The sequence below is a fragment of the Erythrobacter sp. genome, from assembly GCF_030066995.1.
Classification (GTDB): Bacteria; Pseudomonadota; Alphaproteobacteria; order Sphingomonadales; family Sphingomonadaceae; genus Erythrobacter.
In genome coordinates this window covers 115344-228373 of the sequence record NZ_JASJAP010000006.1, presented here as the reverse complement: position 1 = coordinate 228373, position 113030 = coordinate 115344, and the positions used below count along the sequence as shown (strand labels likewise).

108 protein-coding genes, 1 tRNA gene and 1 pseudogene (2 of these 110 cut by a window edge) are annotated in these 113030 nt (G+C 61.4%); 51 read left to right on the top strand and 59 right to left on the bottom strand.

What is annotated here, in order from left to right; all coding sequences use genetic code 11:
- A protein-coding gene (locus QNI87_RS14785) for a hypothetical protein (protein WP_300597916.1) crosses the window boundary here: on the bottom strand, positions 1–903 show its 5' portion. Its footprint begins 441 nt before the window's first position; 903 of the gene's 1344 nt are visible here — the first part of the coding sequence; it begins with the start codon at positions 901–903; its stop codon lies off the left edge, out of view.
- A gap of 56 nt (positions 904–959) precedes the next feature.
- Positions 960–2249, bottom strand: a complete 1290-nt coding sequence (locus QNI87_RS14780; RefSeq protein ID WP_300597914.1) for an FAD-binding domain-containing protein — start codon at positions 2247–2249, stop codon at positions 960–962.
- A 192-nt stretch (positions 2250–2441) separates the two neighbouring features.
- On the opposite strand from QNI87_RS14780, the gene QNI87_RS14775 reads away from it, so the two are divergent.
- The 4 genes from QNI87_RS14775 (at position 2442) to QNI87_RS14760 (ending at position 5243) form a co-directional block, all read left to right on the top strand.
- Positions 2442–3008 carry a fasciclin domain-containing protein gene (locus tag QNI87_RS14775; protein ID WP_300597912.1) on the top strand — a complete coding sequence of 189 codons (567 nt, stop codon included), beginning with the start codon at positions 2442–2444 and terminating at the stop codon, positions 3006–3008.
- Positions 3009–3083: 75 nt separating this feature from the next.
- Positions 3084–3530, top strand: a complete 447-nt coding sequence (locus QNI87_RS14770) for a hypothetical protein (RefSeq protein ID WP_300597911.1) — start codon at positions 3084–3086, stop codon at positions 3528–3530.
- 231 nt (positions 3531–3761) lie between these two features.
- Positions 3762–4847, top strand: a complete 1086-nt coding sequence (locus QNI87_RS14765) for a PAS domain-containing protein (RefSeq protein ID WP_300597909.1) — start codon at positions 3762–3764, stop codon at positions 4845–4847.
- Between the two features lie 6 nt (positions 4848–4853).
- Positions 4854–5243: a response regulator gene (locus QNI87_RS14760; protein ID WP_300597907.1), complete on the top strand. Its 390-nt coding sequence runs from the start codon at positions 4854–4856 to the stop codon at positions 5241–5243.
- A 48-nt stretch (positions 5244–5291) separates the two neighbouring features.
- Here the strand turns inward: QNI87_RS14760 and QNI87_RS14755 are convergent, their stop codons facing one another.
- The gene (locus QNI87_RS14755) at positions 5292–6725 is read right to left on the bottom strand and encodes a S41 family peptidase (protein ID WP_300597905.1); all 1434 of its coding nucleotides are present in this window, start codon (positions 6723–6725) and stop codon (positions 5292–5294) included.
- A gap of 243 nt (positions 6726–6968) precedes the next feature.
- On the opposite strand from QNI87_RS14755, the gene QNI87_RS14750 reads away from it, so the two are divergent.
- Together QNI87_RS14750 and QNI87_RS14745 are read left to right on the top strand one after the other, a co-directional pair.
- Entirely contained in the window at positions 6969–7565 is a 597-nt protein-coding gene (locus QNI87_RS14750; protein ID WP_300597903.1) for a YbhB/YbcL family Raf kinase inhibitor-like protein, read from the top strand.
- A 28-nt stretch (positions 7566–7593) separates the two neighbouring features.
- Positions 7594–7836 (top strand): SWIB/MDM2 domain-containing protein, encoded by a 243-nt coding sequence (locus QNI87_RS14745; RefSeq protein ID WP_300597901.1) that lies wholly within the window; start codon positions 7594–7596, stop codon positions 7834–7836.
- A gap of 29 nt (positions 7837–7865) precedes the next feature.
- Here QNI87_RS14745 and QNI87_RS14740 read toward each other — a convergent pair whose 3' ends face one another.
- A complete protein-coding gene (locus QNI87_RS14740) occupies positions 7866–8111 on the bottom strand; it encodes a DUF3253 domain-containing protein (RefSeq protein ID WP_300597899.1) in 246 nt (81 codons plus the stop codon).
- The gene (locus QNI87_RS14735; RefSeq protein WP_300597897.1) at positions 8108–8584 is read right to left on the bottom strand and encodes a cupin domain-containing protein; all 477 of its coding nucleotides are present in this window, start codon (positions 8582–8584) and stop codon (positions 8108–8110) included. The genes QNI87_RS14740 and QNI87_RS14735 overlap by 4 nt, the downstream gene beginning before the upstream one ends.
- Before the next feature lie 46 nt (positions 8585–8630).
- Here QNI87_RS14735 and QNI87_RS14730 point away from each other — a divergent pair, with 46 nt between their 5' ends.
- Positions 8631–9980, top strand: a complete 1350-nt coding sequence (locus QNI87_RS14730; RefSeq protein WP_300597895.1) for a dipeptidase — start codon at positions 8631–8633, stop codon at positions 9978–9980.
- Between the two features lie 4 nt (positions 9981–9984).
- On the opposite strand, the gene QNI87_RS14725 is transcribed toward QNI87_RS14730, so the two are convergent.
- The 6 genes from QNI87_RS14725 to QNI87_RS14700 all read right to left on the bottom strand — a co-directional run bounded on the left by QNI87_RS14725 (position 9985) and on the right by QNI87_RS14700 (position 16160).
- Positions 9985–10137, bottom strand: a complete 153-nt coding sequence (locus QNI87_RS14725; RefSeq protein WP_300597893.1) for a hypothetical protein — start codon at positions 10135–10137, stop codon at positions 9985–9987.
- 59 nt (positions 10138–10196) lie between these two features.
- Positions 10197–11033, bottom strand: a complete 837-nt coding sequence (dapD, locus tag QNI87_RS14720) for a 2,3,4,5-tetrahydropyridine-2,6-dicarboxylate N-succinyltransferase (protein WP_300597891.1) — start codon at positions 11031–11033, stop codon at positions 10197–10199.
- A 128-nt stretch (positions 11034–11161) separates the two neighbouring features.
- Positions 11162–12232 (bottom strand): phosphotransferase family protein, encoded by a 1071-nt coding sequence (locus QNI87_RS14715; RefSeq protein ID WP_300597889.1) that lies wholly within the window; start codon positions 12230–12232, stop codon positions 11162–11164.
- 153 nt (positions 12233–12385) lie between these two features.
- On the bottom strand, positions 12386–13723 hold the full coding sequence (locus tag QNI87_RS14710; RefSeq protein WP_300597887.1) for an acyl-CoA dehydrogenase family protein: 1338 nt from the start codon (positions 13721–13723) through the stop codon (positions 12386–12388).
- A 95-nt stretch (positions 13724–13818) separates the two neighbouring features.
- Entirely contained in the window at positions 13819–15267 is a 1449-nt protein-coding gene (locus tag QNI87_RS14705) for an MFS transporter (RefSeq protein ID WP_300597884.1), read from the bottom strand.
- The gene (locus tag QNI87_RS14700; RefSeq protein ID WP_300597883.1) at positions 15267–16160 is read right to left on the bottom strand and encodes an SDR family oxidoreductase; all 894 of its coding nucleotides are present in this window, start codon (positions 16158–16160) and stop codon (positions 15267–15269) included. Before QNI87_RS14700 ends, QNI87_RS14705 begins: the two co-directional genes overlap by 1 nt.
- A 200-nt stretch (positions 16161–16360) precedes the next feature.
- Between QNI87_RS14700 and QNI87_RS14695 the strand changes: the two genes are divergently transcribed.
- From QNI87_RS14695 to QNI87_RS14675, 5 genes are all read left to right on the top strand, one after another.
- Entirely contained in the window at positions 16361–17554 is a 1194-nt protein-coding gene (locus tag QNI87_RS14695) for an acyl-CoA dehydrogenase family protein (protein ID WP_300597882.1), read from the top strand.
- 113 nt (positions 17555–17667) lie between these two features.
- On the top strand, positions 17668–18807 hold the full coding sequence (locus QNI87_RS14690) for an acyl-CoA dehydrogenase family protein (RefSeq protein WP_300597880.1): 1140 nt from the start codon (positions 17668–17670) through the stop codon (positions 18805–18807).
- A 129-nt stretch (positions 18808–18936) separates the two neighbouring features.
- A complete protein-coding gene (locus QNI87_RS14685; RefSeq protein WP_300597988.1) occupies positions 18937–19740 on the top strand; it encodes an SDR family oxidoreductase in 804 nt (267 codons plus the stop codon).
- A gap of 362 nt (positions 19741–20102) precedes the next feature.
- A complete protein-coding gene (locus tag QNI87_RS14680; protein ID WP_300597878.1) occupies positions 20103–20381 on the top strand; it encodes a protein usg in 279 nt (92 codons plus the stop codon).
- A 165-nt stretch (positions 20382–20546) separates the two neighbouring features.
- Complete coding sequence (locus tag QNI87_RS14675) at positions 20547–21149, top strand: DUF4136 domain-containing protein (RefSeq protein ID WP_300597876.1); 603 nt, start codon at positions 20547–20549, stop codon at positions 21147–21149.
- 91 nt (positions 21150–21240) lie between these two features.
- Here QNI87_RS14675 and QNI87_RS14670 read toward each other — a convergent pair whose 3' ends face one another.
- The 5 genes from QNI87_RS14670 to QNI87_RS14650 form a co-directional block, all read right to left on the bottom strand.
- Positions 21241–22188, bottom strand: a complete 948-nt coding sequence (locus QNI87_RS14670) for a hypothetical protein (RefSeq protein ID WP_300597874.1) — start codon at positions 22186–22188, stop codon at positions 21241–21243.
- Between the two features lie 48 nt (positions 22189–22236).
- Positions 22237–22635 carry a dihydroneopterin aldolase gene (locus QNI87_RS14665; protein WP_300597871.1) on the bottom strand — a complete coding sequence of 133 codons (399 nt, stop codon included), beginning with the start codon at positions 22633–22635 and terminating at the stop codon, positions 22237–22239.
- Between the two features lie 10 nt (positions 22636–22645).
- Positions 22646–23311 carry a guanylate kinase gene (gene gmk, locus QNI87_RS14660; RefSeq protein WP_300597869.1) on the bottom strand — a complete coding sequence of 222 codons (666 nt, stop codon included), beginning with the start codon at positions 23309–23311 and terminating at the stop codon, positions 22646–22648.
- Between the two features lie 93 nt (positions 23312–23404).
- Complete coding sequence (locus tag QNI87_RS14655) at positions 23405–23809, bottom strand: hypothetical protein (RefSeq protein ID WP_300597867.1); 405 nt, start codon at positions 23807–23809, stop codon at positions 23405–23407.
- 32 nt (positions 23810–23841) lie between these two features.
- A complete protein-coding gene (locus tag QNI87_RS14650) occupies positions 23842–24369 on the bottom strand; it encodes a ClpXP protease specificity-enhancing factor SspB (protein WP_300597865.1) in 528 nt (175 codons plus the stop codon).
- 192 nt (positions 24370–24561) lie between these two features.
- Between QNI87_RS14650 and hisB the strand changes: the two genes are divergently transcribed.
- The 16 genes from hisB to QNI87_RS14570 all read left to right on the top strand — a co-directional run bounded on the left by hisB (position 24562) and on the right by QNI87_RS14570 (position 35452).
- Positions 24562–25185 carry an imidazoleglycerol-phosphate dehydratase HisB gene (gene hisB / locus QNI87_RS14645; protein ID WP_300597863.1) on the top strand — a complete coding sequence of 208 codons (624 nt, stop codon included), beginning with the start codon at positions 24562–24564 and terminating at the stop codon, positions 25183–25185.
- A gap of 134 nt (positions 25186–25319) precedes the next feature.
- Complete coding sequence (hisH, locus tag QNI87_RS14640; protein WP_300597861.1) at positions 25320–25946, top strand: imidazole glycerol phosphate synthase subunit HisH; 627 nt, start codon at positions 25320–25322, stop codon at positions 25944–25946.
- Between the two features lie 85 nt (positions 25947–26031).
- Positions 26032–26760, top strand: coding sequence for a 1-(5-phosphoribosyl)-5-[(5-phosphoribosylamino)methylideneamino]imidazole-4-carboxamide isomerase (gene hisA, locus QNI87_RS14635; RefSeq protein WP_300597859.1), 729 nt, complete (start codon positions 26032–26034; stop codon positions 26758–26760).
- Positions 26761–27106: 346 nt separating this feature from the next.
- Positions 27107–27418 carry a hypothetical protein gene (locus QNI87_RS14630; RefSeq protein WP_300597857.1) on the top strand — a complete coding sequence of 104 codons (312 nt, stop codon included), beginning with the start codon at positions 27107–27109 and terminating at the stop codon, positions 27416–27418.
- Complete coding sequence (locus QNI87_RS14625; protein ID WP_300597855.1) at positions 27415–27690, top strand: hypothetical protein; 276 nt, start codon at positions 27415–27417, stop codon at positions 27688–27690. The genes QNI87_RS14630 and QNI87_RS14625 overlap by 4 nt, the downstream gene beginning before the upstream one ends.
- Positions 27687–28469, top strand: coding sequence for an imidazole glycerol phosphate synthase subunit HisF (gene hisF, locus QNI87_RS14620; protein ID WP_300597853.1), 783 nt, complete (start codon positions 27687–27689; stop codon positions 28467–28469). Before QNI87_RS14625 ends, hisF begins: the two co-directional genes overlap by 4 nt.
- 134 nt (positions 28470–28603) lie before the next feature.
- The gene (locus QNI87_RS14615) at positions 28604–28918 is read left to right on the top strand and encodes a phosphoribosyl-ATP diphosphatase (protein ID WP_300597851.1); all 315 of its coding nucleotides are present in this window, start codon (positions 28604–28606) and stop codon (positions 28916–28918) included.
- Positions 28919–28920: 2 nt separating this feature from the next.
- Positions 28921–29301 (top strand): histidine triad nucleotide-binding protein, encoded by a 381-nt coding sequence (locus QNI87_RS14610; protein ID WP_300597849.1) that lies wholly within the window; start codon positions 28921–28923, stop codon positions 29299–29301.
- A 100-nt stretch (positions 29302–29401) separates the two neighbouring features.
- Complete coding sequence (locus QNI87_RS14605) at positions 29402–29854, top strand: YbgC/FadM family acyl-CoA thioesterase (protein ID WP_300597847.1); 453 nt, start codon at positions 29402–29404, stop codon at positions 29852–29854.
- Positions 29851–30552, top strand: a complete 702-nt coding sequence (gene tolQ / locus QNI87_RS14600; protein ID WP_300597845.1) for a protein TolQ — start codon at positions 29851–29853, stop codon at positions 30550–30552. Before QNI87_RS14605 ends, tolQ begins: the two co-directional genes overlap by 4 nt.
- Positions 30553–30721: 169 nt before the next feature.
- Positions 30722–31168: an ExbD/TolR family protein gene (locus QNI87_RS14595; RefSeq protein WP_300597843.1), complete on the top strand. Its 447-nt coding sequence runs from the start codon at positions 30722–30724 to the stop codon at positions 31166–31168.
- Between the two features lie 12 nt (positions 31169–31180).
- On the top strand, positions 31181–31987 hold the full coding sequence (locus QNI87_RS14590; protein WP_300597841.1) for an energy transducer TonB: 807 nt from the start codon (positions 31181–31183) through the stop codon (positions 31985–31987).
- The gene (tolB, locus tag QNI87_RS14585; RefSeq protein ID WP_300597839.1) at positions 31987–33402 is read left to right on the top strand and encodes a Tol-Pal system beta propeller repeat protein TolB; all 1416 of its coding nucleotides are present in this window, start codon (positions 31987–31989) and stop codon (positions 33400–33402) included. Before QNI87_RS14590 ends, tolB begins: the two co-directional genes overlap by 1 nt.
- A 96-nt stretch (positions 33403–33498) precedes the next feature.
- Positions 33499–34026 (top strand): peptidoglycan-associated lipoprotein Pal, encoded by a 528-nt coding sequence (pal, locus tag QNI87_RS14580; RefSeq protein ID WP_300597838.1) that lies wholly within the window; start codon positions 33499–33501, stop codon positions 34024–34026.
- Positions 34027–34351: 325 nt separating this feature from the next.
- A complete protein-coding gene (locus QNI87_RS14575) occupies positions 34352–34885 on the top strand; it encodes a J domain-containing protein (protein WP_300597837.1) in 534 nt (177 codons plus the stop codon).
- Between the two features lie 39 nt (positions 34886–34924).
- Positions 34925–35452, top strand: coding sequence for an NAD(P)H-dependent oxidoreductase (locus tag QNI87_RS14570; protein WP_300597836.1), 528 nt, complete (start codon positions 34925–34927; stop codon positions 35450–35452).
- 192 nt (positions 35453–35644) lie between these two features.
- Here QNI87_RS14570 and QNI87_RS14565 read toward each other — a convergent pair whose 3' ends face one another.
- The 9 genes from QNI87_RS14565 to pdeM form a co-directional block, all read right to left on the bottom strand.
- Complete coding sequence (locus tag QNI87_RS14565) at positions 35645–36478, bottom strand: SDR family NAD(P)-dependent oxidoreductase (protein WP_300597835.1); 834 nt, start codon at positions 36476–36478, stop codon at positions 35645–35647.
- Complete coding sequence (locus QNI87_RS14560) at positions 36475–37548, bottom strand: hypothetical protein (RefSeq protein WP_300597834.1); 1074 nt, start codon at positions 37546–37548, stop codon at positions 36475–36477. Before QNI87_RS14560 ends, QNI87_RS14565 begins: the two co-directional genes overlap by 4 nt.
- Before the next feature lie 62 nt (positions 37549–37610).
- Complete coding sequence (locus tag QNI87_RS14555) at positions 37611–38927, bottom strand: cystathionine gamma-synthase family protein (RefSeq protein WP_300597833.1); 1317 nt, start codon at positions 38925–38927, stop codon at positions 37611–37613.
- Between the two features lie 405 nt (positions 38928–39332).
- Positions 39333–40541, bottom strand: coding sequence for a DUF547 domain-containing protein (locus QNI87_RS14550; RefSeq protein WP_300597832.1), 1209 nt, complete (start codon positions 40539–40541; stop codon positions 39333–39335).
- Positions 40542–40714: 173 nt separating this feature from the next.
- A complete protein-coding gene (locus tag QNI87_RS14545) occupies positions 40715–42181 on the bottom strand; it encodes a DASS family sodium-coupled anion symporter (protein WP_300597829.1) in 1467 nt (488 codons plus the stop codon).
- Positions 42182–42467: 286 nt separating this feature from the next.
- Positions 42468–43652, bottom strand: a complete 1185-nt coding sequence (locus tag QNI87_RS14540) for a DUF547 domain-containing protein (RefSeq protein ID WP_300597827.1) — start codon at positions 43650–43652, stop codon at positions 42468–42470.
- Between the two features lie 120 nt (positions 43653–43772).
- Positions 43773–44897 (bottom strand): DUF547 domain-containing protein, encoded by a 1125-nt coding sequence (locus QNI87_RS14535; protein ID WP_300597825.1) that lies wholly within the window; start codon positions 44895–44897, stop codon positions 43773–43775.
- 429 nt (positions 44898–45326) lie between these two features.
- Complete coding sequence (gene infC, locus QNI87_RS14530; RefSeq protein ID WP_300597823.1) at positions 45327–45845, bottom strand: translation initiation factor IF-3; 519 nt, start codon at positions 45843–45845, stop codon at positions 45327–45329.
- Positions 45846–45943: 98 nt separating this feature from the next.
- A complete protein-coding gene (gene pdeM, locus QNI87_RS14525; protein ID WP_300597821.1) occupies positions 45944–46666 on the bottom strand; it encodes a ligase-associated DNA damage response endonuclease PdeM in 723 nt (240 codons plus the stop codon).
- Between the two features lie 121 nt (positions 46667–46787).
- On the opposite strand from pdeM, the gene hemF reads away from it, so the two are divergent.
- The 5 genes from hemF to QNI87_RS14505 all read left to right on the top strand — a co-directional run bounded on the left by hemF (position 46788) and on the right by QNI87_RS14505 (position 51617).
- Entirely contained in the window at positions 46788–47645 is an 858-nt protein-coding gene (gene hemF, locus QNI87_RS14520) for an oxygen-dependent coproporphyrinogen oxidase (RefSeq protein WP_300597819.1), read from the top strand.
- 128 nt (positions 47646–47773) lie between these two features.
- Positions 47774–48223, top strand: coding sequence for a hypothetical protein (locus QNI87_RS15765; protein WP_366146195.1), 450 nt, complete (start codon positions 47774–47776; stop codon positions 48221–48223).
- A gap of 3 nt (positions 48224–48226) precedes the next feature.
- Positions 48227–49111: a potassium transporter TrkG gene (locus QNI87_RS14515; RefSeq protein WP_366146194.1), complete on the top strand. Its 885-nt coding sequence runs from the start codon at positions 48227–48229 to the stop codon at positions 49109–49111.
- Positions 49112–49165: 54 nt separating this feature from the next.
- The gene (locus QNI87_RS14510) at positions 49166–51256 is read left to right on the top strand and encodes a bifunctional (p)ppGpp synthetase/guanosine-3',5'-bis(diphosphate) 3'-pyrophosphohydrolase (RefSeq protein ID WP_300597817.1); all 2091 of its coding nucleotides are present in this window, start codon (positions 49166–49168) and stop codon (positions 51254–51256) included.
- A 1-nt stretch (position 51257) separates the two neighbouring features.
- The gene (locus QNI87_RS14505) at positions 51258–51617 is read left to right on the top strand and encodes a VOC family protein (RefSeq protein ID WP_300597815.1); all 360 of its coding nucleotides are present in this window, start codon (positions 51258–51260) and stop codon (positions 51615–51617) included.
- On the opposite strand, the gene QNI87_RS14500 is transcribed toward QNI87_RS14505, so the two are convergent.
- From QNI87_RS14500 to QNI87_RS14490, 3 genes are all read right to left on the bottom strand, one after another.
- Positions 51614–52129 (bottom strand): CBS domain-containing protein, encoded by a 516-nt coding sequence (locus QNI87_RS14500; protein WP_300597813.1) that lies wholly within the window; start codon positions 52127–52129, stop codon positions 51614–51616. The two genes, QNI87_RS14505 and QNI87_RS14500, sit on opposite strands and share 4 nt — an antisense overlap.
- A 174-nt stretch (positions 52130–52303) precedes the next feature.
- Positions 52304–52618: a DUF1905 domain-containing protein gene (locus QNI87_RS14495; protein ID WP_300597811.1), complete on the bottom strand. Its 315-nt coding sequence runs from the start codon at positions 52616–52618 to the stop codon at positions 52304–52306.
- Positions 52615–53805 carry a peptidylprolyl isomerase gene (locus tag QNI87_RS14490; protein WP_300597809.1) on the bottom strand — a complete coding sequence of 397 codons (1191 nt, stop codon included), beginning with the start codon at positions 53803–53805 and terminating at the stop codon, positions 52615–52617. The genes QNI87_RS14495 and QNI87_RS14490 overlap by 4 nt, the downstream gene beginning before the upstream one ends.
- 297 nt (positions 53806–54102) lie before the next feature.
- Between QNI87_RS14490 and QNI87_RS14485 the strand changes: the two genes are divergently transcribed.
- A tRNA-Ser gene (locus QNI87_RS14485) sits at positions 54103–54193 on the top strand.
- A 144-nt stretch (positions 54194–54337) separates the two neighbouring features.
- The gene (locus QNI87_RS14480; protein WP_300597807.1) at positions 54338–55183 is read left to right on the top strand and encodes an inositol monophosphatase; all 846 of its coding nucleotides are present in this window, start codon (positions 54338–54340) and stop codon (positions 55181–55183) included.
- Here the strand turns inward: QNI87_RS14480 and kdsA are convergent.
- From kdsA to QNI87_RS14460, 4 genes are read right to left on the bottom strand one after another with little or no spacing between them, the layout of a single operon-like run.
- Positions 55156–56004 carry a 3-deoxy-8-phosphooctulonate synthase gene (kdsA, locus tag QNI87_RS14475; protein ID WP_300597804.1) on the bottom strand — a complete coding sequence of 283 codons (849 nt, stop codon included), beginning with the start codon at positions 56002–56004 and terminating at the stop codon, positions 55156–55158. The genes QNI87_RS14480 and kdsA overlap by 28 nt on opposite strands.
- A gap of 12 nt (positions 56005–56016) precedes the next feature.
- Positions 56017–57327, bottom strand: a complete 1311-nt coding sequence (locus QNI87_RS14470) for a hypothetical protein (RefSeq protein WP_300597802.1) — start codon at positions 57325–57327, stop codon at positions 56017–56019.
- Between the two features lie 3 nt (positions 57328–57330).
- Positions 57331–58320 (bottom strand): KpsF/GutQ family sugar-phosphate isomerase, encoded by a 990-nt coding sequence (locus QNI87_RS14465; RefSeq protein WP_300597800.1) that lies wholly within the window; start codon positions 58318–58320, stop codon positions 57331–57333.
- Positions 58317–59495 carry a hypothetical protein gene (locus QNI87_RS14460; RefSeq protein ID WP_300597798.1) on the bottom strand — a complete coding sequence of 393 codons (1179 nt, stop codon included), beginning with the start codon at positions 59493–59495 and terminating at the stop codon, positions 58317–58319. The genes QNI87_RS14465 and QNI87_RS14460 overlap by 4 nt, the downstream gene beginning before the upstream one ends.
- 315 nt (positions 59496–59810) lie before the next feature.
- Between QNI87_RS14460 and QNI87_RS14455 the strand changes: the two genes are divergently transcribed.
- Positions 59811–60359: a TylF/MycF/NovP-related O-methyltransferase gene (locus QNI87_RS14455; protein WP_300597986.1), complete on the top strand. Its 549-nt coding sequence runs from the start codon at positions 59811–59813 to the stop codon at positions 60357–60359.
- A gap of 99 nt (positions 60360–60458) precedes the next feature.
- On the opposite strand, the pseudogene QNI87_RS14450 reads toward QNI87_RS14455, so the two are convergent.
- The 11 genes and pseudogenes from QNI87_RS14450 to QNI87_RS14400 all read right to left on the bottom strand — a co-directional run.
- Positions 60459–60575, bottom strand: a pseudogene (locus tag QNI87_RS14450) (IS3 family transposase); the annotation flags it as partial.
- Between the two features lie 98 nt (positions 60576–60673).
- Positions 60674–63061: a TonB-dependent receptor gene (locus tag QNI87_RS14445; protein ID WP_300597796.1), complete on the bottom strand. Its 2388-nt coding sequence runs from the start codon at positions 63059–63061 to the stop codon at positions 60674–60676.
- 157 nt (positions 63062–63218) lie between these two features.
- On the bottom strand, positions 63219–64964 hold the full coding sequence (locus QNI87_RS14440; RefSeq protein WP_300597794.1) for an FAD-dependent monooxygenase: 1746 nt from the start codon (positions 64962–64964) through the stop codon (positions 63219–63221).
- A gap of 279 nt (positions 64965–65243) precedes the next feature.
- Entirely contained in the window at positions 65244–65768 is a 525-nt protein-coding gene (locus QNI87_RS14435) for a redoxin domain-containing protein (protein ID WP_300597792.1), read from the bottom strand.
- An 11-nt stretch (positions 65769–65779) separates the two neighbouring features.
- Positions 65780–66409 (bottom strand): CoA transferase subunit B, encoded by a 630-nt coding sequence (locus tag QNI87_RS14430; RefSeq protein WP_300597790.1) that lies wholly within the window; start codon positions 66407–66409, stop codon positions 65780–65782.
- Positions 66406–67113: a CoA transferase subunit A gene (locus QNI87_RS14425; RefSeq protein WP_300597788.1), complete on the bottom strand. Its 708-nt coding sequence runs from the start codon at positions 67111–67113 to the stop codon at positions 66406–66408. The genes QNI87_RS14430 and QNI87_RS14425 overlap by 4 nt, the downstream gene beginning before the upstream one ends.
- Positions 67110–67367 carry a nitrate/nitrite transporter NrtS gene (gene nrtS / locus QNI87_RS14420; protein ID WP_300597786.1) on the bottom strand — a complete coding sequence of 86 codons (258 nt, stop codon included), beginning with the start codon at positions 67365–67367 and terminating at the stop codon, positions 67110–67112. Before nrtS ends, QNI87_RS14425 begins: the two co-directional genes overlap by 4 nt.
- 108 nt (positions 67368–67475) lie before the next feature.
- Positions 67476–68540: a maleylacetate reductase gene (locus QNI87_RS14415; RefSeq protein WP_366146193.1), complete on the bottom strand. Its 1065-nt coding sequence runs from the start codon at positions 68538–68540 to the stop codon at positions 67476–67478.
- The gene (locus QNI87_RS14410) at positions 68537–69232 is read right to left on the bottom strand and encodes a dienelactone hydrolase family protein (RefSeq protein WP_300597784.1); all 696 of its coding nucleotides are present in this window, start codon (positions 69230–69232) and stop codon (positions 68537–68539) included. The genes QNI87_RS14415 and QNI87_RS14410 overlap by 4 nt, the downstream gene beginning before the upstream one ends.
- A gap of 75 nt (positions 69233–69307) precedes the next feature.
- On the bottom strand, positions 69308–70093 hold the full coding sequence (locus tag QNI87_RS14405) for a dioxygenase (protein WP_300597782.1): 786 nt from the start codon (positions 70091–70093) through the stop codon (positions 69308–69310).
- 157 nt (positions 70094–70250) lie between these two features.
- On the bottom strand, positions 70251–71165 hold the full coding sequence (locus QNI87_RS14400; protein WP_300597780.1) for a LysR substrate-binding domain-containing protein: 915 nt from the start codon (positions 71163–71165) through the stop codon (positions 70251–70253).
- 158 nt (positions 71166–71323) lie between these two features.
- On the opposite strand from QNI87_RS14400, the gene QNI87_RS14395 reads away from it, so the two are divergent.
- Complete coding sequence (locus tag QNI87_RS14395) at positions 71324–72481, top strand: muconate/chloromuconate family cycloisomerase (RefSeq protein WP_300597778.1); 1158 nt, start codon at positions 71324–71326, stop codon at positions 72479–72481.
- A 188-nt stretch (positions 72482–72669) separates the two neighbouring features.
- Here QNI87_RS14395 and QNI87_RS14390 read toward each other — a convergent pair whose 3' ends face one another.
- The 3 genes from QNI87_RS14390 to QNI87_RS14380 form a co-directional block, all read right to left on the bottom strand.
- On the bottom strand, positions 72670–73191 hold the full coding sequence (locus tag QNI87_RS14390) for an SDR family oxidoreductase (RefSeq protein WP_300597776.1): 522 nt from the start codon (positions 73189–73191) through the stop codon (positions 72670–72672).
- A 15-nt stretch (positions 73192–73206) separates the two neighbouring features.
- On the bottom strand, positions 73207–73959 hold the full coding sequence (locus tag QNI87_RS14385; protein WP_300597774.1) for an SDR family NAD(P)-dependent oxidoreductase: 753 nt from the start codon (positions 73957–73959) through the stop codon (positions 73207–73209).
- Between the two features lie 105 nt (positions 73960–74064).
- Positions 74065–75000 (bottom strand): helix-turn-helix domain-containing protein, encoded by a 936-nt coding sequence (locus tag QNI87_RS14380; protein WP_300597772.1) that lies wholly within the window; start codon positions 74998–75000, stop codon positions 74065–74067.
- Between the two features lie 382 nt (positions 75001–75382).
- On the opposite strand from QNI87_RS14380, the gene QNI87_RS14375 reads away from it, so the two are divergent.
- The 5 genes from QNI87_RS14375 (at position 75383) to QNI87_RS14355 (ending at position 80786) form a co-directional block, all read left to right on the top strand.
- Positions 75383–76696 carry an MFS transporter gene (locus QNI87_RS14375; RefSeq protein WP_300597770.1) on the top strand — a complete coding sequence of 438 codons (1314 nt, stop codon included), beginning with the start codon at positions 75383–75385 and terminating at the stop codon, positions 76694–76696.
- Between the two features lie 142 nt (positions 76697–76838).
- The gene (locus QNI87_RS14370) at positions 76839–77597 is read left to right on the top strand and encodes a carboxymuconolactone decarboxylase family protein (protein WP_300597768.1); all 759 of its coding nucleotides are present in this window, start codon (positions 76839–76841) and stop codon (positions 77595–77597) included.
- Positions 77597–78496 (top strand): SMP-30/gluconolactonase/LRE family protein, encoded by a 900-nt coding sequence (locus tag QNI87_RS14365; RefSeq protein WP_300597766.1) that lies wholly within the window; start codon positions 77597–77599, stop codon positions 78494–78496. Before QNI87_RS14370 ends, QNI87_RS14365 begins: the two co-directional genes overlap by 1 nt.
- Complete coding sequence (locus tag QNI87_RS14360; RefSeq protein WP_300597764.1) at positions 78486–79664, top strand: acyl-CoA dehydrogenase family protein; 1179 nt, start codon at positions 78486–78488, stop codon at positions 79662–79664. The genes QNI87_RS14365 and QNI87_RS14360 overlap by 11 nt, the downstream gene beginning before the upstream one ends.
- 3 nt (positions 79665–79667) lie before the next feature.
- Positions 79668–80786 carry an acyl-CoA dehydrogenase gene (locus tag QNI87_RS14355; RefSeq protein ID WP_300597761.1) on the top strand — a complete coding sequence of 373 codons (1119 nt, stop codon included), beginning with the start codon at positions 79668–79670 and terminating at the stop codon, positions 80784–80786.
- A gap of 17 nt (positions 80787–80803) precedes the next feature.
- Here the strand turns inward: QNI87_RS14355 and QNI87_RS14350 are convergent, their stop codons facing one another.
- Positions 80804–81559, bottom strand: coding sequence for an SDR family oxidoreductase (locus QNI87_RS14350; protein ID WP_300597760.1), 756 nt, complete (start codon positions 81557–81559; stop codon positions 80804–80806).
- A 174-nt stretch (positions 81560–81733) separates the two neighbouring features.
- Between QNI87_RS14350 and QNI87_RS14345 the strand changes: the two genes are divergently transcribed.
- From QNI87_RS14345 to QNI87_RS14325, 5 genes are all read left to right on the top strand, one after another.
- A complete protein-coding gene (locus QNI87_RS14345) occupies positions 81734–82198 on the top strand; it encodes a DUF3237 domain-containing protein (RefSeq protein ID WP_300597758.1) in 465 nt (154 codons plus the stop codon).
- Positions 82198–83742, top strand: a complete 1545-nt coding sequence (locus QNI87_RS14340; RefSeq protein WP_300597756.1) for a glucose 1-dehydrogenase — start codon at positions 82198–82200, stop codon at positions 83740–83742. The genes QNI87_RS14345 and QNI87_RS14340 overlap by 1 nt, the downstream gene beginning before the upstream one ends.
- Before the next feature lie 166 nt (positions 83743–83908).
- A complete protein-coding gene (locus QNI87_RS14335) occupies positions 83909–84676 on the top strand; it encodes an enoyl-CoA hydratase/isomerase family protein (RefSeq protein WP_300597754.1) in 768 nt (255 codons plus the stop codon).
- Positions 84676–86262 carry an AMP-binding protein gene (locus tag QNI87_RS14330; protein WP_300597752.1) on the top strand — a complete coding sequence of 529 codons (1587 nt, stop codon included), beginning with the start codon at positions 84676–84678 and terminating at the stop codon, positions 86260–86262. Before QNI87_RS14335 ends, QNI87_RS14330 begins: the two co-directional genes overlap by 1 nt.
- A gap of 69 nt (positions 86263–86331) precedes the next feature.
- A complete protein-coding gene (locus QNI87_RS14325; protein WP_300597750.1) occupies positions 86332–87105 on the top strand; it encodes an acyl-CoA thioesterase domain-containing protein in 774 nt (257 codons plus the stop codon).
- A gap of 21 nt (positions 87106–87126) precedes the next feature.
- Here QNI87_RS14325 and QNI87_RS14320 read toward each other — a convergent pair whose 3' ends face one another.
- Positions 87127–88245: an NADH:flavin oxidoreductase gene (locus QNI87_RS14320; RefSeq protein ID WP_300597748.1), complete on the bottom strand. Its 1119-nt coding sequence runs from the start codon at positions 88243–88245 to the stop codon at positions 87127–87129.
- A gap of 428 nt (positions 88246–88673) precedes the next feature.
- Between QNI87_RS14320 and QNI87_RS14315 the strand changes: the two genes are divergently transcribed.
- Positions 88674–90683, top strand: a complete 2010-nt coding sequence (locus QNI87_RS14315) for a TonB-dependent receptor (RefSeq protein WP_300597746.1) — start codon at positions 88674–88676, stop codon at positions 90681–90683.
- 155 nt (positions 90684–90838) lie between these two features.
- A complete protein-coding gene (locus tag QNI87_RS14310) occupies positions 90839–92437 on the top strand; it encodes an NAD(P)/FAD-dependent oxidoreductase (protein WP_300597744.1) in 1599 nt (532 codons plus the stop codon).
- Between the two features lie 367 nt (positions 92438–92804).
- Here the strand turns inward: QNI87_RS14310 and QNI87_RS14305 are convergent, their stop codons facing one another.
- The 6 genes from QNI87_RS14305 to QNI87_RS14280 all read right to left on the bottom strand — a co-directional run bounded on the left by QNI87_RS14305 (position 92805) and on the right by QNI87_RS14280 (position 99912).
- Complete coding sequence (locus QNI87_RS14305; RefSeq protein ID WP_300597742.1) at positions 92805–94238, bottom strand: efflux transporter outer membrane subunit; 1434 nt, start codon at positions 94236–94238, stop codon at positions 92805–92807.
- 6 nt (positions 94239–94244) lie between these two features.
- Positions 94245–95321, bottom strand: a complete 1077-nt coding sequence (locus QNI87_RS14300) for an ABC transporter permease (RefSeq protein WP_300597740.1) — start codon at positions 95319–95321, stop codon at positions 94245–94247.
- Between the two features lie 17 nt (positions 95322–95338).
- On the bottom strand, positions 95339–96466 hold the full coding sequence (locus tag QNI87_RS14295) for an ABC transporter permease (RefSeq protein WP_300597738.1): 1128 nt from the start codon (positions 96464–96466) through the stop codon (positions 95339–95341).
- The gene (locus QNI87_RS14290; RefSeq protein WP_300597736.1) at positions 96463–98184 is read right to left on the bottom strand and encodes an ATP-binding cassette domain-containing protein; all 1722 of its coding nucleotides are present in this window, start codon (positions 98182–98184) and stop codon (positions 96463–96465) included. Before QNI87_RS14290 ends, QNI87_RS14295 begins: the two co-directional genes overlap by 4 nt.
- A gap of 2 nt (positions 98185–98186) precedes the next feature.
- Complete coding sequence (locus tag QNI87_RS14285) at positions 98187–99188, bottom strand: HlyD family efflux transporter periplasmic adaptor subunit (protein WP_300597734.1); 1002 nt, start codon at positions 99186–99188, stop codon at positions 98187–98189.
- 373 nt (positions 99189–99561) lie between these two features.
- Positions 99562–99912 (bottom strand): hypothetical protein, encoded by a 351-nt coding sequence (locus QNI87_RS14280; protein WP_300597732.1) that lies wholly within the window; start codon positions 99910–99912, stop codon positions 99562–99564.
- A gap of 428 nt (positions 99913–100340) precedes the next feature.
- Between QNI87_RS14280 and QNI87_RS14275 the strand changes: the two genes are divergently transcribed.
- Both QNI87_RS14275 and QNI87_RS14270 read left to right on the top strand, forming a co-directional pair.
- Positions 100341–100967, top strand: coding sequence for a TetR/AcrR family transcriptional regulator (locus tag QNI87_RS14275; protein ID WP_300597730.1), 627 nt, complete (start codon positions 100341–100343; stop codon positions 100965–100967).
- Between the two features lie 214 nt (positions 100968–101181).
- On the top strand, positions 101182–103662 hold the full coding sequence (locus QNI87_RS14270) for a zinc-dependent metalloprotease (RefSeq protein ID WP_300597728.1): 2481 nt from the start codon (positions 101182–101184) through the stop codon (positions 103660–103662).
- Here the strand turns inward: QNI87_RS14270 and QNI87_RS14265 are convergent.
- The 5 genes from QNI87_RS14265 to QNI87_RS14245 all read right to left on the bottom strand — a co-directional run.
- The gene (locus tag QNI87_RS14265) at positions 103633–103944 is read right to left on the bottom strand and encodes a hypothetical protein (RefSeq protein WP_300597726.1); all 312 of its coding nucleotides are present in this window, start codon (positions 103942–103944) and stop codon (positions 103633–103635) included. The genes QNI87_RS14270 and QNI87_RS14265 overlap by 30 nt on opposite strands.
- Positions 103944–108194 (bottom strand): translocation/assembly module TamB domain-containing protein, encoded by a 4251-nt coding sequence (locus tag QNI87_RS14260; protein ID WP_300597724.1) that lies wholly within the window; start codon positions 108192–108194, stop codon positions 103944–103946. The genes QNI87_RS14265 and QNI87_RS14260 overlap by 1 nt, the downstream gene beginning before the upstream one ends.
- Complete coding sequence (locus QNI87_RS14255) at positions 108194–110491, bottom strand: BamA/TamA family outer membrane protein (protein WP_300597722.1); 2298 nt, start codon at positions 110489–110491, stop codon at positions 108194–108196. Before QNI87_RS14255 ends, QNI87_RS14260 begins: the two co-directional genes overlap by 1 nt.
- A 391-nt stretch (positions 110492–110882) precedes the next feature.
- Positions 110883–111755, bottom strand: a complete 873-nt coding sequence (locus QNI87_RS14250) for a transglutaminase family protein (protein ID WP_300597720.1) — start codon at positions 111753–111755, stop codon at positions 110883–110885.
- Positions 111755–113030 carry the 3' portion of a circularly permuted type 2 ATP-grasp protein gene (locus QNI87_RS14245; protein ID WP_300597718.1) on the bottom strand. It continues 1238 nt past the right edge of the window, so 1276 of the gene's 2514 nt are visible here — the last part of the coding sequence; its start codon lies off the right edge, out of view — the gene reads right to left on this strand; the stop codon is at positions 111755–111757. Before QNI87_RS14245 ends, QNI87_RS14250 begins: the two co-directional genes overlap by 1 nt.

Here is a 113030-nt window from a genome sequence, read left to right as displayed (position 1 = left end):
GGTGGCAGCGTCGTTCGGATCGGCCTGGTGCCGGCGAACGGTCCAGATCTCGCCGCTCTCCTCCCCGCTCTCTTCCCCGCTGTCTTGCGCCCTGGATGGGGCCGGGCTGAAGGTGTCGCCATCACCGATCGAGCCCACATCGCGGCTCGCGGCGAAAGCGCAAAAGGCCAGAACGCTCTGGTAAGCGGCGGCCCAGGGAAGCGCGGTCGGTCTGACCGTGACCTCGTGGCCAAGCCAATGGCGCGCGCCGAAGGTCCGCAGGCCAATCTCGGCGCCGCTTTCGAAGGAGCCGGGGTCCGGCTCGTCCGCTCCGTTAGCGTAAAGCACGGGGTGGATGGCGAGCGGACCGGGGAAACCTTCACGAGCCTGCTCTTCGAAGGTTTCGGGATCGAACAGCTGGTCGGACTGGGCCCAGTGAATGGCGCTCGGCGTCACGCAATCCGTCGCGACCCGAGCCATGAGCGCGAGCGTTTCCAGTCGGCTCACAAACGCCGCAGCGCCGGCCTCCGATTGCGCGGGGTCGAGCGTTGCGAACGTCGAGGCCATGCGCGCTTCTTCCCCGACCGCAGCAAAGGCGCCGTGCGCAACCTCCAGCGCGATGTGGCTGCGCGCGAACTCTATGCGCGCTTTCATGTCGGGAACGCGAAGAGTGGTGACGGGCGAAGCGAGAGCGTTGGCGAAAAGCTGAGGGCTCGCAGGGCTCTCAACGTATTCGAAGGTGAGGATAAGGTCTTCGCCGCCGCCCACAAGCCGCGCAAAGGCGCCGGGGCGATGCTCCGATACGTTGAAGGTGGCGCCGGACTTCATCTCGACGATCCGGGCGAAATCGCGTGTCACCGCGTCAAGCCCTTCGAAACGGGCGTCCAGCAGCAGCGCGGCCTGGATCCGGTTGGGAAATTTCATGGGAACGCCCCGGTCTTACGCTGAATAGGGGCTAACTCGCATTGGTAAGGATGGAGTTAATTTGCCTCACCGAGTGTCTCGGGAGGGTTCTGGATGGCGGTGTCCGATGGCGGCCCGGTGATCGCCAGTTCGCGCAAGGTTTTCTCGATCTGCTTCTTCACTCCAAAGAAGCCCGCCTTTGCATGAGGCCAGGTCGCGCGGCTGAGATCGCCAAGAATGACGTGGGCGCGATGGCTGTCGATCAGCGGGGCAAGCTCGGGCATCAGGGCCTCGCGGGTCCAGCCTGTGGGCAGATAGGGAAACACGACCCGGTCAAGCCCCGCACCCGCCAAGATGGTCGCAAGGTTTCGATCTTCCTCCCAGACCGCGCTCGTTGCGCCGAACGCCAGGGCCGCTTCGGCGACCCCCGATGCAACGGCCTCGTCTGCGAAGCGTAACGCCTTCGCCCCGATCGCGCCGGGTGAGCGAGATTGCGGGCGCGCGGCGGCGATGACAAGCGCGGGCGGATGCGGCAGGTCGAGCGGGACGTGGCTCGCCGCCTCGTCGTGCAGGATCAGCGCATAGGGCTTTGCCAGGTCGTCGGGCGAGACCGGCTGAGGCAGGTCGAGGCGGATGCGGGTGTGTTCCACCGCTTCTTCGAGTGCGGGCGCATCGTCGGCAAGGCCTTGCGCGGCGAGCGGTCCGTCCGGGTGGTCAGCGGTGTAGCGCGCAATGTTGTCGGGCCGGGCGAGATAGGTCTTGCCCTTCGTGTGCAGTCCCGCGACCCAGCGCCAGCTCAAGGTGTTGGATGCCGCGTCGGCGTCGAGAAGGTTGCGCAGGAAAAAGTCGGCGCCCAATTCCCATTCGAGCCGCAGCGTGAAGATCCAGATGCTGGCAAACCACATTCGAGCGTGGTTGTGGAGGTAGCCTGTCTCAACCAGTTCGCGCGCCCAATGGTCGAAGGCCTCGATACCCGTGCGGCCTTCAATGGCTTCCTGATAGGCGGTGCGAACGCCCGCGTTGCCTTCCATTCGAGCGAGCGCGGCGTCGCGGGTTTCGACGTAGCTTCGCCAGACGCTCGGGCGCTGTTCAAGATACCCTTTGAAGTAGACCCGCCAGAAGACCTCTGCGATGAATTTTTCCGCGGCGCTCGGGCTGTGTTGTCCAAGGACTGCGCCTATCACTTCAGTCTCGCTCAACAGCCCCGCGTGCAGCCAGGGGGAAAGCTGGGAAACATTGGACCGCGCCCCGCCCGCTTTGGGTGTGCCGTTATCGTGGTTTCGACTGTTCGCGTAGGCGCGACCGGCGCGCGGCAGAAAATCCGAAAGGCGCTCAAGGCCGGCGGAGCGAGTGGGGGTAAAAACCATGGCGTATCAATGGCAAGAGCCTTCGCAGGTTCCCGCTCGGCTCGCCGTGTCTAAGGGGCGCGCCATCTTCTCGCCACTTTTCTTCGCCGACCGGAACAACCATTTGCTGTCTTCATTCGTACTTGTGCGTGGTGGAGTCAAAATCGTGGCTCGATCTCGTTCAGTCCAATTCTGCAAATTCAAGGATCCCCTATGAAGACGCTCAAGTTCACTCTGGCTTCGGCCATCGCCCTTTCGCTCGCCGCGTGCGGCGCCGAAACGACCGAGGAAACCGCCGCCGACGAAACCGCCGTTGCGGAAGAAGCGACCGCCGCCGGTACGGTTGTCGAAGTCGCGCAGGGCGACGACACTTTCTCGACGCTGGTGGCTGCCATCACCGCCGCTGGCCTTGGCACCACGCTGAGCGAGGAAGGCCCTTTCACGGTGTTCGCTCCGACCAATGACGCCTTCGGCAAGCTGCCCGAAGGCACGGTTGAGCAATTGACCACCGAAGACGTCGAAACGCTCACCGCGATCCTGCAGTACCACGTTGTCGCCGGTTCGGTGAACGCCGCGACGCTGACCGAAGCCATCACCGCTGCCGGTGAAGACGGTTACACGGTTGAGACCGTTGGCGGCGGCACGCTGAGCGCGGCCATCGTTGACGGTTCGGTCGTCTTGACCGACGCGGCCGGCAACACCTCGACCGTGACGGCGACGGACGTCGAAGCCTCGAACGGCCTGATCCATGTCATCGACACGGTTCTGATGCCTTCGTAAGCTTGTTTGAAAGCAACGTTGAAGACACGCAAGGCGGGCTCCTCAGGGGCCCGCCTTTTGCGTAGGACGAGAGCCATGCCCGACCCGATTCGCCCGGCTTTGATCGTGTCACTGTTCGCATCCGCTGCCGCTTGTGGCCCGACCGACGGTATCGACGATGATGGCGCGATCTATGATGGCGTTGCGCCAGGCGCGGAGATCAGGGTCACAGGGACCGAGCCCTTTTTCGCCTTTGCGATCGAGCCGGGTGAGGGCTCAGACTTCGCCGTCCGGTACACGAATCCCGAAACTCCCGATGGCATCGAATTCATCGCGGGCCGCTTTGCCGGGAACAACGGAATAAGCTTTTCCGGGGAGTTGGAAGGCAAGGCGGTGCAGATCGCCATTACGCCGGGCGAATGCAGCGATGGGATGAGCGATCGGGTTTATCCTTTCACGGCGACCGTGGCGTTCGGCGAAGAAACGCTTCTGGGTTGCGCCTACACAAGCGAGGCTCCCTTTGCCGGTCCGCAATCACCTTGAGAGTGCGCATTTTGCATTCGTGTGATGCGTGGCTTGCGCTTGCCAAAGCTGGCTGAGCGGGGGATACTGATCGTCGAGAAAGAGCGAGAACCGCGCTGCAATGGAAGGGATCACCATGGCGCTGCGTGCGGCCTTTGGGCCGCCTTTCACGTGTGTTGAGCGAGACCTCGACGGGTTTATCCGTGTGAGCGCACTCGCTCATGCGGGCTCAAAACCTCATAGGCGCGGCGTGTGAACACCGACGACGAACGCCCCATTAGCCGGACCGGCCAGGCCAATATGCGCTTTGACGATGCGCCCGACCGGTTTCGCTCCGGGCACTCGGGCGATCGGTTCTCGGGCGCCTCGGGCGTCTTGTTCGAGCAGGCGATGGCGCAAACCCGGATGGCGATCTGTCTGTGCGATCCCAACCAGGACGATATGCCGATTGTCTTCGCCAATCGTGCGTTTCGCCGATTGACGGGATATTCCGAAGAAGAGACCGTCGGGCGAAATTGCCGGTTCCTGCAAGGGCCAAAGACCGATCCCGAACCCGTGGCCCGCATTCGCGAGGCGATCGCCAACGAAGACGTCGTGGTCGTAGAGCTTCTGAACTACCGAAAGAACGGCACCACCTTCTGGAACGCGCTGCACCTTGGTCCGATCTACAACGATGATGGCGAGCTTGTGTATTTCTTCGGCAGCCAGTGGGACGTTTCCGACGTGCGCGCGGCCCGCGCGGAGGAGCGCCACGCCAAGGAAATGGCGCGCGAGCTTTCGCACCGGATGAAGAACATGTTCGCGGTCATTTCTGGCATCGTGAACGTTACCGGGCGGGTGCGGGGCATTCAGGGTGAGGCGGCTGAGATCAACGCGCGCATTCAGGCGCTGGGCCGCGCATACGAGACGACGCTCGATGACGCCTCTTCGGGCAGCATCGATATCGGGGAAGCGATCCGCGCGGTGCTGTTGCCCTATGATCGCGACGCGGAGCGGCTCGTGCTGACCGGAAACGGTGTCCGCATGCCTTTCACCATTATCTCCATTGTCGGTCTGATCCTCCACGAGCTCGCAGCCAACGCGACGAAGCACGGCGCGTGGTCAAGCGATGAGGGGCGCGTGAGCGTGGACTGGCGTCCGAGCGAGGATGGCTCTGCCTTGGCCATCACCTGGCGGGAAAAAGGCGGGCCACATGTCGACGCCAGCGCGATCAATCCGGGTACGGGAACCGCGATCGTCGATCGCCTGCTGGCAACCGGACGGGGCACAATTGAACGCGAATGGTCGAAGGACGGGCTCGCAGCGACAATCACCGTTCCCGCGCGGAAGAGCGGCTAGGCGAAGATGGCTCACACGATCCTTCTGCTCGAAGACGAACCGTTGATCCTGATGGATCTGGAATACGCGGCAGAGGATCTTGGCTGCCACGTCTTGCCGGCGTCGACCACGCAGGAAGCGCTGGACCTGATCGCGGCGTATCGTGACGCTTTGACGGTCGCCGTGCTCGACGTGTCGCTTGGCGAGCGCACGACGTGCTTTGCCGTGGCACAGGAGCTTGAGCGGCTTGAAACGCCGTTTATCCTGCATTCTGGTGATCTTGACCGGCACGACGAGAGGATCCGCGAACTTGGCGCTGAGCTTGTGGCCAAGCCCGCGCCAGCGGACAGGGTGATCGCCACCGCTATCGCTTACGCTCAGGGTGATGACCCTCGCCAGTCTCGTTTGCCAGGCTAGAAGCGGCCGCGCGCCGAGGACGCCGCGCCCAAGCGCCGGACCGAGCGATTAGAACAGGCCGCTAATATGGTGCTGGACCGCGTTGGGGCGTTCCGGCTGCAGCGCCACCTGACGGCCTGTGGCCTGCTGCGCTTCGACACCCGCTTCGGCTGTCGCAATCGCGTTGCACGGTCGGCCTGCAAGAAAGTCGAGCGCGACCGCGATCGAGGCCTCATCAACATCCCCCAGCGGATTGGAGATATCGTCGAAAGCGCTGCACGTGTTGGGGATAACGCTGGCAAGGCCTGAATAATACTCCCCGCTACCTTGCGAGTTGTTCGTCTGAATGGTCGTGGCGCGGATGCGCAGATCGAACTCTGCAAGGTCGAAGCCGTCCTGTCCGACCGGCTTGCCGAACGTGTTCTCGCCGATCAGCGCGATATTCGCCGGATCGATGTAGGGGATCATCGAATTGATCACGAGTTCGCTGGCCGAAGCGGTGGCGTTGCGTCCGATGAAGGCGATCTTCGTCGGAGCGATTGCGGCGCTTTCGTTTTCGAACAGTTCGGTCTGGTTCAGATCGGATTTCGAGTCTCGGTACACCGTTTCGCTCCAGACCTGTCCCACGCGCCCTGCTCCCAGAAGGTCGCCGAACGTGTCCGCGACGCTGATCAGGCCGCCGCCATTGTAGCGCAGGTCAATGATCAACTCCGTGATGCCTGCGCTCTGGAACGTGGCAAAAGCCTGGCGAAGCTGGTTGGCGGCGTCGGAAACGATAAACGTTCGCAGGTTGAGGTAGCCCACAAGCTTGCCACCATCGTTCAGGGTCAGCGCGCCGTATCGATCGGAAATCGGGTCCAGCGAGAAGACGCTCTTGGTCACATTTGCCGTGATGACCGCCCCATTCGCCTGCGCGAAACGCAGAGTTCGCGTCACGCCGGCGTCGCTGGGGCCCAAGGCGTTGACCACCGCCTGCGGGCCGCCGGACGCCATCAGAGCGGACACCAGCTGTTCGGCCTGCCCGGGGGTGGTGATCCCGAGCAGCTCCGCGCCGCGATCGAGGCCTGCTCCCAACGCGTTGCCATTCTCGAAAGCCTCCAGAATGAACACCCGGTTATTGAACGTGTCATAGCCAAGGCGAATGCCGAACCCGGCGCTCGCTCCGGAATTGATCAACGCGTTTTCCTCTTCGATCGAGGTCGCGAAAGTGAAGAAACGGTCAATGTCCTGCGCCCGCGCCGGCGCGACGCGGGCGTTCAAATACTCCTGCACGTCGTTGAAGTCGGCGGTGTCGATGCTGTTGTCGAGCAGGTTCGGGAACAGGTACCATTCGTCGAGCACGTCTTCGGCGAAAGCGAGTTGTTCGTCGATAGCGCTGACCGTCGGCGTCGGCGTCGGCGTTGGCGACGAAGTCGCAGGGGGCGGTGGGCTGCTCGAACCTCCGCTGCACGAAGCAAGACACAGGACAAGAACCGAGCAAAGCGCGGCGCGACGAAAGGCCATGAAAGGATGAACTCCGGGAAAAACTCTACCCAAATGATTTGCAACAAAGCGGTCCACGATGCAACGCAGGGCTGCGAGTTTTAGAATATGGGCAAGTTTGTGACTGCCTGAATTAACGAGAAGGGCCGTTTTGGTCGCAATTTTTGCGCTTTTTCCTCAGGAAAACGACCAGAAGCGGCGCGCGCGCCTCGTCCTTCCAGCCTGTTCCTCCTAAATTCGCCACCTTATGAAACGATTCACACCATGAGCACACTTCCCGACTGGCTTGGCTCCGTTCTACCGGAACCCGCGCGGCATCCTGGCCTTGCCATCGCCACTTTGGGCGATGAACGGAGCTTTGCGCGTGGTGAATTCAAGCTTACGAGCCCCGCCTTCGAGGCCGGGGAGGAGCTTGATCCGTGCTTCACGGCGAAGGAGGAGGACGCGGTTGCGCCGCCGTTGGAGTGGACCGCGCCGCCGCCGGGCAGTCAGGAGCTTGTGGTGATTGTCGAAGACGCCACTGACCCTTCTTCGGACCCGCGAGCCCATTGGCTGATCTGGGGCCTTGCCGGGCAGCGTGGCAAGCTGCTCGAAGGTGAGGTTCCCCCGCGCGCCGGCAAGAACGCGCAAGGCAATTCCGAATGGCTTTTGCCCGACCCACCAGAGGGTGAGACACGGCATTACGTTTTCCAGATCTTCGCGACCGAGTTGCCCCTGACCTTGATGCCGGGAGCGAGCCGCGAGGATCTCATGACCTCCATCAAGGGGTTCGTCACCGCCTGCGCGGTCCTGTACGCACCGTTCACCGGAGTGCCGCCAGCGGACGAGGGTTTCGAATTCGATGATGATGACATCGATTAAACGGCCATAACCATAAGGGAGAAAAACTATGGCAAACGCACTGCAAAAACCGGTGCAGCTTTCGAGTGAACTTGAAGCGGTTGTGGGCAAGGGCCCGATGCCGCGCACGGAGGTGACCTCGAAGGTGTGGGCTTACATCAAGGCCAACGACCTGCAAAAGCCCACCGACAAGCGCACGATTGTGCCCGACGCCAAGCTTGGCGCCGTCATCGGCAACGATGAAATCAACATGATGAAGATGACGGGCAAGATCTCGAAGCATCTCACCTAAACTCGCGCGAGAGCGTGAAGGAGCGATGGTCAGCGGCGCGCAATTCGATAGGCACCGCGCCGCTGATCAAGCTCTTTTCCCTTCCACGATAGCTGAACGTGACCAGAGGCGTGGAGGGCGTCCACGGCCTTGTGCACGTCGTTCATTGCGTCGCGCCAGTTGCCCGACCGCCCAGCCAGCGCGCGAGCCGCTTCGCTTGGGCAGATCGTCTTTGCCGTCCCCCTCTGGTTGAGCAGCTCAAGAACAGCGCGCTGGGCGCTTTGCGCGTCAGTCATGGCGTTGGCCCGGCGTGGCCGCTCCCCGGCTCCCAATCCGGCTCAGCGAGAGTGAAACCGGCGAAGTCGAAGCCGGGCACAACCACGCAGGTAACGAGGCTGTAGCCGTGCGCGCCTTCGCCTTCCGCTAGAGCTTCGGCCGCCTGCCAGGCGAGCGTCGGCACAAAGCCTTGCAGCGCCTCACCGCTGGCTGTGTCGGGGCCCAGCAGGGTCGCTTCGACAGGCCCATCGTCGCGCATTGCGACGCGCAGGGTGAGGGGATCGCCGCCTTGCCAGACCCACATCTCTTCAGCATCGACTGTGTGCCAGTGCGAACGCTCGCCAGCCTTGAGTAGGAACAGGATCGCCGTCCCGCCCGCGCGTCCGTCTCCGCGATCCGGCCCGCGCCAGGTCTCGCGAAACCAGCCGCCTTCAGGGTGCGCAGACAAGTTCAATTGCTCGACGAGAAGCGCTGCGGTATCGCTCGATGACAAGACGTTTCGCTCCGTTCAAAGCTTCGCCATATCGGGACCTTGCCATATGATGCAACACGCCGTGCCTCGCCGCATCAGCCGCTCACTTTGGCTGGCCGCGTTCGCCTCGTTCGCACTGAGTGCGCCTCTTTGTGCACAGGATACGCCCGAACCTGATCTGGCCGAACAACTGGGCATCGAAGGCCCCGCGCCCGACCCCGCGATGCAGGCCGCACTGGCTGCGCTGGACGTGGCCCCGGTCTTTGACGGCCATAACGACATGCCGCTTCAGCTGCGTATCCGACTGGACAACACGATCAACGCGTTCGATTTCAACGATACGACCGAGGGCAAGGTGCCCGACCCGCGCGGTCGACCGATGCACTCCGACCTTACCCGGCTTCGCAAGGGCCGGGTCGGCGCGCAATTCTGGGCGGTATACGTGCCCGCGACGCTGCCAGAGCCGGAGGCGGTGAAGATGACGATCGAACAGATCGACGTCACCAAGCGGTTGATCGCGCGCTACCCCGACGACCTGGCCTATGTCGAGACAGCCGAGGGGGTCGAGGCCGCGATGGCGGAAGGCCGTATTGCGAGCGTGCTTGCGCTTGAGGGCGGCCACTCGATCGGTTCGGACCTCGGGGTGCTGCGACAGATGTATGCGCTGGGCGTGCGCTACATGACGTTGACGCACATGCTCAACGTGCCCTGGGCGGACAGCGCTACTGACGACCCCGTTCACGGTGGCTTGTCCGACTTTGGCAAGGACGTGGTGCGCGAGATGAACCGGATGGGGATGATCGTCGATCTCAGCCATGTAAGCGAAGAGACGATGATCGATGCGCTGGAGATTGCCCGCGCGCCGGTGATCTTCAGCCATTCGGGGGCGAAAGCGGTCAACGGCCACGCGCGCAACGTGCCCGATAGCGTGCTTGAGCGCCTCGCCGCCAATGGCGGAATTGTGATGGTGGTCGCACTGCCAGGCTATCTCAACGAAGAGCGCCGCCAGTGGCATTCGCGCTGGCAGGCGGAAAACGCGCGCCTGGCCGCGCTTAATCAGGGGCGCCCGGATCTGGTCGAGGTGGGCATGGAGCAATGGGTGGCGGCCAACCCCGAGCCAGAGACGATGGTGTCGCACATGGCGGACCACATCGATCACATTCGCGCGGTCGCAGGCGTCGAAGCGGTGGGCATCGGCGGAGACTTCGACGGCATGCCCTCAGGCCCGGTGGGCTTCGAGGACGTGAGCGGATACCCTGCGCTGTTCGCAGAGCTCGTGCGCCGCGGCTATTCGCAGGCCGAGCTTGAAATGATCGCCAGTCGCAACGTTATCCGCGTGATGCGCGCGGTAGAAGACCATGCGGCCACCCAGCGCGGCGCCGCGCCGATTGAAACGCGCATTCGGGAAGCGGAATAGGCGGTCAGCCCCACAAGGCCGGGATGATCCAGGCCGCGCTCATGGCGAGGATAGCGATTAGCAGACCAATGGCGAGCACGCGCCGAACGACGCCGGGCGTGCTTGCGGCGCGCGCGTCGTCGTCTTCGATGTGAATAGCCTTGTCTTGGTCTGTCATCAGCTGCCCCCGTGCCGTGTTCCGTACTGTTTCAACGGATTCGGCAACCGAAACGTTCCTTAATCGCGCAGAAGCTCGTTGATGCCCGTCTTCGAGCGGGTCTGCGCGTCGACCGTCTTGACGATGACGGCGCAGTAAAGCGAGGGACCGGGAGAGCCGTCGGGAAGCGGCTTGCCCGGCAGGGTGCCGGGCACGACCACCGCGTAAGGTGGCACTTCGCCCCGGTGGATTTCCCCGGTTGCGCGGTCGATGATCTTGGTCGAAGCGCCCAGATAGACGCCCATCGAGAGCACAGCGCCTTCGCCCACGCGCACGCCCTCGGCCACTTCGCTGCGGGCGCCGATAAAGGCGTTGTCGCCGATTATGACCGGTTCCGCCTGAAGCGGCTCAAGCACCCCGCCAATGCCAGCTCCGCCGGAGATGTGGACGCCCGAACCGATTTGCGCGCAGCTGCCGACGGTCGCCCAGGTGTCGATCATCGTGCCTTCACCGACATAGGCACCGATGTTCACGAAGCTCGGCATAAGAACCGCGCCTTTACCGATAAAGCTGCCTCGGCGCACGATCGCGCCCGGCACGGCGCGAAATCCCGCCTCGCGAAAGCGGTTATCGCCCCAGCCAGCGAATTTGAGCGGCACCTTGTCAAACGCCGGCTCCCCACCCGAAGCGGCGTCCATCACCCGATTGTCCTGGAGCCGGAAGGAAAGGAGCACCGCCTTCTTGAGCCATTGGTTGACCTTCCACCCGCCGTCTGCGTCCGGTTCGGCGACCCGCGCTTCTCCGCTATCGAGCAGAGCAAGAGCGTCGCTGACCGCGTGGCGCAGATCGCCGTTGGGGACCAGGTCCGAGCGGTTTTCCCAGGCGGCTTCGATTTGGGAGATGAGAGTGTCGGTCATAAGCGCTCCGGCGGGAGCCCCATGCGTTCAGGCGGAGGCGGGGCTCGTTAAGTCTGTGGGCGCTGCTAGCGCCGCGAGAGCGAAGCGGCAAGCGTGCGCTCATCCTGGCGGAGGTCGATCGCCAGATCTCAGGCAGGCATCCCCGCGGCGAGAGCGAACTGATGCGCGCGATCCACCAGCGGCGCGACACGCTCGCTCATCTGTTTGGCGTGCGCCGAGGATGCGGTGCCGTCGATCACGCGCTTCTTGATGCCCTGCATAATGCCGGCAAGCCGAAACAGATTATAAGCGAAATACCAATCCATCGGCGGGACCGGATAACCGGTGCGCTCGACATAGCGGCGGGTCGCTTGCTCGACCGTGGGGATGCCCAGCGCTTCGAGGTCGAGCCCCAGCAACCCCGCGCGTCCGTCGGCGGGCTGATACCAGTTGAGCATCAGATAGCTGAAGTCCGCAATGGGATCGCCCAGCGTCGAAAGCTCCCAGTCGAGCACGGCGATGATGCGCGGCTCGTCATGCGCAAAGATCACATTGTCGAGCCGGTAATCGCCATGGACGACGGAACTTTCGTGCTGCGGCGGAACGGTTTCGGGCAGCCATTCGATCAGCCGCTCCATGTGCGGCATGTGCTCGGTTTCAGAAAGCTTGTATTGCTTTGACCATCGCGCGATCTGGCGCGCGCAATAGTCGGTTGGCTTGCCGTAATCGCCAAGGCCGATTTCGTCGGGCTTGTTGAGGTGCAAATCCGCCATCGTATCGATCAGCGAATGGTAGATTGCGCGGCGCTCTTCGGGTTCGAGGCCGGGCAGCGATCCGTTCCACAAAGATCGGCCATCGGCCATGCTCATAACGAAGAACTTGGACCCGATGACGTCCGGGTCTTCGCACAGACCATAGGTGCGGGGGACGGGAAAGCCGGTCGGGTAGAGACCTGTCATAGCCGCGTATTCGCGGTCGACCGCATGCGCGCTGGGCAGTAGCTTGCCGAAGGGCTGGCGGCGCAGCACGTAATTCGTGGAAGGGGTCTCGATCTTGTAGGTCGGGTTCGACTGACCGCCCTTGAACTTGGTGTAGCTGATCGGGCCCTTAAAGCCCTCGACGTTGGCCTCGAACCACACGGTGAGCGCCTCAAGATCAAGCTTGTCCTTGTCGGTCACTTCGACGGTGCCGACCATTTCCTTGTCGAAATCGATTTCCATTGTCGCACTTGGCTCCCACCCCTCGCGCTTGCGGGAGGGGCAGCGAGACTTGGGCTTGCCCCGCAAGTCCTGGTCGCAGCGGGGTGGGCCTCCCTTCCGGTCGGCCCATGCCCACCCCCGCCCCCTCCCGCAGACGGGAGGGGTGAGGTTTTCCTATCGGGCGACGCCCATGTCGCCCGAACTCACGCCGCCATCGTTGGCGGGTGCGCCGACACCTCCGTTGCGAAGAGCGTTGGCGGTCGGACCTTCCTGCGGGGCGTGCTTGCTGATCTCCATGCGGGCGATCGAGCGGGCGTGCACCTCGTCCGGGCCATCGGCGAGGCGCAGCGTGCGCTGATGGGCGTAGGCGCTGGCGAGGCCATAGTCTTCCGAAACGCCGCCACCGCCATGGGCCTGGATCGCGTCGTCAATGATCTTGAGCGCCATAGTGGGCGCCTGCACCTTGATCATCGCGATTTCCTGCTTGGCGGCCTTGTTGCCGACCTTGTCCATCATGTCGGCGGCTTTCAAGCAAAGAAGACGCGTCATGTCGATATCGATCCGCGCGCGGGCAATCCGCTCTTCCCAGACCGAATGCTTGTAGATCGGCTTGCCGAACGCCTCGCGCTCTTGCAGGCGGCGACACATCTTGGCGAGCGCCTCTTCGGCCGCGCCAATCGTGCGCATGCAGTGATGGATTCGGCCAGGCCCAAGGCGCCCTTGGGCGATCTCGAAACCGCGGCCCTCGCCCAGCAGCATGTTGGTAACGGGGACACGGACATCCTTCATCTCGACTTCCATGTGGCCGTGCGGCGCGTCGTCATAGCCGAACACGGGCAGGTGACGGATCACGTTCACGCCCGGCGTGTCGATCGGCATCAGCACCATCGATTGTTGCGCGTGGCGCTTGGCCTCGAAGTCGGTCTTGCCCATCACGATCGCGATTTTGCAGCGCGGATCGCCAAGGCCCGACGACCACCATTTGCGCCCGTTGATGACGTATTCGTCGCCATCGCGCTCAATGCGGGTTTCGATATTGGTCGCGTCCGACGAGGCGGTGTAGGGCTCGGTCATGAGGAAGGCGGAGCGGATCTCGCCGTTCATCAGAGGGCGCAGCCACTCTTCCTTCTGCTCGCGCGTGCCGTAGCGGTGGAACACTTCCATATTGCCGGTGTCGGGTGCGGAGCAGTTGAAGACTTCCGATGCCCAGCCAATGCGGCCCATCTCCTCAGCGCACAGCGCGTATTCGAGGTTGGTAAGGCCCGGGCCTTCAAATTCGAATGTGTCGTCGACGTGATGATGACTCTCGTTGCGCGGCGGCATAAAGAGATTCCAGATGCCCGCTTCCTTGGCGAGCTTCTTCTTGTCTTCGATGATCTGGATCACCTTCCAGCGGTCGCCCTCGGCGTCCTGCGCCTTGTAGACGTCCATGTTGGGGCGGATTTCCTTCTCGATGAAATCGCGCACGCGCCCTGCCCAGTAGGCCTGGCGTTCTGTGGGTTCGAAATCCATGGCGGGTCCTCTCTCGTCCGTTCTGATTTGCTACTGAGTCTTGATGGCAGAGCCTTCGCCTTGCGCCAAGCTCTCTTTTGGCGTCCGTCTGGAGCCTATGTCGCGCTTCGAACCGGCTTTGCCGCGAGGCGCTGGAGGCGCTCCTGGTGCTCTTCTCTCGTTATCGGGAAGCGCCCAAGCCAGAAGCCGGCGAACAGCATCAGAGCAACCGTGGCGGCGAGGTAATAGATCATCAAATCGGTGATGATCGGCTGTGGCACCAGATTAGGGTCGGCCCCGTCGGGAAAATCGATCACGCTGAGCAGTTGACCGCTTAGGAAGATTCCAAGACCCGTTGCGCATTTCTGGACCAGCCAATTGCCCGAGTAGAAAGCGCCTTCCGCGCGCCGTCCTGTGCGCTCCAGATAGGCCTCGACAATTTCGGCGACCATGGAGGTGGCCGAGATCAGCACAACGATACCCATCGTGTTGCCAACGATAAGCAGCCCCAAAAGCGTCAGCGCCGATTGGCTTGTGTCGAGCTCCGGCCAGAGTCCCGCCATGAACAGCGCGTACGGGATGATGGTCATTATGGTGGTGCCGACTGCGCATAGGGCGGCGCTTCCCGGTTTACCGAACCGCGCGTGGAGCGGGCCAACCACCAGAAACATCAGTATCGCCGAAAGGGCCAGCGCAAGCGGATAGATGCTCAACCCCGTTATCCCTTCCGGCAGGAAGGGAATCGGCGCGGTATCGAGCCGCCAGACAAACAGAATGAGATAATTGTTGAGCGAAAAGGTCAGGCCCTGGCTGATATACGCAGCCAGCCCTCCTGTAGCGAAGATCAGAAACGCCTTTTCGCTAAACGCTTCGAATATCTCCTTGAACGAGCTGATCACGGAGAACGGGGCGGGTCTTTGCTTGGGCAGTTTCGCCACCAGCTTGTGCTGCCCCATGGCCGATCCCATGACCGAGACAACCATCAGCACACCGCCAAAGAGAGCAAAACCGAAATAGCCGTCGCGATTGAGCACGCCGTTCTCGCCCGCGAGAAAGACCGTGTAGGCCATGGTGAGCGTGATAACGCCGCCCATCCAGCCTAGGATATAACGGAACCGGAACAGCGTCGTGCGCTCATCGTAATCGGTCGTAAGTTCGGGCACGAGGCTGGTCGATGGCACTTCGCACGCCGAGAGCAGGATGCGCACCGTTGCAGCGACGGCCACAAGGTTCCAGAACTGTGGTACGCCTTCAGCGGGCGGCGACCACAAGACCAGCCAGGCGAGCGCGAGCGGGATCGGTGCGGTGTACAACCACGGCAGACGCTGCCCCCAGCGCGTATAGGTCCGGTCGGTCAGGTTGCCGATGATCGGATCGACCACAGCGTCGATCAGCAGAGCCACCAGCAAAGCAAGGCTGACCAGCGAGGCGTCCATGCCCAGCACCTGATTGTAGTAAATCAGCAGAAACGCGGTGAGGCTGATCTCCTTCACGCCAAAGGCGACAGCGCCAAAGCCGTGAATGAATTTGAGGCGCAGCGGAAGCTTGCTGTTTTGAGTGGTCATCAGGTGTTGGCCGCTTCCGCTCCGGCTGCTGCGGCCGCCTTCACTTGCTCCTCCATCGCCAGCAGCGCGGCCATCGGGCTTTCCGCTTCTTCGTCCCAGCAGTGGCGCGGGCCGACGGTCAGCCCGCCATCGACGAGGATCGAGGTGCCGGTGACAAAGCTTGCGGCGTCACTGGCGAGGTAGGCGACGGCCTCGGCGATATCCTTCGGCTGGCCGCCGCGCGCCACGGGCTGCGCGTTGGCGGAACTCTGCGCGATCACCGCCTTGGCCATGGATTTCATCTCTTCCGGGATTTCCAGAGAAGTGGTGAAGATATTGGTGTTGATGAAACCGGGCTGCACGGCGTTCACTCGGATACCGTACTGCGCAAGGTCGGCAGCCGCGCATTTAGTGAGGTGCAACACGCCCGCTTTGCCAACAGCAAAGGCGGTGGGCGAATAGCCGGGGCCAATTGCGGCCACGCTCGACACATTCACGATACTTGCGCCGCCGTTCTGGGTGGAGGGGCGCCCCTTCATATGCGGCACGGCGTAGCGGATGCCGAACGCGACCGAGCGCAGGACAAGGTCCATCGTCATGTCCCATTCGTCCGGCTCGATTTCGTCGATAGGGGCGCGCGCGCCTCCGGCAGCCGCGTTGTTGAAGACCGTATCGATCCCTCCGGTCTCGCTTGCCGCGCTGTCCATCAGCGCCTTGATCGAGGCGGTGTCCGACACATCGCAATGGACAAAGCGCAGATCGCCCTGTCCTTGATCGCAAACCATCTTGCCGCCTTCTTCGTTGATGTCGGCGGCGAAAACGACCGCGCCTTCATGCGCAAACAGCGTGGCGGTGGCGGCTCCGATGCCCGACGCTGCTCCTGTAACAACGACCGTCTTACCCGAGAATCGCATCGGTCTAGGTCCTCTCCCATTTTTTTGCGCAAGCCTAGGAGGATGGCGGCCAAGGTCAATGCCGCGCGCTGTTGCGGCGTGTAACGCGCGCATGTGACGCTACGGCACGCCCAGCCGCGCAATCGGCGCTTGCGGGGGCGTCTCAAATCACGTTACGGACACGTCAAGTGGGACCTGTAAATGAGAGGAGTCGGCGCACCATGTCCGATCTAGAGACTTTCCGCGCACAGACACAAAGCTGGCTGGAAGCCAATTGCCCCCCCGAAATGCGCGAGCCCGTTCGCGATGACGCGGATGTTTATTGGGGTGGCCGCCGTGCGACCTTCAAGAACGAGGCACAAAAGGCCTGGTTCGAAGCGTGCGTCGAAAAGGGCTACACCGTGCCCGCCTGGCCAAAGGAATATGGCGGCGCGGGCCTTAACGCCGCCGAAGCCAAGATCCTGCGTCAGGAGATGAGCCGCATCGGCGCGCGTCCCCCTTTGAGCTCGTTTGGCATCTGGATGCTCGGCCCGGCGCTTTTGAAGTTCGGCACCGAAGGGCAGAAGCAGCGCTTCCTCAATGAAATCGCGCGTGGCGAAACTCGCTGGTGTCAGGGCTATTCGGAACCGGGCTCAGGCTCGGACCTTGTCAGCTTGCAGACCTACGGTGAGGATAAGGGCGATCACTGGGTCGTCAACGGCCAGAAAGTGTGGACCTCCTACGCCGATCAGGCCGACTGGATCTTCTGCCTTGTGCGCACCGACAAGGACAACAAGTATCAGGGTATCACCTTCACCCTGATCGACATGGCGTTCGAAGGCGTATCGACCAAGCCGATCAAGCTGATCAGCGGCAACTCGCCCTTTTGCGAGACCTTCCTCGACAACGTGAAAGTGCCGAAGTCCTACGGCGAAGACATTCCCGCACAGGTGGGCGAGGTCAATCGCGGCTGGGACGTGGCCAAGTATCTGCTGGGCCATGAGCGCGAGATGATCTCTGGCATGGGCGGCGGCGAACGCACCGCCGCGATCGGCGCCTCGATGAAGCGTCTTTCCGCCAAGACCGGGGATGAACTTGATCCGGTGCTGCGCGCCGAGCTCGCCATGTTCGATGTGGACGCGCTGGCCTTTACCGCCATGGGCGAGAAGTTCATGGACGAGATGAAAGCAGGGAAGGGTCACCCGGCTCAGCCGAACATGATGAAATACACCGGGACCGAACTGAACAAGCGCCGCCACGAGCTGATGATGGCCGCTGGCGGCTCGCGCAGCCTTGAATGGGAGAGCGACGAAACGCGGGGCGGCACGCCTGCGCGCAGCTGGCTTCGCACCAAGGCGAACTCGATCGAAGGCGGCACCAGCGAGATCATGCTTAATGTGATTTCCAAGCGTATCCTTGATCTGCCGGGAGCGTAAACCAGCACAGGACTGCAACTGTGCGTCATCCCGGCGCAGGCCGGGATCCAGCTGCGACGTAGCATTCTGGACCCGGCCTGCGTCGGGGTGACGCCTAGTGAGGGAGGACAAAAATGCCCCTGTATCACACAGAAGATCAGGCCATGCTCGCCGACACGGCGAGCGGATTCATGGCCGAAGAAGGCAACATCGCCAAACAGCTGCGCCATTGGCGCGATCGCGATTGCAAGGACGGCTTTGGCCACGCCTTGTGGAAGCAAATGGCCGAAATGGGTTTTACCGGCATGCTGCTCGATGAAGACGATGGCGGGCTTGGGCTGGGCCATGTCGAGGCGGGCATCGTGCTCGAAGAGATCGGTCGCAACCTGACGCCCTCGCCGTTCCTTACCTCTTCCGTGCTGGCCGCAACCGCGCTTAAGCATGGCTCGGCGGACATGAAGGGGCGCTATCTGCCAGGCCTGATCGAGGGCGAAAGCGTCTTTGCCGTCGCGATCGACGAGACCGCCAAGCACCGCCCCAGCCGCATCACCACCAAGGCGGAGAAGTCGGGCAACGGCTTCAGGCTGTCGGGCTCGAAAAGCTTTGTCGTTCAGGGCGCAAGCTCGGACATGATCGTGGTCGCTGCGCGCACGAGCGGGTCGGACGAGGACGAAGAGGGTGTCACGCTTTTCGCTGTGCCCCAGGACGCTGCGGGCATGACGCAGAACCCGGTGCGCCTCGTCGACAGTTCGATGGCGAGCCACATCGCCTTCGAGGGCGTCGAGCTCGATGGCGACGCGGTGATCGGCGAGGTCGATGGCGGTCGCGCAATCCTGAACGCATTGCTCACAGCGGGCCGCATTGGCGCCGCGGCCGAGGGCGTGGGCGTGGCGCGCGGGGCGATGGACCTCACCATCGACTACCTCAAGCAGCGCAAGCAGTTCGGCAAGCTCATCGGCGAGTTTCAGGGGCTTCAGCACCGCGCCAGCCATCTTTACTCCGAGGTCGAAGTCGCGCGCGCGGTCGTTATCAAGGCGCAGCAATTGCTTGACGCGGGCGCCGAAAGCGCCGAGCTGATGAGCTCGGTTGCCAAGGCCAAGGTCGCCAAGGCCGCTGGCCTTGCGGTCAAGGAAGGCGTGCAGATGCACGGCGGCATCGGCATGACCGACGAATACGATATCGGCCTCTACATGAAGCGCGACCGAGCCTTGCAGGAGTTCCTGGGCGACGCTTTCTTCCACGCGGGCCGCGTGGCCGAGATGAGCGGGTATTGATCGAGGATAGCTTTGCGTCATTGCGAGCCGCGAAGCGGCGCGGCAATCCAGAGCAGCTGAGCCGGGCGCGCTGGATTGCGTCGCTCCGCTCGCAATGACGCTTCTGCACTTTGGGAGAACAGAACAATGATGGACGTACAAAAGCTCTTCAGCCTTGATGGCCGCGTCGCGCTGGTCACCGGAGGATCGCGCGGCATCGGCAAGATGTTCGTCGAGGGCCTGCTCTCGGCGGGCTGCGCAAGGGTCTATATCTCGGCGCGCAAGGTCGAGCAGATGGAAGAAACCATCAATGAATTCGGCGCGGATAAAGTGATCGGCATCCCCGCCGACCTAAGCCAGATGGACGGGATCGAGCACCTCGCCAGCGAGATGGCGAAACGCGAGGACAAGCTCGACATCCTCATCAACAATGCGGGCGCTGCCTGGGGTCAGGACTATCTGGAGTTCAGCGAGGCGGGCTGGCACCGCACCATGGACCTCAACGTGAAGACGCCGTTCTTCCTGACGCAAAAGCTGCACGACCTGCTGGTCGCCGCGGCCAAGGGCGATCACGCGGCCAAGGTGATCCACGTGTCATCCATCGATGGCCTCAGGATCAACCCGTGGGAGACCTATCCCTATCAGGCGTCCAAAGCGGCGGTTATTCAGCTCACCAAGCGGATGGCCGCGCGCCTGATCAAGGACAACATCATCTGCACCTCGATCGCGCCGGGCGCCTTTGCCAGCGAGATGAACAAGGCCGCCAAGAACGCGCCCGATGCCTCGGCGGCGCTCATCCCGTCAAAGCGGATCGGCACGCCGGAGGACATGGCGGCGGCGGCGATCTACCTCGCCAGCCGGGCGGGCGATTATGTTGTGGGAACGACGATCCCCGTGGATGGCGGTGTCGTCAACGCGACCCTGCCCGCAATCTTCAACGATCCGACGGCTTGAGCGTTTGCTGCCAGCGACTCGGGGATCGAGATCGCAGTTAGTTGATCAAGTGCATCCGAAGGCGCTAGGATTTGCGTGCCTTTGAGGCCGTTTTGCCGATGGGCAGAGCGGCCTTTTCGCTTGGAGCGCGCCCGGTGGGCGAAAGCGTGGCATGTTTCAGGCGAGTAGGAAAGCGCCTTCGCCAGCAAGCCCGCCCACTGGCACTCGCGCAAGAGAGTGCCAATATAAGCCTCTCTAAAGATTGAAAATTATACACAGTGGATTGAACGGGACACAATTGACCAAATCGTAATCCAATTGCAGCATGGTGTGCGATCCACGAGCGCGGTCCGGAGCGCCGCGCGCAAGGCACAGGAGGGCGTATGCCGGGCCACGCAGATCGAGACTTCGAACGTCAACTCAAGGGCGAGGGCTTGCTCACCGCGCAGGTGTTCTACTTCCTCCCCGACTATCCTTCGATCATTCAGGAATTTGTCTGGCAGGATTACGACGAAGCCCCCGATTACCCGGTCCTCTTCAAGTTCCTCGACCACTGGCGGCGTGAGATCGAAGCCGCGATCCACTCGGTCCGCATCGCGCATGATCGGCGTCTTGGCCCGCGTGAGCTGCGCCCCGTGGGCAACGAATTCACGCTGCAATAAGGCTTCGGCCCAAAGTCGCCCCAAAGTCGCCCAAAGTCCCCCGCAGCGCACTAGCCGACCTCGATCGGTGCCACTCGGCGCTCTGTTGCGAAAAACGCGCTTCGCATCGGCGAACGCGGTGGTACAAAGCTCGCCCGGTTCAGGGGCATTCGGGAGGAAGACGTCATGATCAAACCAATCGTCCTGGCGCTTGTTGCTAGCCTTGCTCTCGCCGCGTGCGCGAGCACCGCCTCGTTCTCGTCGGATTTTGACGCCGAACAGGACTTTTCCGCGTACAAGACCTTCTCCTGGGCGGGCGACAGCCCGATGACCGTTTTTGGCGAAGCGCTTATTCCACCGACCGCCGAACCCAAGATCGCCCGAGCGATACAGGGCGAACTTGAGGCAAAGGGCTACCGCTATGTTGCCGATCGCGCCGAGGCCGATTTTGCGGTGTCTTTTACAGTCGGCACGCGCAGCGAAGAGCGGGTTACACAGGTCCCCACGAGATTCTACGGCAACGCGGCCAATTGGCGCTGGGGGCGCCCCTATTATCCTGGCCTCTACCCCGCACTCTACCCGCAGCCCGCGACCGTCAGCGAAGTGCGCGTGTACAATAAGGGCACGCTTGCGATCGACATATTCGACGTCGAACGCCGGTCGCCCGTGTGGCACGGCGCGGGCGTCAAAACGCTGAGCGGTTCGCAGCTCGACCGCGTCACTTTGCCGGAACCCGAAGTGCTGCGCGCCGGGGTGGCAAGCATCCTTGAGGATTTTCCGCCGCAATAGAGCGATCTTGGCAGTCGCCTGCGCCCGGCTTTGACGCGCAGCGACCAGTGTTCGCTCCCGTCAGCGCCGCCATCCGCATCGTTCGACGCGCCTAGTTGTCCTGTGTCAACGTCGCTTCGAAGATGCGCGCCATTTCCGAGCGCTGGCGCTGGGCCTTCATGTCCGGTGCGGCTTTGTAGAGCGCGGTCAGCAGGGCCAGGTCCCACTCTCGAAGGCTTGGCGGGCGTTCCTGCAAAGGGCTGTCGAACAGCGTCATGATCGTGTCGACCGATTGCAGCTCTTTGCTCTCGGATGTCGCGCTCAGCAGTCCGCGCATGGTGGCGAAGTCGGCGACCTGGGTCACCGAAAGCCCGCGCACAGCCTCACGCTCAATCAGCACGAAGCCGTGTCTGATTTCCTGATTATTCGGCTGGACGATCCGCGAATCCCTTCGGACCACGGCGGCGTTGTAGGCGGGATCGCCCAGCTGCTCGGCGGCCGGACCGAAGCCTCCAACATAGCCTGTTCCCATCATGCCCCGGTTGCGCCCGTCGCTTGATGAAATTGGGAGGACCGTATGCCAGTTGTAAACCGGTCCCGGCCCGCGCTCAATTTGTTCGCGGTCATAGGGTCGCATTCGACCGAACGCGCCACGATGCTTGCGACGCAGAGCGCCTATCGCATCCTTGCCATCTTCGACGATTACAACGTGGAGGTTGGGATCGCAGTTTTCCTCAGCGACGGAGACCTCGGCAGCTCTGGCAACCACGCGAATGCGCTCTTCGACTAGAAGATCGACACCCTCGGAAAAGCCGATGGCCGAGGGGCAGATGGGAGCGCCGAAGCGCGCGTATTGGCCCGAGCGCTCGGTGCGCATAACGGCGCGAATATAGCGATTGATGGCCTTCTTCTGCGCCGCTTTGTCGCGCGATCCGGGAACGATGATTTCTGCGCCAGATTCATCCTTCGTTTGCCCCTCAGCGACACTGGAGGCCTGCGCCCAGAGCGATTGCACGGGACAAAGCGCCAGCGCGAGAGCGGGGAAAAGCGTGCGCCACATGATTTCACGATAGACTGCTAGGCCATGAGTTCCAATAGGAAGCGGGGGCTAATGGCCAGCAAGCGTATCGAGCTCGGCGCGATCCATCGACAGCGTCACACCCAGCGTGCCCGACCCTTGCCCGTCCGATCCGCGCAGGACGGGGCGCTTGTAGAGTTTCAACTCCACCGCCTCGATCACCGCGTAGGCGGCGCAAGCCCGCGCGATGCGGGTCATCAGCCATTCCTGCGTTTCGTAATGGCCATCGCGCGCCAGCCGGTCGATTTCGGCGATCAGCGGGTCATAGTCGAAGACATGGCGCATCGCATCGCCGGGCACGAGCGCCAAAGCGGGATCGATGGTCAGTGTCATGTCGAGGAGATGCGCGTCGGGCTTCACATCGCCAGGCGCGTAGGTGCCAAGGTCAAGCGTGAGCTCAAGCCCCTCCAGAACCACGGCGCTGCGCATTTCGTTGTCGCTAGCCGCCCATCAATTCGCGCACGAACGGGATGAGCCCGGTCTGGCGGGTGCGGCGCATGCGTTCGGCGTCGAGCACTTCGCGCACGCGGTCAAAGCACGTCTCGATATCGTCGTTGATGACGACGTAATCGTATTCGGCCCAGTGGCTGATTTCCGCCCGGGCCCGCTCCATGCGCGCGTCGATCACCTCTTTCGTATCCTGGTCGCGCGCCTCCAGGCGGCGGCGTAGCTCGGAGAGGCTGGGCGGGAGGACAAAGACGGTGACGACGTCCTGATCGTCCTTCTGCTTCAATTGCTGGGTGCCCTGCCAGTCAATGTCGAACAGGTAATCCTGCCCGTTCTTGAGCCCTTCGCGGATCGCGCCCTTGGGCGTGCCGTAGCGATAGCCAAAAACCTCGGCCCATTCGTAGAACTCGTCCTCTTCCACCATCACATCGAAGCGCGCCTCGGAGACGAAATGGTAGTGCACCCCGTCCACTTCGCCGGGGCGAGGGGCGCGGGTGGTGGCGCTGATCGAGAGCTTGATTTCGGGGTCGGCGTCCAGGAGCATGCGCGAAAGCGTCGTCTTGCCCGCGCCGCTGGGCGAAGACAGGATGAAGAGCAGGCCCCGGCGGTGGAGCTTGTCGGTGTCGGGATCGGTCTTGGCGGCGGCGGTGTTTGGCATAGGCCCCGTTGCCGCAAGTGAAAGCACAAAATCAAGGGGCGCAAGCTGCACGCCGGGGGAAGAAGCCGCGCGCTTGTGGCTTTGCTGCGGGGCTCAGCGCTTGGGCCTTGCGCGGCGCGCCCTCTGCTGCTGGCGCGCCGTTCGCTGCTGGCGCGCCTTTCCGCGATCGTACAGCGTCTTCAAGACCAGCCCTCCGGCAACTAGGCCGAGACCCGCCGGAGACCGGGTCGCCAGTCGGCTCGCGCCGTAAAGGCCCAGCGTGCGCAGCGCGGTCCGCCCGTCGATCAGCCGCTCCGCCTCCTCCTCGTCATCGACGCTGGCGCGCGCGACCTTTCGCTCAACGCTCTTGCGGAACAGGTTGGAGGCCCCGCGCAGGACGATATCGGCAATCAGCAGATTGGTCGTGGCCTCGGGGCTCGGCAGGAAAGCGGGCGCGCGCGCCTTGCGCTCCTTCTTCGCTGGCTTTGTCCGCGCGCGAGGGGAGGGAGGCTTGACCATGAAAGGGGTTCGCCAGGTGCCCGTCGCGGGCGCTATTTCTTGCGCCCGAAATCGACGGTCACGACGTTTGAGCCGCCGCCATCGTCATCGTCGTCGCTGGCGCCGTCGCCGGGGCTGCCATTCCCGGTGTCCTCGCCAACCCCGTCGTTTTCCGCGCTCTCATGCGCTTCGGGTGCCATGTCCGCGACGGTGGCCTGAAACTGGAGGCCGAAATCGACCGCCGGATCGACGAAAGCGGTGATCGCGGCGAAGGGAATATCAAGCTTGGCCGGGATCTGATTGAAAGAAAGGCCCACCGAAAAGCCCTCCTTGCGCACTTCCAGGTCCCAGAACTTGTTCTGAAGCACGATTGTCATCTCGTCGGGAAACCGCTCTTTGAGATGCTGCGGGATCGAGACGCCCGGCGCTGCGGTCTTGAACGTGATGTAGAAGTGATGATTGCCGGGCAATTCCCCGCCGCCCTGCTCGATCGAGCCGAGGACGCGGCCAACGACGGCGCGCAGCGCTTCCTGCACTATCTCATCGTAAGGGATGAGGCTGTCGGGGGTTTCATCCGTCATACTCTAGCAGTGGTGAAGCCACGCGCGGGTCTGGTCAAGGCTTTCGTGCGCCCAAATGTAAATCGGAATGGACGCAACTGTTGATTTTCTTGGACACTGCGCGCCAGCCAGTCCGTGTTAGTCCGTTTTCCACGCTGCAGAGCCACTCTCACGCCCCCTTGCGCGGCCCCGCAACCCGCCTATAGCGCCAGCATGGCCGACAAACCCGCCTCCCTTACCGCGCCGCGCACGGGTTCGATCAAGCGCGGCACCGCCGAGACAAGGATCGAGATCAGCGTCAATCTCGATGGGACGGGCGCGTATGATGTCTCCACCGGCATCGGTTTTCTCGATCATATGGTTGAGCAGTTTTCCAAGCATTCGCTCATCGATGTGACGATGAAGGTCGAGGGCGACCTGCATGTCGATCAGCACCACACGACCGAGGATTGCGCCATTGCGCTCGGCCAGGCGTTGAGCGAGGCGCTGGGCAACAAGGCGGGCATCACCCGATATGGCTCGGCCTATTCGCCGATGGATGAGACGCTGAGCCGCGTCGCGCTCGATATTTCGGGCCGCCCGTATCTGGTGTGGAAGGCGGGCTTCACGCAGGAAAAGCTGGGTGAGTGGGACACCGAGCTGATCGAGCACTGGTTCTACTCGGTCGCCCAGAGCGCCGGGCTGACGCTGCACATGGAGCTGCTCTACGGCACCAACAACCACCATATCTGCGAGAGCCTCTACAAAGGGTTCGCCCGCGCCATGCGCATCGCGGTCGAGCGCGACCCGCGCAAGGGCGAGAGCGTGCCCAGCACCAAGGGGCAATTGGGTGGTTAGTGGCGGGGCGCTGGCCAGGAACCAGACGGCTGCGTTGCAGCCGCAAGGGCGACCGCCCGCCCGCGGCGGGCACGTAGCGAAGCGAAGGGCGTCTAGCGAGGACGTTCGCCCGGATGGGCGAGCGCAAACCAATAATGCCTGAGATCGTAGCGCTCGTCGATTACGGCGCGGGCAACCTGCATTCGGTGCACAACGCGCTCAAAGCGGTGGGAGCCAATGTCAAAGTCACCGCCGACGCCAATGTCGTGCGCGCAGCGGATCGCATCGTCCTGCCCGGCGTGGGCGCGTTCAGGGCCTGCCGCGACGGGCTGAAGAAAGTGCCCGGCATGATCGAGGCGATGACCGAGCGTGTCTCCGTCGGCGGCGCGCCGTTCCTTGGCATTTGCGTGGGCATGCAGCTCCTCGCGGATCGCGGCCTCGAGTTTGGCTCGCACAAGGGGCTGGGCTGGATCCCCGGCGAGGTCCGCCGCATCGAGCCGAGCGATCCACGCATCAAGGTGCCGCATATGGGCTGGAACGATGTCGCGCTGTTGCCGCATGCGCGCTTTCACGAGGTGATCGAGGCCGGCGAGGCGTATTTCCTCCACTCCTACCACTTCCTTGCCGAGAACCCCGCCGATGTCGCGGCGATGACCGATCACGGCGAGGGCCTGGTCGCCGCAGTCGCGCGCGACAACGTGCTGGGCGTCCAGTTCCACCCGGAAAAGAGCCAGGCCTATGGCTTGGCGCTGTTGGAAAGGTTCCTCGCATGGCGGCCATGAGGAAAATTAGTGATTTCCTGCGAAAGCAGGAAGCCAGGCGGCTGGGCTCCTGCTTTCGCAGGAGCGCACAAAGGGGCGTAGGACAATGATCGTCTTCCCCGCCATCGACTTGAAAGGCGGCGAGGTCGTGCGGCTGGCCGAGGGCGATATGGAGCGCGCGACCGTCTACGGCGACAACCCCGCGCATCAGGCGACGCTGTTCGCGCAGGCAGGCGCCGAGTTTCTCCACGTCGTTGACTTGGACGGCAGCTTTGCCGGGCGTCCCGAAAACCGCGCGGCGGTCGAGGCGATCCTCGCCGAATTTCCCGGCTATGTGCAGCTTGGCGGCGGCATCCGCGACGCGGCGGGCGTCGAGGGCTGGTTCAACCTTGGGATCAGCCGCATCGTCATGGGTTCCGCCGCGCTCAAGAACCCCGATTTCGTCAAGGACATGGCGCGCGAATGGGAGAACGGCATCGTCGTCGCGGTCGATGCGAAGGACGGTATGGTCGCGACCGAGGGCTGGGCCGAGGTCTCGGACGTGCCTGTCGTCGATCTCGCCCGCCGGTTCGAGGATGCGGGCGTCGCCGCGCTGCTGTTCACCGATATTGGGCGCGATGGGCTTCTGAAAGGCGTCAACATCGATGCAACCGTGGAACTGGCGCGGCAGGTCGATATCCCCGTGATCGCCAGCGGCGGTGTGAAGGGGCTCGACGACATCCACATTCTCTCGATCCACGCGCATGAAGGGATCGAGGGCGTCATCACGGGCCGCGCTCTGTATGAGGGCAAGCTCGACCTCGCCGCCGCGATTGCGATGGGGGAGCGGGCGTGATCTTACCCTTGCGCTATGGCAGGGTCCTGAGCGTCCTTCGAGACGGGCTCTCGGCTGCGCGCCTGGCGGCGCTGCGCTCGATCCCTCCTCAGGATGAGCGGGGATGGTAGCTGTTCTGGTCCAATTCGCGCAGTTCCCAGGTGGTCTTTGCGTGCCGCGAAGCGTCCTTCGAGACGGGCTCTCGGCTGCGCGCCTGGCGGCGCTGCGCTCGATCCCTCCTCAGGATGAGCGGGAAAATGGTTCATCTTGAAAAACCAAACCCCGTTCATCCTGAGGAGCAGTCGAAGCCGCAGGCTGAGCGCGTCTCGAAGGACGCTTCTCTCGCAATGACGAGGCGTCCTGACTAATGCGCGAGATGGGTTGCCTGTTTATGGTGCTTACCTTTCTGGCGGGGATCACCGTGTCGACCGTGCCCGTCGCGCTGCTCAACGTGGTGGTGTTCTTTGCGCTTTCGCTCGGCATGATTAATCTGTTCGGGGAGCGGCTGGGGAAACAGGGTCTCGCTTTCGGCCTGCTCGCCACGTTCTTCGCGAGCTTCGCCTGGCCCTTTGCGCTCGCGCCGTTTCTGGGCGAAGAAGGGTGTGAGGGCGATCAGTGTCTGGCGTGGGTGTTCACAACGCCGGGCGCGCGCATGAGCGAGGAGGAAGGGCAGCCGTGACCATCGCCGATATTGCCTTGATCGGAAGTTTTCTGGTGCTCGTCACTGCAATCGTCGATTGGCGCCGTGGCAAGACCGGCTTGTTGCATTTCAACCTGACCAAGGAGAAATCGCCTGAGCGTTATTGGGCCGCTGTCGTTCTCTATTTCAACATGGGTTTCGCATTGCTCTGGCTGGCCGGTCGGACGACCTCCGATCCGGCTGAGCCGCTGTGCGATCTGTCCTCCGGGGGCACATGCACGATCACTTTGCAGGCCGAGGCGCAGCCATGACCGTCCGCATCCGCGTGATCCCCTGTCTCGACGTCGCCGAGGGGCGCGTCGTCAAGGGCGTCAACTTCGTCGATCTCAAGGACGCCGGCGATCCGGTCGAGCAGGCGCGCGCTTACGATGCGGCGGGGGCGGATGAGCTGTGCTTCCTCGATATCTCGGCGAGCCATGAGGGGCGCGGGACGCTGCTCGATATCGTCCGGCGCACAGCCGAGGTGTGCTTCATGCCGCTTACCGTCGGAGGCGGGGTGCGCACCGTCGAAGACGCGCGCGCGCTGCTGCTGGCGGGCGCGGACAAGGTGGCGATAAACTCCGCCGCCGTCGCCCGGCCCGAACTGGTCGGCGAAATCGCCGCCAAATTCGGCAGCCAGTGCGTCGTTGCCAGTGTGGACGCGCGCGCTTCGACAGGCTCGGCGCGAGCGGACGAGAAGAAGTGGGAGATCTTCACCCATGGCGGTCGCAAGCCGACGGGGATCGATGCGGTCGAATACGCGGCGAAAGTCGCCGAGCTCGGCGCGGGCGAGCTGCTGGTCACCAGCATGGATGGCGATGGAACCCAGCAAGGCTATGACCTCGCGCTGACCCGCGCGATTGTCGACCGGGTCAGCGTCCCCGTGGTTGCAAGCGGCGGGGTGGGCACGCTCGATCACCTGGTCGAGGGCGTCAAGCAAGGCGGCGCGAGCGCGGTGCTGGCCGCCTCGATCTTTCACTTCGGTACCCATTCGATTTCCGATGCGCACAAGGCGCTGAGGGATGCCGGCTTGCCTGCGCGCGGGATTTGACAGGCGTTCTCCCTTCCCCTTGGGGAAGGGCTGGGGATGGGGGCTCTACGCTGTCCGCATTTCCACACCCACCCCAACCCCTCCCTCAAGGGAGGGGCTTTCAGAGCCGCAAGGACTTATCTATCCATTGAGCGATGAGCACACTCGAACGCCTCGAAGCCACGATCGCCCAACGTGCGGATGCATCCCCGAACACATCCTACGTCGCCAAGCTGAACGCGCGCGGGTTGCCCAAGATCGCGCAGAAGCTGGGCGAGGAAGCCACCGAAGCGGTGATTGCTGCGGTTGCGGGAAGCAACGAAGAACTGGTGGCGGAGAGCGCGGATTTGCTTTTCCACCTCCTCGTCCTCTTGAACGCGCGCGGCGTATCGCTGGACCACGTGCTCGCCGAGCTGAGCGCGCGCGAAGGGCTTTCGGGCCTGGAGGAAAAAGCGAGCCGCAAGGAGTAGCCATGCCGATCGACCCGACGCTTCCCTATGAAAACGACAACATTTTCGCGAAGATCCTGCGCGGCGAAATTCCGTCGACAAAGGTCTATGAGGACGAATGGGCCTTCGCCTTTGAGGATATCAACCCGCAGGCCCGCGTCCACACACTGGTGATCCCCAAGGGCAAGTATGTGAGCTGGGACGATTTCTCGGCCCGGGCGAGCGCGGAGGAAATCGCGGGCTTCATCCGCGCGGTCGGCCACGTGGCGCGCGAGAAAGGGCTGGTGGAGCCCGGCTATCGCCTGCTCGCCAATATCGGCGCGCATGGCGGGCAGGAAGTGCCGCATCTGCACGTCCATGTCTTTGGCGGAGAGCCTTTGGGCCCGATGATCTGGCGGCGCTGAGCACGCTTTGTCGCGCGTGCGATTCGTTCTGCCGCCATTCGGGTGCGTGCGGCAAACTCCTCTGGCTTCGCGGATTCCGCTGCGCTAATCGCGATCGGCAATGGTTCAGCCCAACTTCCCCGGCGGCGTTCTCGATGGCCCGCGCCATCTCTACGCGGTGCGCGTCTATTACGAGGACACCGACCTCTCGGGCATCACCTATCACGCCAATTATCTGCGCTGGTTCGAGCGCGCGCGCTCGGACCTATTGCGTGTGCTCGAGATCGATCAGCGCGCCGCCATCGAGAGCGGGGAGGGCGCCTATGCGGTGACCGAGATGGACATCAAGTATCGCAGCCCCGCCAGGCTGGACGACGATGTGGTGATCGAGACCACGTGTTACGAGCTGGGCGCGGCAAGCGTGCGCATGAACCAGATTGCGCGGCGCGGGGAAGAGGCGCTTGCCAGCGCCAAGGTGCGCGCCGGTTTTCTCAGCCCCGACGGACGCCCGCGCCGTCAGCCCGCCGCCTGGCGAGCGGCGTACAGGACTTTCATGGACAACGAGGCTTCATGACACCCCAGATTGCTCTTCTGGCCGCCGCGCCGACCCGGCTCGATCCGCTCGAACTGTTTCTCGATGCGGATATTGTGGTGCAGATTGTCATGGTCGGCCTGATCCTCGCCAGCGTGTGGGTGTGGACGATTATTGTCGCCTTCTCGATGCGCGCCTCGGCGCTCGAGAAGCGCTCGCGCGAATATGAGGGCGATTTCTGGGAGACGCGGGATCGCGAGAGCCTGCTCACCCGGTCAATGCGCGGCGAAGTGCCTTCGGCGCGGGTAGCGGCGGCAGGGCTTGATGAATGGAAACGCTCCACCGCCAACGCTCAGACGCTCGACAAGGCCGCCGCGCGCGAGCGCATCGGCGCGGCGATGGGAAGCCAGATCGCCGAGGAGGCCGATGATCTGGCGGCCAAACTGAACTTTCTTGCTACCACCGGCTCGGTCGCGCCGTTCGTGGGGCTGTTCGGCACCGTTTGGGGGATCATGAACAGCTTCTTCCAGATCGGCGCGCAGGAAAGCTCCTCGCTCGCGGTCGTGGCGCCGGGGATCTCCGAGGCGCTGTTTGCCACCGCTATCGGCCTGTTCGCCGCGATCCCCGCGGTGATCGCCTACAACCGCTTTTCCGCGCGCGTCGACCGCTATGAGGCGAAGCTCCAAAGGTTCGCGGACAAGGTCCACGCCGGGCTCAGCCGCGATCTGGATAGAGCGTGATGGCCGACACTTCGTCATTGCGAGGAGCCGAAAGCGACGCGGCAATCCATGGTCCGAACTGTCTGTCACTTTGGCGCAGGGGCCCGAGGGTGGGGCAGAGAGGCTCAAGGGTGCGTAAGTCGGTTTCTGGATTGCTTCGCTTCGCTCGCAATGACGAGCGATACGGCTGATGGCCATGAATGTTTCTTCCGGCCGCGCCTCGGGCCGCCGCTCGCGCCGCGCGCCGATGTCGGAAATCAACGTCACGCCGTTTGTCGATGTCATGCTGGTGCTGCTCATCATCTTCATGGTCACCGCGCCGCTGCTCGCCGTCGGCGTGCCCATCGAACTGCCCGACAGCCGCGCGAATCCGGTTGAGCAAACGCCTGAGCAGATCACCATCTCGGTGGACGAGGATGGCGTCATCTACATCAATAACGACGCGGTTTCGGACGCCGATTTCCCGGGCGCGCTCGCCGCGATTGACCGGAATGCGGGCGGAGACTTGCCGATCATAGTCTTTCGCGGAGACCGGAGCCTTGATTACGGTCGCACGATGGCGGTGCTCGGTGAGTTGAACCGCGCCGGCTTCACCTCGATCTCGCTGGTCACCAGCGGTTCAGTTAGCCCGCCATAGCGACCGCGAAGCATGGCCGACGCTCCAGCCCTACGCCGAGAGGATCGCACCGGCCTGATGGTCGCGGTGGCGATGCACGCCGGCATCGTCGCCTTGCTCTTGCTGCAACCCGCGCCGCCGCCGCTTGCGGATATCGAGCCGCGCATGACGGTGAGCCTCGCCAGCGAAGTCAGCCTGGAGGCGACTGCGCCCAGAGTGACGCTCGAAAGCCGCGAGGCGATTGCGCCCACCCAGTCCGATCGGTCGGTCGCGCCCAGCGAAGAGGTTGAGGCCGACGCTGGCGAACAGACCCCGAGCGAGACCACACCGCCGCCGCCCTCCAGCACGCAGCGCGCGTCGGTCGAGCGAGAGCCAGAGACCGAACCTCGTTCCGCTCGCGATAGCGCATCGCAATCGAGCCAGAGCCCCCGCAAGGCCGAAGGCTCGCGCATCGGCGAAGACTTCCTCTCGGGTTCGGGCAGCTCCAGCGACAGCGACGAAACCGGTGCGCCGGCGGCAACCTTTGGGCGCACGGAACGCGCCGCCTTGTCCTCCGCCATCACCCGTCAATTGCGTCCGCACTGGAACGCGCCGACCGGAGTGGACGCGGAGAAGCTCGTCTCGGTGGTGTCATGGAAGCTCAATCCCGACGGCTCGCTCAAGGGCCGGCCAACGTGCCGCAACCGCGCAAGCAGCATCACCGCCAGCAACCGTCCCCAGGCGGGCCTGCACTGCGAACGTGCAATTCGAGCGGTTCAACTGGCTGCGCCCTTCACCTTGCCCGAGCAATTCTATAGTCGCTGGGACGATCTCGAGTGGCAATTCGACAGAAGGCTCTAATGATACGCACACCGATCTCCTTTCTCGCGCTTTTTCTGGCGATCGCCACGTCGGCTGTGGCTCAAAATCAGGATCTGGGCGAACCCCTTGCCGAGGGCGGCGAGGTCCAAGCGCTCACCATAGAAGGTGACGGAACGGAAGAGGACGGGCCGCTGCGTGGCACCGTGACCGATGAAAGCGACTGGCGCGATCTGGGCATCGCCATTCCCGCCTTTGCAACCGACCGCGATCGGCCAACGCCCGCCAACGCCGAAGGCACCGCCGCCCTGGGGCGCGAGATCGCGAACGTCATCACCGCGAACCTGCGCAATAACGGCCTGTTCAAGCCCACCGGGCCGACCTCGCTGCCGCGCCCGGCTTTCGATCAGATCACTGAGCCGAGCTGGTCGAACTGGACCGCGCGCGGGGCGGAAATGCTCGTTCACGGCTATGTGCGCGTTGGCGACGATGGCCGGATCATCGTGGGCTGCTATCTCTACGACGTCGCCTTGCGCGATGAACTGGTGCGCGAAGGCTATGTGGTGCGACCGGCGGACTGGCGGCGCGCGGCGCACAAATGCTCCGATCTCATCTACGCGCGGTTGACCGGCGAAGACCCGTTCTTTGACAGCCGCATTGCCTATATCGCCGAGACCGGCCCTAAGGACCGGCGGGTGAAGCGCCTCGCCGTGATGGATTCCGACGGCGCCAATCACCGCTTCCTTACGCTTGGCAGCGCGACCGCGCTCACGCCGCGCTATTCGCCCGACTATTCGAAGATCCTGTATCTGTCCTACGTCGATGGAAACCCGCGCATCTATGTCTATGACATCGGCTCGGGCAAGCAGACCCTGGTGACGCAGAACTCCAACCCGACGCTCGCGCCGCGCTGGTCGCCGGATGGCAAGCACATTCTTTATTCCATGGCCGTGGCGGGCAACACCGATATTTACCGCGTCTCGGTCAATGGCGGCTCCAGCGAGCGGCTGACGAGCACGCCGGGCATCGATATTGGCGGCAGCTATTCGCCCGATGGATCGAGGATCGTCTTCGAAAGCGATCGTTCGGGCAGCCAGCAATGCTACGTTATGAACGCCGATGGCACCAATCCCCGGCGCATCAGCTTTTTTGGCGGGCGCTGCGCGACGCCCGAATGGAGCCCGCGCGGGGACCAGATCGCTTTCACGCGCATTGCCGGAGACTTCAACGTTGCCGTCATGACACCGTCGGGGCGCGGCCTCAAAGTGCTGACCAGCGGCTGGCAGGACGAGGCACCGACCTGGGCGCCCAATGGACGGATCATCCAGTTCTTCCGGACCACCCGCAATTCCGGGCGCTCCTCGCTGTGGCAGGTTGATCTGACAGGCCGCAACGAACGCCGCCTGCCCACACCCGTTGATGCCTCCGATCCCGCCTGGGGACCGATCCGGCCCTAAGGTCTTATCCGCTTCTTGCGCCGTCTTTCGAGCTCTCTAGTCACACAGCCAAAGACGCGGCAAAACCGTTCAAAGCCCCCAGTGAAAGGAAACGCCATGAACAAGCCCATCAAAATCGCTCTGCTACTGGCCAGTGTAAGCGCCGTGGCGGCTTGCTCGAAAAAGGCGCCCGAGCAGCTTCCTCCGCCCCCTGTCGAGACCAGCGCTCCGGCGGAGACCGCGCCGCCCCCGCCCTCCACGCGTCCCACGGGACCGGTTCCGGGCACGCAAGAGCACTTCGCCAACGCGGTCGGCAGCGCGACGACAATCTATTTCGACACCGACCGGTTCAACATCGACAGCGCGGACGCCGCCTCGCTCCAGGCGCAGGCGCAGTATTTCTCGCAATATTCCTCGCTCACCTTCACGATCGAAGGGCACTGCGATGAGCGCGGCACGCGCGAATACAACGTCGCCTTGGGAGAACGGCGCGCGAACGCGGCGAAGAATTACCTCGTGAGCCTCGGCATTCCGGCGAACCGGATCCGGACGGTGAGCTATGGCAAGGAGCGCCCGGTTGCGCTGGCCTCGAACGAGGCCGCCTGGGCTCAGAACCGGCGCGCGGCGAGCGTCGTCATCAATTAGGGTCATCAACTAGGGTGTGATCGACAGGGCCGGTCAAACGCCCGCGAGCGCCAAAAGGCCGGCGCGGCTGGCCAGGCACAGCCACACCATCGCGGTGGCCGATAGGAGGCTGGAAAGCGTAAGCTGGCGGCTCATGCAAGGTCGTCCCGTTTTGGACGCGGCGGGGAGAGGAGCCGCCGCGCCCGGTCCTCTAGAACCGGGCGAGGGGGCAATAGGTTCCCATTTGAAATTGATTTTTCTGACGGGTTTCCAATCGGTCTCGGCAAGACTAGGTTGAGGCGATGCGCCCGCTCATCCCCTCCCCTTCTTCTGCGCTGGTTTGGTGATGGCGCGCGCGCGTCGATCGAACGATTGGGGCTTTCCCCGCTGGCGCGGTTACGAGGCCACGCGCGAGGCCACCAATGTGCGCATCTGCGATCGCGCGGGGTGCAACGAGCCTGGCGATTGCCCCGCGCCCAAGGCCCCCAACAGCAATGAACGCTGGTATTTCTGCCAGAAGCACGCGGCGGAATACAATTCCAAGTGGGATTATTTCGAAGGCCTCGACAAGGCCGAGAAGGAAGAACGCGCCAAGGCCGAACGTCAGACGAGCGCGGGCTATGCGGAAGCCTCGCATTACGGCTGGGCGGGGTCGGGAGACGGATCGCGCAGCGCCGATGAAATGCGCGCGCTCGAAGCTCTCGGGCTGGAGGCGGACGCGGAGTTTGCGGACATCAAGAAAGCCTATCGCGCCCGCGCCAAGGAAGTGCACCCGGATGTGAAGCCAGGCGATGAGGACGCGGCGAAGGAATTCCAGAAGCTCCATCTCGCCTACGAGGTTCTGAAAGCGACGGAAGAACGCCGCGAATGGCGGGGGTGATCCGCAGGCTCGCACGCGATCTCGAAAAGGAGTTGCCCCATGCGCTTGCTCGCCTTTGCCGCCAGCAATTCGTCGAAGTCGATCAATCGCAAGCTGGTGACCTACGCTGCCAGCATGGTCGATTTTGCCGAGGTCGAAACCCTCGATATTCACGACTATGAGATGCCGCTTTACCGGCTCGACCGGGAGGAAGAGAGCGGCGTCCCGCAACAGGCGCACGATTTCCTTGCCCGCGTCGGCGCGGTGGATGCAATTCTCGTCTCGTTTGCCGAGAACAACAAGACCTACTCCGCTGCGTTCAAGAACCTGTTCGACTGGTGCAGCCGCGCGCGCGACGATGTGTGGCAGGGCAAGAAGATGGCGCTGCTCGCGACCTCACCGGGCCGCGCGGGCGCGGATCAAGTGCTGGGCTTTGCGGTGCGCTGGGCGCCCAGGTTCGGCGGCGAAGTGGTGGGGCATTTGAGCGTGCCGAGCTTCAACCACACCTTCGACGCCGAGGCGGGCAGGCTGATCGACGAAGAACTAGACGCGCAGCTGCGCGCGTTGGTGGCGAAGCTAAGCGCTTAGCGGAAAGCGCTCCTTTCAAGCCGCATTTCGACCGATGCGACGTCTTCGATGAAGTATCGTACATCGTCCTCATCGTAGGGATGAGGCACATGTGACAGGCAGCGGGCAACATCCCACTGTCCCACAATGTCGATTATCGCAGCGATATCAGTTTCAACGGGTGTCCGCAGGAACAGCCTCTCTGTGCCCAAGTCAGGGTGATTCATTGGCCCTTCCAAACCCCGGCTCCGCTGCCGTTGTGTCGATCGTCGGCGCGGGATTGTCGTTCCACCACGGCGTGTCGGTCCATGGGCGCACGTCCACCTCGAAGCTCCAGCAGCTGCGCGGTTGATGCGCGAGGTGCCAATAGGTTTCCGCAAGCGCGGCCGGGTCCAGAACGCCGTCCTCGCCCTTGGACGCCTTGAACGCCTCGAACTTGTCGCCCAGCAACCGTCCGAGCGTGTCGGGCGCGTCGACCGGGCCATCGACCACGACATGCGCAATGTGGACGCCCTGGGGTGCGAATTCGGCGTTGAGCGTCTGGCACAACATCCGCCGACCTCCGATGGCCGCCGCGTGGCTGTGCTGGCCGGCGTTCCCGCGCATCGCCGAGGTTGCCGAGGTGACGAGCAAGGTCCCATGGCCTCGCTCCACCATCGCCGGGAGCATGGCCTGCGCGAGGCGGAACAGGGCGAATGTCGTCATGCGCCAGCCGAGTTCGAAGGCCTTGTGCGGCGTGTCGAAGAACGCGCGATTGCCGATCTGCGCGCCGAGGTTGAACAGGCAGGCCTCAATTGGCCCTGTGTCGCGTTCGACGCGTTCCACCAGTTCCTCGATGGTTCCGTCCTCGACCGCGTTGAGCAGCGTTCCGGTGGCTGAGCCGCCCGCCGCCTCAATCTCGGCCACCATGCGCGCAAGACCTTCTTCATCCGATCGCCTTGCGAGAACCGCGTGATAGCCCCCTGCGGCAAAGCGCTTGGCGGTGTGGCCGCCGATGCCGGCGCCCGCGCCAAGCACGAGGCAGACGGGTTTCTGGATATCGTTCATCGCTGGCTTCCTTTTGCGTCTTCCGAATCTTTCGTAGCCTCCCGATAGGGGAGGATCAGCTCATCCTTGAAGCCCCGAAGACCGCGATTCGCGGCGTTCTCCATCTGCGCAAAGTCCTCCTCACCGCAGCCATGCGCCTTGAGCGCTGCGGTGACGTCCTTGTCCCTTCGCAGCGGGGCGAGGACAGCCGGAAAAAGCACGCCCAGACCAGAACAGCGCTGTGGTCTGTTGCTGCGGCGTTCCATGCGTTCTTCAATGAGCGCGAGCGCCTGTTCCCGATCGCCGCGCGCGGCCACGAGATAGAGCTTGAGATCGAGATGATCGTGGATGCCGAAACGCAAACCGCGCGGCTCTTCCCGAACGAACTCCAGATAGCGGTCAATGGTGTGCTCGGCGTAGTCAAGATCGCCTTTCCTGAGCGCGTCCTTGATAACGTTTTCGCTGTAGTTCGAAAGCGGCCAACCCACTTTGTCGCCATCGATCCCGTCAAACAGCTTTATGGCGACCTCAAGATCGTCGCGCGCGTCCTGCGAGCGGCCGAGCCTGAGCAGCGCATCGCCATGCCGCGTGTGCGCAAAGGCGCGGGAGAAATCGTCGCCGCGCATCAGGTCGCCGCGCAGCGTCTCGAGCCAATCCTTGCTCGTTGCGAGCGCGGCCTCCCACTGCCCAAGCTTTTCGTGCGCGCCGAGCTTTCGTTCGAGCGCCTTGCTGCGCAAGAATTCTTCCAGTGGATATTCGGGCTTACCGATCAGCTCCAGCGTTGCGTTAGCGTACCCAATGGTCGCGCGCATGTTTTCGAGCTTGTCGCCTGTCGGTTCGTTGAAGGCGTAGTCCGCCCGGGTATATAGCTTCAGCGCTTCAAGCACCGGCCAGCACGTCGCCGCAACGCTCAGCAGATCGTATTCGAAGTCATTCGCGCAAGAGGACAGGTCCCCGCGCCTATCCTCGGGGATCGTGTAAGTGAGGACCGGCGGATCGACCCATTTCAGCAGGGTCTGCCCCTCGGCGGGCGGCGTGTCGGGAAGCCTCTCTTCCAACTGCGCGCCAGTCTGTGAGGCCAGTGAAGCCACTGAGCCCCCCGAGGCAAGGCAAACCCCCGCAACGATCATCAAGGATTTGATCCACCCGGTTTTCACACGCGCTCCAGCGCCTGCTCGAAATCGGCGATCAGATCGTCTGCGTCCTCGATACCGATACTGATGCGGACTAGACTGTCCGTGATGCCAAGCGCCGCGCGGCGTTCCGACGGCACGGAGAGGTGCGTCATCGAGGCGGGGTGGCTGGCGAGCGTTTCGGTGCCACCAAGGCTCACCGCCAGCTTCGCGATCTGGAGGCTGTCGAGGAAGCGAAAGCACTCCGCCTCGCCGCCTTTCAGGAACACGCTGAACGTGGATCCCGCGCCCCTGCAGTGGCGATCGTAAATGTCCTTCTGGCGCGCGTCTTCAAGAAACCCGAGATAGCCAAGACCCTGGACCTTTGGATGACCGCGCAGGAATTCGCACACCTTGGCCGCGTTTTGGCCTGCGCGCTCCATGCGAAGTTCGACCGTCTCGAGACTGCGCAGCAGCATCCACGCGGTGTTCGGATCGACAATGCCGCCCATCGTGTTGCGCAGCGCGCGCACCGGATCCATCCAGTGTTTCGCGCCCGCGATCGAGCCCGCAACAAGATCGGAATGCCCGCCCACATATTTGGTCAGCGAATAGGCGACGATATCCGCCCCGCGATCGAGCGGGCGCTGCCACAGGGGGCCCAGGAACGTGTTGTCGATCGCGATCGGGCAGGATTTCTTCAACTGCGCATCGCGCGCGGCGCAAACCGCTTCGATATCGACCAGCGCGTTGGTGGGGTTGGCGGGACTTTCGAGATAGATCATCGCGACCTTGCCGCCACCCTCGTCCGCCTTCGCCCGCGCGCGTTCGAGCACGGCGTCGATCTCCTCGCGGCTCGCTCCGGCGGGAAAGTCGATATAGCCGACGCCGAATTTCGAGAGCACTTTGGAGACGAACCCTTCGGACGCGGCGTAAAGCGGGCCGGAATGAACGATTACATCGCCCGCGCTGGCATAGGCCATCATCAAGATGCAGATCGCGGTCATTCCGCTTGAGAAGGTGAGCGCGTCTTCGGCCCCGTCCCAGATGGCCAGGCGATCTTCGAGGATTTCCTGATTGGGCCCGTTGAAGCGCGAATAAACGAGGCCTTCCGCTCCGCCCTCGCGTTTGCCGGTGATGCCTTCGAAATGGCGTTTGCCCGCCGCTGCGTTTTCGAAGGCGAAGGTCGAGGTGAGGAAGATCGGCGCCTTGAGAGAGCCTTCGGAGAGGGCCGGGTCAAAGCCGTGGCCCATCATCAGCGTGGAGGGCTTGAGTTCGCGCCCGCCAATGGAGGTTTTTTCTGGCTTCGGTTTGCGGCGCGGTGTGGGTGTGTCGGTTGAATCGATTGCGTCGGCCATGACAAGTGGCTCCTTCCTGAGTGCGCGCCCCCAGGAAGGCAGGGGCTGATCCCGAACGGGACGCATCAAGGGCACCCGCCTCTAACCTCCGCAGAAGCGCCTCTCCCCTGACCGTCGTTGGCTGTAGGAGTATCCCGCGATTGTTACAGTTGCAACCGGTTGGACCGAGGAAATGAACCGCGCGACGCCTACTCGATTTCGGCGATCAGGGCGACCGGACGCATCCACCCAAGGACGCGGCCTAGTGTGCGCGGCGGTCTCATACGTGCAAGGATAGCGGCGCAGGCAAGGTAGCGAGACCGAGTCTTCGAACCTTTGCTTTCATCGGATATAAAGAAGGGCCGGAGGATCGATCCCCCCCGGCCCTTGTCACTTGTCGCGTGTGCGCTGAGCGCGGCGGGAAGTCTATTCGACCTCCTTGCCCGGCTTGCCCTCTTCGCCGCCCACGATCACGGTGCCGACCGGCAGGCCTCGGCGCAGCGTGCGATTGATCTTGATCGCGCGTTCCTTCATGAGGCGCTGGATCGCGTAATTGGGCCGCGTGGCCACGGGCCGCCTGATCGCCGGCATGCCACGCTCCGTCCACAGGTTGTCCAACATCGGGTCCTTTGTGCCGCGAACGAGGTCAGCGATGTCGTGTTCGTATTGGTTGATGATGGTGCGCTCGGTCTTGGCGAGGATTTTTTGGACCGACTCCTCTGCGTGGCGGCCCAGATGCGCGCGCAAGGCTGCGTCGTCTTCGAAGTAGTAAGGCGCGGCCTCCTCATAGATACGGCTCACGCGCAAGGTTTTGCCGGTGTGCTCCACACCGCGCAAAGAATTGACAAACTCGGCGGACGAAAGGCTCAGCAAGGTGTCGACGTTGTCGGCGGAGAAAGCGAGGCGCTGAAGCGTTGGGCCACCAATCTCGCCGCGCCAGAAGCCATAGATGACTTTGGGATCGGTCCAGTTGGGATAGACGATCCGCTCCCGGATATCGCGCGGGGACAGATCGACCCCGGCAACGGTAACCAGTTTCGCATCATCAAGCGGCGCCTCGTTCAACCCAAAGGTCTGAGCGGCGGGTTGGCTAAGCGGATATTCCTTCGCGATCGCTTCGATAACCGCGACGTTGTGCAGGTTCAGCCAGAAGGCGAGCTGCTCGTTGCGCGGCAGGCTCGGGATGTCAAGGTCGCTGCCCACACGCTCCAGATCCTGGCGATATTCGGTCAGCGAAGCGCGGATGTCATCGTCGAAGAACGAAAAGGCGACCCGGCTGCCTTCCAGACGGTAACGCGAGGTGTGCCCATAAATCCGCCGCGTTCCAAGGCGCTGTTCCGCGATCGGCGCCGTTTGTCGCAAAGAGCGTCCCATCGGAATGACAAACCATTTGAGAGCTTTGTCGAGGTAGGAATAATCGATCGTGTGCTCTTTGCGAGTGTCGGCGGGGCGAAACTGGGATAACTCCAGCGCAGGGACGTACACGGTGTCGCTCGCCTGCGACGCGGCGCGCGGCGCGATGGCCGCGCTCTCTGCAGCAAGCGGCGCCGCGACGACCCCCACAGCCGCGAGGGCAACAACAGAAGCACGCGTAAGGTTTGCAAGTTGCGACCGGGTTGAATGAAACATAGGCATAAGTCTCTCCAGAGCTGTCAGAGCGTATCCCGTCCAAGACGCGGGTTACATCATGACTGTACGACGACCGATGAACAAGACCCATTTCAAGATCCTGCAAGAATACGAGTGTCCTCGCGCTCGCGCTCCGCACTTGTGCTGATGCGCTCTTCGGTCCGGTCAGGGATCTTGTCTCAGACGAAAGCCGCCACTGCCCACACCACGCCGACAATCATCAGCGCGCCGAACAGGTCGAGCAGCAGTCCCGCGCTGGCCAACCGCTCGATCTTGAGGTGACCGGTGCTCCAGGCGATCGCGTTGGGACCGGTCCCGGCGGGCAGGATGAAACCCCAGCTTGCAGCCAACGCCGCCGGCATCGCCAGCAACACCGCGTCCTCGCCCAGACCAAGCGCCGCGGCCAGGCTGGCGACGACCGGGATGATGCCCGATGCGGTTGCGACGTTGCTCGCAAACTCGGTCACAAGGATGATCATCGCCACCACCGCCAGCGTCATCAGCAGCAGCGGGACTGCCTCAAGCGGGAGCAGCGCTTCGCCCAGCCACCGCGCAAGGCCCGAGGCGTCCATCCCCGCCGCCAGCGCCAGCCCGCCGCCAAACATCAGGATAATGCCCCAGGGCGCGCGGTTGGCTTCGTCCCATTTGAGCAGGGGCCGCCCCGTGCCATCGGGCAGCAGGAACAGCGCAAAGCTGGCAAGAATGGCGATGGTGCCGTCGGTCCAGCTTCCGGCGGGAAGGTAGGGCGAAAGCCACAGACGGCTCATCCACAGCGCAAACGTGATCGCCACGATCGGAACGAGGCGTTTCTCGGCGCTCGACCAGGGCGCCGCGTCGTCGATCGCCTCGCGAGCGGCGTCGACGTCGAAGGGATGGTCCCTCACTCTCTGTACCCAAGCGATGATCGCCGCGGCGAGCGGGACGCCGAAGGCGACCACCGGGAGCCCGAACACCATCCACTGCGCAAAGCTGATCTCCAGCCCGATCATGTCGTCCAGCAGTTGAACCGCGATCCCGTTGGTGGGCGAGCCGACGATAGTGCCGAGCCCGCCGATACTCGCCGCAAAGGCGATCCCCATCGGCAGAGCGCCGGCAAGGCCGTCCTGATTGGGCTTGCTTTGCTTGCCGCCGGGACTACCCGCGCCCTCGGCCCCGGACAATGTATCCGTCGCCGCGCCGCCAGCAAGGACGGCAAGCGCCATCGGCATCATGATAAGCGTGGTCGAGGTGTTGGAGATCAGCATCGAGAGAACGGCGGCGGAGATCATGAAGGCGAGCAACAACCGCGTCTGACCACCATCGCCCCCGACAAGTCTCAGGATCGCAAGGCTCAGCCGTTTGTGCAGCCCCGTGCGCTCGATCGCGAGCGCGATGAAGGCCCCGCCCAGCAGCAGGAACAGGATCGGCGCGTAATAGGCACTGGCCGTTTCGCGGGCGGTCATCACGCCGCCCAGCGGCAGCCAGATAAAGGGCAGCAGGCCTGTCACCGTCATCGGAACCGCCTCGGTGATCCACCAGGCCGCCATCCACACGACCAGCCCAGCGACCATCCAGGCGCCCGCACTCATTCCTTGCGGAGGTGCGGTTAACACGGTCACGGCAAAGATGAGCGGCCCTGCAAAAAGACCGATCTGGCGCGCGGTCATTCGGATTTCGGGTCCGGTCGCGGAATAGACAAAAGCACAAAGCCTCTTTGGCCGGGTTGAAACAGAGGGTCAGGCCTTGATCTATCGCCATCCGATGGCGCTGGCAAAGTGCAGCCGACCTTGCCTGTGAAAGAGGCTCGCCGTGTCGGTTCCATTGCCGGCGCGCTTCGCAGCCCACGACACGCGATCAGTCGAGCTGCGCCATTGCAGGATTACTCCACGCTTTTTCCGATGGCGTTCCCACCCCCCGTGCGCCCGGTTCTTGGGCCGGGGCTGTGCCCTTGCCCTACTTGACCTCGCCCTTGTTGGGATCGTCACCCGGAAGCGTGATCTCGGTGAGAAAGACCCGGCCCGTCGGGATCTTCTCTCTCGCCAGTTCGCGGAACTTGCGCTCGCGCTGACCAAGGATTTCCATCATCCCGGCGGAGACACCTGGCCGGGCGCTTTGAGCAGAGATCGAATCGCGCCTTCCCCCTGAGAGATCGGCAATGTCCCATTCGCGGATCGTGGCCTCAGTCCTGCTGGTGCGTCCGATCATCTGGAGCACGTCTTCCTTGGCGAATTCGGTCATGTGGGCGCGCACATCGGCATCGAAATCCGGGAAGTAGAACCGGCTCACTTCGTCGTAGAGCGTGGACACATGCAGCGTGTCGCCGCGCTTCTCGGTCGCTCGCAACGAGTTGATGTATTCCTCGGCCTTGATCGACAGCAGGCTACTCACATTCCCGCCGGAATAGGCCACGCGTTCGAGCGACGGGCTGCCGATCTCGCCGCGCCAGAAACCGTAAATGACCTTGGGATCGCGCCAGTTGGCGTAGACGATATTCTCGCGAATATCCCTCAGGCTCATCGCGACGCTGCGCACGTTGAGGAATTTGGCCTCGTCCAGCGGCACGCCGTCGATCATCAGCGCGCGTGGCTGGCGGAAGGGCCAGTTTTCGGCGATCTTTTCGACCATCGCGACATTGTGGAGGTTGAGCCAGAAGGCGAGCTGTTCGTTGCGCGGGAGGGTGCTGATGTCGAGAGTGTCCGCGACTTGCTCAAGTTCCTGGCGATACAGGCCAAAACTGGCGATGGCCTCCTGGTCCATGCGCGAAAAAGCGACCAGCGCCCCTTCGGTGCGGAAGCGCGAATTGTGACCGGCGCGAAGGCGCCCCTGCGCGACGGCTTGCTGGAAAATGGCCGGCCGCTTCCTAAGCGAAGGCCCCATCCACACGACCATCTGCTTGAGCGCGTAGTCCCAGATACCGTAGTCGATGCGGTGACGGACCGGGGTCCTGGTCGGAGCGAAGATCGCGAAAGGATCGCATTGCGAGGCGATTGCAGTTGGACTTTCCGCAATTGGACTTTCATTGGCCGTGACGGGTTGAACAGCCACTTTGGCCGAAGCGGCTACACTGGTGACTGCGACGGCGCTGATAGCGATAGCCGACCCGATAGAGAGCGACGCTCGCAAGGACTGGCCTGACATGACCCTAGTCTCCTGTTCCTTGCCTCCCAGTAAAATTATCTCGCAATTCGAGCCCCGTTTCAAGTGCGCTGACTTCCTATCAAGGCAACCCAGGGCGAATGCGCAAGCGGGGCGGCCCGACTACTCGACCTCGTCCTTCTTGCCCTCTTCATCGGGCAATTCGATTTCACTGAAAGTGACCGTGCCCGTGCGACCTTCCTTCATGATGCGACGGAACTTTTCTTCACGCTGAGCGAGCAGCGCGCCCATGGCCCGCGGAATGCGAAAGCTTTGCGCGCGGCCATTGGCGTCTTCGATGAAGCTGTAGCTTGGCTCGCGGGCGCCGCCGGCGAGGTCAGCGATATCGTACTCCTTGATGACGGCCTTCGTGCGCGATGTGTCGGCCAGGATGCTGGCGACGTCCTCTTTGGCGTATTTCGCCAGATGCGCGCGCAGATCGGTCTCGAAATCGGGGAAGTAGAACGCGGCGTATTCTTCATAAAGCGTCGCGACCTGCAATTCGCCGCCCTGCTTCTGTGTGCCGCGCAGCGAGTTGACGAATTCGTTCGCGCCGCGTTCGAGCAGGCGTCTCACATTATCCCCGGTATACGCCTCGCGCTGGATTGAGGGACCGCCAATATCACCGCGCCAGAAGCCGTAGATGACCGAGGGATCCCGCCAATGGGCAAAGACGATCTTCTCGCGAATGTCGCGCAGGGAAAGCGCGACGCCTTCGACGGTGATGAACTTCGCATCGTCAAGCGGCACGCCATCGATCTCGAGCGAGCGCGGCTGGCGCACCGGCCACGCGCTGCCGATCTGTTCGACCATCGCCACGTTGTGCAGATTGAGCCAGAATGCGAGCTGTTCATTGCGGCTCAGCGACTGGAGATCGACCTTGTCGCCCACCATTTGCAGGTCCTGGCGATACTGCGCGAGGTTGCCGATGATCGTGGCGTCGAGAAAGCTGAAGGTCACGCGCGACCCTTCGAGGCGATAGCGCGAGGTGTGGCCGTACACGCGGCGCGTGCCATAGCCGTCGGGTGGGCGGCCCGCCGTCTGGCGCAGCGAGGGCCCCATCGAGATGACGATCTTCTTAACCGCTTCGTCCCAGACGTCGTAATCGATCGAGTTGGTGTTGGTCGCCGCGCCCGGTGCGAAGGTTGCGAACGGCGTGCCGGGCTCCTGCGCGCCAGCGGGCGCCACGGCCAACGCGCACACCGCGAGCGTGGTCAGATGGACGGAAGATGAGCGCACAAAACCCATGCGGTTGTTCCTTTGCCAGATGAGAGAGGCTCTTCTGTTTTACGCTCTTGCGAGGGGAGCGCTGGAGCCTTCGCGTACCGAAGATCACACGCGTTTGGAGATGCGGGCGATGTCGCTGTTCATACAACACTGAGCCAACGCCTGGGCCCGGCGATCGGTTTCCGCAAGGCCTTGGTCGAAAAGGGTAAACCGTTGACCGAAATCGACGAACGCCATGGAGGATCGAAGGATCGGTCTTTGTGTCGGTTCGTGCCGAGCGGGGAACACTGCGGTGTAGATGGCGAGATCGGCGCTCTTATGGGGCGCGCTGACCGGCTCGCAATCATCGCTAGTCACCAAGCCGCCAAGGGTGAACGCGCCACACAAAAGGGCGAAAGCGCTCAGCGCTCTCGCCCTTTTGTTTCATCTCTTGATCAGCGCCACAATCGCTTACTTGGGCGCGAGCACCATCAGCATCTGGCGCCCTTCAAGGCGAGGGAAGGCTTCGACCTTGGCGATTTCCTCCACGTCCTCCTGGACACGCTTGAGCAGATCCATGCCAAGGTGCTGGTGGGCCATTTCGCGCCCGCGAAAACGCAGCGTCACCTTTACCTTGTCGCCGTTGTCGATGAACTTGTTCACGTTCTTCATCTTCACGTCGTAATCGTGCGTGTCGATGTTGGGACGCATTTTGACTTCCTTGATGTCCTGCGTCTTCTGCGTCTTGCGCGCCGCGTTGGCCTTTTTCTGGGCTTCGTAGCGGTATTTTCCGACATCGAGGAATTTGCACACGGGCGGGTCCGCGTTGGGGGACACTTCGACAAGGTTCAGCCCCTTGTCCTGAGCCTGCTCAACCGCTTCGCGCGTGAACATCACGCCAAGGTTCTCGCCTTCATCGTCGATAACGCGGACCTTGGGGACTTGAATAAACTGATCGTAGCGAGGGCCGCTTTTAACGGGCGGGGCCATCGAACGCCGAGGTGGACGGGCTATGTGTAATCTCCTGTTTTAGCCTTCATTGGACGTGCTTAATGTAGGGATTCGGTCGCCAAAAGGCCAGATGAGTCTTAGGCCGCCTCGCGATAGAGCGGAAAGCTTACCAGTTTGCCCTTCGCAGGCAGCACCGCGTCGATTGTGGTTGCCGGACTCAGCGCCTTGATTATTTCCGGGGCGCCTGCGTCCATGCCGCCTGTGTAGGCGCCAAAGGCGGGCGCGATCAGGCGGTCCCCTGCCGTCTTCGAGCGGCTCAGCACCGCGCAGGGCCGGGCGATGTGACGGTTCCTTACCCGCACGCGCATCTTCGGGTGGAAGTGGCCGGAGAGTTCGGGCCGGGTCTCGCCCAATCTGGCTTCATGGCGCAGCGTTATGCCATTCACGACCAGCTCCGCCTCAACCGCTGCTCCGAAGGCGCGCGGCATCGTCTCGTCGTGATTGCCGGTGATCCACACCCAGTCGAGCGCGCGGATGAGCGATTCGAGCATTCCGGCAGCGTAGGGATCGAGCCGGTGTGTGCCCGCCTCATCGTGGAAATTGTCGCCCAGCGTGATCACCCGGCGCGCGCCGGTGGCCTTCACCGCATCCGCCACTCGCTCCAGCGTCTCGCGGCTGTCATAGGGCGGGAGCATCTGCCCCGCCTGCGCGTACCAGCTGCCTTTTTCAAGGTGGAGGTCCGCCACCAGCAGCGCGCGCTCACTCGGCCAGTAGAGCGCGTTGGACTTGAGCAGCACAAGCTCCTCACCGGCAAACTCAAGCGCGGCGCCAAGGCTGGAAGTGAACGAAACAGGAACCATGCGGCCCGAATGCCCCGCTGAGCCGGCCTTGGCAAGCCTTCTTCAGCCGCAAAGCGCATTGACTTGAACGCTGTCAAAGCGGATGGACACATCAGGGATAATTGGGACGGGATCGAGCATCATGAGCGAATGGGCGCCGCACACCGCGCGGGCGAAGGAGTGGTTCGAGAGTCTGCGCGACCAGATCTGCGCCGCCTTCGAGGACATCGAACGCGAGGCGGGCTCCGACGCGGCCTTTGAGTACACGCCCTGGAGCCGCGAAGAGGAAGGCAACGACAATCCGGGCGGCGGCGTGCAGGGCCTCATGAAGGGGACAGTGTTCGAAAAGGTCGGCGTCAATTGTTCGACCGTGATGGGGAGCTTTCCCAAAGAGTTTGCGGGGCAAATCAACGGCGCGGACGCCGACAATCCGGGCTTCACCGCGACCGGCATCAGCCTTGTCGCGCACATGGCCAATCCGCATGTTCCCGCCGTGCATATGAACACGCGCTTCTTGACCACGGGCAAAGCGTGGTTTGGCGGGGGCGCGGACCTCAACCCGCCGATCCCCTATGACGAGGACACCGAGGAGTTTCACGCTGCCATGCGCGCGGCCTGCATGGGCCACAACCCGACCTATTACGAACGTTACAAGAAGTGGGCGGATGAATACTTCCACATTCCGCATCGAGGCGTCGATCGCGGCGTCGGGGGCATATTCTACGACCACCTCGAATGCGAGGATGACGCCGCCTGGGAGCGCAATTTCGCTTTCACGCAAGACGTGGGCCGGGCTTTTCTCGACATCTTTCCAAAGCTGGTGCGCAAGCGCATGGGGAGCGCGTTCACGCCCGAGGACGAGGCAGTGCAGCTCGAATACCGGGGACGCTACGCCGAGTTCAACCTGGTCTATGACCGCGGTACGATCTTCGGCCTTAAGACGGGCGGCAATATCGATGCGATCCTGATGAGCCTGCCGCCAAGGGCGACGTGGAGCTGATCGGCAGGGCGCTGCGTATCAAGTCGGCGGGCAGGTCGGAAGCGCCGAGCGTCGCTTAAGCCTCTCAAGCTTTTGAATCCTTTTGTGGTCGGTCGGGACCAATCGTCTCGTCCACGCATTGAAGGTGCATGTTCTGGGCGCTGCGCCATCCTATTCGCATCATTCCGGTTTTATACCTTGTCGCCATTGCCGTTGGCACGCTGGCGCTTTGGTTGCCGGTGGCGCGCGCGGGCGAGCTTGGCGCGCCGCTTTCGACCGCCTTGTTCACATCGGTCTCGGCCGTCGCGGTCACGGGCCTGATCGTCGAGGACACGCCCGTCTACTGGAGTATGTACGGACAGATTGCGATCCTTGTCCTTATCCAGATTGGCGGGCTGGGGACCAAGATGTCGGCGAGCCTGCTGGCCCTGACGGTCGGGCGCGGCTTCGTTCTGCGCCGAACGCTTGAGCGCGAAGTCGAACGCGAACAGCTCAACCTTTCGGATGCGATATTCGCGATCAAGCTCATTCTGCTCATCACGGTTGTCGTCGAGGCAATCACGACCGCGATCCTGACGTTTCGCTTCCACCAGAATTAAGACATGCCCCTGGCAAGCGCGTTCTGGCACGGCCTTTTCCAGGCGGTGAGCGCGTTCAACAACGCCGGGTTTTCGACTTTCTCCGACAGCGTCATGTCCTACAATCTCGACGCCCTCATCCTCCTGCCGCTCGCCGCTGCCGTCATTGTCGGCTCGCTGGGTTTTCCCGTTTTGCAGGACCTGCTGTCATGCGGCCGCAATCGCAGGGACTGGACTTTGCACACCAACATTACAGTGGCCGGGACAATCACGCTTCTCGCGCTCGGTTTCCTGACGATCCTCATCGCGGAAAGCAGCAATATCGGAACCCTGGGGCCGATGAACTGGGGCGAACGCGCTCTGAACGCGTTCTTCCATTCCGCGATGCCGCGCACCGCTGGCTTCAACAGCCTGGATATCGGCGCGCTGCGCGATGAGACGGTGCTGTTCCACTACGCGCTGATGTTCATCGGGGGAGGCAGCGCGGGTACGGCGGGCGGCATCAAGATCACCACCGTTGCGGTGTTGTTCGTCATCCTCATCTACCAGGTGCGTGGGCGCGGCGAGCCAGAATTGATGGGCCACGTGCTCAGCTACCGTCTCGCCAGTCAGGCGGTGACCGTGATCATACTGGGCCTCAGCGTCATTTTCTTCGCTTCATTCTACCTTTCGGTGCGCACGCCGCACGCGCTCAGCGACATCCTGTTCGGGTGCATCTCGGCGTTCGCGACCGTGGGTCTTAGCCGAGGGATTACCGGGCAATTGCCGGTCGATGCCGAACTCGTTCTGGTTGCGCTGATGTTTCTTGGCCGGGTCGGGACGATCACGGCGGCGACCTGGCTGGCGATGGGCGCTGTCGGGCGCGGCACTCCGGGCCGCGCCGATGGGCGCGATCCCATCATCAGATGACGCAGACCCTCTTATCGCTTGCTCAGCGCGGGCGCGCGCCGCATATTCGCGTCAATGCTGCGTCAGTACGAACTAGTCGAAAAGGTCAAGGATTACGACCCGGCCGCCGATGAGGCGATGCTGAACCGCGCCTATGTGTACACCGTGCAGAAACACGGTTCGCAAAAGCGTGCGTCGGGCGATCCCTACTTCTCGCACCCGGTCGAGGTGGCGGGTCTGATGACCGATCTCCAGCTCGATCAGGAAACGATCATGACCGCGCTGCTCCACGACACGGTCGAGGACACGCTGGCGACAATCGAGGATATCGAGGCCAACTTCGGCCCGGAGGTTGCGCGGCTGGTCGATGGCGTGACCAAGCTCTCCAAGATCGAGACCATGCCGGAAAACGAACGCGCGGCGGAGAACCTGCGCAAATTCCTGCTGGCGATGTCGGAAGATATCCGGGTGCTGCTCGTCAAGCTGGCGGACCGGTTGCACAACATGCGCACGCTCCATTTCATCAAGAAGCCCGAGAAACGCCAGCGTATCGCGCGTGAAACGATGGAGATCTACGCCCCCCTCGCCGAGCGGGTGGGGATGTACGAATACATGCGCGAGATGCAGGCGCTGGCCTTCCGCGAGCTGGAGCCTGAAGCGTATGTCACCATCACCCGCAAGCTTGAGGAGCTGCGCGGCGCTGACGGGGGACAGGTTGAAAGGATCGCGCTGACGATCAAGCAGGCGCTCGCCGAAGCGGGTGTGCAGGTCGAAGTGATGGGACGCGAGAAGCACCCCTATTCGATCTGGCAGAAGATGTCGGAGCGCCACGTCAGCTTCGAGCAGGTGACCGACATCATGGCCTTCCGGGTGCTGACCGATAACGAGGCCGACTGCTACCGCGCTCTGGGCGTGCTGCACATGACCTGGCAGTTCCTGCCGGGCAAGTTCAAGGACTACATTTCGACGCCGAAGACCAACGGCTATCGCAGCCTGCACACATCGCTGATGTGGGAAAATTCGATGCGCGTCGAGGTTCAGATCCGCACGCGCGAAATGCACCAGCGCAACGAGTTCGGTCTCGCCGCGCACTGGGCGTACAAGCAAGGCGACAAGCCCGATGGCGCGGTGGGTTGGCTGCGCGACCTGATCGAGATTGTAGACACCAGCCACGATGCCGAAGAGCTGCTCGAACACACGCGTATGGCGATCTATCAGGATCGCATATTCGCTTTCACGCCCAAGGGCGCGCTGTTTCAGCTGCCCAAGGGCGCAACCTCGGTCGACTTTGCCTTCGCGGTTCACACCGATCTGGGGCTCGCCACCGTCGGGGCCAAGATCAACGGACGGCACATGCCGCTGCGCACCCCGCTCGATAACGGCGATGTGGTCGAGATCATCAAGGGGCCCTACGCCGAACCGCAACTGTCCTGGCTCAACTTCGTCGTCACCGGCAAGGCGCGCGCGGCGATCCGCCGCGCTGTGCGCCTCAAGGAGCGTGCGGAAGTGGCGACGATCGGCTCCAAGCTGTTCGACGCGATCTCGCAGCGCGTGCCCGCCAATGTCGGCAAGAAGGCTATTCGCGGGGCGATCGAGCGGCTCGGCATGGATGGGCCGGAAGACCTGATGTTTGCAATCGGATCCGCCAAGATCTCGGACCGCGAGGTGATGGAAGCGCTGGTTCCGGGATGCACGGCGGAGCTTGAGGATGACGACCAGTGGTCGCGGCGCGATCACGCCATTTCGATCAAGGGGCTCACGCCTGGCGTCGCCTTTGAGCTTGCGACCTGCTGCCACCCCGTGCCCGGCGATCGGATCGTCGGGCTAAGGCGCAAGGGTGAGCCTGTGCTGGTCCACGCAATCACCTGTCTGGAACTTGCCAACGGTGTCGATAGCGACTGGCTGGATTTGTCCTGGGGCAAGCGGTCGCAGGGGGCGGTCGGCCGACTTCGGGTGACGCTTTACGACCGGCTTGGCACACTGGCTGAAATGGCCGGCATCTTCGCCAAGGCGAAATGCAACGTCATCAGCCTTGACCAAACCCAGCTCGAACACCCTTTCACGACCTATGAGATCACCGCCGATGTGCAGGATCTGGCGCACCTCAGCCGCATTCTGAGCGCGCTGCGCGCCAGCGATGCAGTGGCCCAGGCGGAACGGATCTAGCGTGGCCGTTCTCGGTCTTGATCACGTCCAGATCGCCATACCGCAAGGGGGCGAAGACCGGGCGCGCGCGTTCTACGGCGAAGGCCTCGGGATGACCGAGGTGCCCAAGCCGCCAAACCTGTCGCCAACGGGCTGTTGGTTCGAAAGCGCGGCCGTGAACCTGCACGTGGGCATCGATCCGGACTTTACTCCGGCTCGCAAGGCGCATCCGGCGCTTCTCGTCGATGACTTTGCGGCCCTGCGAGAGCGGCTTGAAAGCGCCGGTTACGCGACGCGCGATGACAAGCCTATCGAAGGCTATGCGCGCTTCTTTGCCGAGGATCCGTTCGGCAATCAGATCGAATTGATGCAGCGCCTCTAGAGCGCGTAAAGCAGCAATCCGATAAGCGCGATCGTGTAAGCGCCGATCCCGACCAGAATGATCAGCGGGTTGAACGCCGGGGCAAGCGTTGCCTGCGCCATCTGGCCCAGTTGACTGAGCATTTGTGGCCAAGTGTACGCGACAAAGTCACCTTGCGTCATGACGGAGATCAGTCGCCCATTCTCATCTACAATCGGCAGCCGGCGAAAGCGCTCGTTGGACATCACTTGCAGCCAGTCGAGGATCTTGTCGTCCTTGTTCGCCTGACGGACCTCGGTGGTCATGACCTCGCCAACAGTGGTCGTCTTGGGATCGCGGTCTTCGCCGATCACGCGGCGGAAGATATCGCGCTCCGTCATCACGCCAAGCACCCGCTCATCATCATCGAGAATGAAGATCGACCCGTAATTCTTCTCCGCCATTTGCGTGACGGCGTCGCGCACGCTGGTGTCCGGCGAGCAGGTGAGCGGGCGCGGTTTGTTGGCGAGTTCGGTACGGTCGGCAATCCTCATGGCAACGTCTCCTCGTGAAGCGGTGCGTTTGTGTGGCAGGGCGCCGGGGCTCGTCCGCGCGGCTTTGGACCTGCCTGTAAGACCAATCGCCCGGTTGGGGATGCGTTCCGAGCGGGTCATGCCTGGCCGAGCGGGTCATGCCTGGCCGAGCGGGTCCTGCCTGGGATGGGCGCGCTAGAGTGACAGGAGGACTTCGATCCGATCGTCAGCGCTGAGCCCCTCGGCCCGCATCACCTTTTTCGAGACGAGCAGGACCCACTCGGATTGCTGTTTCTGCGGGAAGACACTGGTCCGCCACTGGGTGTCGCCAATCCGAGCGGTGAGCTTGACCGAGCCAAACCCGCGCTGCCGACCAAACTCCATCCGGTGAAGCGCTGCGTGGGTGGCCAGCGCCTCGGCCGCATCGCCCGCAAAGGTCACGAGGTGATAGGTTCCGCGATCCCCCTGCCAGCGCTTGAGGGGAAGGGTGGCGGTGACGCTTTCGGTCACTCTTTGTCCGCATCCTCGATCGCGCGCACCGGGACCGGGATATTGCAGATATCCGCGCCGCCAGCGGGCACGATGAAGAACGGATCGCGGCGATTGGCCCGCGCTTCGGCGTAGCGGGCGAAGGTTCCGCTTTCGGTCGAGAGATATTCGAATTGCGGGCGCGCGCCTTCGGGCAGGTCACTGGCTACCCGGATTGAGAGGATCGGCGTGCGCTTGTCGGCTTCTTCCGCAGTGTAGAAGCCCAAGGCTCCCGAGCCACGCGGCAACGAGGATAAGTGCTCCATCCCGTCGATAATGCGCCCGACTAGCGCGATATTGCGATCGAGGTGCCGGGGCGCGTGGCCGATCACCGTGTAAAGCTCTGCCCCCGTGCCGGTGTCGGGCGAGTAGTTCCGGCCAACGCCGACCATACCGTAGCAGTGGACGGGCCACACCGATGTCAGCGCGTTCTCGGCGACCCTGCGGGCGGCTTCCGCCTCATCAGCGCTCAACGCGCCAAAGACCGGCAAATCGGCAACGATCTCAAGGTCTGCGATCAGACGCTCGGCCACGGCTTTGGGGATGACGATCTCGCCAGCAGTGGCGGTGTAGGCGCTGCCAAAGCCGACCGGCCATCCTTTCAGGAAGCCAGCGTATTCGGCATAGGCTTCGAACGAGCGCTTCTCGGCGCCACTCTGGCGCGGGGCGCGCGGCGCGTCGCTGGCATTTAGGATTGCACCGCGTTCCAGCGCCTCGCTCAATTCTGTGATATCGCCCCAGCCGTTTTGGACCGCGACATATTCGCCCTCGCGCATCGTGCGAAGGGTGTCCGGCAGCGGCTTGGCGTTCCCGCCGCTCTCTGGGTTGTCATAGTTGGGATCGCCCCATTGGACCACGTAATTGTCCTGCACCCGGTTGACGCTGATCCCGTCATACCATTGCGCGCGGGCGAGGGTGCGGATGTTTTCCACCCAACCTTGCGAGAAGGGCGGCGGCATCAACTGGATGATGACTTTGCGTTCATTCCCGTCTGCATCGGGCGCCAGCGTCATGACCAGCAGGTCTTCAGGCGCAATAACGCTCCAATCCCCTTGCGGCGCCGTCTTTATGATCTCGGCGGGAGACGGGGCGGCCGTGGCGACTTCGTCCTGCGCAAAAGCAGGAAACGCGATCATAAGGGCGGCGGCGGTCAGGACTACTTCTTTCATGAAAAGCACAATAGCCGCCTGATGCGCTCACACAAAAGCCCCTTTCCACGCGTTTTCAGGGGCGGAAAGAGGCTCTTGTGACAGCGTTCGCAGGGAATGCCATTCCGCGCAGCGCCGTCCAATGCGACTCCTATACCATGTTTAGCGCGCAATGCCCAACGCGGCTTGGTCATGCGCCTTGCGAAGCCATCGTTTCGAAGCTAGACGCGCCGCTTCGCGCTTACGCTCTTGAACAAAAAGCAGGGGTGCGGACAATCTTGTCGTTAAGCGGCGAAGCGGTGGGACGGACAAGAACGCGGAGCAGTGGCCGAGTGGTCGAAGGCGCACGCCTGGAAAGTGTGTATACGGCAACCCCGTATCGAGGGTTCGAATCCCTCCTGCTCCGCCACCCACCCGCGTAACCCGTCTCTCGCTTCAGGTGCACCGCTCAAGCCAGCGGAGCAGGTGGCCTAGTATTCAAACTGGCTTGTGCGTCTTGGGGCTCGTAATACGATACATGGATGCGCCTCTTCGCCATTCAAAGCTCCCCCGAGTGACCGTGTCCGAGGATCAGAATGTGGGCGCATTGCATGACGCCGCTGGTGGCTTGTCGCAAGGCATCGCCAAGGTGTTGCGGACCGCCGCCGAGCAAAGCGTCATGCCGCGTTTTCGGCGCTTGGCTGCGGGTGAGATAGAAGAAAAAGCCCCGGGCGAATTGGTGACCGTGGCAGACCGCGAAGCTGAGCGCATTATACAGAGTGGCTTGAAGACGCTCTGCCCGAGCGCTCGATTTGTGGGAGAGGAGGCCGCATCGGCCAATCCGGCACTGCTCGATGATCTCGGCAAGGGCGAGGTCTGGATCGTCGATCCGATTGATGGAACAGCCAACTACGCAGCCGGACGGTCGCCCTTTGCCTTGATGGCAGCGCTGTTGGTCGATGGGGCTATTGTTGCATCGGCTATTCTCGATCCGGTGAGGGATCAGCTCACAATCGCAGAGCGCGGAGCCGGAGCTTGGTTGGACGGTCAACGGATCAAGGCCGATGAAGACCCCCGGGATCTTGCAGATACAACCGGGATTGTGAGCGCGTTCCAACGGCCCGCCCTCATGGAGTCTCGGATCAGAAGTTTGTCAGCGCGCTGCGCGCAGATCGCCGGGACCCAGCGCTGTGCAGGCCATGAATACCCGCTGGTTGCGGCTGGCGCCTACGATTTTGCGCTCTATTGGCGCAGTCTGCCATGGGATCACGCGCCTGGAGCGCTCGTCATCCAAGCCGCTGGCGGGAAGATCGCGCGCCTTGACGGCTCCCCCTATCGCCCGGCCGATCCAAGCGGTCCGGTCCTGCTCGCCCGGTCGCCGGAAATATGGGATCAGCTTGCCGCGCTGCTGGCGCAGTGACGTTGGCGCTTGGCGAGCTCGTCAAACGCTTTCAGGTCTTCCAGCAGCGCGGGCAATTGCGCCAGAGGCACCATGTTGGGGCCATCGCTGGGCGCTGTTTCGGGGGCTTCATGGGTCTCGATAAAAACCGCTGCGACGCCCACGGCAATTGCTGCTCTGGCAAGCGTTGCGACGAATTCGCGCTGCCCGCCTGAGCGCTCGCCTTGCCCGCCAGGTTGCTGCACCGAATGCGTCGCGTCAAAGACGATAGGCAGGCCCGTGCGAGCCATAATCGGCAGTGCGCGAAAATCGTTGATAAGCGTGTTGTAGCCAAAGCTGGTTCCGCGCTCGCACAGCAGAACCCGCTCATTCCCGGTGCTCAGGATCTTGGCAGCGACATTGGTCATGTCCCATGGCGCAAGAAATTGCCCCTTCTTCACGTTGATCGCGCGACCCGTCTTCCCGGCGGCAATGAGCAAGTCGGTTTGCCTGCACAGAAAGGCGGGAATTTGCAGAACATCAACGACTTCGGCCACCGGCGCGCATTGGGATACTTCATGCACATCGGTGATGACGGGACAGCCCAAGCTTTCGCGCAGTTCGGCAAAGACATCGAGCGCTTTTGCAAGGCCAAGCCCGCGCGGCGAATGGATCGATGTGCGATTGCCTTTGTCAAAGGAGGACTTGTAGATCAGTCCGATACCGAGATTGTTACAAATCTCGCTAAGGCCCGTAGCCATTTCCAGCGCGTGATCCCGGCTTTCCATGGCGCAAGGGCCTGCGATCAAGGTGAAGGGCTGGTCATTGCCAAGCTGAAGTGATCCGATCGCGACGCTTTTCACGGTCGGCCTCCCCTAGAATGAGCCGAACTGCTTGAGGATGGCATCGACGTCCATTCCCCGCGCAGCGCTTATTCTGATGCGCGCCTCATTGCCGATGACATCCCAAGCGGCGGCTTCGATCTCAGGCCATCTTGCGCGCGGGACAACGACAAGCCCGTCTTCATCGCCAAACACGACATCGCCATTGGCTATGGGAACATCGCCGATCTGTATCGGGCGGTTCATTGCCCGCATCGTGCCTTCGAATTTGATGTCATCGCAATGGCTGCCACGCGCATAGACCGGGAGGCCCAGCGCCCGAACATCCGCGGAATCGCGCGTATAAGCGTCAATCACCGCACCCACAGCGCCTGAGCGCACGGCGAGATTGGCGTTAAGATCGCCGAAATAGGCGTGCGTGGGCACTTCGCTCGCGACCACAATGACATCGCCCTGGCGCACGAACTGGTAGGAGCCGAGAGCCTTGTAGATGCCCTTCCAACTGGCTTCATCATCGTCAGACGCAATCGCGGCCAACTCCAGCGTTTTGGCCCGTCCGAGCACTTTGCCCGGACTGGTCGGCTTTAAACGCGAGGGCAGAACGGCTTTTAGCCCGACTTCCTTCGCAATGTCGGCAAGCACAGTGGATGAAAGGTGTGGCATCGCTGCCTTGAAACGCAGAGCCTCTGTGGATCGCTGCCCGGCGGCAATCGTTTCAGCGAAAACCAGATCCTGCGGCGTATTCAGGTCAATCTGCTCAATCGGATCAAGCTCGAACAGGATCGGTCTATTGCCAAAGCGCCGGGTTGGCGGGCAGCCGTTTCGCGAGTTGCGCACAATGTAGAGGCTCATCGCCTCGATGACGGTTTCCGGCAGGTCGATGCTGTTGGGGATACGGCTCGCGCCATAGCTCGGCATGCCTGCTGCCCAGCAATACTGCTTTGTTCGATGGACCGCGACCAGGCTGTCGGCTTGTGGGTCCGCCAGTAACGCGTCAACGGCCCGCGTGATGGTATCGGCGCTGATGAACGGGGCGGTGCACAAAAGCTGGATCCAAAGATCAGCATCAGGGCGCTGAGCGCATTCCCAGGCAAAGATCTCGTGCCCGTCGGCGGCATTGCGGGCGAGCTCCACCGGGCGCTTGAGCCAGGACACCGGCAAATCCTGCGCCAGCTCAGCCATGTTCTGCGCTTCGGTGTCGAGGCACACTTCGCTGATATGCGGGCAGTCAAGCGCTTGGCGCAGCTTGCGTTTGAAAAGGTGTTCACCGTCAATGATCGCAAGGTTCTTGCCCTTAACGCGCTCACTGGTGCCTTTGGCCGGGATGAATGCGACAGTCTTCATCGGTCAGAGCTGCAAGTCGCTGGCATGGAGCAGGCCTTTGAGGCGCCGTTTGTCATCGATGACGGGAAGAACGAGCCAATCAGTCTTTGAGGCCTTGCGCAGCGCCAGGACTTCGCCAAGCGTCGCTTTATGATCGATAGCTTGCGGGTCGGTCTGCATGAGTTCTTGCGCGGTAACCTCGGCTATCTTGGGCCCTGCCAAGAGGTGCCGCCGTATGTCACCATCGACCACCAGACCCAGTAGCGTGGTGTCGCTGTCAATGACACAGGCTGCGCCCATGCGTTTGGCGGACATCACCGCCAGCAGGTCAAGCAGATCGGTGGAAGCGTCCACCATGGGACAAGCGTCTCCCTGACGCATTAGCGTGGTGACAGGGATCATCTGGCGGCCAAGCAGCCCGGCGGGGTGATGACGCAAAAACCCTTCGCGCGTGAATCCGCGTATCCGGCTAACCGCCACGGCCAGCGCATCGCCAATCGCCAGATGCAGCGTGGTGCTCGATGTCGGAGCCATGCCGATATGATCCGCCTCGCTTTCGATCTCAGCCAGAACGAGGTGATCAACCCCCCGGGCGAGCTGGGAATTGCGCCGACCGACAATCCCCAAAAGCGTGCATTCGCGTGACCTGAGTTGCGGCAGGATGCGCGTGATTTCTTCCGTCGAACCACTGTTGGACACCAGCACCACCGCGCTGCGGGGCTGGACGATGCCCAAGTCTCCGTGGGCCGCTTCGGCTGCATTAAGGTAGAATGCAGCGATACCAAGGCTGGAAAAGGTCGCGGCAAGTTTGGCGGCGATGTGTCCCGATTTGCCAATCCCGGTGAAGATGACGGGCTGATCCTGCATCGCCAGCATGAAAAGCGCATCTGCAATGCCCGGCTGACGCGAACGCAGGAAAGCGCAAAGCGCGTCTCGTTCCTGCGCGATCACCTGGTAAAACCAGGTTTCGGGATCGGCCCTGTGAGCCGCCTTGATGCCGGTCAGCGCGTTCATGGCACAGCTTTCGGCCAGTCGATCGAAAGCTGTGCGAAATTGTCCGCCCAGCGATCGGGATCGACCGGCGTGCTGATCCGCTCGATCAGGTCAGCGCCGGATAGCTGCGGAGCATTAAGATTGATCAGATTGTTCGCGGCATGAAAAGCAAACCATACTTTGGCATCCTTCTGCGCAGGTCGTTGGAGAGTGCCTGTTTCATAGTCGGCAAGGAAGTCTTCGATCGCATCATACACATTCAGCCACGCCCCTGTCCGGAACCGCGAACGCCTGACAATCGGTGAGCCATGAAAACCGGCCAACGCGTAGACTTTCGAGTCCATCAAGAAGACGCCGTCTGCCGCGCCAATCAGGAAGTCGGTTGTCCGGCCGCCCAAAGGTGTTTCCTGCGGAAACATGCGCATGCACCATGACCGCGCTTCGACCGCTTCGTTGAGAGGCTCATTGTCCACGTAGAGTTCGTTGAGCGGATGATTGGTCAGCGCAAAGAAAATGCGCTCCCCGAACCTTTGCGCAAGGTCTTCCAAGAGCTCCACATTCGACAGCGCATCTATCCGATGCATCGTATAGAAATTTTCCTCATGCTCATATTCAAGCGGGAGAAAGAGGACGGGCCTGTCGCCTGGAAACGCGGACCATTTGCAAAGATAGTCGCGCTGGGCCTGGTCCAGCACACAGGTTTGCAAAAGCTTGGACCAGAACGGCTCGATCAGGTCTTCGAGCGCTGCGACCTGCTGACACTCAAGCTCAGGCATCGATCCATGATCAAAAAGCGAGTGGCTGAATTGCAGGATATCGGACGGCAGAGAGAGCGGATCGGCGGCGCCTTCGGTGATGTGGCGCACGATCCCCGGGAAGGCTTTGATCGTTTCAACATCAGCGCTGCGGCACAAGACAATGTCGGGGTCGAGCGACTGAACGAACGAGATGATCCCTTCCCGCTCGGCAGGGTCTGTGCGCATTGAGGGGTGCTTCTGATCGTTTACGATATGCCAGCGAATATCGGGCATATGCGCGCACAGTTGCACTTCGCGCAGGCTCAAGCCGGTGCCTTGCCAGAGCTCAGGGGCCAGAATGTGGACCTCATTGTCCTGATACAGCTTTGAGATCAGCGGCGTAATTATGCTTTCGAACCACCACGGCGTGATCACCGGCAAATAGAACAAAACGCGCATTCTCGTATCGACCTCTTGCTCAAGAACCCACGGTACGGGCGCTCTTGGCGCGAAGGGCTAGGACGAAGCCGTTTTCTACTCCTTGACCATTAACTCTCGGGTTGACGCCTAAGTGATAGTGCGGAGTGCGGTGCGGCCAAACGGGGCTATGGATGTTCGGCAATAGGCGCGAGGAGCGTTGCTCTGTCTGACGATCATCTTCATTATCGGCCCGATCTTGATGGCGATCCCTATGAAGCGGAGAACGCGTTCTATCTGCTTAGCCATCCGGGGCGGATCGCAAAGCTGCTCGCGCATTACGAACTCTATCAGATGGTGAGGCACTTGCCTGGCGCCATCATCGAAGCGGGTGTCTACAAGGGCGCTTCCCTGATGCGCTTTGCCACCTTTCGCGATACGCTTGAGACATCCTACAGCCGCTCAATTATCGGATTCGATGCCTTTGGCTCTTTTCCGAAAAACGCTGTTGAAGGCGCAAGCGATCAGGCCTTTATCGACCGGTTCGAAGGAGCTGGCGGGCCAGGGATCGCGGAAGCGCAACTCGCCCGATTGATCGCTGACAAGGGGTTTGACAACGTCCAGCTGATCGCAGGTGATATCTTTGAGACACTTCCGCAGTATCTTGAAGGCCATCCCGAAACCCGGATCGCCCTTCTGCACCTTGACCTTGATGTATATGAACCCACCGCCTTCGTGCTCGACAAGCTGGTGCCTCGCATGGTTCATGGCGGACTGATTGTCTTTGATGATTATGGCGCTGTGGACGGTGCGACCCGGGCGGCCGATGCGATCTGTCGGCAATTGGGCGCACCCCTTGCCAAACTGCCGCACTATCAAGTGCCGGCCTTTCTCAAAGTAAGCTAGCTGCCCTAGCCCGTTAGGGCGCTCCACCGGTCAAGTTAGGCTTTCTGCGGTTATGGTCTCCCAGCGCGGCGAGGCAAGATCGGCAGTGGGACTGGTGACTAGCCGTTCGTCCCTGAGCTTACTGTCGAAGCCTTTATTGTAGCCATTCTCCCACGGTGATCCCGGCTCGATCTAGAGCGTCTTGTCACCGATCCGGCCTAGCCAATCGCGCACGGCATGGACCGGGCCAGGGGGAGGGCGCTCTTTGTCTAACGCAGACGAGTTGGCGTTAGTCTGACAGCACCCATCCCTGGCCGGCGCTCATGCCTTTGCCCTTAGAAACGCACCCCGATCCGAACCATGATCTCACGCGGCTCGTTCGGCGTAATGAAGGTGCCTGGCCCGGCCAGCAGGCCCCACGCAAGCACGTGTTCTTCCGTCAGGTTTCGACCGATGAGCGAGACGGAGAAAGTTTCGCTTGGGTCGGTTACGGTCAGGTTGGCGTTGAGCGTCGCGTAATCGTCCTGACGCAGCTCATCGACATATTCGAGTTCCACGAAATACTCGCTTGAGAAACTGACATCACCGCGCGCCGAAAGGTCCCAGCCGCCAATAATGTCAGGCTGGTCGAACGCGACGAAGGCAACGCCCTTCCATTCCGGCGCGAAGATAAGCGGGAGATCGGCGTAGTTGCACGAGGTGATGCCTGTGTCCGGATCGGTTTCAAGCGTACCGCCAATGCTCGGGCAATCTTCCGATGCGCCCGGGAAATCGTCATAAGTTGCGTTGGTGTAGGCGATATTGCCGCCAATCGTGACGGTGTCGGTCACTTCCAGGCTGGTGTCGAACTCGACGCCCCAACTGGTCGCTTCGGCCGCGTTCTGCACTTGAAACTGCGTCGAGAATTGGCCGGGAATGGCGCGAGCCACTTGCAAGTCTTCCACCATCATATAGAAGGCGGCGAGATTGGTCTGAAGTCGACCGTCGAAGAACGTGCCTTTTGCGCCGATTTCGAACGCGGTGTTGAGTTCGTCGTTGAATTCGCTGATCTCTAGATTGCCATTCAGGTCGACTTCGGGCCGGTCCGAAAAGCCACCGGTCTTGTGGCCCTGGGAAACCGACGCGAACACCATGAAATCGGGATCGGGCTCCCAACGCAGCGTGAAAGACGGTGTGAAGCGATCCTCACTCCGGCTTAGTTCGGGCGTGAAATCACCGGGCTCCTGCCCTGCGGTTGCGCGCTCGGCCGCCGGATCGGCTCCGTACTCGCCCACACGGCGGAAGAACGTGAAGTCCTTTTCTTCATACGACCAGCGTCCACCAAAAATCGCCGACCACTCTTCACTGAAGCGCCAGCGCAACTGGCCAAAGAGCGCAAACGTGGTGGTGTCCTGCGCCCAATCCTCGATAAGCGATTCCACTGGGCCCCCACCAAAGAACGTGGCGACATCCGTGTCGTCGTATTGCAGGCGGACAACCTCGCTGCTTTCGAAATAGGCCCCCGCGATGAAGTCGAAGGTTTCGAATTCCTCGGATGTCAGGCGCAATTCCTGCGTGAAGCCTTCATATTCCTCATCGCGCGTGGCGCGCAGGCCGCCACCAGCGACACCGCCTTCAACCGCCACGAACTGGTGGAAAAACTCCACGGTCTGAAAGGCCGTGACGGATGTGAGCGTGCCAAGCCCTTCGAAATCGTGATTGATCTCCAGCGTGACGTTATAGGTGTCCTGGTCCCTGTTAGGGCAGAACGTTTCTCCTTGAAGCTCCGCTGTGCAATCGTAGTCGCTCTTCCAGTCCCGATCGTAGCTGAAATCGGGTGAGAAGCGCTGGTAGAAACTTTCCGGCACAGGCTGGCCCGCTTGCGGACCGCCCGGGAAAACCGAACTGGTGACCTCCGATGGGGTCTGCCCCTCTTCATCGAAGGTGTAGAACTCGCCCTTGAGATCGACTGTCGTCAGGTCGCCGACATCCCACCGAAGCTTGCCGCGGATCGCGAAGTCTTCGCGCGTGCCTCCATCCGGACCTTCCAGGCGGTTTTCAATGTAGCCATCGCGATCGCGATAGGTAACCGCGACCCGTCCGGCGAGCGTGTCGGACAGCGGTCCAGAAAGGAACGCCTCGCCTCCAAAAGTGCCGCCGACGGTGCTGTAATCGCTCCAGAACAGGTCAGCGCCGCCTTCAAATGTGCGGGTAGGGTCTTGCGTGTTGATGATCACGGCACCGGCGATCGTGTTCTTTCCGAACAGCGTGCCTTGAGGGCCGCGCAAAACCTCGACATTGCCTACATCGAACAGCGGATGAAGGTTGATGGCGGCGCGGCCGATGAAGACCTCGTCGACAAAGCGCCCGACCGATTGCTCAACCGAGTGCGTGGTGCCCGAACCGATGCCGCGAACGTAAAGGTTGGGCAGAATGCTCGCGTCGGAAAACTCGAAGTTGGGCACGTAAAGCGAGATGTCGGCGATATCGATCGAGCCCGTTTCCTGAATGAGCTGGGCGTCGATCGAGGAAACCGAAACGGGAACGTCCTGAATGCTTTCCGCGCGCCGAGTGGCGGTGACGACGATGTTGCTGTCGGGTTCAGGCTCGGCCTCGGTCTGTGGAGCAGAGGCCGACATATCGTTCGCGCTGTCCTGTGCCGATGCTTGGGTCGCCATCAGCGGCCCCATCGCGAGGAACAGCCCACTGCCTGCAAGAAGGCTTGCCTTGAAAGTGCCGGTCATAACATTCTCCCTGTTGCGCTGCTTCGAGCGCTCTTCCTTGTGGTCCCCCGTCGATGAGCAGCAGCGCCGCGATCTGGGCGCTGCGTGCACTCGAAGTGCCCAATATTGGCGGCGGAACTGCCACCGCGAATGGAGCGGCCGGCTCTGCGGATTTAGGTCAGCTCCGGCCCAGAACCTTTTTCATCGCGGCCGCGAAGTCGTCCGGGCTCGAACTCTCCCAGCGATGCGCACGCCACGCAATATGATGATCGGGTCGGACAAGCAGAGCGCCGCTTTCCTCGATTTCGCGAACGCGAGACCACTCGCCGTAAATGTCTTGCACCTCGCGCATGGGGCCGATCACAACGACCCGGATATCGATGCCGAGCTCTTCCCCGACGGTTTGCGCGGCTTTCGCCCAGCCTTCGCCTGCAATACCGGTGAGGATTGTGAACTGGGTTCCGCCGCACAGATAGAGAAGGGATGTGCGCACGCCTTCAACCGTAACCCATGCATGCGGCAATCGGGCACCGGGGTAGGTCGTCTGCTCGACAAACACTTCCGGGTCGCCCGCGTAACCGGGATCTTCGTCCGGGTTGGCAAGCACCGCATCGGACACATAGCGATGCTGCAACTCGATGCCCGGATTGTCATACACATCGCGTGTGTTGAACACCGCAGCGCTGACCGCTGCCCGCTTGGCTTCCCCTTCGGGTGTGCCGTCGCCAATGGACATGAGCGCTGCCTTCATGTCGTCGGGGGTCTTCGCTTTGTCGAGGCCGATAGCACCGGCAATGCCGAAGAACGTGCTGATGCAGCGATTGGCGCCGTTCACAATCTGTTTGGCGACCGGCGCTCGTTCGGCGGAATAGCTTTCCAAGAGGGTGGGGCCGGCCTGGCCTTTGACAACCATCGCCAGTTTCCAGCCAAGATTGAAGCCGTCCTGGATCGAGGTGTTCGAGCCCAGACCCTTGGTTGGTGGGTGACGGTGTACAGCGTCACCCATGCAAAAGACACGGCCTTTGCTCAGTTGGGTCGCGTAGACGTCGTTCACCGTCCAGAAGGAGATGGAATCGATCGATACCGGAACACTGTCGTCTCCGATCAGGTTGTGAACGACCTGAACCGCCTTTTCTTCGTCGACATCGGGGCGGCCAACTTCAAGATCGTAGCCCCAAATGGCCAGCCACCGGTTCCACGGCCTCACCATGCGCACCACGCCCATGCCAAGCCCGCCGACATCGGATCCGTCTTGCATAATCCAGTAGAGGACGCTCGGGCGGTGCGCGACGAAACGGGACAGATCCGCGTCGAACACGATATTCATCGAGCCCTCTTTCGCATGCACCCCTTCAAGCGGCAGATCAGCCACTTCGGCCACGCGTGAATTGGCTCCGTCGGCCCCCACGAGGAACTGGCAGCGAACATCGAATTCTTCGCCGGTCAGTCTGTGACGCAGCTTTGCCGTCACGCCCTTATCGTCTTGGGTGTAATCGAGCAGTTCGGTGTGAAAGTGCACTTGGGCGCCTTCATGCGCTGCGGTGCCAAGGAGGGTCGGCTCCATGTAATTCTGGGTGATGTCCCAGTTCACCTCGGGGCTCGCGACCGCGTAGTTATGCGCCTGGTCGACGGCCGTGCCCCAAGTCTGAATGCGGCCGATTTCAAGGCCTGCAAGGCTGGTGCAGTAGGTGTTCTCACCCATCAGATCGTTTGGCACTGCGTGCTTCAGGGCTTCGTCCTTCGCGCCCAGATCATGCAGCACTTCCATCGTGCGGGGATTGGTTATGTGGGCGCGCGGTGTCCGCGAGGTCCAGCCATATTTGTTAATCACCAGCGGCTTGAGACCATGACGAGCGAGACTTAAAGCCGTTGCCGATCCCGCCGGGCCGGTGCCCACGACGAGGACGTCACATTCGATTGTCACTGCCACTCACCCCTTTAGATTATTGGCCGCCCAGGGCCGCCATCGGTCACTGAATGGAGCCTGCCATTGATACCTTCCAATACTTTGTGAAGGTACAATCCATACCATTTTTGAAAGTCGGGCGGGCCAACGAGCCACTGAAAAGCGATATCTGCACGCTTCACGGGCGTTGGGCGCAGGCCAACGGCGGCGTGTCACACAGGCTGGAACGCGCCGATCAGCAGCCATTTGCATGGTCGCTCGCCAAGCCCGCTTCTTCACGCGGGAGGAGTTGGTGATTTAAAGCGCTCCGCCTCGCGGCGGGTAATTGCGGGCATTCATTGCATCGAGACCCTCCAATATATCGGAGGCGTGCACCCGGTTGAACGGGTTCGTGCCATAGATGGCCGAGTAAATCTCGCGCGATCCGGGACGCACCATGATAATGGCCGGCTCGCTGAAGCGGCGCGGTTCGCGCTCATTGATCGCGTCGGTCAGGTAGAGCCCCCATGTGCGCGCCTGGTCTTCGGTGAGACCATAGCCCACATTCATGCCCTCGAGGACCCATTGTTCGCGGGCCGCTTCTCCGCGCTCGCGAGAGTCCATTGACACAGCGATGACGCTGACACCGCGATCTGAGAAACGCGCAAGCTTGTTCTTCACATCGATTATGTGGAGCTTGCATCGCGGGCAATGCAAACCACGATAAAAGTCGATCATGACGAGCGATCCCTCGCCCTCATCCGCCAGTGACCATCTTCCACCGCCGGCCAGCGCCACATCGAGTTCAGGCGCCACGGCTGTCGGACGCAATGTCTGGTGCATACCTACCTCCCTTACGTCTCGAGCGTGGCGCCGGTTTTGGCGCGCACCTCGTCCAGCGTCACGCCCGGTGCCAGTTCCACCAGCCTGAAGCTCTCCCCTGTCACGTCGAACACGCCAAGATCGGTGATGATCCTATCGACGCAGGCCTGGCCGGTTAGCGGCAGGGCGCATCGTTCGAGCAGTTTGGGCTCGCCCGCCTTGCTGACGTGATCGGTGATGACAACGACCCGCTTTACCCCGACGATAAGATCCATGGCGCCGCCCATGCCCTTCACCATCTTGCCCGGGATCATCCAGTTCGCGAGGTCCCCGTTCTGGGCGACTTCCATCGCGCCAAGGACCGCCAGGTCGATGTGGCCGCCACGGATCATCGCGAAACTGTCGGCTGATGAGAAATAGGACGTCTGCGGAAGCTCGGTGACGGTTTGCTTGCCCGCGTTAATCAGGTCAGGATCCTCGTCGCCCGGCAGCGGAAACGGCCCCATCGCCAGCATGCCGTTCTCGGATTGCAGCACCACTTCCATCTCATCCGGAATATGGTTGGCGACAAGCGTGGGAATGCCGATGCCAAGATTGACGTAGAAGCCATCTTCCAACTCGCCGGCAGCGCGCGCAGCCATTTGGTCTCTTGTCCAGCTCATGCCGCACTCGGTTCCCGATTGGTCACAAACTCGATCCGTTTCTCGACGACCGATTTGACGATCCGCTGGATATAGATCCCCGGCGTATGGATCGCGTCCGGATTGAGCTCACCGGCAGGCACAATCTCCTCGACCTCAACCACCGTCATCTCGGCGCAGGTTGCCATCATTGGATTGAAGTTGCGGGCGGTCTTGCGGAAAATCAGATTACCTTCGGTATCCGCGACCTGCGCGCGCACCAGCGCAAGATCGGCGCGAATACCACGTTCCTGAATATAGGTCTTGCCGTCGAACTCTGCGTGCACCTTACCCTCAGCGATCTGCGTGCCGACGCCTGTTCGCGTGTAGAAGGCCGGAATTCCGGCTCCACCTGCCCGCAGCCGTTCAGACATCGTGCCCTGCGGGCTGAATTCCAACTCGACCAGCCCGTCGAGATAGGCGCGTTCGAACGTCTTGTTGTTGCCGACATAGGAGGAAATCATCTTGGCGATCTGGCCGTGCTCAATCAGCTTGGCGAGACCGATTCCATCAACGCCAGCGTTGTTGGAGACCACCGTAAGGCCGCTGACCTTCGTATCCGAGAGCGCGTCAATCAGCGTTTCGGGCATGCCGCAAAGACCAAAGCCGCCGCAGGCGACCAACTGCCCGTCCCTGGCTGCGTCGGCCAGCGCGGTTTGCGCATCTGGAAACACCTTTTGCTTCATGACGGCTCCTCCACGGGTACGATCAAGCCTTTGCGATCGGCCTCCATTATGAACATTGCGGTCGAGTAGGAGCTGACCGAATAGGGCACCATGTAGGTGAGTATGATTTTCCACCAGGCCGGCCATTGACCGGCAAGGATTGTATCGGCGTGATTGAGCGCAACCAGCAGCGTCCCCACAACAAGCCCGACTTTGGCCGCCCGCGTAACGGTAACCTGCGCGGTTATGGCTGAAAGAAAAGTGCGGCTCGTCATAGTCCTACGTCGCGGCGCAGCGCGCGCTATCCGGCAGAGCGATCACGGCGCCCAAGCGTGCCCACTCTTTGTGATGAGCGGCGTAAGGCAAGGCAAGCGGCCCGCACGTCACTGGGGCCTCGTTCCCTCGAAAGCGTTTGCAAGAAGGGCGACCAGCGGTTCGCGTTCCAGCGGGCGTGGATTGAAGTAGGGATTTTCAAGCGTGATATCGACGGCCCGCTCGATGCAGTCCTTCGGCATGTCGAGCGCCTTGAGCGCGACGTCGACATCCGCTCGCTTGGCAATGTCGAACAAGTGCGATGCCGGGTTGTCCGCACCTGTCGCACGCCGCAGCCTTTCCATCGCTTGCGGCACGCAAGGCGCGTTATAGGCAAGCGCGTGCGGAAGAACGATTGTGTGAGTTTCAGCGTGTGGCAGACCAAAGCTTCCGCCGAGTACGTGACACAGCTTGTGATGGAGGGCGACCCCGCCAAGGCCCAGGCAAGTGGCGCACAGCCACGCGCCGTAAAGCGCGTCGGTTCGCGCGTCGATGTTGTCGGTTGCTCCGGCAGCGATGCGATCCAGAGCGCTGGAAAGGGCGCGGATCCCTTCTTCCGCCAGCAGACTCAGGATCGGATTGGCGTTCTGCGCATACATCGCCTCAACCGCATGCGCGATGGCATTCATCCCGCTCGTCACGCTCATTGCGCGAGGCAAGGTGAGTGTCAGGTCGACGTCGTAAATCACGGTCTCCGGCAAAACCTTGGGCGTCGTCTGGGTGTGTTTGCGATCATTCTCTGTCTGGCCGACGATGGCCGTCATTTCCGAACCGGCGTACGTTGTCGGGATAACCAATTGCGGCGCATTGTTGCGCAGCGCAATCGCCTTGCCGAGCCCGATTGTCGACCCTCCGCCAAAGGATATTACGCCATCGGCTTGAGCCGCCTCGTAGTGGGCAAGCGCCTCTTGAGTTACCGACACCGGCGTGTGCATCGCAGCTCCGGCGAAGTGACCAGCGGTTTCAACTCCCGCTTTTTCGATCGCCTCAGCCGCAGCTTTAGCCTGAAATTCCGTCGAAAGAACCAAGGGGCGTTTGACGCCAAGAAGCGCCAACTCCTCGACAATCTGCAAGATGGTGCCCGAACCGAATATCACCCTCGCCGGATTGGCGAGAAAAGTGAACGCCTCGATCACTTGGCGACCTGTTCAATATGGGAAAGCGCATCGCGGGCAATCGCATTCTTCGCCGCATCTTCGCTGTCAAGAAAGGGCAAGAAATTGTGACCGACACCATCATAAACCTTCAGGGTCATCGCCGGGACCGCCGCGTCCATCGATTTCAGCTTGGCGATGTTTTCCGGCCCCACGGACTCATCGCCAGCCCCCAACAGCATAGTGAAAGGGGTCGTGACGTCTTCAAGATAATCGAAAGGAACGGGCAGCGGGTCTTCGTTCGGCAATCCTTGCGGAAAGCCGTACAGACCAAGCAGGCTGACATCGACCCCTCGCCGGGCCAGCTCGAACACGTAAAGCCCCCCGAGGCAGAATCCGATGACCCCTTCGATGCTCTCGACAGTCAGGAACTGTTCGAAGCGATCGACGAAAGCCGTGTCAGCCACCTTGTTTCGACGGGCAAAGGCCGCCTCGCGCGTGACCTCCGGCAGCTCTCCGAGACCGGCGAAGGTGTCGATCAGAAAGACCTGCGCACCTTGCTGCGCCAGGTGGGTCGCTAGGCCGCGATAGAAATCGTTGCAGCCATAGATATCTGGCAGGATGGCCACGCGCGGACCACCGTCCGGACCGAAGACAAAGCCGTCCACCGCTCCCGAATAGGATGTCGGCTCGGCGGGGGTGGGAAAGGCAGCAACAGCGGCGCCGTGGCACATGGCAGAGCCTCCGGGTTTGGCAATAGAAGGGGAAACCGACCCGCGCTTGAAGGCGGGCCGGTCCTATCAGGTTGGTCAGGCAGCCTGCGCGGCGGGCGCCGCTTGCGGTTCTATAAAGAGGTCCGCCTCCAGAACGCGCTTTCCATCTTCCATCACGCGCGGGTACACGAACTGCTCAGGCACGATCCCCTCACAGCAATCCTTCGTGACCCACTCATCCTCTTCAAAATAGAGCTGAGTGATGAGGTCGCGGTAGCCAGGGTGGCGGACTTTCAAATGCACATGCGCTGGACGCCAGCTGTGGCGACCCATCATTTCAAGCAGCGCTCCAGTCGGCCCTTTGTGCGGGATCTGATACGGGACCGGCACGGTCGTTTCGACCTCGAAACGACCCTCGGCATCCGTGCGGATCTTACCCCGATAGTATTCGACCGGGATATTGTCGTGAATACCGCCATACTTGCCGTCTGGCGTCGAGCTCCACACGTCAATCAGCACATTTGCCATGGGGCTGCCATCGACGTCTTTGACCGAGCCGCGCACAATGAGCGGCTCATCGTCCGCATAGGCATCCATGGTCTTGATCTTGCCGTCAGTGATCTCTGGCGCGTTGTCGAGGAAGTAGGGGCCTTCCATGTCGGACGGAGAGGCCGCAGGGTGCGCGTTCTTGTTGATGACGCTCACGATCGCGGCGTTCATGAACACGTCAATAAACAGGGGCAACTCGCCCGCTTGCGCCGTTTTCATGATGTAGCCGATCGCGGCGCGATATTCTTCAAAGGTTACGTTCTCATCCCGAACCGCATCGCGTACCGCGTTGCTGATCGTCGTTACCACTTGGTCCAAACGGTTGTTCGCCATGCCATCTCTCCTCGACTAATAAAATATTGGCCGAAAAGTTATCTCAGCGTCACCGATACCGTCTAATACCTTTTATCTGACTCTGATATACGGCTGAGGTATGGGGCGATGGTGTGCGTTTGTCAGGAAACGCGCTCGGTTCGCGCAATGGTCAGGCTCAGGTCTGCAATCGGGCGCTCTCGGCAAAGTCCTCGGGCCGAAAATCACGCATAGCCGTCACAAATCGGCGCATGAGTGGGCTGGTGTCGGCGTGGCGGTAAATGATGCTGACCGGGCAATCGGCGCGCAGCGCATCAGGGTGCACAATCCGAACGCCATACCAATTCATGCCCACCATGGAATCGGGAACGAGGCAGGCCCCCTCTCCGATCGCGACCTGCATCAGGGCCGCGCGTCCATCTTCGGCCACAGCGCCGACGCGCGGTGAAACGCCTTCGCGCTTCAGAAGAGTGAGTGTCTCGTCAGCGAAGTTCGGTCGGCCTTCTGCCGGAAACAAAACCAGTGGCAGATCGCGAAACACCTCCACCCATTTCACGCCCGAAAGGTCGGCAGAGTAGCTTTCAGGCACACACAGCGAGATACCTTCAGCGACGATCTCTTCCACCACGAGGCCGGGTTCAGGCGAGTAGTACCGACCGAAGCCCACATGCAGGTCCCCTTGCTTCAGCGCTGCAACCTGTTCTGACTTGGACAAGCGTCGCAGCGAGAGTTCGACTTCGGGATTACGGGCCTTAAAGAGTCTTAGAATCTGGGGGACCAGCGAGTAGGAAACCGAGCCAAAATAGGCGATTTCGATGGCACCAAGCTCGCCGCGTTGGGCAGCGCGGACCCGCTCGGATGATCGTTCGATCGCCGCCAGGATTTCACGCGCATCGTCAAGAAACACTCGTCCTGCCTCGGTGAGTTCGGACCCCTTGCTCAGCCGCCTGAGAAGCTGGACTTCCAATTCCTCCTCCAGCTTGCGTATCTGCCGAGTGATGGGCGGCTGGGATACGTTGAGACGGCGCGCTGCCAGACCGAAATTCTGCTCCTCGGCTACGGCAACAAAGTATCGCAACTGGCGAATCTCCACGGACTTTCTCCTCTCGTGTCAGGCGATTTAATACCCTGAGCGTATGTTCAAAACCCTCGCTATACTCAAATGGTATCCATAATCCCGGATATTGGTATTTTACCTTCACGTGATTGGCGACCAAATCTGCTGCCGCATTACACGGAGGGAATGCCGAGATGAGTGGTCACGCGATCCATTCTGTCGAGACGATTATTGTGGATCTTCCTCTGCGCCGTGTTCAGCGTTTCGCCGCGATCGGGGCAGACGCGACCGCCGTGGTCCTGATCCTTGTTCGAACGGATACGGGGCTTACAGGGGTTGGCGAATGCTGCACGCCGTCAGGGCCTTGGTGGAGTGGGGAAAGCGTTGAATCGATCAAGCTCATGATCGACGATCACATTGCACCTCATATCATCGGCAAGAACGTCTTTGACGTTCGCGGCATCTTTCAAACCGTCAATCGCAAGCTTTTTGGCAACGCCTTCGCAAAAGCCGGTGTGGAGATGGCTCTGGTGGATTTGCAGGGCAAGATTGCAGGCGTGCCAGCGCATGACCTGCTCGGCGGCAAGCAACGCACTTCGATGCCGTGCTCCTGGCCACTCGCCACTGGAGACGCCGATCTTGAGATTGAGGAGGCCCACTCCTGGATAGAAAAGGGGATGTTCAACCTCTTCAAACTCAAGATGGGCTTCCTTCCAGCCGAGGACGACGTGGAACGAGCCTGCGCGATCGCGCGGGCCTTGGAAGGCAAGGCGAGCGTGCGCGCTGATCCCAATGAGAGCTGGGACGAGGCCACATGCAAATGGGCCCTGCCGCGCTTGGCCGATGCCGGCATCGCAATGATCGAGCAGCCCCTCGCGCGTTGGAACCTGGCGGGATCGGCGCGAATGACGCGGGCTACGCAGGCGGCGATCATGCTCGATGAAAGCGTTTCGAGTATGCAGGACATGATCGAGATCGGAAAGCTCCACGCCGCCGACGCAGTCTCGCTTAAAGTGATGAAGCACGGCGGACTGTACGCCAGTCGCCGGATTGCCGATCTCGCTCTTGCTTCGGGAGTGTCGCTGTACATGGGCACATTTCTTGAGTGCTCGGTCGGGACAGCGGCAAGTATGCAACTCGCCGTAACGCTGGAGACGCTCCCGTTCGGGGGTGAGTTGTCCGGTGCCAATCTCGTCTCGGAGGACATAGCCACAAGATGCGCGCGCTATGAAAACTTCGAATTGCAGCTTGAGGAGGGGGTTGGCCTTGCCGTTGAGATCGACGACGACAAGGTGAAGGCGCTGCGCCGCGACCGCACTTACTCTGTCCATCCGGTCGCCGCAGCGCGGTAAGGCAGCGCGCGGTTCTGCCGCGTTCTAGGGCCGAACGTTGATGCGGTGACTGTTCACTGGTGCTTGCTCGCCGCGCAATTCGCTGAGCGAACGCTCTTGCAAGGCAGGGCCTTGGATCGCCGGTCGTTTGCCAGCTCTCTGGCCTTCAGCGACTTGGCCCGGTCGCATAGACGCCAAAGCCTCCAGCCTTAACTGACAACGCGGCGACCAGCCTTTCTTAGCGAGAGGTTTTCGCCACGATCAATCAGGATGACCTGACCTGTGACGTCTGCCGCCTCTTCCTCCAACAGGAAGGCGATCTCTCCCTTTATTGCATCAAGCTTCGCATCTTGGCCGGGGGCAAGACAGTTCACCGATATGCCGCGCTCAGCAAACTCGAGCGCGAGCGAACGGGCCAAGCCGACAAGCATGGCAGCGGATGTAGCTAGATGGGTGCATCCAACGCCTCCAAGGAACGCGCCAGGGACCAGGAATATGATCCGGGAGCCATCCCGCAGTTCGGGCGAGATTGTCGCAATATGAGCGAAGCAATCAACAAGTTCTTCGACACAAACCTGATCGAAAAGGACGTCCTGAAGATCATCGATCCCGACTTTCTCATCCTTCCTAAGAGCGTTGACTACGAGTACATCGCATCCAGCTTCGGCCACATCGGCAACGAAGTCGTTGAGCTCCTCAAAGCCCGCGCCTGGACCGATGATTCTGATCATGGCTTCATCGCCTTTCTAGTAGGGCATCGTACCAAGCGACTTTCCTCCGTCCGCGAGTAAGACCTGACCGGATATCAGTTTCGACGCGTCAGACGCGAGGAAGGAGACTATGCCTGCGATTTCTTCCGGGTCCGCTGCGCGGCCTTCGGGCTCAAGCCGCTCCAGCGCTGCTTTCATCTTTGGCGTAAATCCTTCTAGCATGCGCGTCTCGACCATGCCTGGCGCGACCGCGTTGACGCGAATCTTCCTCCATCGAAGCTCTGCAGCCATCGCGCGGGTCATGCCGACCAGACCGGCTTTGGACGCAACATAGTGAGCACCCCCCGCTCCCCCGAGATATCCGCGCGATGCAATATTGATGATTGCGCTGCCGCTCTTCATGCGAGGCAGGGCCTCCTGCGAGACAATAAAGGCGCCCTTGACGTTCACCTTCAGGATTCGTCTTACGCTCTCGGGGTCGAGCTTCGCGACTGGCAAGAGCTCGCCAGCCAATCCCGCATTGTTGACCACCGCATTAAGGGCCGGAAGCTGGTTGAGAGACGCGCTGACGGCCTCTCGATCCGTGACGTCCAGCGAAATCAGCCGCGTTTTTCTCGGAAGGAACCTGGCCGAAGCTTCCAGCGCTTCGGAATCATGGTCGAGCGCAATGATGGAGTATCCGTCACTCGCCAGTTTTCTGGCGATCCCCAGGCCGATGCCGCGCGCGGCCCCTGTTATCAGGGCATGGCGCTGGCCCGACCGGGCGCGGAGCCGAGAATCCGGTGACATGGGGGCAAGCTACCAAGCGCTCTCCAAAACGGGCAGCGACCAACGCTCGCTGGCGTCCCAATCACATCTGTGAAAGGTTTGCATCACCGTGTGTCGCGGGGGGAGCTAATAGAGCGAATGATAATGCTCGTTGGTCTGATGCACATTCTTTCGCACTTCGCGTAGCTTGGCCGCCAGGGCCTGCTCGTCGAACTCGTTCGTCTCGGCTTCAAAATCCTTGATCGCATTCCGGATGATCTCGATGATGTCGACCTCCTTGCGCGAAATCCGATCCGTCGTGCCGCCAACTCCGATCGCCATATGGATGCCATGGTGCTCGTCGCGGAGCGGGAAAGCGATACCGCTTGCGCCCGGAATACTGTCCTTCAAAAGGCAATAACCCGTGCGGCGGACCCAATCGACTTCACGCATGATGTCTTTGAGATTCAGGGCATCCTCGCCAGATAATTCATAGTAATGAATCTGTCGGATCAGCTTTTCGACCTGACGATCCGGCATCTCGCTCATCAAAGCCAAACCAGCGGAACTGCGGGTCATGACCCGTAAGCCGCCTTCTGGTGGAGGGATCTTCGCATCGTGCCCTGGCTCACACACCGCCACATACTGGATGAAAAGGTCATTCTGCATGGCGAGCACAGCCGTCTCATCCGTCTCGCGCTGGATGCGATCAACCAGTCCGCGATAATCACGCTGACCGTACATGAACTGGAACAGCCATTTGCCAAGAGTGGCGACGCGAGCGGTCGGCAAATACGTCCAGGTTGAATGGCTGTAGTTGAGATAGCCCATCATAACCATGCTTTTCAGCAGGTTGGTCGCGCTCGACTGAGGGTACCCCAACGCCTCGTAAATTTCATGCAGGCGCAGCGGACGCCGCTCTTCTTCAAAAAGCTCTAGTACTTCCAGAGTGCGCCAGGCCGATTTTACTATACCTCGCTTCAACGATTGCTCTCCCCCATTTTCGCAGGCCTTCAGGCCCGTCTGTGGTCTTTTGCTACCATAACAGCCCACATAAGAGCAAAATTCGCCTGAACGCCCCACCGGATCGCGCGCTGTAAGGGGGCCCTATTCAGGGGCCAGAAGAACCACACGCGCGGGCCCCCTGGGTCGCATCGTCGTGCTTCAAGGATAATGGTGGAGCGGTCTGCGATGGTTATGGCTGGCTCGCGACCGGGATATCGTTCGCATCGAGCAGCATGGCCTCCCTCATCGAAGGGCCGGTGCCCGGAAAGCATGCGTAGGAAGAACCACGGCGTGCTATGTGGCAGGGGGCACACGCGGAATATCTCACTTGGGATAATCGCAAGGCGTCAACCGTAGCGCGTTCGAAAACAGAGTGTCATGCTAGCCACTTCGCCAAATCGGGGAGAAGTGCCAGATGGCAACAACGGGTGCCGAGCCGAGCAGTACAACGCGTGTAGATTTGGCTTCGGCCACTGACCGAAACTCTGCCTATGACTGGTATGTCGTTGGTGTCCTTTTCACGGTTTCGGTGCTGGGCTATATTGACAGGGTCATCCTCAGCTTTCTCGTAGAGCCGATAAAGGCGGAGTTGCAACTGAGCGATGCTCAACTGGGCGCGGTCATCGGCTTGGCCTTCGCCGCCCTTTATGTGATGGGTGGCATTCTGCTGGGCCGGTTGCTGGACAAAGGCAATCGTGTCCTCATACTGACAACAAGTATCATCGTCTGGTCTGTCGCAACCGGCGCCACTGGCTTCGCGACGGGTTTCGCCGTTCTCTTCATCGCTCGAATGTTTGTCGGTGTGGGCGAAGCGGGCCTTAATCCTGCAGCGATCGGCATAATTTCCAACCGCTTTTCCGAAGCCAACGTCCAGAAGCCCATCGGCATCTTTACGATGGGCCTTTACGTCGGCGGGGGCCTCGCCATGTTGCTCGGGGGCCAGTTGCTGTCCTTCTTCGAAGGCGCGCGTGACTATTCGCTCCCCTTGATCGGCGCTGCAGAGCCGTGGCGACTTGTGTTCGTCATCCTCGCTTTTCCGGGCCTGATCCTGGCAGGGCTGATGCTCCTCTCGGTTCGAGACGGAGATCGATCAACGAATGGCGGACAATCCGGTGAGGCGGGCTCCGCGAAGGGTGCAGCCTTGGTGGGGGGTATGCAGTTTGCGAAGCAGAACGGACTGCTGATCGCCTTGCTGGCGGTATCGGTCGTTTGTTGGAGCATGAACAACTATGGTTTGCTCAATTGGTATCCTGCCATGCTCATGCGGACTTACGGTATGTCGCCGCTTCTCGTTGCCAATACATACGGCCCTGCGTTCCTGATATCCGGGATTTGCGGTTGCATTGCTGTGAGCCCGGTCCTCAACACATTGCGGAAAAGAAACCCGCAAAAGGCCGTCTTCAGCCTGTGCTTGGTGTCTATGGGGGCGCTCAGTGTCACGACATTCATTGGCCCGCTTTTGCCAGGTGTCCCAGCGGCCGTCGCAATGGCGTTCATCAACCTGTTCATATCTGCGATGTCTGTCACCAGCGTCTTTGTTCTCCTGGTGGCGGTGGTTCCGCAACACCTGCGCGGCCTTTACACGGGGCTGTATCTTGCGCTCGTGAACCTGACGGGCGGCGCGTTCGGATCGGTCTTTGTGGGCCTGTTCACCGATTACATCTTCGGAGAACAGGGGCTGAACTACTCGATATCCATGATCGCGCTTTTGTTCGGTCCGGTTGCAGCGTTCCTCATGTTCAAGGCATCGCGGATTTCGGTAAAAGTCGAGTGAGGCGAGGCTCGCCACGACGCGGTCATTCGAATATGTGATATTTCGCTCCGAAGTTTGATTTCAGACTGATTTCCGGAGCTGTCGGCCCATTCTCGCAGACGCCAGATGACATCGTTCAAGATGACACGGATTGAGGGGAGCTATGGAACTCACGCCAGAGCAGGAACAGTTCAAAGCAGACTATATTCGCAGCCGCGGTTACTGGGTGCCATTCAATGATGGCCTCCTCGCCTATGCTCCGGACTATCTGAAACAGTATCTCGCCTACGCCTCGGTTCCCGCCGAAACCGGTCCACTTTCTGCAAAAGATCGAGAGCTGATCTACGTGGCGGTCGATACGTCCACCACTCACATGTTCGGACAGGGTCTTGCGATCCATGTAAGAGCCGCGCTGAAGGCCGGGTGCACCCCGCATGAGCTTATCGAAGTCATGGAGATTGCGACGGCGCAAGGTCTGGATAGCGTCAGCGTCGGGATCGGTGTCGTCGTTGACGAACTTGCTGCGGCTGGCAAAGTAGGGGACACGGATACGCGTGCGCTGACCACTGATGAAACGGAAGCAAAAGCAGAGTTTTCCGAGAAGTATGGTTCCTGGCCGAATTGGGCGGAGCAATTGTTGCGACGAGATCTCGCCTATTTTCGCGCAATGACGGCCATCATGGACGGCCCGTCGCTTACAGGCGCCTTGGATCAGCGCAGCCGCGCGCTGGTCAGGTTCGCCTTGGCCGCTTCGCCAACACACATGAGCCAGGAGATGATGCGCGAGCACGCAAGGACAGCGATCGCCTTGGGCATAAGCGGTGAAGAGCTAATCGAAGTCCTCCAGCTTGTCGCGCATCTTGGCGTGCATGCCTGCGTCATCGGAGTCCCTGAAATCGTTGAAGCCGTGGGCGAGCCGTGATGCCGCACCTGGCGCTTTACGGAACGCATCGTAACAAGCTCGGCGAGTCGCCCGTCTGGGATCCAGGATCGGATCGCCTCTATTGGGTGGACAGCGTCTCGAACACGATCTTCTCGGCCGATGAGCAAGGCGAGGGGCTTGAGAGCTGGGATGCAGCGACCACGGTTGGCAGCATCGCGCTGTGTGAGGATGGGCTTCTTGTTGCTCTGGATGACGGGTTCTTCCTGCTCGATACTGATAGCGGCGACCTGCAAGAGATCTGCCGTCCTGAAAAAGGGAATGAAGAAGTTCGTTTCAATGACGGCAAGGCTGACCGGCAGGGGCGGTTCCTTGCAGGAACAATGCGCCATAGCGACGTGGACGGTGCGCCGGGCAAACTCTATCGGCTCGAGGGCAGGGCCGCCCGCGAAATCGAGAGCGGGATCAAACTCGCAAACTCCCTATGCTTCAGCCCCGATGGCGGCACGATGTACTTTGCAGACAGCCTGCAAGGGTGCATCTGGGCCTACGATTACAAGACCGACGGACCAATCGCTGCGACCCGCCGCACTCTGATCGAGACCGCTCCGCTCGGTTCGGCGCCTGACGGGGCCACAGTCGATGCTGAGGGTTTCCTCTGGGTTGCCTTTGTGCAGAGCGACGAGATCGCACGCATCTCGCCTGAAGGAGAGCTTGTAGAGCGAATTGCGTCACCCGTGCCATACCCGTCATGTCCTGCGTTCGGAGGGGCGAATATGCAGACCCTCTTCGTGACGACGCTCTGGGACACAGGAGGGATGTTTCAGACCGATCACGAGCATGGAGGACGAATGTTGGCCATAACGGGGCTTCCATGCCGGGGCATTCCGGAAGCTGTTTGTCCCAACCCGCTTCGAGAAGGCACCGATAATGAATCTTGAACTAAGCCCGGAAGATCTCGCGTTCCGCGACGAGTTGCGAGAGTTCTTTGCAGGCGCGGTACGGCCTGAATACCGGACGGCGATCCGCGCCGGGCTTCGCCCCACGCCGCAGCAACTGACCGAGTGGCAGGCCACGCTTGCGGAACGAGGGTGGGGCGCGCCGACATGGCCAAAGGAATATGGCGGCACCGGCTGGACGCCAACGCAGCTTTATATCTTTGAGACCGAGGCAGCGCGCGCTGATGCTCCCATACAATTCCACCAGGGCTTGGAACTGATTGGCCCGATCATTTTCACTTTCGGTACGGACGACCAAAAAGAACGCTATCTCCCACGGATCATTTCCGGAGAGGACTGGTGGTGTCAGGGTTATTCCGAACCAGGAGCAGGATCTGACCTTGCGGCGCTCTCAACCCGGGCCGTTCGTGACGGCGATCACTATGTCATCAACGGTCAGAAAATGTGGACAAGCTACGCCCATGTCGCCTCTCATATGTTCTGCCTTGTGCGCACCTCGAAGGAGGAGCGCCGCCAGCAAGGCATTTCCCTGATACTGGTCGATATGAACACGCCGGGGATCAAGATTCGTCCCGTCGAAACCCTGGATGAAAAGCACCACACCAACGAGGTGTTCCTTGACGACGTGCGTGTTCCGGTGAGCAATCTTCTTGGCGAAGAAGGCAAGGGCTGGGGCTATGGCAAAGTGCTGCTTGATCGAGAGCGAGCCGTTGGCGCATCCACGGCTCTCAGGCTCCGATCGCAAGTCGACGCCATTTATTCAGCGGCGCGTCGTATTCCGTTCGGTGGGGCGACACTGGCCGATACGCCGGCAGTCGCAACGCAGCTTGCTCAGCTCGAAATCGAAGCGCTGACGATCGAGACCATGGTCATGCGGCTCATGGCCGATGCCGCCGCTGGGGTCGATTCGGGGCCGCGGGCCTCCATGCTCAAACTGCGTTGGTCAGAGACCTTGCAAAAGGTGACCGAGCTTTGGACCGAGGTGCTGGGCTATGATGCAGCGGTTTTCGAAGACCTCTCTGGCGAGGGTGTTCCTGAAGACATGCCCTTGGCCCTTCAGGGCGCGCTCTATGCACGCGTGACATCGATTTATGGCGGATCAAGCGAGATCCAGCGCAACATTATCGCGCGCCGCTCATTGGGACTTTGACAGATGAACCTCGATCTTACCGAAGACCAGTCGATGCTGGCCGACAGTATCGAACGTTTTGGCACCGAGCGATGGCCGGCTGCCGATCGCTGGCGGTTATTGCGCGAAGCCGGGGCGAAGGGCGTTCCCGAACTCTGGGGTGAGATTGCCGAGCTTGGCTGGCTGATGATCCCCTTTGCCGAAGAACAAGGCGGTCTTGGCGGGAGCTTTGACGACGCCATGGTCCTGGCAAGCGGTATTGGCAAGCACCTGCTGCCTGTGCCCGTCTCAACCAACGCCGTGCTTGTCGCCCCCTTGCTCAAGGATTGCCCTGCCGAGTTTCTGGAAGATGTAATGACCGGGAAGGTTCGGGTGGCGCTGGCGCTGGGCGATGGCGATTCCCGCTTCGACCATCTGAACGTCGCAACCACCGCAGAGCGCACGGGAGCGGGCTATACGCTCAACGGTGTGAAAAATTTTGTCGCCGATGGCGGCGATGCCGACCACTTTATCGTGCCCGCCCGAACCTCGGGGTCGGGCGCCGAACTTGAGGGGATATCCCTGTTTCTCCTCAGCCGGGAGAGCGATGGGCTCACAGTCGAGACGTATCGCTCGATCGACAATCATCGGCATTGCCGCCTACGCCTTTCGGGAGCCGAAACGGGGTCTGCAAGGCTCTTGGGTGAAGAAGGTAAAGGCGGTTTGCCCCTGGGTATGGCTGTCAAAGGCGGTGTGCTAGCACAGTGCGCCGAAGCCGTCGGTGCGATGGATGCCCTTTGCAATCTCACCCTGGAATACCTCAAGACGCGCAGCCAGTTCGGTCAACCCATCGGCACGTTCCAGTCCCTGCAACATCGGATGGTCGATATGTTTATCGCCTACGAAGAAGCCTATTCGATCACCGTGCGGGCGACCTTGGAAGCCAAGGAAGGAGTGATGGATAGAGGGCGTATGGCGTCGGCCGCCAAGGCCAAGGTCGGGCAAACGTCGCTATTCGTCGCGCGGCAAGCAATCCAGCTGCACGGAGGGATTGGCACAAGCGACGAATCCGTCGTGAGCCATTATCTCAGGCGTTTGACCATGCTGGATATGGCTTTGGGTAACGCGAGCCACCATCTGCAGCGGTTCGCGGCGATCGCTTAAGATAGCTCTCGCGCTGCCTACAGAAACGCGTTGGCAAGACCACCATCAACGGTAAGAACCTGACCGGTAATGAAGGCGGCATCGTCCGAACCGAGGAACGCGACAGCGTTGGCGATGTCTTCCGGTTGCCCCAGTCGCTTGAGCGGGGTTCGACCCTCGCGATCAGCGATCTTTTCTGCCGTCAACATTTTCTGGACGCCCTCTGTTGCAACTGTTGAAGGGGAAACCGCGTTCACGCGGATAGAGTGCGGGCCAAGCTCGACCGCCGCTGCTCGAGTTAGCCCTGTGACGCCCGCCTTGATCCCGCAATAGACAAGGCCATTGTTCAGTCCCAGCTGGGCAGACACCGAAGCGATGTTAATGATGGCCCCGCCTCCTCGTTCCTGCATGATCGGGGCGGCTTCCTGGATACCCCAGACGACGGCGCTGAAGCCGACGCCGGTCATTCGCTGAACCGTTTCTGAAGTGATATCGGCAATCGGTTCATAGCGGTTCCACATCGCGTTGTTCACAAGGATGTCGAGGCCCCCCAGGCATTCCGTCGTCTGTTCGAACGCAAGCGTCATCGCTTCGCCGTCCGACACATCGCATCCAAGCGCGATGGCCTTCCCACCCGCGTTTTCGATCAAGTCGGCGGTCTTCTGAGCCCATTCCCGCTTAAGATCGAAAATGGCGATCTGCGCACCTCCCTGCGCAAGCCGCACAGCTATGGCGCGGCCAAGACCCCGGGATCCTCCGGTCACGATTGCGGTCTTGCCTTCAAGCTGTCTCATGGTGCCCTCATCGTCCCCCTTCTGCGTCGTTCTTCAATCTATCCTCAGCCGCTTAGGCATCCAGCAGCGTCCCGAACAAGGGGTCACTAATTCCAACCGTGATTTTATTGGCCAAGAGAGCTCGGGGCTCTCCCAAGTCTACACTGCGAGCTAATCAATTCTTGGGAGAAACATATGATTGACGTTTTGGAAACCGCTCCGCTGTTCGTGATGAAGCTCGATGTGGGCTATGCCCGCGCTGTCCATCTGGGGTCACCTTTCGAGCGTGGAAGATCGGTCTTTCCGGTGGAAGGCGGGAGTATCTCGGGGGACCGTATCAACGGGGCCGTCATCGGCGGTGCAGACTGGGTCACCTGGCGTGACGACGGGGCGATGATCATTGATGTTCGGATCACGGCCGAGACGGATGACGGCGCCAGTATCGGGCTGGTCTACAAGGGTCTGGCTCATGCCGACAAGGAAACGATGCAACGGTTCAGAGGGCGTGAGTTACTGGGCGCGGATGAAGTCTACACTCGCACCGCCATCCGGTTTGAAACCTCGCATCCCGGGTACACCTGGCTCAATTCGATCATTGCCATTGGCAAAGGCATGAGAACCGCGGAGGGTCCGGTTTATCACGTCTTCGAAATCAAGTGATGCCGCGCTCGGTTCTCGTCACCGGTGGGGCGGCGGGTATAGGATTGGCCACGGCTCGTCGCTTTGCCGCGTTAGGTGACAGGGTCACGATCCTCGATCGCGATGGAGAGCGTGCGCGAGCGGTCATAGAAAAGCTTCCGGGACAGCATCTGGCGATCGCCTGCGACGTATCGAGCGAGGCCGAAGTCCAGAAGGCGGTCAAGCGCGCCGAGGCCGAGTGCGGGCCGATAAGCGGACTGGTAAACAACGCTGGCATAGTCGACCCTGCCGGTCGTGGAGCGCTGGAGATCGCACCTGAGAGCTTTGAGGCGATCCTCGCCACCAATCTCGAGGGCTCTTTTCTGGTGGCGCGAGAGGCCGGACGCTCGATGGTCGCACGCGGGCAAGGTGCAATCGTGAATGTTGCCTCGCTGGCGGGAGAAATCGCGATACCGGGAAGGACAGCCTATTCGGCGAGCAAAGCGGCGGTCATCGGCTTCACGCGAGCGCTCGCCAGCGAATGGGCTCCTGAGGGCGTGAGGGTCAACGCTGTTCTTCCCGGCTATGTTCGCACTGAAATCGTCGATTCACTGGTCGAAAACCGCAAACTCGATCTCGCCAATGTGGAAAAGCGAATTCCGCTGGGTCGCTTGGGCCGACCGGAGGAGATTGCGGCGGCCATCGACCACCTGGTCAGCGAAAAGGCGTCCTATTCGGTCGGTGCCTTGCTGGAGGTGGACGGGGGGTACCACGCTTTTGGCGGCACTGGCGACGCTGCAGAAAGATCGCTCCGCGAATTTCCCATTACCGATCCGGGTGAGCGTCATGTTGTGGTGACGGGCGGAGCCAGCGGCATCGGGCTTTCGATGGCGCGCAAGTTCACTGATCTGGGTGACCGGGTGACGGTGATCGACAAGCAAAGCTCCTTGCCAGAGGACTTGAAAGCCACCGCTTCAGGCGCGCCGCGCCTTATCTGCGCCGATATCGGGGACGAAACCAGCGCTTGTCATGCAATCACCAAAGCCGTCGGAGAGTTCGGCCAGATTGATGTCCTGATCAACAACGCGGCTGTCGCAGACCGCTTCGTGCCGACACAGGATCGCACTCTCGATGAGCTGCGCCAGACTGTGGGTGTGAACCTTTCCGGAACCTTCTGGATGGCTCGCCTCGCGGCCCGAAGCATGATCGAGAACGGCGGCGGATCGATCATCAACCTTTCATCAATCGCTGGCGTCAGCGGGTTGCCGGCAAGACCGGGCTACTGCGCATCGAAGTCTGGGGTCTCGATGCTGACCAAGAGCCTGGCCTGCGAATGGGCAAGGCATGGCATCCGGGTGAATGCCATCGCGCCCGGCTATATAATGACACCGGGCGTAGCCGCTTTGGAGCAAGCGGGTGTGCGGGACTTCGATGCCATTCGGGCAAGGGCACCGATCGGCCGCTTGGGCGAGCCGGACGAGATCGCCGACGCGGCCATGTTCCTTGCGTCGCCGGGCGCGTCCTATATTACCGGAACAACCTACAGGGTTGACGGCGGCTGGACCGCCTTTGGCGATACCGTCTAAGGTAACGCGGCGATGGCAAATTGAAGCGGCCAGCGACAGTCTCATTCATGGCGCCAGTCGACCCGGAATTTCATATATGGGATACGGCCCAGCCCCTCCCGGCCATGACTGGGGAAATGGCGCCTGATCCCTTAGCTTTCTGCCCAAAGGGAAAGAGGAGCCTTGTGTGAGTGAGCTTGTAAGAATGTCGATTGTCGACGGCGTCGCCACTGTCACCATCGACAATCCGCCGGTCAACGCCCAGTCGATGGAAGTGATCGCAGACATTACGGATTGTTTCGATCAAGCCAGCGATCTGGAAGACGTGCGAGTGGTTGTCCTGACCGGAGCGGGGAAGATGTTCTCTGCCGGAGCCGATCTCAAGAACCGTCCCGACCTTTCCGCCCCCGGTGCCACCTGGGCGCGCAACCGCAAAGTGCGCGAGGTCAGCTATTGCATCATGGAATGTCGCAAACCTGTGATCGCGGCGGTCAATGGCCCGGCTTTGGGCGCCGGGCTCGGTCTGGTGGCAAGCTGCGACATCATCGTATGCTCGAATACGGCAAGCTTTGGTCTGCCCGAAGTCGATGTGGGATTGATGGGTGGGGGCAAGCATACGATGCGGATCATCCCTCACTCGCTTGCGCGGCGGATGATGTTGACCGGCTATCGCGTGCCGGCAGACGAACTCTATCGGCGCGGCATCGTGGAAGCATCTCTGCCGCCCGAGGAACTCATGCCGTTCGTCATGGAGATGGCGCAGAACATTGCCGACAAGAGCCCGCTGGCGACGCTGCTGGCCAAGGACAGCATGAACACGATTGAGAATATGACCCTGCGCGATGGCTATCGTTACGAGCAGAACAACACTTTCAAGCTCTCGAAGACCGAGGATGCGAAGGAGGCGGTGCGGGCCTTTGTCGAGAAGCGCAAGCCAGTGTTCAAGGGGAAGTGATGCCTGAAAGCCGTCCTCCCGCAGCCGACTGGAATTTCGGCGACCTGCTCGACGCCACGGCAACGGCGGTTCCACCTGATCGTCCAGCCTTGATCCATGGTGACCGGGTGATCGACTGGAGCGCCTTTGATGCACGCACCAACAGTCTTGCGCGCGAAATGCTGGCCGGGGGATTGGAATACGGTGATCGGATTGCCGTCCTGGCGCGTAACATTCCGGAATATATCGAGATTGCTGCCGCCGCGTTCAAAGCGCGGCTGACCTACGTCAATATCAATTACCGATACACGACGGAGGAGATCGATTATGTCCTAGCGAACTCCGGGGCGCGCTCGTTGTTCTATCAGGGCGAGTTTTCCGGCGTCGTGCAAAGCTTGTTGCCGGGGCTTAAACTGCCAGTTCAGATCGATTGTGATGATTATGAGCGTATGGTTGCCGGTGATGGTTCTCCCCTGGCCATCGAGCGGTCTGCAGAAGATGGCTATCTGCTTTACACGGGCGGGACGACCGGTCGACCGAAGGGTGTGATGTGGCGCAGCGGCGATGCCCGCACCGTTCAGCTTGAAGCCCCCACGATCAAGAAAGTCATCAAGACCATGGAAGATCACGTAGCCATGGTTCGAGATAACCCCATGCCTGGCCGCGTTTTGCCCGCCTGCCCCTTGATGCACGGCGCAGGCCTCAACAGTTCGACTGCTGAGTTGGTCGGCGGAGGCACCGTCGTGTTGCTCAAGAATAACGGGTTTGACCCAGAAGAGCTTTGGGATGAGGTCGAGCGCAACGCGGTCACGCGGATACTCATCGTGGGTGACGTATTCGCTCGGCCTATGGTCAAAGCGCTCGACGAACATCGTGGCCGATGGAATCTCTCAACCCTGAAGGTCATATCTTCCGCTGGGCTGATGTGGAGCAAAGAGATCAAGGAAGCTCTTGTCTCCGCTCTTCCGCAAGTGACTCTGGTCGATATCCTTGGCGCTTCGGAAGCATCCGGCTTTGGATACGCGGTGACGACCGCGTCTTCCTCTACGCCCACCGGCTACTTCGAGGCTGGCCCTGCAACGGTTCTGATCGATCCAGACAGCGATCACGTTCTGGCCGACGGCGAAGCTGGCCGTGGCCTTCTGGCGCGGCGTCCTCCCTTTGCGACGGGATACCACGGCGATCCGGAAAAGAGCGCGACGGTATTCCGCGGAATCGAGGGTACCTTTTATGCGATGCCCGGAGATTTGGCGGAGCGTGACGCGCAAGGCAGGCTCCGCCTAATCGGGCGAGGCAACATGTGCATCAACACGGGAGGAGAGAAGGTCTTCCCCGAAGAGGTCGAGGAGGCGCTTCAGCGCGTGCCGGGTGTCGAAGATGCCATGGTCGTGGGGATTGACGATGCAAAGTGGGGGAAATCGGTCGCGGCGCTGATCACCGCGAATGCACAGTACGACGAAAGCTCCACCATCGAAGCGCTTAAACTGAGCTTGGCACCTTACAAACTGCCAAAGCGGATCATGGTCCTTGACGAACTGCCCCGCCACGCCAGCGGGAAAGGCAACTACCGTGCCGCGCTTGAAATAATGTCTGCTGGACAGGCCTGAGCCGCGTGCTTGCTCGAAAGAACGCGATCGCTTCGCCGTGTTGACCAAGAGCATAGCCGATCACACTTCATGTCCTTCATAGACCTCGAACCCCAAGGCACCGCTCGATTCCGTCTGGTGGCGGACGAGAGACACTGCGTTGGGCCGATCGGGCATTGTTTCCTCTTCGGCGGCGCCGCAGCCGCAGCGGCGGCCAAGGCAATGGAGAAGTCCTGCTCTGCGTACATCACCATCCTTGATACGCACTTCTACCGGTCAATCTCCTACGGAAGCGAACTGCTGATCGAGGTCGAGTTCCCCAAGAAGGGGCGCCAGCTGCAGCGGGCCAGAGCCGTCGGCACTGTCGATGGCCGGGTTGTAATGGAAAGTCTTGGTGCGTTGTCCGAAGATGTGCCCGAGGCGACCAGGCGCTGGCGCAAGCCGGCGAGCAATCCGGCCTCACCTGAGGATTGCCCGCAATGGGATGGGTTTCCGCCTCAGGATCAACGCGGACGGCTGCTCAAGCGCTTGGACATTCGCTACGCTCAAGGCGCGCCTTGTGATGACACTGGCGTCACGACACTTTGGGCTCGAACACGAGATGGCGGGGCTCTCGATACTGTTCAGCTGTGCCTTTTTGCAGACCTTTTGCCGGGAGGAATTGGCCATTGTGTTGGGCGTGTCGGTGGCGGAGCTAGCCTCGACAACCATTTGCGGGTCGTGGCTGCGGTCGATACTGAGTGGGTCCTGTGCGAGATGCAGACATTAGCCGCGAACTCTCGATTGGCGCATGGTGAAATGCGCCTGTTCAGCGCCGAAGGTGCGCTCCTGGCGACGGCCAGTCAGTCTGTGCAAATCCTGTAGATTGGCCGCCGAGAGCGTGGCTCAATAATACTCGGACAGAGCGGAGATATCGAACGGCTTAAGCTCGTTCTCGCGTCCATCCCGGATTTTCTCGACCCAGAACGGGTCCATCAGCAGGGCGCGTCCCACGGCGACCAGATCGAACTCCTCTGCTTCCAGTCGCTCGAGCAACCGGTCCAGCGATGACGGCTCGGACACTTCTCCGTTCGCCCGGTTCGAGATGTAATCGCCGCTCAGACCGACCGACCCCACCGTTACGCTCGGCAGCCCAGATACCTTCTTCGCCCAGCCAGCAAGGTTCAGGTCGGACCCGTCGAATTCCGGATCCCAAAAGCGCCTCTGGGACGCGTGAAAGACAGACACACCTGCATCAACCAGAGGCTGCAAAACGGCTTCAAGCTCGGCAGGTGTTTGAGCGAGTCTAGCCGTGTAGTCCTGTTGTTTGAATTGCGAGAAACGGAAAAGTACCGGGAAATCGGTTGGTACGGCCCTTCGGACGGCGGTGACCACCTCGGCGGCAAACCGCATTCGAGACGCGATGTCGGAACCTCCATAGAGGTCAGCCCGATTATTGGTCTCTTCCCACATGAATTGATCGATCAGATATCCATGAGCGCCATGGATCTCCACACCGTCAAAGCCGAGTTCCACCGCGTTTTTTGCGGCCGCTTCGTAAGCTGCAATCGCTGCGTCGATGTCGGCCTGTGTCATTGCATGTCCGCGAGCATGGTCTGGCGCCTGGAGACCGCTGGGAGACTCTATCCCGGGTTCGTCCTCGTCCCATGCCGAGCGCGCTCCCGCGAAAGCGCCCACATGCCATAGTTGAGGAATGATCTTCCCACCTTCGGCGTGAACGGCGGCAACAACTCCGGACCAGGCGTTGAGCGCTTCTGCGCCATGGAATCTGGGGACATTCGGATCATCGAGTGCGAATGGCCGATCGATCGATGTTCCCTCGGTAATGATCAGTCCGACACCAGCGCGGGCTCGGCGGGCGTAATAATCCGCCATTGCCTCGCCAGGAATTCCGCCAGGCGATCGCGATCTCGTCATCGGCGCCATGACGATGCGGTTCGCGAGCTCGAGCGAGCCGAGCTTTGCCCTGCTGAAAAGCGCGCTGTTCTGGCAGCCCAGACCCATGATGCGAGGCTCCTCATCCCGCGTTTGCCAATACCAGGCGCCCGTCTACAAAGGTGGCCGAGCTCGCAGGCGCGTCGCTCTCGCGGCGCCTCGACAATCACAAATGCGATTATCGTTCTTGTGATTTTCTATCGGCTCACTGTCTCAGCGTTGCTTGCCCAACCCTTTTGCCTGCTCATGGCACGGTCGCAGTCACAAGAATTGCACGACCGGAAGAAGCCAAGAGCTTCTCAGGGGGAGGGGACAGACATATGAGGAAGTTCAACAGGGGTCGGATCGCGCTTCCGATTTGCGCATCGTTGCTCGCTACAACCTGGCTAAGCCCGGCTATAGCTCAGGAGGCAGACGCCGAGAGCGCACAGGATGAGGAAGACGAGGGCTTTGCCACAATCATCGTTACCGCCACCAAAAGCGCCCAGGCTCAGGATGTGCAGGATGTGCCGATCGCCGTAACCGCGTTCGGCGCGGATCAGCTCGACGAGCAGAAGGTACGCAGTCTCGAGAATCTGAGTTTCAGTGCACCAAACGTACAATTCGAAGATGTCGGCACGGCTCCTGGCTTTGCGAATTTCTCGATCCGCGGCCTAGGGATCAACAGTTCCATTCCATCAATCGACCCGACCGTTGGTGTGTTCGTAGATGGCGTTTATATGGGTATCAGCGCCGGGATTCTGTTTGACACGTTCGATCTTGAAGGGATCGAGGTCTTGCGCGGGCCACAGGGGCTTTTGTTTGGCCGTAACGTGACCGGTGGGGCGGTTGTGGTGCGCACCAAGGCGCCGAGCGACGAACTTCGGATAGACGCGCGACTGGCGCGTGAGAGCGGGCCAGCCACGATCGCAAGCGCCTCCATCAGCGGCCCGCTGATCGAGGACACGCTAAGCGCAAAGGTTGCTGTCTTCTACAACGATGACAAAGGCTATTTCACCAACGAATTCAATGGAAACAACGATTTCGGTGCGAGCGAAACACTCATAATGCGCGGCGCGCTCAAGTTCACGCCCACCGATACGGTCGAGATCATCGGGCGCTATGAGCACGGCGAGGTCGATGGCGATGGCGCGGTCGTCAGCAATTTCGGACTCTTCCCGCGGGAGAGTTTTCGCGTCAGCGTTGATGAGGAAGGATTGAACGACAGCGGTTGGGATCAAGCGTCGCTCGAAATCAACATCGACACCGCTTTTGGCGATGGTGTGATTACCAACATCGCAGGTTATCGCGAGTACTCGGCGACCGTAATCAGCGATATCGACTCCTCACCCGATTTTGTCTTTCACGCCGATACGTTCACCGGACAAAGCCAGTTCAGTAACGAACTGCGGTACGCCGGAACCTTCGGCGATTTCGATGTGACAGCCGGGCTGTACTATTTTGAACAGGACATAAATTATGTCGAACGCCGACGCCTTTTTGCAGGGACATTGAACGTCTCCGGCGGTGGCCGTCAGGATCAGCAGACATATGGGGCCTTTGTATCTACCGATTGGCACCTGACCGACACTTGGACCATCAACGCGGGATTCCGCTTATCCCATGAGGTTAAAGACGTACTCGTCGCCAATCTCAGCGGTGATCTGTGCGACCCCCTCGTCGCAAGAACGTGCAGCGCATACGGTTTCGCCGATAAAGAATCGTGGACCGACCCGACATTCAAGCTCGGAGTTCAATGGCAACCGACCGAGCAAACCCAGGCTTACGCCTTTTTTGCGAGGGGCTTTCGTTCGGGCGGCTACAACTTCCGCAACGGCACAACTCAGTTTGACCCTGGCCCCTACGATCCGGAGCAGCAGAACGCCTGGGAAGTTGGCCTGAAGCAGGACATAGGCGGGATCGCGAGGGTGAACCTTTCTTTGTTCCAGACCGATGTCTCTGATCTCCAGAGGGAAATCATCCAGCCGGTGTTGCCGTTGGGGACAACTCAGGTGATCCGGAACTCTGCCGATTTGCGTATTCGCGGCGTCGAAGCCGAGGCGCAGCTTCGCATTGGTGAACACCTCACCCTCTCGGGGCAGCTTGGCTATGTTGACGGTGACTATCAGGAGGTCTTCTTCGATCTGAACGCTGATGGCGTCGTCGACCAGGCGGACCTCGATCTAAGCCCTCCCCGACTGGCACCGTGGACCTATGGTATCGCCGCAGCGTTTGAACATGAGTTTCGAGGTGGGGAAGGGTTTAGCGCAAGGCTCGGCTATTCACACCGGGATGAGTCTTTTTCGAATGACGCCAACACCGGATTGCTCAGTATGGCGGACATGATTGATGGAAACATCTCAGTCACTTCTGCCGACGCCCGGTGGACCCTATCCCTCTACGGTCGCAACCTGCTCAACGATCAAACCGAGGGCAACGTATCGCCGTTGCCGTTCTTCCCGGGCTCGACGTTCTCTTCGATCAACCGGGGACGCATAGTCGGACTTGAAATAAAATTCGACTACTGATCAGGGCTCTCCCGTCCGGCGGTCGAGTCTGTAAACTAGCTCGACCGTCGGACACCCATGGAGCGCAGTGCGTAATCGATGGTGGCTGGTTCGACTAACCGGACTTTGGCTTTGAAGTGACAAATTCACACAGGAACCTGGGAACGATGCCTGAAATGAAATCTATCCGTAAACTTGATGCCGTGGTTGTGGGGGCCGGGTTTGGCGGCATGTACATGGCCTACAAGCTGCGCGAGATGGGATTGGACTTTGTCGGGTTCGAAGCGGCCGATGATGTTGGGGGCGTTTGGTACTGGAATAGATATCCGGGCGCTCGCTGCGACCTCATGAGTGTCGACTACAGCTATGGCTTTTCGAGGGAGATTGAGCAGGAATGGACCTGGAGCGAGCAGTTTGCGGCTCAGCCGGAGATTCTTGCCTATGCCAAGTTCGTGGCTGACCGACTGAATCTCAGGCCCTTATTCCAGTTCGAAACCAGGGTGGTAAGCGCGAAGTGGGATGACGATCGCAGTCTATGGATTGTCGCCACGGACAAAGGCGACGTCTTCGAAGCAACCTACTGCATCATGGCAACAGGGCCCCTTTCTGTGCCGAAAGAGCCTGAATTCGGGCCGCTTTCAAACTTCAAGGGCGAACTCTATCGCACGGCCAGCTGGCCAAAAGAGAATGTCAGCTTCGAAGGGAAGCGGGTGGGGCTGATCGGCACGGGCTCGACAGGGATCCAGGTTGTCCCCGAAGTCGCGAAAGAGGCCAAAGAACTCTATGTCTTTCAGCGCACTCCAAGCTTCACAATGCCAATGCGCAACACCAAGTTTGACGACGAATTCACGAGCGAGTTGAAGCGGCACTATCCGCAAATTCGATCGGTCGCATACAACAGTCCGCTAGGCGGCGTCCGCCCCCAATCGACCAGACCATATTTCAGCATCCCGCTCGAACAACGCCAGTCGCTCATGGAAGACGCCTGGAAGCAGGGCGGCCTCGCGTTTCTTGGCACGTTTTCCGATCTCTTGATCAACGAGGAAGCGAATGAAGAAGTTGCGGAATTTGTTCGCGGCAAAATCAGGCAAGTCGTCAAAGACCCCGAGACAGCCGAAAAGCTGATCCCACGCGGCTATCCCATTTTCGCCCGCCGCCCGTGCCTCGACACACACTATTATGAGGCGTTCAACCAACCGAACGTGCACCTCATCGATTGTATCGGGAACGAAATCGAGCGTCTCTCCGACAACGCGGTCCATACTCAGAATGAGACCGTGGAGCTGGATGCCCTCATCATCGCGACCGGCTTTGACGGAATGACGGGGGCCTTGCTCAATTTCGAGGTCACGGGAAAAGGGGGGCTGCCATTGGCAGACAAGTGGGCGGACGGTGCATCATCCTACCTTGGCATGATGATGCACGGTTTTCCCAATATGTTCCTCATATGCGGCCCGAATGGCCCGGCGGTTCTCGCGAACATCATTTCGCTCAATGAGCAGAATGTCGATTGGATTTGTGCACTGATCGATCACATTTCCGAAACTGGCCAACATTGTTTCGAAGTGACTCAAGAAGCCGAAGACCAATGGATGGATGAGGTTCGCTCCTTGGCGGAACTGACATTGGTGTCGAAAGCGAAGACTTGGTACACGGGCGCCAACATACAAGGAAAACCCAGGGGGCTGACCGTCTATACAGGCGGCTTCAAACGATATCGCGATTCCTGCGACGAGATCGCAGCCAAAGGCTACGAGCCACTCGTCCTGAATTAACGCCCAAGCCACCGATCACCACGTGCCGCGGCGGGCAAAGACGGTTTGCCGTTCAAACCCGCTTCCACCTCATTCGGGGGTTTGTTCCCAAGACTAGAGCGGGGCCGCAAGTGGTTTTTTGTCGTGCTCCAGCACCTGCCGAGCGGAGGCCAACGACGCGAAGATCGTTTGTCTCCTTCGTCAGGAACGGACTAAGCTCAGGTGGAGGACTTGTCAGGCAAGCAGGTCAAAGAAAAGCGCCCGACTTCGGCAAGCGATCCGGCAAGATTTGGTGACTCCCCCCTCAAGCATCGCTGGAATTTCAACGCAGTTGCGCGCCAGGTCGGCTCATTCCCCGCAAGTTAGCCGCCTTCACCCAAGATGACGCCTAGCTGTCAGGTGACGGTTCCAACGGTACCAGTTCGGCCTGCCAGGCTCCGCCCAGAGCTTTGAATACCGAAGCAGCAGCCCGAGCGGTTTCAGCCTCCGCGGTGCGCGCTGCTTCCTGAGTCGAAAGCAGCGCGAGCCGGGCGTTTTGAAGTGCAAGTCGATCATCCTCTCCCGTTTCAGCGCGACGCTTCGAGAGGGCGAACGACGCCTTCTCGGCTTCCTCTGCACGCAGCGCTTCTGTCTGCGCTCGCTGAGCCTCAAGGAACCGATTGATCGCCCCTTCGCTATCGGCAAGCGCGTCCAGGACTGTCTGCTCGTAACGCGCCGCCGAAGCTTGAGCCCGCGCGTCTGCGGCCCGGATCTGTGCGCGTACTCGTCCGCCTGAAAAGAGCGGCCAGGAAAAGCTTGGGCCCACCGTGAAGCGCACATTATCGCCATCGGCGAGGCCGTCGACCGAGCGCGATTGCACGCCCACGCTGCCGATGAGCGAGAAACGCGGGAAAATATCCGCCGTTGCTGACCCCACATCAGCGGTTGCGGCGGCGAGGTCTCGCTCGGCCGCGCGAATGTCTGGCCTGCGCCGCAAAAGATCGGAGCGAACGCCGACCAGGATATTGTCCGGACTGTTGGGTATTGGGGCGGCTTCTCTAAGCTGCGGCACAAGTGCCTCGGGCGGCTCCCCTACCAACGCTGCGATCCGATAGGCGGCGCCGCTTACCGGCGCCCTCAGGTTAGGCAGGACGCTGCGCGCTGAATTGGCATCGGAGCGCGCGCGTTGCAGGTCGATCAAGCTGCTCTCGCCGCTGTCATAGCGAAGTTGCGTAAGCCGGGTAAGTTCGTCGAATGCGCGCACGCGAGCTTGGCCGACCGCTAGCGCCGCTTGGGCTTCGCGCAAATCCATATAGTTGCGCGCGATCTCTCCGGTAATCAGCACCAGCGTGTCGTGCAGCCTCGCCTCAGCAGCTTCGATGCGAGCTTCAGCCGCTTCTCGATCGCGGGTATTGCGACCCCAGAAATCGATTTCCCAGCTCGAATCAAAGCCAAGATCGAAGAGTGAAAAGCCGGGTTCGAAGCCTGGGATGTCTCCTGCAGGAATTTGACCATCTTCGCTCAATTGGTTCTCGGTAACCGAGCCTGCGACCGATAGCTGGGGCCCTTGCCCGCCGCGCACAATGTCGCGGTTCGCGCGCGCTTCGGTGAGACGAGCCCGGGCCTCTGCAAGGCTCGGCGAATTTCTCAGCGCCTGCTCGATCAGCTCCGCCAATCGCGGATCGTCGAACTTGTTCCACCAGACCGGGTCGATTGCACCGGGGTCCGCTGTTTCGAGCCAAGAGTCCGCCATATCCGCCTCGGGCGCCGCGTAGTTAGGGCCGACGGTCGTGCAACTCGCAAGGCCAAAAACCAGGGCAACAAGAGAAATACGCGCTTTCATCCGTGTTCACTCCATGCGGGCTCTGAACAGCCAGCCCGATAGCGAGAGAGTGACCGCCGCAATCACGACGAGCGGCCAAAGGTTTGCAAGCAGGACGTCAACCGGCTGGGCCTTGAGAAATTGACCGATCGAGATGTCCATGAAGTATCGTGCGGGATTGATGTAGGTCAGGATTTGCAGCCAGTCGGGCATGTTCTCAATCGGGCTGGCAAAGCCGGACAGAAGAACGATCGGGATCGTCGCGACAAACGAGCCCAGGAATGCCTGCTGCTGGGTCTTCGACAGGGACGAAACGAACATCCCCACACCGATTAGCGCCATCAGATAAGCCGACAGACCGAGGTAGAAGAGAACAAGCGACCCGGTAAAAGGAACGTTGAAGACAAGCGGGGCGGCGATCAGGAAAACCGTGGCGTTGAAGAGCCCGACGATAAAGGGCGGGATCATCTTGCCCAGCAGAATTTGCCAGGTTGTAAGAGGGGTGACCATCAGCTGATCAAAGGTGCCCAGCTCACGTTCCCGCGCGACCGTTTGAGCGGTGATCGATAGCCCGGCAATCGAAACCACGATTACGATAAGGCTGGGGAGATTGAACCAGAGAAACTCCAGATTGGGGTTGAACCAGTTGATCGAAATGGCTGTGGGTTCCGCCTGCCTCTGGCTGACTTCGGCCCCGGCTGCGGCCACTATTTCAGAGAGATAGGAGCCAACGATCTGCGCCGCGTTGGATCGCCGACCGTCCAGAACTACCCCGACGAGGGCTGGCTGCCCGCTCGCCACAGCCCGATCGAAGGCCTCATCGAAGACAAGGGCCGCGATCACCTCCTGCGTGTCAATCGCCTCTTGCAGCTCTTCCTCGGAACTCAGGCGCACGATGCGCTTAAAGTTCGGACTGCCAGCCAGTTGCGAAACGATCTCTGCGCTCGCGACGCCGCGAGAGCGATCGAGCACGCCGATCTCGACGTTTCTGACTTCGAGCGTCGCGGCAAAACTGAAGACGATCAACTGTATCAGCGGCGGCACGACTAGAGTGATGCGCGCCTTCGGGTCGCGCATAAGCGCCCAGAATTCCTTGATCGTCATGGCTCTCAACCTGCCCATCAATCGAGGCTCCGACGTGTGACCCAGAAGCAAAGAGTGAAGAAAGCCGTGCCAAACAGCAGCAGAATTGCGGCGCTCGGCCACAGGATCTCCCAGACGTCGCCGGTAAGGAAAATGGTCTGCAGCCCGGGAATGAAATAGCGTGCGGGGACGATGATCGTAATCGCCTGGATCCATTGGGGCATGGAGGCGATCTCGAAAAGGAAACCGGACAAAAGGAAAGTCGGAAGAAAGCCTGAAAGCAACGCCACCTGGCTTGCGACAAACTGATTCTTGGTTGCTGCCGAGATCAGCAAACCCTGACCAAGCGCTGGCATGAGATAGGCGACGGACAGGATGACCAGCGCCAGCACGGAACCGCGCAAGGGCACGCCGAAAATGAGCATGGCCAGGATCGTGCAAATCGCCATGGAGCCAAGGGAAAGAAGGAAGTAGGGCACGATCTTGGATGCCAGAAATTCGGTCATCCGCATGGGCGTTGCCATCATGGCTTCCATCGTCCCGCGTTCCCACTCACGCGCGATGACCAGGCTGGTGAGCAGCGTGCCGATCATCGTCATGACGATTGCGATCGCGCCGGGCACAAGAAATAGGCGGCTGGTCAGCGACGGATTGTACCAATAGCGCAGCGACAGATCGATGGCCGGACCGGCGCTCAGCCCTTGAGCCGCGGCTTCGTTGGCCGCCCACGTGTTGCGAACCCCTTGAGAATAGCCGGTCGTGAAGTTGGCCGCGTTTGGCAGCGAGCCATCGGCGATGACTTGAATGGGCGGCGCATTGTCCTGCTCAAACCCGGCCCCGAAATCCTGTGGAATTACAACGATGCCGCGTATCTCACCCGCAATGAGCATCTCTTTGAGCGGCGCGACGCTTTTGGCGTTGGTGACTTCGAAAAAGGGGCTGGTGCGATAGGCCTCTGCGAGAGACTGCGCCGCCGCACTTTCGTCATGGACGGCGAGCCCGATCCGTGTCGTCGAGCTGTCCAGATTTATCGCGTAACCGAACAGGAAGAGCAGGATTACAGGCAGCACGAAGGCGATAAGCACCGTCGAGGGATCGCGAAAGATTTGCGCGCTTTCCTTGACGATAAGGGCCCGAACCCGGCCTGGATCAAGCGGCGATTTCATGCCGCGCGGCTCGCCTGGGCCTCAAGCTTGGCTTCGCTCGCTTCGATCATTGCGATGAACGTTTCTTCCATTGTCGGCCTGTCGAGCCCAGCCATCTGTGCGGCCTCCGCCTTGAGCTGGTCCGGAGTGCCGTTTGCAATCTGCTTGGCGCGGTAAATCAGCGTAATGGTGTCGCAATATTCCGCTTCTTCCATAAAATGCGTGGTGACGAGGACCGCGACCCCCTTTTCCACCAGGCCGTTGATATGTGTCCAGAACTCGCGACGCGTAACCGGGTCCACTCCGCTGGTCGGTTCATCAAGGAAAAGCACGGGCGGCTCGTGCAAGACGGCGGCGGCAAGGGCCAGACGTTGCTTGAACCCGAGCGGCAGGCCGCCTGCGTTGGTTCCCATCACATCGCCCAGGTCGAAAATCTCGGTCACCCGCTCAATCGCCGACCGCGCTCTGCCTTTTTCGAGGCCATATGCGCCTGCGAAGAAGTTCAGGTTCTGCGCGACAGAAAGATCTCCATAAAGCGAGAATTTCTGGGCCATGTAGCCGAGCGCCGCGCGAGCCCGACCGCGCGCGCTGAGAAGATTGTTGCCAGCGACAGATCCATCGCCCTCAGTGGGCGTGAGCAGCCCGCAAAGCATCTTGAAAGTTGTCGATTTGCCCGCTCCGTTTGGGCCCAGGAGCCCGAAGATCGATCCATAGGGCACCTCGAAGCTGATATCGCTGGCAGCGGTGAAATCGCCAAATCGTTTCGTCAGTCCGTGAGCCTCGATGGCGGGCCGGTTTCCTGCATCAATGGAACGATATGCCTGCGCGAGCGGGCTTGTGCCCTTTGGGCCACCGCCCAGGCGTTCGATGAAGCCGTCCTCGAAACGCGGTGCCACTTTCGCTTTCGCAAAGCCCGTTTCGCCCTCCAGGGCGTCGGGTTGGTCAAGCAGCAGGCGCAAGGAACTCCCCTGGATTGTCCCGTCGACCACATCTTCCCGGTCGAGTAACCTGGTGAGCAACCGACGCGGCGTGCCATCATAGTCTGTCACCTGGACGACCCTGTCTTCGACCGCGCCGGTGAGGGCCTTGGGCGGCCCATCGAATAAGAGCTTGCCTTCATTAAGCAGATAGACCGTGTCGCATTTCTCCGCTTCGTCCAGATAGGCGGTTGACCACAGGACGCCGATCCCTTCGCCGGTCAACTCCTGCACCATCGCCCACAGCTCTCGGCGCGAGATGGGGTCGACGCCAACGCTGGGTTCATCCAGCAGAAGCAGACGCGGTGTCTTCACCAGAGCGCATGCCAACCCAAGCTTTTGCTTCATGCCGCCAGACAAGTTGCCAGCCAACCTTTGGCGGAACCGGTCAAGGTCGGTGAAGTCAAGCAGTTGCGTAAAGACCGCCTCGCGCTCTTCCGGCGCCACGGCGCGCATATCGGCGTAGAGATTGAGGTTCTGGATTACGGACAGATCTTCATAAAGACCAAAGCGCTGCGGCATGTAGCCAATCGCTTCCAAAGTCTTGCCCGGTTCCTTTCCCATGACCTCCAGAATTCCGCTGCTGGGGTCCATCAATCCGGCAAGGATGCGCACCAGAGTGGTCTTGCCGGCCCCGTCTGGCCCGACCAACCCGGTTACCCCGCCGGTTTCGATCGTCATCGAAACCATGTCCAGCGCAGGATGCTGACCTTCGTCAAAGCGCTTCACAAGATCGCGGACGCGGGCGACAGCCGTGCCCATACTCAATTCTGCTCGGGTTCGGAGCTTGAGGGGACAGTGACTGTCACAGGCTGACCTTGGCGCAGTCTGCCATCGGGGTTTTCCACCTTGATGCGCAGGCGATAGACCAGGTCTGTCCGCAGATCCTCGGTCTCTACGGATTTCGGCGTGAACTCCGCGCGCGGCGAGATAAAGCCTATTGTTCCGCTATACTCGTTGGGATTGCCGTCGGCGCGTATCGTCACACTCATTCCGGGCGCGACTTTCGAAAGGTCGGTCTCGGCCACATAGGCGCGCACTCGAAGAGGGCGGTCGATTGCGATTGTGAAGGCTGTAACGCCGGGTTGCACAAGGCTTCCAGGCTCGATCGCTCGCGTGATCACCGTACCATCCACGGGCGCTGTGAGCTGCGTGTCGCTCAAATTGGTGTTGATCGACGATCGGTCGGCGAGTGCGCTTTCGACCTGAGCTCTTGCCGCTGCGATATCTTCGGCGCGCGCGCCCTCGCGTTGCAGTGAAAGGGCTTGATTGGCCTCCGCGAATTGCGCCTCGCTCTGGCGGAGCTGCGCGACGGTCTGATCCCACACGCCGCGACTGATTGCACCTTCGCCGATCAGGCCCTCACGGCGAGCGTAATCGGCTTGCGCTCTTTCCAGCGTCGCTTGAGCCGAGGCGACACGGGCTTCGGCCTGGCGAATATCCTGTGCACGATTGCCGGTCTCAAGCCGTCGCAGATCGGCACGGGCCTGAGCGACGCGCGCTTCGGCTTGCGCCAACTGATCGCGGCTTTGCGACGGGTCGATGCGCGCAAGGAGATCGCCTTCCCTAACCCTGTCGCCTTCGTCAACCGCAACGCCATCGATCCGCCCGCTGACCTCAAAGGCCATATCGACCTCACGAATATCGACATTGCCATAGAGCTTGAGTTCGGTCTCTTCGCTACTGAACAATCCAAATCCTGAGGTCGCGTAAGCGGCGATCAGAACAGCGACCAGCGCTGCGGCAAGAACAAGCGTGCGTCTCATCGCTTAACCTTCATGTTCGGGTTGGTGGTGTGTCGAAATCGTCATGGGATGTGTCCGCGCAAAGCCTGTCATTGCGCGGGTGTTCGGCTTGGTCAACGTCCGTCACTTTCGGTTGTGTATTGGCGCTGTGGCGATTGTGGGCTGAGCGAGGCGATGGATCGCGTTCTTGGACAGGATGAGGACAGCCAACTGTGCCTGCTGGGACTGAATCGCGCGCCATTGCTGCAGCATAGCCGCATGGGCCTGCACTGCGATCATTTTTACCCGGCCGGTCGCGCAGCTTCTTGCGAGCACTGTCTGGATCAGCTGGCGGCGCGTTATGAGTGGGGCCGGGGCCAACCGCAGCCAGTGCCATCGAAGAGCCGTTCCCGATCTAGGACTTGGCTTCGATATTGAGGCCCAGGGGCTCGATGCGATACTTGCCTTCGCCGCGGCGTTCAAAGCGCACGCAATCGGTTTCGTCTTCCTTTTCCCAGGTGATGCAAAGCTCGTTGCCCTTGATTTCCCAGGTGCCGTCGCGTTTGCGCACTGGGGCTCTGATCTTCGACGTTCCATCGCTCGAATGGAAGATGGTCGCGGTCATGAAAAAACGCTTTCCCTTCAGCTCGACGTCGATGATCTCCTTGCGGATCTCCGCTGCGGTGAGCACCTCGGGTTCGGCAAGGGCGGGCGCAGCGCTTGTGAAAAGCGCGATCGGAAGCGCGAAAGCCAGGGGACGGGGCATGCGAATTTTCCTTCTGGTTGATGGGGGCGTGTTGCAGACGGTGTCAGACCAGCTCTGGATCGGCGATCGAGGCTGAGGGGTGGCCGCGCGGCACAAGCTGGTTTGTCGCTTCATCCCCGCTACACTCGCTGTTGGTGGCCTCGCGCTGCGAGAGGGTACGCTCACGGGGCTCACAGATCGCCGTAGTTCTTAAATCCTGCCTGCGATCGGATTTGGGGTGCACGTGGATGTCCGGAGCGATGTTCAATGGGGGGTGCTCCCGAAGGCTCATATATGAGACGCTTTTGTTACCGGACATCCACGCTGCCAGAATCGCTAACATGACTGGTCAGTCTAATTCAAGATCAATCTTCACCCTGCGGACTTCATCCCTGGCGCCTCGCTCTGCTAGGAAAGGGTGACTCGCGACGCGCGAGTTTGGGGAAGGAATGAATTTGACTATCAACAGGGAACTAACGCCGCGTGCCGAGAAGCGGCGCAAAGAGGTGATAGCGGCTGCGTTGCGAGTGTTTTCGAAGGTCGGCTACGCCAACGCCAAGATCGATGACGTGAGCGAAGAATCCGGTGCGGCCAAGGGCACGGTCTACCTGTATTTCGACGGCAAGGAGGAACTCTTCAAAGCGGTTCTGCGTGAGACCATGTTGCCCGTTCTTGAAGAGGTTGAGGGCATGGTGTTCGAACCCAATGCCTCGGCGGCGGATCGTCTGCGCGCTCAGTTCGAGTTCTTCTATTCGCGCGTCATGAAAGAGGAGCGCAGGCAAGTGATGCGGCTCGTCATAGCCGAGGGACCAAACTTTCCCGAGGTAAAAGAGTTCTACTTCAACACGATATTGCTTCGCGCCCTGACCGCCATTCGCGCCACAATCGATTTTGGCATCGAGCGCGGCGAGTTCCGAAAACCGGAAGGCGAATTCTACACCAAGGCGGTGATGGGATCGGCAATCCTGGCAAGCGTGTGGAAGACTGTGTTCGACGATTTCCTGCCCCTCGATACAGAGGCCTTCGCCCAGACGCATATCGACCTTGTTCTAAACGGCCTGCGCGTTCGAGAGTGAAGGACGCAAGGCAAACCGCCCGCATGGCGAAGTTTTGCGGCAGGCTATCCACACTCTCGAGCCACGCATTGGCAAGGCTCGAGTCCAGGAGGAACGGGACTTGCTAGCCAGCGAGCGCGATCCGGCGTCTCGTTCCGGCTTGCGCTTGGGATGGTCTTGCTCAACCATGTTCGCTGGCGTGATGCTGAATGCGCGCAAGATCGAAAGGAGCGCTATGCCGTCCAACCGCCGTTTGCGTCTCGTGACAGTGTTGATTGCTCTGGCGTTTCCCCTTTGGCCGCTCAGCGCGCAGTCCGGGCTTGAGGAGATCGTGGCTCCCGCCGGTGAGACGGCGTTGATGCCGGTCCGGGTTGATCAGAGCAAGGGGCGCATCCTTCTCACCCTTCCGGCTCCCGCTGAGGACGGTGTCGCGCTGCGGATGCTTTACAGTACGGCGCTTCGCACTGGGCTGGGTTCTGCGCCGCTTACTCTCGACCGGGGGCGAACCGGTAACACCCAATTGCTCGCGTTCAGGCGGATCGGTGGCAAGGTGGCGGTGGAATTCGAGAACCCGCGCTTTCGCGCCAGTCGCGGTGATGCCGCGCAGCGCGCAGCGGTGGCGAGCGATTTCGGCACGTCGATGGTCTGGGTAACCGTTATCGATGAGGCGCTTGAGGACGGTCGGCTCGTTGTAGACATAGCGCCGTTCCTGAAGCGCGATGCCCTTGGAGTTGCCAATTCTCTCAACCAGAGCCGGGCTTCCTTCGGCCTCGACGCCGCCAGCACGATTGCGGGCAAAGGTTTCAAAATCGACGACACGCTCAGCTTTGCCGATCCGGCTTCGGTCAAAGTGTTTCCCGAGAATCTGGAGATCGACGCGATCCAGACCTTCGTTTCCGATCAGCCGGGTGCCGAGGTGGAGAACATTGCGCCTGAGCCCAGGTCGATTACGTTTCGAGTGCATCACAGCTTCATCCGACTGCCCGAACCGGGCTTTGTGCCGCGCCGATTCGATCCCAGGCTCGGCGGCATATCGACGCAGGTGGTGGACTACTCCGCGACCTTGGCTGAGTCGGTCGTCTACGACTTTGCCAATCGCTTCCGGCTCGAAAAGCTCGATCCTGCGGCGGAGCGTTCGCCCGTCAAAAGGCCAATCGTCTTCTACCTCGATCGCAACACGCCCGAGCCGATCCGCTCCGCTGTGCTCGAAGGGGCAGGCTGGTGGGCGGATGCGTTCGACGCGGCGGGATTTATCGACGCCTATCGAGTGGAGATGCTGCCCGAAGGGGCCGATCCGCTCGATGCGCGCTACAACATGATCAATTGGGTTGATCGGGCGACACGCGGCTGGGCCTACGGTCAGCAGATTGTCGATCCGCGCACCGGCGAGATTATCAAAGGTATGGTCGTTCTGGGGTCCCTGCGCGCGCGCCAGGACATCCAGATCTTTCAGGCGTTAGTGGGCGCGGACAAGCTTGGCAGTGGCGGCGCGAACGATCCGGTGGAAGTCGCGCTCGATCGCCTGCGCCAACTGGGCGCGCATGAGGTTGGGCACACGCTTGGCTTCTCGCACAACTTCGCCGCCAGCACGCAAGGGCGCGCCTCGGTGATGGATTATCCCTCGCCGCGCATTGGCCTCGTGAACGGACGGCCCGACCTGTCCGATGCCTATGCCAAGGGGATAGGATCGTGGGATATCGCGACCGTGCGCTGGCTGTACGGCGACGCCGGAGCGCAAGAGACGGCGGAATTGGCTGAGCGCTTCCGCTACGTAAAGGACGACAACGCCCGCGCGCCCGATACGGCTTACGCCTGGGGTGGACTCTGGGACGATGGCGCGGATCCTGTCGCTGAGCTCAACCGATTGATGGATGTTCGCGCCGCCGCGCTATCGCGCTTTGGGCTCGACGCGCTGAGCCCCGGCGAACCCGTGGCAAATCTTCGCCGCCGGTTCGTGCCGCTCTGGCTCCTGCACCGCTATCAGGTGGTCGCGGCCTCCAAGCAGATCGGCGGGCTTGATTTCAAATACGCCATCAAGGGCGGTGGGCGTGAAGCGGCGAAAGCGGTTTCGCCGCCGCGTCAGCGCGCGGCTTTGGAAGCGATACTGGCAACGTTGACGCTCGAGGCCTTGCGGGTGCCGCAAGACCTTCTGCCCCTGCTCTCAGCCGCGCAGAACGGCACCAGCGATCGCCAGTACGATACGGAGATATTCGCTACCGCTGGCGGCCCGGTCTTCGACCCCTTCGTCGCCGCCGACGTTGCCACGCAATTGTCCGTGCAAAGCCTGATCGCCCCGCGCCGGCTCTCGCGGCTCGCTTTGCAGCATCAGGCGGATCCAGAAGCGTTGGGGGTCGAGGAACTGGTGGATGCGTTGGCTGACCGGGTGATGGCGGAGACTGGAACCCCTCTGGCACGGCGCATAGCGTACCGCACGATCGTAACGATGGCTCAAGTGTCGCTTCGACCGGACGCCAGCCCGGAAGTCGCCGCCGTTCTTGACCAGAGGCTTACCGAGATCGGCAACGCGCTCGCGACACGCGGATCGACCGCCCCAGAGCGGGCGTGGGCGCTGAGCCTTTCACGCCGGCTGCTTGATGCTGAGCAGCGCGAACAGATGGCGCGTTCCCTGTCGCGGGTCGTCAGAACTCCGCCTGGCGATCCGATAGGGGAGGAAAACTGGATGGACCTATCCAGCCTCCTGGCGGTCCAGGACTGAGGGGCTCGGTTCGTTCGCTCGATCGCTTGCCGGGCCGCTTTCCGGGGCGTTTTCCGGGCCGCTAGCTGAGCCGTCTGCCGGGCCGTCTGCTGGGCCTCTTGCTGGGCCACTGTCGGCTCCAGCCTTCTCCAGGTCAGCTTCGAGACGCTCGGACATCGCATCCAAGCGCTCGCTGGTGCGGTCGAATTTGGTGTCGAAATCCTCATCAGCGCCGTCGCCGTAGCGCGCGTAAAGGACAAGGGCGAGCACAATAAGAGTTCCCAGGATCAAGGCGGTCCGCATCAGTAATCCTTGCGATATCGCACGCTGACATTGGTCCCGCCCTGACCGCCCGCCTGGCTCAGAACGGACAAGGCGGGCGTCAGGCTGAGCTCAAGCTGGGTTGCCGTAAACCCGCGCGCGTCCGTGATGACTTCGACATAGATGTCATCGGCAATGTACTGGCCCGCCGCCAGCGCAGTCTCTCGGCCAGCCTGTTCGTCCGAACCAAGAAGCCGTAACCGATCGATCCCTGTCGCCGAGCGCAAAGAACCCAGCGGGTTGAGGCCTCCCCCCGATCCGCTCAAGGCGTTGAGCGACTGCGCCAGCTGGACCGCCTCGAGCGCGGACAGATTGGCTACCGAGCTGCCGAAGAGGATGCGCGAGAGTATCTCTTCCTGGGGCAAAGCCGGCGAGCTTGAAAAGTTGAAATCGGGTGAATAGGCGCGGCCCGAGACATTGACGGTCACCGCGACATCCTCGATGGTCTCGGTTGCCGAAAGGTCGACATTGGGCTCCAGAGTGCTGTCGTCCGTGAAGCGGATATTGCCCGTTTCAAGATCGAAGGTGCGTCCAGCAAAATCGAGAGTGCCGCGTGCCAGTTCTATCTCTCCCGTGAGCCTTGGATCCGCGCTCGTCCCGGTCAAGCGCAGATCCGCGCTCCATTCGCTCTGGAGCCCCACACCGCTCACAAACAAGCGATCCGACGCGACGATCCTGAGATCAAGTCGGACATCGCGAAGGCCCGGTTCGCGAGTTTGGCGTGTTTCAGCCCGGGCGACCGAAGCCTCTGCGATCTGTGTGTCGAACCGAACTCCGCTGAGTTGAGGCACTTCCTCGGCGGCTGCGTATTTCAGGACATAGCGTGTTTCGGGCAGTTTCAGCGTCCCCGATACGAGCGCCCTCTCGCCAGGGCGTTTGACCAGGGAGACTTCCCCTGTGGCGGCCGCGTCAAAACTGTCTCTGCTGGCGAGCTGGGCCCGGTCGAAAGTGACGGTCACGTCCATCGGAAAGCCAGCCTCAGCGGCCAGGCTGGCCGTGCCCGCAGCCGAGAGCGTTCCCTTGCCGGCCGCCGCCTCGAAGGTCTCGAGCACAAACTCATCGCCGGTAAAGCGCGCGGCAAGTTCGATATCGGTCAGTTGCGTGCCGTAGCGGGTGTTTTCGTAACTCATGCGGTTTGCGCGAACAATTCCCGTCAGTTCCGGTTGCAAGAGACGCCCGGAGAAATCGGCAGCCACGCCAATCGCGCCGGTCAGCCGATGATTGGCAAGCCCGGCCAGAGAAAAGACGGTCTCCGCCGGTCCAGTGTAGCGCAGGCCCCCGCCCAACGGAGCCTCGGCTAGCCGCTCAAGCCAACTGTCGCCTTGCGCCAGAGGGGGCGCCAGGCTCGCGTTGAGACGCCCGATGACCGTCCCTTGCTGCCGGACGACCGCGCGCGCAGCGCCGCCTTGCTCGCGCACTTGCGCAACAAAGTTGACATCGACGGGCTGGCTGACTGTCAGCGCGGTCGAACGGGAGAAGCCATCAATCCTCAGGCGCGCGTTTGCGGTGGGGAAAGCGGTCTCATTTGCTTGAGCAAAGTCGAGGCTCCCCGTCGCACGCCCCGATACGCCAAGGCCTGGAACGAACCGATTGACGATCGCAAGTTCGAGTTCTTCCAGCTCGCTCTTGAGCTCAACGCTGGACCCGTAGCGTCCGGAGAGCTGCACGCGGCCTTGGTCGAATTCGATCGTCGTCGGCAGCAGCTTGTAGTCGTCCTTCCCCGGGACGATCCGCGCCGGGGTAGCGGTCGCAAACTCGACGCCGCGCGCCTTTCCCGCAATCGCCGCGCGCCACAAATCGGGCGCCAGCTCGACATTCGCCGCGATCCGGTAAGGCAAGCGGCCCGCTCCCACCGCCACCATTTTGGCCGACCCAGCGCCGTCCTCAAGGTTCACCTGCGCGCGGAACTTGTCGACCGATGCGCTGAAGACTTGCGCCCCGGCCAGTTGTACGTCGCCTGACACCCTGACCCGCTGCGAAAAAGTCACGTTGGCGTCAATGAGGCCGCGCCGCACTCGCAAACCGGCGGCCCCGGGCAGAGCAAGGTCCCGAGCGCGCAGGTTCACGCGGGCAAGCTGCGCTTTCGCTGCGCTTGAAAGCCGGACGAACCCGGAGAACCCTTTCCCCGTCGCGGCGAGGTCACCGGCGAACAGCCCAGCCTTGTCCTGCCGCAAGCGACCGGTCAGGCCGATCCCGCCCACTTCGCTGCGATCGATATCGAGAACGAGCGTCTCGCCGGAAAAATCCGCAGTCATCAGCGTGGCAACCGGGCCGTAATCGCTATCCGCATTCGCATCGATCCGATACCGTCCTCCATTGCCTTCCACGCGGGCCACGACTTTGGCCAGGCCGACGCCGAGGTCCGGGTTTGGCGCCTCGATCACGGCGACGGGTCTATCGAGCGTACCAGTGACCTGCAGGCCCAACGGACCGTACTCCGATGAAGCGCCTGACGCCGTCACCGCAATCGCGCCGCTCGCGCTGTAGCGGCCCTCTCCCTCATCGACGCTGAGCTTGGGCGCCTCCAATCGCAGATCGAAGAAGCGCGCGGTTCCATCCCGGTCATAAGCGATCTTGGACGAGGCCAGCGCTTCGCCCCCTAGAAGCGCATCCACACCCGCGTTCGTCACTTGCGTCGATCGCGCCTGCAGCGTTCCTTCGAGCGCCAGACCGTCGTTGAAGCTCCCCTCGATCGCGGCTTCACTGGCGGCGTCGAACAGGCCAACGCTCTCGACGCGGTAATCGCCGATGCGCCCGTCGATAGAACCGCCATAACGCCCTTTCGCCGCATCGGCGACAAAGGTGAGGCCAGCGTCGAGCCGCGGGGAGCGCAATCGAAGATTGTCCGACACCAGTCGCGGCCATGCGATCAGAATATCGCCGGTGAGCGCCACGTTCGTGACCGGACCGCCCGTCGCCTGATCAAGGCCCACCACCCGCTCGGCCTGAGCGGAAACAGGAAGCGTCATGTCCGTTGGATCGAGCCTCGTCGCGCCCTTGATCGCAAAACCATCCAGCCCAATTGCGTTGGTCATGATCCGCGCGGCGCTGACATCGAAGGCGATGTCGGGCCGGGAAATGTCGCCATCCAGCCTGGCGCGCGCTTCCAGATCCGCTCCCTCTAGACTTGAGCCGAGAACCGAGATGTCGGGCAGGGAAAGTTCGGCGACCACGCCGCTCACCTTGCCCTGCGCCAACGCGACGTCTCCTGCCGCATCGAGCGCAAATTGCGGTGATGAGAGCTGCGCGTCTATCCTGGTCGGGCCATCGCTCACTGCGGCCTTGATCGTGAAGGAAGTGGAGCCAGCCAGAGCTTTGGCGAGCGCTTCGGGTGCGAGGGCCGCCGCATTCGCATCACCACTGAAAGCGAAAGTCCCGTCGCGGGCGGTCAATTGCGCTGCGATGATCGTGCGCTGCGAAAGCTCGGCTTCGAGGCGACCGTCCCACTGCGCCCAGTCGCCCTCTCCCTGGAGCCGTGCGGTAAGCCGATCTGGAAGGTTGGCGATGGCGGCTATGACGCCGTCAGCGGGCGCGTCGATTTCAAGATCAAGGCCGAGGCGGTTGGCGTCGGGCACGGCATCCATGACCAAACGAACAACATCGCCCGATGGCGCCTCGTCGCCGCTTGCGACACTGGTCGCGTCCAGAGCAACCTGCGCGCGCCGATCAGCGATATGGACCTCGCTGAAGACGCTGGCATGGCGAGCGCTACCGGCAATCGAAGGGCCGATTTCAAGCCGTTCGATGGCAATTTCATCGAGGTCGATATCCAGATCGGGGAGAAGCGGCGCATCGCTTGGTCCGGTGTCGCGCAGCTCTGGGAAGCGCTCCCACATCGCTACTGGCGCTCTCACTGCATCGACGTCGATCCGGCCCCAAAGGTAGGCGAACGGATGCCACGAGACGCGCACTTCGGGCGCGCTGGCGAAGACCCCCTGCGGATCGGAAAGCGTCAGATCGCGGATTGTCATATCGCCGAAGAGCGAGCCATCTATGGCGCCGATGCCGATCCCCAGTCCGTTCTCGAATTCAAGCGCTTCGATCTGGCGTTTGACAAAGTCGCGGCCCGGACTTGTGTTGAGAGCGAGAAACGCAAGACAAGCAAGCGCCAGCGCGAAGCCAAGAGCACCGATTGCACCTGTAACCACGCGCCGCTTCCAGGAGATCCCGGCGCTGGCGCGCGATCCCTCGTCCGTGTTGTCCAGACCATCGAGAGTATCGTCGGCATCCATCAGAAGGCCTGCCCGATCGAGACGTAGACGTTGATAAGGCTTTCCCCGGGACGGCGATCGATAGGCGTCGCGACGTCAACGCGCACCGGCCCGAAACTTGTGTAGACCAAGCCGCCCAGACCGGCCCCGAAGCGGATGTCGGAAAACTGCGGTGCCGTGTCGCCATAAACCTGTCCGGCGTCGACAAACGCGGCGATTCCATAGTCCCCAAACCGGTAGCGCGCTTCAGCGGCCGCTTCGATCACGCTGCGGCCGCCAATAGGCGTCAGGATAAAAGGATTGTCGGTTTCGTCCGGATCGTCGGGATCGAAGTTGGGGTTCGGGGTCTCAACCCTGGGCCCCAGTTTCTGAAAACCAAATCCGCGCACCGAGCCCCCGCCGCCCGCGTATAGTCGGCGTGAAGGCGCGATATCGACGCGATCAGCCCCCTGGATGGTGCCGATCCGAGCGCGCCCGGCGATAACCAAGCCGTCGCTCGCCGGATAATAGGCCGACGCATCGAATATCGCCCTTACATACGGAGTGAACCCGCCATCGATCGATCCTTCGGGTTGGACCAACGCTTCAAGGCGAAATCCACGCGTGGGATTGAGCAAAGTATCGGTCGTGTCAAAGCCCACCTGTCCATTCAGCGCGGCGATCGCGTAGGTCTGGTCGACGAACTCGCCCGCTTCGACATCGAAAGCGTCCTCTACGCTTGCCAACACCTCCGCCCCGAATGCGTAGGTCACCCGTTTTTGCCATATCGGTGTCGAAACATAGGAGTACTGCGCGCCAATTCGCCCGGTGATCGCTTCGAACGCGTCGAAATCCGATCGAAGGCCCGATACGCCGAATTCGAACGTCCGGTCGCGCCGCCCGGCATTGGAGCGCCGGTAGACCACGCTCCCGCCCTGTTCGCGGGTGCCCGCCAGGACTGAAGCGGTAAGAGCGCCTTGCGTGGGGAAGAGATTGCGGTGGGTCCAACTTCCCTCCACCCGGGCGCCCTGACCGGTCCCGTAACCGGCTGTGGCAGCTATGGTCCGGGGCGGGCCTTTGGTCTGATCGACCAGGATTGTTACATACTGAATCCCGTCGCCAGCTTCCTCGCCGGTCGGCTTGGCCTCAACGCTGAACGAACTGAGCAAGGCGGTGGCGGCCAAGGCTCGGCGCAGGTCGTCAAGATAGCTCTCATCAAAAAGGTCGCCGCGCTCGAATCGGGCGATGATGCCGAGTTTCTCTTCTTCGAACACGGCGTCACCCTCGACCGCGAAACTTCCGAACCGGGCACGCGGTCCCGTCGTCACGGGAAGCCGATAAGATCCGGTGCCGCTTTCGGCGTTGAGGATAATTTCGCGCTGACCGATCTTGGCAAAGGGATAGCCGTTTTCCGGCAAGACCGTCGCAATCACCGCTTCATTGGCGAGAACGCGTCTTGCGACAATTGGATCGCCCACGTCCAGTGTGACCGCGTTGGCGATCAGGTCGGGGGGTATCGTCGCGTCGGCATCGATGGCGATTGAGGCGAAGGTAAACCGGGGTCCAACGGACACCTCGATGAAAGCGATCGCCTTGCGTTCATTGGCTTCGCCTTCTCCTTCGATACGGCCCGTAACCTCGGTTTGATACCAACCTTCGGCCCGCAGGAGGCGCAGCAGGAGTTCTTGGTCGTCCTCCAAACGCGCGTTGAGCATCGCGATGTTGGCGGCTTTTCCATCACCTTTTGCGAGCGCCGACTGTCCGCGAAAGCGATCCCGCAGGTCGACCGAGGTAATGGCGTCCACCTCTTCGATCCCAGTGAGGCGCCATTCATATTTGAGCTCCCCGCGCTGCGCTTCGGGTTCTTCGGATTGCGCTGCGAACTCGAGCGCATCGAGCATCGCCTCATCAAACGGTGGCAGGGGTTTGCCAAACTCCGGGTCGTCGAAAGATGCGCTTTGCCCGTCTGCCCCGTCTTGGCCGCCCGCCAGCTCTGGAAGAAGCGGGCCAGGCTTGTCGGTTGGGGCATCAGGCGCGCCCGGTGTTTCGCTCGCGAAGCGCTGCTCGAAGTCTTCGAGCGTTTCGAGTTCGCGGTCCATTTCGGGGTCCTCCGGCGCGAGGTCCGGGATCATACGCTCAAACTCTTCGTCGCTTAAGACCGCCTCTGTGTCGGTGGCCAAAGCCTCCTCTTCCGCTTGCGAAGGAGCTTCTTGTGATGTCTCGGTCGGCTGCGCTGGGTCGTTGGTCTCCTGCGCAATGGCGGGGGAGGACACGCTCACCAGTATTGCGAGCGCGGTCGCGAGCCGTTTGGCCGGCAAGAAAAGGTGATCAGGAAGCATAAACCGGTGCAGTCAGGTCGAGCAGACAGCGCGCTCGTCTCGCGTGTCCCCAAGAACAGGTGTCCGCGACAGCCTTGTTTTGTCGTCTGGTCAAGCTCGCTGCGGCAAAAAGAGCGGTCATACCGCGCGAATGGCCTGTCACGCGGTGTGTTCCCTGTTCGCTGTGACTAAGGCGCTACACGGTGATAGGCCCGTGGTCCATAGGCGCGAGAGCGATGCGAATGGTCTTACCCTTTGGCGCGCGCTGTGCCCGACAAAGGGGGATGTATGGTCAAGCGAGTCGCGCTCAGACAAGCCAAGGCCAATCACCGCAAGGTTGGCCCGGTCCAAAGCTTGGATGGGATCGGGGGTTTCCCGGGTCCGAGATTACCATCGCCGAGCGAGGCGAACCTTAAGCGATACGCTCGACGTCGACCGCGCTTTTCATCGTCTGCGGCGCTCCGCCGATGAAAGTGCCGTCAATCGGCGAGATGTCCGCGTAGTCCCGGCCCATCGCAATCGCGATATGGTCTTCACCGACCAGGCGGTTATTGGTCGGGTCGAACCCGACCCAGCCAAGGTCACGCCCGCACCACACATCGACCCAGGCGTGCATCGCGTCCGCGCCCACCAGCTTCGCCTTGCCCGGTGGCGGGCGCGTTAGCAGATAGCCGCTCACATAGGCCGCGGGCACGCCATGCGCGCGCAGCGCCATTATCATCACATGAGTAAAGTCCTGACACACGCCGTGCCGGGCCTTGAAAGCCAATTCGGGTGGAGTGCTGCTGCTGGTTTTGCCCGGAGAATAAGTGAACTCTGTGTAGAGCGCGTTCATCAACGAAGTGGCCGCCGCGATGATCTCGGTCTCGCAGGCCAGATACGGCGCGGCCCACGCCGTGATGGCCGGATCCATTGTGGCGATGCGCGAGGCGAACAGATAGGGCACGGGCGCGAGATCGGAAAGATCGGCTGCGGCCAAGACTTGGGCCCGGAGCTGAGCCAGGGACGATCCGGATTGAGGCAAGGGAGAAGGCGCCAGCTCGATCGTGAATTCGCTCGTCACTTCCAGCGTCTTCAAGGGCGCTTCGAAGCGCACCTGCGTGGTGGTCACCCAGTAGGGACCACGCTGAATTTCGCGCGTCGCGGGCGCAGGCGTCAGGCGCAGGCTCTCGCTTTCGAGCGTCTGTCCGCGCCGCAGACGCGGGCTAAGCCGCAGATTGAACCGGGCTCGGGAAACCGGCGAGGCGTAGGCAAGCTCGCTCACATGGCGCACCGCATAACGCATCAGAACAGCCGCCTTGTGCGCGTTTGATCCGTATCGTCAGCTTGCAGGAAATAGCGCTCGCTGATCGCCTCGGAAAGATTGGCAAGATCCTCGCGCAGGCCCTGGATTGTCATCGGCCCGATCTCGGCGGCCTCCAGCCCATCGATCCGGGCGCGCATCTGGCGTGCGGCGCGCAGTGGCCTTTCCGGCATCCCGTCCGTGCGCAAGGTGGGGATCGCAGCGAGCCGGCGCTCGATCTTGGCCGCCTGAAAGGCAAGGCCACGCGGCTGCGCGGGCTCAAGGAGTGCCATATCGTACACGCGCGCGATATAGGGCATGCTGAGATAGCGGCTGCGATAGAGCGACTGGCAATCGATCAAATCGAGCAGGGCGCTCAAATCGTCGGCGCTGGCGCTTCCCGGGATGACCGCCTGCGCGGCCTGCAGGATAATCGAAGCGCGCTCGATGCTCATGCCCAGATTGAGGAATTGCCATTCCGGCCCCCGGCTCATCCCGTCCGACAGCAGCCAGGACAAGGTCGCGTGCCGTTCGACCAGTCGGTCGCAGGCGAGCGCGATCGATTCAATGTCTCCCGCAACGAAGTCGGGCATAGCGCGCTGCACCGCGCGCCAGCTGTCGCGGCTCAGCCGGTCGCGCAAGATCTGGGCGATGCGCTGTTCTCGCTCAATGAGCTTCAGGACAGATCCGGTCAGACGCGCAGAGCCCAAGGCATCGGCGCATACATCGATGAACGATATCTTGCCGTCCAACGCTCTGCTCGCGCCGAGATTGGCGAGAAGCTTGCTCAGCCGCGTTGCCGTGGTCGATTCCACGCCCGCGTCCCCCGACAGCGCGATCTGATCGACCAGCACCCGCACAATTCGCGCGGTTTGGTGCGCGCGCTCACCGTAGCGACCGAGCCAGAACAGATTGTCCGCCGCTTGCGAGGGGAGGAGACCCTGTTCGCGGCGGATTTCATGCTTGCGCGGTGTCAGCACCGTTTCGGGCGGAGCGGGGCGCTTGGCATCGATGATGCAGACATCGGTGGAGATGTCCCCAAGACCCATCAGGCTGGTGCGCAGGTCTCCACGTTCGAGCACGCGCCCGAAGCCGCCCTGTAGCACGACCCATTTCCCGTCCTCTTCGCGCGTGAGATAAGCGCGCAGGGTAAATCCGCGCGCCTCAAAGTGCCCGCCGGTGAGCGCGGGCGTGGTTGAAAGTTCTACCACCTCCTGCGCGGTGTAATCCATCGGTCGCAAGGTTAGACCGCGTTCAAGCGCGTCGCGTTCTTCCGGT

Coding starts and splice junctions, on each gene's coding strand:
- QNI87_RS14710 (WP_300597887.1), bottom strand. CDS start 13,723: ATGGATTTCGAACCCACAGAACGCCAGGCCTACTGGGCAGGGCGCGTG.
- QNI87_RS14760 (WP_300597907.1), top strand. CDS start 4,854: ATGGCTCACACGATCCTTCTGCTCGAAGACGAACCGTTGATCCTGATG.
- QNI87_RS14250 (WP_300597720.1), bottom strand. CDS start 111,755: ATGCGTTATGCGGTGCGCCATGTGAGCGAGCTTGCCTACGCCTCGCCG.
- QNI87_RS14685 (WP_300597988.1), top strand. CDS start 18,937: ATGGACGTACAAAAGCTCTTCAGCCTTGATGGCCGCGTCGCGCTGGTC.
- hisF (WP_300597853.1), top strand. CDS start 27,687: ATGACCGTCCGCATCCGCGTGATCCCCTGTCTCGACGTCGCCGAGGGG.
- QNI87_RS14320 (WP_300597748.1), bottom strand. CDS start 88,245: ATGGGTCTGGGCTGCCAGAACAGCGCGCTTTTCAGCAGGGCAAAGCTC.
- QNI87_RS14295 (WP_300597738.1), bottom strand. CDS start 96,466: ATGAAATCGCCGCTTGATCCAGGCCGGGTTCGGGCCCTTATCGTCAAG.
- QNI87_RS14345 (WP_300597758.1), top strand. CDS start 81,734: ATGATTGACGTTTTGGAAACCGCTCCGCTGTTCGTGATGAAGCTCGAT.
- QNI87_RS14355 (WP_300597761.1), top strand. CDS start 79,668: ATGAACCTCGATCTTACCGAAGACCAGTCGATGCTGGCCGACAGTATC.
- QNI87_RS14470 (WP_300597802.1), bottom strand. CDS start 57,327: ATGAAGACTGTCGCATTCATCCCGGCCAAAGGCACCAGTGAGCGCGTT.
- QNI87_RS14305 (WP_300597742.1), bottom strand. CDS start 94,238: ATGAAAGCGCGTATTTCTCTTGTTGCCCTGGTTTTTGGCCTTGCGAGT.
- QNI87_RS14705 (WP_300597884.1), bottom strand. CDS start 15,267: ATGACCACTCAAAACAGCAAGCTTCCGCTGCGCCTCAAATTCATTCAC.
- QNI87_RS14280 (WP_300597732.1), bottom strand. CDS start 99,912: ATGCCCCGTCCCCTGGCTTTCGCGCTTCCGATCGCGCTTTTCACAAGC.
- QNI87_RS15765 (WP_366146195.1), top strand. CDS start 47,774: ATGTTCTGGGCGCTGCGCCATCCTATTCGCATCATTCCGGTTTTATAC.
- QNI87_RS14565 (WP_300597835.1), bottom strand. CDS start 36,478: ATGAACGATATCCAGAAACCCGTCTGCCTCGTGCTTGGCGCGGGCGCC.
- QNI87_RS14550 (WP_300597832.1), bottom strand. CDS start 40,541: ATGCCTATGTTTCATTCAACCCGGTCGCAACTTGCAAACCTTACGCGT.
- QNI87_RS14510 (WP_300597817.1), top strand. CDS start 49,166: ATGCTGCGTCAGTACGAACTAGTCGAAAAGGTCAAGGATTACGACCCG.
- QNI87_RS14390 (WP_300597776.1), bottom strand. CDS start 73,191: ATGATCAGAATCATCGGTCCAGGCGCGGGCTTTGAGGAGCTCAACGAC.
- QNI87_RS14330 (WP_300597752.1), top strand. CDS start 84,676: ATGCCTGAAAGCCGTCCTCCCGCAGCCGACTGGAATTTCGGCGACCTG.
- QNI87_RS14365 (WP_300597766.1), top strand. CDS start 77,597: ATGCCGCACCTGGCGCTTTACGGAACGCATCGTAACAAGCTCGGCGAG.
- QNI87_RS14725 (WP_300597893.1), bottom strand. CDS start 10,137: ATGACAGACCAAGACAAGGCTATTCACATCGAAGACGACGACGCGCGC.
- QNI87_RS14275 (WP_300597730.1), top strand. CDS start 100,341: ATGAATTTGACTATCAACAGGGAACTAACGCCGCGTGCCGAGAAGCGG.
- QNI87_RS14670 (WP_300597874.1), bottom strand. CDS start 22,188: ATGTGGCGCACGCTTTTCCCCGCTCTCGCGCTGGCGCTTTGTCCCGTG.
- QNI87_RS14665 (WP_300597871.1), bottom strand. CDS start 22,635: ATGCGCAGCGCCGTGGTTCTGGAGGGGCTTGAGCTCACGCTTGACCTT.
- QNI87_RS14605 (WP_300597847.1), top strand. CDS start 29,402: ATGGTTCAGCCCAACTTCCCCGGCGGCGTTCTCGATGGCCCGCGCCAT.
- QNI87_RS14615 (WP_300597851.1), top strand. CDS start 28,604: ATGAGCACACTCGAACGCCTCGAAGCCACGATCGCCCAACGTGCGGAT.
- QNI87_RS14500 (WP_300597813.1), bottom strand. CDS start 52,129: ATGAGGATTGCCGACCGTACCGAACTCGCCAACAAACCGCGCCCGCTC.
- QNI87_RS14285 (WP_300597734.1), bottom strand. CDS start 99,188: ATGAGACGCACGCTTGTTCTTGCCGCAGCGCTGGTCGCTGTTCTGATC.
- QNI87_RS14570 (WP_300597836.1), top strand. CDS start 34,925: ATGCGCTTGCTCGCCTTTGCCGCCAGCAATTCGTCGAAGTCGATCAAT.
- QNI87_RS14430 (WP_300597790.1), bottom strand. CDS start 66,409: ATGAGCTGGACAAGAGACCAAATGGCTGCGCGCGCTGCCGGCGAGTTG.
- QNI87_RS14555 (WP_300597833.1), bottom strand. CDS start 38,927: ATGGCCGACGCAATCGATTCAACCGACACACCCACACCGCGCCGCAAA.
- QNI87_RS14370 (WP_300597768.1), top strand. CDS start 76,839: ATGGAACTCACGCCAGAGCAGGAACAGTTCAAAGCAGACTATATTCGC.
- QNI87_RS14260 (WP_300597724.1), bottom strand. CDS start 108,194: ATGGATGCCGACGATACTCTCGATGGTCTGGACAACACGGACGAGGGA.
- QNI87_RS14310 (WP_300597744.1), top strand. CDS start 90,839: ATGAAATCTATCCGTAAACTTGATGCCGTGGTTGTGGGGGCCGGGTTT.
- QNI87_RS14325 (WP_300597750.1), top strand. CDS start 86,332: ATGTCCTTCATAGACCTCGAACCCCAAGGCACCGCTCGATTCCGTCTG.
- QNI87_RS14340 (WP_300597756.1), top strand. CDS start 82,198: ATGCCGCGCTCGGTTCTCGTCACCGGTGGGGCGGCGGGTATAGGATTG.
- hisB (WP_300597863.1), top strand. CDS start 24,562: ATGGCCGACAAACCCGCCTCCCTTACCGCGCCGCGCACGGGTTCGATC.
- QNI87_RS14545 (WP_300597829.1), bottom strand. CDS start 42,181: ATGACCGCGCGCCAGATCGGTCTTTTTGCAGGGCCGCTCATCTTTGCC.
- QNI87_RS14775 (WP_300597912.1), top strand. CDS start 2,442: ATGAAGACGCTCAAGTTCACTCTGGCTTCGGCCATCGCCCTTTCGCTC.
- tolQ (WP_300597845.1), top strand. CDS start 29,851: ATGACACCCCAGATTGCTCTTCTGGCCGCCGCGCCGACCCGGCTCGAT.
- QNI87_RS14610 (WP_300597849.1), top strand. CDS start 28,921: ATGCCGATCGACCCGACGCTTCCCTATGAAAACGACAACATTTTCGCG.
- QNI87_RS14730 (WP_300597895.1), top strand. CDS start 8,631: ATGATGCAACACGCCGTGCCTCGCCGCATCAGCCGCTCACTTTGGCTG.
- QNI87_RS14575 (WP_300597837.1), top strand. CDS start 34,352: ATGGCGCGCGCGCGTCGATCGAACGATTGGGGCTTTCCCCGCTGGCGC.
- QNI87_RS14540 (WP_300597827.1), bottom strand. CDS start 43,652: ATGTCAGGCCAGTCCTTGCGAGCGTCGCTCTCTATCGGGTCGGCTATC.
- QNI87_RS14425 (WP_300597788.1), bottom strand. CDS start 67,113: ATGAAGCAAAAGGTGTTTCCAGATGCGCAAACCGCGCTGGCCGACGCA.
- QNI87_RS14655 (WP_300597867.1), bottom strand. CDS start 23,809: ATGGTCAAGCCTCCCTCCCCTCGCGCGCGGACAAAGCCAGCGAAGAAG.
- QNI87_RS14410 (WP_300597784.1), bottom strand. CDS start 69,232: ATGTGCCACGGCGCCGCTGTTGCTGCCTTTCCCACCCCCGCCGAGCCG.
- QNI87_RS14465 (WP_300597800.1), bottom strand. CDS start 58,320: ATGAACGCGCTGACCGGCATCAAGGCGGCTCACAGGGCCGATCCCGAA.
- QNI87_RS14750 (WP_300597903.1), top strand. CDS start 6,969: ATGAGCACACTTCCCGACTGGCTTGGCTCCGTTCTACCGGAACCCGCG.
- QNI87_RS14680 (WP_300597878.1), top strand. CDS start 20,103: ATGCCGGGCCACGCAGATCGAGACTTCGAACGTCAACTCAAGGGCGAG.
- QNI87_RS14300 (WP_300597740.1), bottom strand. CDS start 95,321: ATGACGATCAAGGAATTCTGGGCGCTTATGCGCGACCCGAAGGCGCGC.
- nrtS (WP_300597786.1), bottom strand. CDS start 67,367: ATGACGAGCCGCACTTTTCTTTCAGCCATAACCGCGCAGGTTACCGTT.
- pdeM (WP_300597821.1), bottom strand. CDS start 46,666: ATGGTTCCTGTTTCGTTCACTTCCAGCCTTGGCGCCGCGCTTGAGTTT.
- QNI87_RS14590 (WP_300597841.1), top strand. CDS start 31,181: ATGGCCGACGCTCCAGCCCTACGCCGAGAGGATCGCACCGGCCTGATG.
- QNI87_RS14445 (WP_300597796.1), bottom strand. CDS start 63,061: ATGACCGGCACTTTCAAGGCAAGCCTTCTTGCAGGCAGTGGGCTGTTC.
- QNI87_RS14745 (WP_300597901.1), top strand. CDS start 7,594: ATGGCAAACGCACTGCAAAAACCGGTGCAGCTTTCGAGTGAACTTGAA.
- QNI87_RS14265 (WP_300597726.1), bottom strand. CDS start 103,944: ATGCGGACCGCCTTGATCCTGGGAACTCTTATTGTGCTCGCCCTTGTC.
- QNI87_RS14695 (WP_300597882.1), top strand. CDS start 16,361: ATGTCCGATCTAGAGACTTTCCGCGCACAGACACAAAGCTGGCTGGAA.
- QNI87_RS14460 (WP_300597798.1), bottom strand. CDS start 59,495: ATGCGCGTTTTGTTCTATTTGCCGGTGATCACGCCGTGGTGGTTCGAA.
- gmk (WP_300597869.1), bottom strand. CDS start 23,311: ATGCCAAACACCGCCGCCGCCAAGACCGATCCCGACACCGACAAGCTC.
- QNI87_RS14255 (WP_300597722.1), bottom strand. CDS start 110,491: ATGCTTCCTGATCACCTTTTCTTGCCGGCCAAACGGCTCGCGACCGCG.
- QNI87_RS14270 (WP_300597728.1), top strand. CDS start 101,182: ATGCCGTCCAACCGCCGTTTGCGTCTCGTGACAGTGTTGATTGCTCTG.
- QNI87_RS14700 (WP_300597883.1), bottom strand. CDS start 16,160: ATGCGATTCTCGGGTAAGACGGTCGTTGTTACAGGAGCAGCGTCGGGC.
- QNI87_RS14690 (WP_300597880.1), top strand. CDS start 17,668: ATGCCCCTGTATCACACAGAAGATCAGGCCATGCTCGCCGACACGGCG.
- QNI87_RS14360 (WP_300597764.1), top strand. CDS start 78,486: ATGAATCTTGAACTAAGCCCGGAAGATCTCGCGTTCCGCGACGAGTTG.
- QNI87_RS14395 (WP_300597778.1), top strand. CDS start 71,324: ATGAGTGGTCACGCGATCCATTCTGTCGAGACGATTATTGTGGATCTT.
- QNI87_RS14675 (WP_300597876.1), top strand. CDS start 20,547: ATGATCAAACCAATCGTCCTGGCGCTTGTTGCTAGCCTTGCTCTCGCC.
- QNI87_RS14350 (WP_300597760.1), bottom strand. CDS start 81,559: ATGAGACAGCTTGAAGGCAAGACCGCAATCGTGACCGGAGGATCCCGG.
- hemF (WP_300597819.1), top strand. CDS start 46,788: ATGAGCGAATGGGCGCCGCACACCGCGCGGGCGAAGGAGTGGTTCGAG.
- QNI87_RS14515 (WP_366146194.1), top strand. CDS start 48,227: ATGCCCCTGGCAAGCGCGTTCTGGCACGGCCTTTTCCAGGCGGTGAGC.
- hisA (WP_300597859.1), top strand. CDS start 26,032: ATGATCGTCTTCCCCGCCATCGACTTGAAAGGCGGCGAGGTCGTGCGG.
- QNI87_RS14770 (WP_300597911.1), top strand. CDS start 3,084: ATGCCCGACCCGATTCGCCCGGCTTTGATCGTGTCACTGTTCGCATCC.
- QNI87_RS14715 (WP_300597889.1), bottom strand. CDS start 12,232: ATGGAAATCGATTTCGACAAGGAAATGGTCGGCACCGTCGAAGTGACC.
- pal (WP_300597838.1), top strand. CDS start 33,499: ATGAACAAGCCCATCAAAATCGCTCTGCTACTGGCCAGTGTAAGCGCC.
- QNI87_RS14490 (WP_300597809.1), bottom strand. CDS start 53,805: ATGAAAGAAGTAGTCCTGACCGCCGCCGCCCTTATGATCGCGTTTCCT.
- QNI87_RS14595 (WP_300597843.1), top strand. CDS start 30,722: ATGGCCATGAATGTTTCTTCCGGCCGCGCCTCGGGCCGCCGCTCGCGC.
- hisH (WP_300597861.1), top strand. CDS start 25,320: ATGCCTGAGATCGTAGCGCTCGTCGATTACGGCGCGGGCAACCTGCAT.
- tolB (WP_300597839.1), top strand. CDS start 31,987: ATGATACGCACACCGATCTCCTTTCTCGCGCTTTTTCTGGCGATCGCC.
- QNI87_RS14385 (WP_300597774.1), bottom strand. CDS start 73,959: ATGTCACCGGATTCTCGGCTCCGCGCCCGGTCGGGCCAGCGCCATGCC.
- QNI87_RS14630 (WP_300597857.1), top strand. CDS start 27,107: ATGCGCGAGATGGGTTGCCTGTTTATGGTGCTTACCTTTCTGGCGGGG.
- QNI87_RS14290 (WP_300597736.1), bottom strand. CDS start 98,184: ATGGGCACGGCTGTCGCCCGCGTCCGCGATCTTGTGAAGCGCTTTGAC.
- infC (WP_300597823.1), bottom strand. CDS start 45,845: ATGGCCCCGCCCGTTAAAAGCGGCCCTCGCTACGATCAGTTTATTCAA.
- dapD (WP_300597891.1), bottom strand. CDS start 11,033: ATGACCGACACTCTCATCTCCCAAATCGAAGCCGCCTGGGAAAACCGC.
- QNI87_RS14535 (WP_300597825.1), bottom strand. CDS start 44,897: ATGGGTTTTGTGCGCTCATCTTCCGTCCATCTGACCACGCTCGCGGTG.
- QNI87_RS14755 (WP_300597905.1), bottom strand. CDS start 6,725: ATGGCCTTTCGTCGCGCCGCGCTTTGCTCGGTTCTTGTCCTGTGTCTT.
- QNI87_RS14780 (WP_300597914.1), bottom strand. CDS start 2,249: ATGGTTTTTACCCCCACTCGCTCCGCCGGCCTTGAGCGCCTTTCGGAT.
- QNI87_RS14405 (WP_300597782.1), bottom strand. CDS start 70,093: ATGGCGAACAACCGTTTGGACCAAGTGGTAACGACGATCAGCAACGCG.
- QNI87_RS14435 (WP_300597792.1), bottom strand. CDS start 65,768: ATGCACCAGACATTGCGTCCGACAGCCGTGGCGCCTGAACTCGATGTG.
- QNI87_RS14740 (WP_300597899.1), bottom strand. CDS start 8,111: ATGACTGACGCGCAAAGCGCCCAGCGCGCTGTTCTTGAGCTGCTCAAC.
- QNI87_RS14650 (WP_300597865.1), bottom strand. CDS start 24,369: ATGACGGATGAAACCCCCGACAGCCTCATCCCTTACGATGAGATAGTG.